Raw genomic sequence first — 115,343 nt, forward strand, 5'->3', positions numbered from 1 at the left:
CCGGACTTAAATTAGGATTACCAAGAGTTGAAGGAACAAATACGGAAGGTTGGCCTGCGTAAACCGTTCCAACACTAAATATTTTATTGATCTGGTAGGGGTCTGCATCTCTGCTAACATTTGCCCAACCACCTCTAATCTTACCGTAACTAAGAATATCATTGTTTATTCCTAAAGCCTCTGTAAATATAAAAGAGGTAGAAACAGAAGGATATAGAAAACTATTGTCTGTTTGCGGTAGAGTGGAAGACCAATCGTTTCTCGCCGTTGCATTTACAAATAGGTAGTCTTTATATCCCAATCCCAGGTCTCCAAAAACACCAACTATCCTTTTTCTTGTTGTTTCATCTACGTCTGAAACCACATTGGCCGTATTATTAACGGTAAAAATATTGTCGGCAATTAAATTGGTACCTGTATATCCAACGCGGTGACTAGAAATTTGGTTTACGTTGTTACCTACCAAAAAATTCATGTTTAAATCCTCGGTCAAATCGTAATTGAACGTTACCACGAAGGTAGATTCTATTTCTTCGCTATCGTAATCGTCAGATACTACTCTACCTGTACCTGATGCGGCTCTAGAGCCTTTATCGGTTATCTCTATACGGCCTAAGTCATATTTATTGATACCAAGTTGATATCTAGCATTAATGTGCTCATTAAAATCGTAGGCAAAACTTACGTTGGCAACAGTCCTATTAACCCCGGTCCTGATTTGATTGTGTTCCCATGACCATAAAGGGTGATCCCAGCCTCCGTTAGGTATTACCGGTGCACCATTGGCATCTTCGTATGGAAGGCTTAGGTCCCAAGTTCTTCCCAGTACAAGAGTTCTTGCAAAGGAGGAAGCGGATCCAGCAAATTGGTTTTCACCTAGGAAAGGACCAACTTGGTAACTGTCTGAATAACTTAGGTTGGCTCCAACTTGTAATCCATTGTCCAATTTAAAATTACCACCTGCAGAAATATTGGTCCTTTTGTATGAGTTAAAAGGAATATATCCTTGCTGATCAATATTGGACACGGTAAGGCTAAAATTGGAATTTTCTTTGGCAGAACTAATGTTTATCGAGTTATCGGCAACAAATCCTGTTTTAAACAGGTCCTTTACGTTGTTGGGTTGTGCAACATAAGGCACTGTAGGGCCAAATTGATCTGGAAATGCATTAAGCAAGTTTGGCCAGGTAGGGATGGTTTCGCGAGAATCGAATCTGGCACCCCATGAACCGTTGGCATTGCTGTAGTTGAAATTTGTTCCGTTACCGTAAGTATTCTGGTATTCTGGAAGGTTGGCAATTTTCTCAAAATATACACCTGTATTAAGTGATACCTCGAATTTTTTATTGGACAATCCACCAGATTTTCCGGACTTGGTAGTAATGATGATTACACCGTTTACTGCCCTGGAACCGTATAATGCGGCTGCAACAGCGCCTTTAAGCACTTCAACATTGGCAATATCGTTAGGGTCTAAAGATGAAATACCGGTTTCATAACCACCACCACCTGTAATCTGGCTGGAGGTTTCTACTTCCGTATTACTATATGGTGTACCATCTACAACGAATAAAGGTTGGTTTCCACCTTGGAAAGAGGTTGTACCCCTTATGCTTATTTTGTTGGAAGCACCGGCAACGCCCGTTGAGACATTTACGTTTACTCCAGGTACCTTACCGTTTAATGATCTAATTAAATCCGGTTCGGAGTTTTCTGTAATGGCTTCGGCCTCAACAGACTTAACAGAATATCCCAAAGATCTTGGATTTCTCTTAATACCTAAGGCTGTTACTACCACTTCTTCCAGTGCCTGTGCATCTTCCTCCATTTGGACGTTGATGGTGTTACTGGCTCCTACTGTCATTCGAACATTACTTTGACCTATATAGGAGAATACCAAGACTTCCCCAACACTTGCTTCAATGGTGTAAAGTCCATCAAAATCTGATTGGGTACCCGTGGTGGTACCTTCTACAAGGATGTTAACTCCAGGGAGCGGTAGACCGTCTTGGTCAGTTACCGTACCTGAAATCGTCTTTTCTTGTGCAAACGATAATTGCACAATCAACGCTAGAAACAGCGTTAGGATTCCATTTAACTTTGTTTTCATTTTTATAATTATTTGAATTAGCAATCGCAAAAATCCTAATTTAATGTTAATAAAACAACTTTTTAGGGACATTTCTTATGCGCGCATAATAAATAATTGTTAAATATGGCCTTATCAGGGGCGATATGTGTTTTTTTATCACAATAGAGCAGGTAGATTTTATATGTATAACAATTAATTGACTTGATCGTAGGATTTTATTACAGTAAAACAGTTAAAATATTGACAATATCATAATAATCATAAATAATAGAGGTTTTTTAGGGGTGATATTGCATTATTTTTAGGGATTAATCGATTAAGCTAATAATTTGATAATAAATAGGCTATTTTTTGATAATTATTCTCTGATCTTTTGTTGGTTTTATTTTTGATTTCGCAATTGCCATTTATGAAATTTTTGGCGACTGAAGGTTGTTTAACGCAATGTGTTATGATCTAATTACAAGCTGCCGAATCTGTTGAGGATAAAAAATATGAAAAATAAATTCATCAGGGTTTGAAATATTGCGAATAATTACTACATTTGCCAGCCCTTAAAAGAGGGGTTAAGTTTTTATTATACAAAAATAGTATGCCAACAATTTCACAATTAGTACGAAAAGGAAGAGTCACGATTACTAAGAAGAGTAAATCGGCTGCTTTGGATTCGTGTCCTCAAAGAAGAGGTGTATGTACACGTGTTTATACAACCACTCCTAAGAAACCAAACTCTGCAATGCGTAAAGTTGCAAGGGTTAGGTTGACAAATGGAAAGGAAGTAAACGCATATATACCAGGTGAGGGTCACAATTTACAAGAGCACTCGATAGTATTAGTAAGAGGCGGAAGGGTAAAGGATTTGCCAGGAGTTAGGTATCACATCGTTAGAGGTGCCTTGGATACAGCAGGTGTTGCTGGAAGGACACAACGTAGATCTAAGTACGGAGCAAAACGCCCTAAGAAGTAAAAATTTGTTAAGAGTTGAGAATTAAGGGTATTGTACTTTTAATAATTGACTATTGACCATTAACTCAAAAAGAAGAAATGAGAAAAAAGCAGGCAAAAAAGAGACCACTTTTACCCGATCCAAGGTTTAATGACCAATTGGTGACCCGTTTTGTTAACATGATGATGTGGGATGGTAAGAAGTCGGTTGCCTTTAAAGTGTTTTACGATGCAATTGATATCGTAGAAGAAAAAAAGACAGACGAGGAAAAAACGGCGTTGGAGCTTTGGAAAGATGCATTGTCCAATGTTATGCCTCATGTTGAGGTAAGAAGTAGAAGAGTAGGTGGTGCTACTTTTCAGATTCCTATGCAAATTAGACCTGATCGTAAGATATCAACTGCTATGAAATGGCTTATTAGTTATGCTCGTAAGAGAAACGAAAAGGCAATGTCACAAAAATTGGCAGGAGAAATATTGGCAGCGGCCAAAGAAGAAGGTGCTGCAGTTAAGAAAAGAACAGATACCCATAAAATGGCAGAAGCAAACAAAGCATTCTCCCACTTTAGATTTTAATAAGCAGAAATGGCAAGAGATTTAAAATTAACAAGAAATATTGGGATTGCTGCTCATATTGATGCAGGTAAAACAACTACGACAGAACGTATATTGTTTTATACTGGTGTGAGTCATAAAATAGGTGAGGTTCATGATGGTGCTGCCACTATGGACTGGATGGAGCAAGAGCAGGAGCGTGGTATTACAATTACTTCAGCTGCTACAACTTGTGAGTGGATTTTTCCTATGGAGAATGCAGAGCCAACCGCAGATGCACAATCCTACCACTTTAATGTAATAGATACCCCAGGCCACGTGGATTTTACGGTTGAAGTAAACCGTTCTTTACGTGTATTGGATGGCTTGGTCTTCTTATTTAGTGCAGTTGATGGTGTTGAGCCACAATCTGAAACTAACTGGAGATTGGCTGATAATTATAAAGTGCCACGTATCGGTTTCGTTAACAAAATGGACCGTCAGGGGGCTGACTTTTTAATGGTTAACAAGCAGGTTAAGACAATGTTGGGATCCAATGCTGTGCCTATTGTATTGCCGATCGGAGACGAGGCAGACTTTAAGGGTATTGTGGATTTGGTGAAAAACAGAGCTATAGTATGGCATGAGGATAATTTCGGAGCAACCTTTGATGTTGTTGCAATTCCGGAAGATATGAAGGAAGAAGTTAGGGCACGTAGAGCTGAATTAATAGAAGCTGTTGCGGAATATGACGAAACCTTGATGGAGAAGTTCTTCGAAGATGAAGATTCTATTACAGAGGATGAAGTTCATGCTGCCTTGAGGGCTGCGGTTATGGATATGAGTATCATACCTATGATCTGTGGTTCGTCATTTAAAAATAAAGGAGTACAGTTTTTGTTGGATGCCGTATGTCGCTATTTGCCTTCTCCATTGGATAAGGATGCGATTGTAGGTACTAATCCTGATACTGAGAAGCCTGAGGCTAGAAAGCCAAGTGTTAAGGAGCCATTTGCGGCTTTGGCATTTAAAATTGCCACGGATCCTTTTGTAGGTCGTTTAGCATTTTTTAGAGCATACTCTGGTAGATTGGATGCTGGTTCTTATGTATTGAATAATCGTTCCGGGAACAAGGAGCGTATTTCCAGGATTTACCAAATGCACGCCAATAAGCAGAATGCAGTAGATTATATTGAAGCAGGAGATATTGGTGCGGCAGTAGGGTTTAAGGATATTAAGACAGGGGATACTTTGTCGGATGAAAAACATCCAATAGTATTGGAAAGTATGAATTTCCCTGATCCTGTAATTGGTATTGCTGTTGAGCCTAAAACCAAGGTTGATGTTGATAAATTGGGTATGGCTTTGGCTAAATTGGCCGAAGAAGATCCAACTTTCCAGGTAAAAACAGATGAAGCATCTGGTCAGACTATCATTTCTGGTATGGGTGAGCTTCACTTGGATATTATTGTTGACCGTTTAAGACGTGAGTTTAAGGTTGAAGTAAACCAAGGAGAGCCACAAGTAGAATACAAAGAGGCGTTGACTAAAACGGCTTCACATAGGGAGGTTTATAAGAAACAATCTGGTGGTCGTGGTAAATTTGGTGATATTGTCTTTGAAATGGGGCCTGCTGATGACGATTTTGTTGGAACTGGTTTGCAGTTTGTTGATCAAATTAAAGGTGGTCGTATTCCTAAAGAATTTGTAGGTCCGGTTGAAAAAGGATTTGCTGCCGCTATGAAGAATGGACCATTGGCCGGTTTTGAAATGGATAGAATGAAGGTTGTTCTAAAGGATGGATCTTTCCACCCTGTGGATTCCGATGCACTATCTTTTGAATTGGCTGCCAAAATGGGTTATAAAGCTGCTGGTAAAGCTGCTGGAGCAATAATTATGGAGCCGATCATGAAAATGGAGGTTTTGACTCCTGAAGAAAACATGGGAGATATCGTAGGAGATCTTAACCGTAGAAGGGGAGTTGTTACCAATATGGATGATAGAGCCGGTGCCAAAGTAATTAAAGGTGAAGTACCTTTGTCCGAAATGTTTGGATATGTTACTTCATTGAGAACTTTGTCTTCAGGTAGAGCAACTTCAACAATGGAATTTTCACATTATGCTGAAACTCCTTCCAATATTTCGGAAGCGGTGATTAAGAAAGCAAAAGGATTAACAGCTTAAAATCGTACTAAGATGAGTCAAAAAATTAGAATTAAATTAAAGTCGTACGACCACAACTTGGTAGATAAATCTGCTGAGAAGATCGTAAAAACGGTAAAGACTACGGGTGCGGTTGTAACTGGGCCAATTCCTTTGCCAACACATAAAAAAATATTTACTGTGTTGCGTTCTCCGCACGTAAATAAAAAAGCAAGGGAGCAGTTCCAATTAAGTTCTTACAAAAGACTATTGGATATTTATAGCTCTTCATCAAAAACTATCGACGCTCTAATGAAGTTGGAACTTCCTAGTGGTGTTGAGGTTGAGATAAAAGTATAGTTCTAATTTCGGAATTCATAATTCGAAATTATGAAAGACATGTCCTGAGCGTTTCGCGAAGGAAAGACGGAAAAAAATATATTCAGGGTTGAATTGTTTTTTGACCCTGTTTTTGTGTCAATAAGTTAAATAGTAATCAATTAATAATTAATTAAATATGTCTGGGTTAATAGGTAGAAAAGTAGGTATGACCAGCATTTTCGATGAAAATGGAAAGAACATTCCATGTACAGTAATCGAAGCTGGACCATGCGTAGTTACCCAAGTCAGAACCGAAGAGGTCGACGGGTACAATGCCCTTCAGCTTGGTTTCGATGACAAGGCAGAAAAACGTGCTAATAAAGCGGCTACAGGTCACTTTAAAAAAGCAGGCGCTTCTCCCAAGAAAAAGGTCATGGAATTCAGGTATTTTGAAGAAGGTGCGCACAAATTAGGTGATACTCTTGGAGTAGACCTTTTTGTAGAAGGAGAATTTGTTGATGTAATCGGTACCTCAAAGGGTAAAGGTTTTCAAGGTGTTGTTAAAAGACACGGCTTTGCCGGTGTTGGTCAATCAACCCACGGTCAGCACAATAGATTAAGAGCTCCAGGTTCCATTGGTGCTGCTTCATATCCTGCAAGAGTTTTTAAGGGAATGAAAATGGCTGGTAGAATGGGTACTGATAGAGTTACCGTTCAAAACTTGAGAGTATTAAAAATTGTTCCAGAAAAGAACCTTATAGTAGTAAAAGGTTGTGTTCCTGGTCATAAGAACGCTTACGTAACTATTGAGAAGTAATGAAGGTAGCAGTTTTAGATATTAAGGGAAAAGAAACAGGTAGAAAGGTTGAGCTTTCTGACGCTGTATTCGCAATAGAACCAAACAATCATGCTGTGTATTTGGATGTTAAGCAATATTTGGCTCACCAAAGACAAGGTACGCACAAATCCAAAGAGCGTGCTGAGATAGCAGGAAGTACAAGAAAGATCAAAAAACAAAAAGGAACAGGTACTGCTCGTGCGGGTAGTATTAAGTCTCCAGTGTTTAGAGGTGGTGGACGTATTTTTGGACCTAGACCAAAGGATTATAAGCAAAAATTGAATAAAAATGTTAAGCGTTTGGCTAGGAGGTCGGCCTTAACTTTAAAGTCAAAGGACAATGCTATAATGGTGGTTGAGGATTTCAATTTTGAAGCTCCTAAAACTAAGGATTTTAAAGAATTTTTGAAGTCTTTGGGCTTGGAGAATAAAAAATCCCTAATTGTGTTGGGTGATTCAAATAATAACGTATATTTGTCCTCACGCAATTTAGAGCGTTCTGAGGTTATAACCAACTCAGAATTAAGCACTTACAAAATATTAAACGCTAACAACCTAGTGTTGTTGGAAGGTTCCTTGGAAGGAATCGAATCGAACTTAATTAAATAAGCGAACCATGAGTGTGTTGATAAAGCCAATTATTACGGAAAAAATGACTGCTGATAGCGAGTTGCACAATCGTTATGGTTTTCTTGTTGATCCAAAAGCCAACAAGATTCAGGTCAAGGAAGCAGTAGAGGCAACTTATGGTGTTTCTGTTGAGAAAGTTCGAACAATGAATTATGGTCCTTCGCGCAAGTCGCGTTACACTAAAACTGGTGTACAGCACGGAAAGACAAGTGGTTTTAAGAAAGCCATTGTTGATGTAGCAGAAGGAGATATTATTGATTTTTACAGTAATCTATAAAGACAAAAAATGTCAGTTAGAAAATTAAAACCAATCACTCCCGGGCAGCGTTTTAGAGTAGTAAATGGATTTGACGCCATTACTACTGATAAGCCGGAAAAAAGCTTGCTTGCTCCGTTAAAAAAGTCGGGAGGTAGAAACAGTCAAGGAAAAATGACCATACGCCAAAAAGGTGGAGGTCATAAGAGAAGGTATCGTGTTATTGATTTCAAAAGGGATAAGCAAGATGTTGCTGCCACGGTTGAATCAATTCAGTACGATCCAAACAGAACAGCTTTTATAGCTTTATTGGCGTATGCTGATGGTGAAAAAAGATATATTGTTGCCCCAAATGGTTTACAGGTGGGTCAAGAAGTATCTTCTGGAGCTGCAGTTGCCCCAGAGATCGGGAACGCACTTCCATTAAGTGAAATACCTTTGGGTACAATCATATCTGGAATTGAATTGCGTCCTGGACAGGGAGCTGTAATGGCGAGAAGTGCTGGAACATTTGCCCAGTTAATGGCGAAGGACGGTAAGTTTGTTACCATTAAATTGCCATCAGGTGAAACCAGATTAATTTTAGCGGATTGTTTGGCCACTATAGGTGCTGTATCCAACTCTGATCATCAATTATTGGTGTCAGGTAAGGCAGGTAGAAGTAGATGGTTGGGAAGAAGACCAAGAACAAGACCAGTTGCAATGAACCCTGTTGATCACCCCATGGGTGGTGGAGAAGGAAGGGCTTCTGGAGGTCATCCTAGATCTAGAAACGGAATTCCTGCGAAAGGATTCAGGACCCGTTCCAAGACCAAGAGTACCAACAAGTATATTTTAGAACGTAGAAAGAAATAAAAAGTAGAAAGAAATGGCACGTTCATTAAAGAAAGGACCTTACGTTCACTATAGTTTGGATAAAAAAGTCCAACAAAATGTTGAATCAGGTAAAAAGGCAGTCATTAAGACATGGTCTAGAGCTTCTATGATTACTCCTGATTTTGTAGGTCAGACAATAGCGGTTCACAATGGAAAGCAATTTGTACCTGTTTTTGTAACAGAAAACATGGTGGGTCACAAATTAGGTGAATTTTCTCCAACACGATCTTTTAGAGGTCATGCCGGGGCAAAAAATAAAGGTAAAAAGTAAGCTATGGGAGTTCGTAAAAAACAAATGGCCGAAAGAATAAAGGCGGAAAAGCAGCAAATAGCGTTTGCAAAATTAAATAATTGCCCTACTTCCCCTAGAAAAATGCGTTTAGTAGCGGATTTGGTTAGAGGTGTAAAAGTGGAGAAAGCGCTAGCTATTTTGAAATTCAACTCAAAGGAATCATCACGTAGACTGGAGAAGTTATTGTTATCTGCAATAGCTAACTGGCAAGCTAAGAATGAGGATGCAAGTGTTGAAGAAGCTGAACTTTTTGTTAAGGAGATTAGAGTGGATGGTGGAAGTATGTTAAAAAGACTACGTCCTGCTCCACAAGGAAGAGCACATAGAATTAGAAAACGTTCCAACCACGTTACCTTGGTTTTGGGATCTAACAATAACACACAAAGCTAGAGCATTTAGTATGGGACAGAAAACAAATCCAATCGGAAATCGTCTAGGAATTATCAGAGGATGGGAGTCTAACTGGTACGGTGGAAACGATTATGGTGATAAACTTGCCGAAGACGATAAGATCAGAAAATATGTTCATGCTCGTTTGGCAAAAGCAAGTGTGTCTAGAATTATTATTGAGCGTACTCTAAAATTGATTACGGTTACCATTACCACAGCAAGACCAGGTATTATTATTGGGAAAGGTGGTCAAGAGGTAGATAAATTAAAAGAGGAGCTTAAGAAGATTACGGATAAGGAAGTTCAGATCAACATTTTTGAGATCAAAAGACCTGAATTGGACGCTAATCTAGTTGCTGCCAGTGTAGCACGTCAAATAGAAAGTAGAATTTCTTTTAGAAGAGCTATCAAGATGGCGATTGCAGCTGCAATGAGAATGAACGCTGAAGGGATTAAAATTCAGATATCTGGACGTTTGAACGGCGCTGAAATGGCAAGATCCGAATCTTATAAAGATGGTAGGATTCCCTTGTCTACTTTTAGAGCCGATATAGACTACGCTTTGCATGAAGCACATACAACCTATGGAAGATTGGGTATTAAAGTATGGATCATGAAAGGTGAGGTTTATGGAAAAAGAGAACTTTCTCCTTTGGTAGGTATGGCAAAGAGCCAATCTCAGGGAAAAGGTGGAAAGCAAGAAGGACCGAAGAAACAACGTCGTAGAAAGTAATTTTTTAAAGAAGTAAAGAAATGTTACAGCCAAAAAGGACTAAGTTCCGCAAAATGCAGAAAGGTCGTATGAAAGGGATCACCGGTAGGGGTCATCAACTTTCAAACGGTATGTTTGGTATAAAATCAATGGATACCTCTTTTATAACATCGCGCCAGATTGAAGCAGCTCGTATTGCGGCAACTAGGTACATGAAAAGAGAAGGCCAATTATGGATAAAAATATTTCCGGACAAGCCTATTACCAAAAAACCGTTAGAGGTTCGTATGGGTAAAGGTAAAGGTGCTCCAGAATATTTTGTAGCTGTGGTATTGCCAGGACGGATTATGTTCGAGATTGCCGGTGTTTCTCTTGATGTAGCAAAAGAAGCTTTGCGTCTTGCGGCACAGAAACTACCAGTAAGAACAAAATTTATTATTGCTAGGGACTATTCTGCTTAATATAATTGCAAGGAATCATGAAACAATCAGAAATAAAAGAATTATCAGTTGAGGGGTTAAAAGAAAAGAGTGCTGAGTTTAAAAAACAGTATTTCGATTTAAAATTGGCCCATTCTGTTACACCATTGGAAAATCCTTTACTTATTAGGAAAGTGAGAAGAACTGTGGCGAGATTGGCAACTGAATTAACTAAAAGGGAATTACAATAATTGGTTCTGCTTTATGGAAAAAAGGAATTTAAGAAAAGAGAGAATAGGAGTTGTAACTAGCAACAAAATGGAGAAATCAGTAGTGGTTTCAGAAGTTAAACGTGTTAAGCACCCTATGTACGGAAAGTTCGTGTTGAAAACTAAGAAATATGTTGCACACGATGAAAAGAACGATTGCAATATTGGCGATACTGTTAAGATAATGGAGACTCGTCCATTGAGTAAGACCAAATGTTGGAGACTAGTGGAAATCATTGAAAGAGCTAAATAATTATGTTACAGCAAGAATCTAGACTAAAAGTAGCGGATAATACGGGGGCGAAAGAAGTTTTGACCATTCGTGTGTTGGGAGGTACAAAAAGGAGATATGCGTCTGTTGGGGATAAAATTGTAGTTGCCGTTAAGGAAGCTACTCCTAATGGAGCTATTAAAAAAGGTGCGGTTTCCACAGCAGTTGTTGTTAGAACAAAAAAGGAAGTTAGGAGACCTGATGGTTCTTATATTCGTTTCGATGATAATGCCTGTGTACTTTTAAACCCAACAGGGGAAATGAGGGGAACACGTGTTTTTGGACCGGTGGCTAGGGAACTTCGTGATAAGCAATTCATGAAAATTGTATCATTGGCTCCAGAGGTGCTTTAATAAAAATAGCAAAATGGGAAAATTAAAAATCAAAACAGGGGATACTGTTAGAATTGTAGCCGGAGACCACAAAGGGGTAGAGGGTAAGGTTGTAAGTGTAGACCGTGAAAAGAACAAGGCGATCGTTGAAGGTGCCAATATGGTTTCTAAACACGAAAAGCCTAGTGCTAGCAATCCTCAAGGAGGGATTGTTAAGAAAGAGGCTCCCTTACAAATATCCAATCTGTCATTGATCGATCCAAAATCAGGAGAGACCACTAGAGTTGGATTTGAGGTAAGAGATGGTAAGAAAGTAAGATTTTCTAAGAAATCTAAAGAAGTAATTTAGTTATGGCCTACGTTCCAAGATTAAAACAGGAATATAAAGAAAGAGTTGTTAAGGCTCTTAAAGAGGAGTTTGGTTACAAAAATGTAATGCAGGTTCCTAAATTAGAAAAAATTGTTGTTAGTAGAGGTGTTGGTGCCGCTGTTGCGGACAAAAAACTTATTGACCATGCGGTAGATGAGTTGACCAATATTACTGGACAAAAAGCAATTTCAACGATGTCTAAAAAGGATGTTGCTGCATTTAAATTACGTAAGGGGATGCCAATTGGGGCAAAAGTAACCTTACGTGGAGAGAGAATGTACGAATTCTTGGATAGATTGGTGACTTCTGCTTTGCCTAGGGTAAGGGATTTCCAAGGGATTAAGGCCACTGGTTTTGATGGAAGAGGGAATTATAATCTTGGTATTACAGAGCAAATAATATTTCCAGAAATAAACATTGATAAAATTAACAGAATCAATGGTATGGATATTACATTTGTAACCTCTGCAGAAACAGATAAAGAAGCTAAATCATTATTAACCGAATTAGGACTACCTTTTAAAAAGAATTAGTATGGCTAAAGAATCCATGAAGGCCCGTGAGGTCAAAAGAGCTAAGACTGTAGCAAAATATGCTGAGAAAAGAAAGGCCTTAAAAGAGGCTGGTGATTATGAAGGGTTACAAAAATTACCTAAAAATGCTTCACCTGTTCGTATGCACAACCGTTGTAAGATAACTGGAAGACCTAGAGGTTACATGAGAACCTTCGGGGTATCTAGGGTTACTTTTAGGGAGATGGCCAATAACGGTCTTATACCTGGAGTTAGAAAAGCTAGCTGGTAATAAAAGAGTATAAACTGGTTCCAGGTTTAACAATAGTGTTAAAAACCGTTACCGTAAATCAATAATTATGTTTACAGATCCAATTGCGGATTATTTGACTAGAATTAGAAATGCAAGCAGTGCTGGCCACAGAGTGGTGGAGATTCCTGCATCTAATTTAAAGAAGGAAATTACTAAAATATTATTCGATCAAGGATATATTTTAAGCTACAAATTTGAGGATAATGCGGTTCAAGGGGTTGTTAAGATAGCCTTGAAATATGACAAATTCACTAAGGAGCCGGTTATAAAAAAAATTAAGCGAGTTAGTACACCAGGACTTAGAAAATATGTTAACTCGCAGGAGTTGCCAAGAGTATTAAATGGTCTTGGTATTGCAATTATTTCTACTTCCCATGGTGTAATGACCAGCAAGCAGGCAAAGCTTGAGAATGCAGGTGGGGAAGTATTATGTTATGTTTATTAATACTATAAAGATTTAGAATAATGTCTAGAACAGGTAATAATCCAATAGCAATTCCAGAAGGAGTAACCGTAGAGGTTAAGGAAGATGTTATTACCGTAAAAGGTAAGTTGGGAGAACTCTCCCAAGAATTTTCTGGTGCTGCTGTTAAGGTTGAGGATGGTCAAGTTTTTGTTACAAGACCTTCAGATTCCAAGGAGCATAAAGCGAAACATGGTCTTTATAGATCTTTGTTTTATAATATGATCGAAGGAGTTTCTAAAGGATGGGTAAAGGAATTGGAATTGGTAGGGGTAGGATATCGCGCCAGTAACCAAGGACAAACATTGGACCTAGCTTTAGGGTTTTCACACAACATCGTTTTGGATGTGGCTTCAGAGGTAAAAGTTGAAACTGTATCCGAAAAAGGAAAGAATCCAATAATAAAGCTAAGTTCGCATGATAAGCAATTAGTGGGGCAGATTGCCGCTAAGATTAGATCCTTGCGTAAGCCAGAACCTTACAAAGGAAAAGGAATTAAGTTCGTTGGCGAACAATTAAGAAGAAAAGCTGGTAAATCGGCTTAATAATTAGCATTATGGGATTAACGAAGACTGAAAGAAGACTACGTATCAGAAGGAGAATTAGAAAAATTTCCTCAGGTACTGCAGAAAGGCCAAGGCTAGCTGTTTTTAGAAGTAATACTGGAATATACGCTCAGATTATTGATGATGTAGCCGGAACAACTATAGTGTCCGCTTCCTCAAGGGATAAGGCTTTAGCTAAAGTTAAAGGAACTAAAACAGAAGTGGCTAACCAAGTTGGTAAGGCGCTTGCCGAAAAGGCAAAAGAAGCAGGAATAGAAGCTGTTGCTTTTGATAGAGGTGGTAATTTATACCATGGAAGAGTAAAATCATTAGCCGATGGCGCTAGGGAAGCTGGATTAAAATTCTAAGAATATTATGTATCAGAAATACAAAAACGTAGAGACTGTTAAGCCGGGAGGTTTAGAATTAAAAGATAGATTGGTTGGGGTACAACGTGTTACCAAAGTTACTAAAGGTGGTAGAGCGTTCGGATTTTCTGCTATCGTTGTGGTAGGTGATGAAAATGGTGTTGTAGGTCATGGTCTAGGTAAGTCTAAGGAAGTTGCTACGGCAATTGCCAAGGCTATAGAAGATGCTAAAAAGAATCTTATTAGAATTCCATTGAACAAAGGTACTTTACCGCACGAACAAAAAGGGAAATTCGGTGGAGCTAGAGTTTATATCCAGCCTGCATCGCATGGTACCGGGGTAATTGCAGGTGGTGCAGTTAGAGCGGTATTGGAAGCAGTAGGTGTACAGGACGTATTGTCTAAATCACAAGGTTCTTCCAACCCTCACAACGTAGTAAAAGCTACTTTTGATGCTCTTTTGCAGCTTAGAGGTGCAAAGACAGTTGCTAACCAAAGAGGTATTTCTTTAGAAAAAGTTTTTAAAGGATAAAACCAAGAATATAATGGGAAAGATTAAAGTAAAACAGGTAAAGAGCAGTATTAAAAGAGCTCAAAATCAAAAGAGAACATTAGAAGCTCTTGGTTTACGTAGAATAGGACAGGTGGTTGAACATGATGCTACCTCTAATATTCTTGGGATGATAAATAAAGTTAAACACTTAGTTTCCACAGAGGAAGCTTAATATAATTTTAGTGTTATGAATTTAAGTAATTTAAAACCAGCGGATGGTGCTGTCCAAAAAGCCGGTAAAGTCGTAGGTAGAGGTCAAGGTTCCGGTAAGGGAGGTACTGCTACCAGAGGGCATAAAGGAGCTAAATCCAGATCTGGTTATTCTAAGAAAATTGGTTTCGAAGGTGGTCAAATGCCATTACAGAGACGTGTACCAAAGTTTGGTTTCACGAATATCAATAGAAAGGATTATGCTGGAATCAATCTAGAGAAATTACAGGAATTGGTAGATAAAGGGGCTATTAAGGATACGGTGACTTTAGATACACTTTTTGAAAATGGATTGGTTGGTAAAAACGATTTGGTTAAGATTCTTGGCAATGGAGAGCTAAAGGCTTCCCTTAAAGTTTCTGTACATAAATTTACAGCTACCGCAAAGGCTGCTATTGAGGCTGCAGGTGGTGAGGCTATAAGTTTATAAGCAAAGAATACTATGAAGAAATTTTTCGAGACATTATCAAATATTTGGAAGATTGAGGAACTAAAGGGTAGAATTATTATTACCCTTGGTTTGCTTTTGGTGTATCGTTTTGGTGCCCAAGTTGTTCTTCCAGGTATTGATTCTACCCAGTTGGGTGCATTGGCGGCCAGTACTGATAGTGGTATATTGGGAATATTGAATGCCTTTACTGGAGGTGCGTTATCAAATGCTTCGGTTTTTGCATTGGGTATTATGCCCTATATTTCAGCATCTATTGTAGTGCAGTTAATGGGTATAGCCATTCCTTATCTTCAAAAGTTGCAGAAGGAAGGTGAAAGCGGAAGAAAGACAATCAATCAAATTACCAGATGGCTTACCATCGGTATATGTATTGTTCAAGCTCCTGCTTATTTGTATAGTTTGGGAGCCTTAGGTGTTCCTGAAAGTGCATTTGTATTTGGAAAGGGACTTAATTTTATTATCCCATCGGTAATAATTTTGGTTGCTGGAACAATTTTCGCAATGTGGTTGGGTGAGAAAATTACCGATAAAGGTATTGGTAACGGTATTTCCCTATTGATTATGGTTGGTATCATAGCCAATATGCCTCAGAATTTTGTTCAAGAATTTATATCAAGAACCGCAAATAACAACGGTGGACTTATGTTCATGCTTATTGAGGTTATTATATGGTTCGTTGTAATCCTATTATGTGTACTGTTGGTGATGGCTACTCGTCAGATTCCGGTTCAGTATGCAAGAAGAACAGCTTCCGGTGGTTATGAAAAGAATATCATGGGATCTAGACAGTACATTCCTTTAAAATTGAATGCTTCTGGAGTTATGCCTATTATATTTGCACAGGCTATTATGTTTGCGCCAGGACTTTTGGGTAAGACATTTAATAACACGGCGGTTGGACAATGGATGGAGGTTCAGTTCCAGGACATTTTCGGATTGGCTTACAATCTTTTGTTCGGGTTTTTGATCATCGTTTTCACCTATTTCTATACGGCGATTACGGTACCTACCAATAAGATGGCCGATGACTTAAAAAGAAGTGGTGGTTTTATTCCGGGAATTAGACCAGGAAAGGAAACTGGGGATTTCTTGGATAAGATAATGTCATTGATTACATTACCAGGATCTGTATTCCTTGCGTTATTGGCGGTATTGCCGGCAGTAATCGTGAAGCTTATGGATGTGCAGGCAGGCTGGGCATTGTTTTACGGCGGAACATCATTGCTGATTATGGTAGGTGTTGCGATCGATACAGTACAACAGGTAAATTCATATTTGTTGAATAGACATTACGACGGATTGATGAAATCAGGTAAAAATAGAAAGGTAGCATAGATTATGGCTAAACAGGCAGCGATAGAGCAGGATGGAAGCATAATTGAGGCATTGTCAAATGCCATGTTCCGCGTGGAGTTGGAAAACGGTCATGTGGTAACGGCGCATATCTCTGGAAAAATGCGTATGCATTATATTAAGTTACTTCCAGGGGATAAGGTTAAGCTCGAAATGAGCCCTTACGATTTGAGTAAAGCAAGAATTACATATAGATATTAAGTAAATAGGATGAAAGTTAGAGCATCAATTAAGAAAAGAAGTGCCGAGTGCAAGATTGTACGTAGAAAAGGCAGATTGTACGTAATTAATAAAAAGAATCCTAGATTTAAACAAAGACAAGGGTAATTATGGCAAGAATTGCAGGTGTAGACATACCAAAACAGAAAAGAGGGGTAATAGCCCTAACCTATATCTTTGGTATAGGAAAAAGTAGGGCTAAGGAGATTTTATCTACTGCCCAAGTAAGTGAGGATACCAAAGTATCTGAATGGAACGATGATGAGATTGGTCGTATTCGTGAGGCAGTTTCTTCTTTGACTATAGAAGGAGAATTGCGTTCCGAAAACCAATTGAACATTAAGCGTTTAATGGATATAGGTTGTTATAGAGGTATTCGCCATAGATCGGGTCTGCCTTTAAGAGGTCAACGTACCAAGAACAACTCTAGGACAAGAAAAGGTAAGAGGAAAACAGTTGCTAACAAGAAGAAGGCAACTAAATAATAATTAGGATATTATGGCAAAGGCAAGTGCAAAAGCAGCAAAGAAGCGTAAGGTTATAGTAGAGTCTGTGGGTGAAGCCCATGTTACTGCTTCTTTTAATAATATTATTATTTCTTTAACCAATAAGAAGGGTGACGTAATTTCTTGGTCTTCAGCTGGTAAAATGGGTTTCAGGGGTTCTAAAAAGAACACTCCTTATGCAGCTCAAATAGCTTCTGAGGATTGTGCTAAAGTTGCTCACGAAGCTGGTTTAAGAAAGGTAAAGGTTTATGTAAAAGGACCAGGAAATGGTAGGGAATCTGCTATCCGTTCTATACATAACTCAGGAATTGAGGTTACAGAGATCATCGATGTAACTCCAATGCCTCACAATGGTTGTAGACCACCAAAAAGAAGAAGAGTATAATTAATAGTAATCAATTGCCCCTAGGGGTATTTCAAGGAGATGTAGATACGATTATCGAAGGATAAGCCTTAATTCATGATCACATTTCCAAACTAAAAGAAAATGGCAAGATATACAGGACCAAAAACAAAAATCGCCCGTAAATTCGGTGAAGCGATTTTCGGAGATGATAAATCTTTTGAGAAAAGAAATTATCCTCCAGGACAACACGGTAATAACAGACGTCGTGGTAAAAAGTCTGAATACGCTATCCAGTTAATGGAAAAGCAAAAAGCAAAATACACTTACGGTATTTTGGAAAAACAATTCCGGAACATATTCGCGAAAGCAAATAGAAGTAAAGGAGTAACTGGTGAGGTATTACTTCAATTATGTGAATCCCGTTTAGACAACGTTGTTTACAGAATGGGTATCTCTCCTTCTAGGAGTGGTGCAAGACAATTGGTTTCCCATAGACATATTACGGTTAATGGAGAGTTGGTAAATATACCATCCTATACCTTAAAAGCTGGTGATGTTGTTGGTGTTAGGGAAAAATCAAAGTCTTTAAAAGCGATCGATGATTCACTTTCTGCAAATAGCAGCGTGTACGAATGGATCACTTGGAATTCTGAAAAAATGGAAGGTAATTTTGTTTCCGTTCCAGAAAGAATGCAAATTCCAGAGAATATCAAAGAACAATTAATAGTCGAGTTATACTCTAAATAAACAACACTGATCCAATTATGGCATTATTAAATTTTCAGAAGCCCGATAAAGTTATAATGATTGATTCCTCCGATTTCGAAGGTAAATTCGAATTTCGACCATTGGAACCAGGTTATGGCCTAACTGTTGGGAACGCATTAAGAAGAGTTTTGCTTTCGTCCTTGGAAGGTTTTGCTATCACTTCTGTTAGAATTGATAAGGTGGAACATGAGTTCTCTGTAATTTCCGGTGTTGTGGAAGATGTTACCGAAATCATTCTAAATCTTAAACAGGTTCGTTTCAAAAGACAGATAGATGACGTTGACAGCGAAACTGTATCTATTTCCGTTAGCGGAAAGGAACAATTGACTGCAGGTGATTTTCAAAAATTTATTTCTGGTTACCAAGTATTGAACCCAGATTTGATTATTTGTAACATGGACCCCAAGGTTAGCATTAACATGGAGGTTACCATAGATAAAGGTAGAGGGTATGTGCCGGCAGAGGAAAATAAAAAGTCCAATGCACCATTAGGTACAATTGCCGTAGATTCTATCTTTACTCCTATAAAAAATGTAAAGTACAGTATAGAAAACTTTCGTGTAGAACAAAAGACCGATTATGAGAAATTGGTTTTTGAAATTGCAACCGATGGTTCAATTCATCCAAAAGAGGCATTGACCGAAGGAGCTAAAGTTTTAATACACCACTTTATGTTGTTTTCCGATGAGCGTATTACCTTGGAGGCAGACGAGATAGCACAAACAGAGACGTATGATGAGGAATCATTGCATATGCGTCAACTATTGAAAACCAAATTGGTTGATATGGATCTTTCTGTTAGAGCATTGAACTGTTTAAAGGCAGCAGAAGTGGATACACTTGGAGATTTGGTTTCTTTCAATAAGAACGATTTAATGAAGTTTAGAAACTTTGGTAAAAAATCCTTGACCGAATTGGAAGAGCTGGTTATCAACAAAGGCTTAAGCTTTGGAATGGATTTGTCAAAATATAAATTGGATAAAGATTAATTGAACTTTCAAAGGAATTGGGAATATCAAGACTGAGAAAGAATATAGAAAAGAACAATGAGACACGGTAAGAAAGTTAATCATTTAGGAAGAAAGGCGGCCCATAGGAAATCTATGTTGGCAAACATGGCCTGTTCATTAATAGAGCATAAGCGAATTAATACAACTGTTGCTAAAGCAAAAGCTTTAAAGCAGTTTGTAGAACCATTGATTACCAAATCCAAAGCTGAAAATAATCAGTCTGTGGAAAAAGGTACCCATAATAGACGTATTGTTTTTAAAAGTCTTCGTGACAAGTACGCGGTGACAGAACTTTTCAGCAGTGTTGCTGAAAAGGTAGCAGACAGACCAGGTGGTTATACCAGAATTATTAAATTGGGTAATCGTCTTGGGGATAATGCTGACATGGCAATGATAGAGCTTGTGGATTTCAATGAAATTTACAATGCTGGTAAGCCTAAGAAACAAAAAACTACAAGAAGGGGTAGGAGCAAAAAAGTAGAGGATACCCCAGTTGTTGAAGAGGGAGCAAAAGTAGATGCTAAAGTTGAAACTAAGGCAGAAGAAAAAAAAGCTGATGATTCCCAAGAATAGAATTGTTATTAAATATTAATAATTGTTAAAGGATAAGCCTAAAAGCTTATCCTTTTTTTATGTTATTTTTGCAAAACGAAAATTGTAAGACCAAAAATGAAGTATCAAACAAGAAAAAAAGCAATACTGTTGCTGGCCGATGGGACCATTTTTCACGGTAAGGCCGTAGGAGACAAGGAAGGAACTGCCTTTGGAGAGGCTTGTTTTAACACTGGAATGACCGGTTATCAGGAAATATTTACGGATCCATCCTATTTTGGACAATTAATGGTAACCACAAATGCCCATATTGGCAATTATGGAGCCAATAACGAGGAGGTGGAATCCGATTCTGTGAAGATCTCAGGCTTAATATGTAAAAACTTTAGTTACAACTATTCCAGACCCGATGCTGATTTAAGTTTACAGGAATTTTTGGATAAAAATAATCTGTTTGCCATTTCCGATGTGGATACAAGGGCCTTGGTGGGTTATATCAGGGACAATGGTGCCATGAATGCTGTGATTTCTACGGATGTAGAGAATATAGAAGAACTTAAAAAGCAACTGGCAGAAGTGCCAAGTATGGAAGGCTTGGAGCTTGCTTCCAAAGTTTCTACCAAAGAACCATATTTCTACGGGGATGAGAATGCGAAATATAAAGTATCTGCCTTGGATATAGGAATTAAGAAAAATATTTTGCGGAATTTGGCCAAAAGAGGCGCATACATAAAAGTTTTTCCTTACAACGCAACTTTCAAGGAAATGAGTGCTTGGAATCCTGACGGTTATTTTATTTCCAATGGTCCAGGAGATCCGGATCCATTGCAAGAGGCAATAGCTTCCGCTAAAGAAATGATCAAATCGGACAAGCCACTGTTTGGAATTTGCCTGGGACATCAGGTACTGGCGCTGGCTAACGGGGTTTCTACCTATAAAATGCACAATGGGCATAGGGGTATTAATCATCCTGTTATGAATTTGGTAACAGGAAAGGGAGAGATTACTTCCCAAAATCATGGTTTTGCCATAAATAGGGAAGAGGCCGAATCCAATCCAGATTTGGAAGTAACCCATCTTCATCTTAATGACAACACCGTAGCTGGGATAAAAATGAAAAATAAAAATGTTTTTTCTGTTCAATATCACCCAGAAGCAAGTCCGGGTCCACATGATGCAGATTATCTTTTTGATCAATTTTTTGAAATGATCCAATCCACGGTAAACTAAAACGTTATAGTTTTAATTTATTGTTATTAATCCATCAATAAAGCTAATAATAGTGGGGTGAAAAGCGCTTCCTTTGCTATATTTGCATATTAAATTAACTAAAAAAAAGTAAGACATATGAGTATCATCCTAAGTGTTCATGCAAGACAAATTTTGGATTCAAGAGGTAATCCAACAGTAGAGGTAGACGTAATTACTGAAAATGGTGTTATGGGTAGGGCGGCAGTTCCGTCTGGAGCTTCTACAGGTGAACACGAAGCGGTAGAGCTTCGTGATGGAGGAAAATCTTTCATGGGTAAAGGAGTTGGAAAAGCGGTGAATAACGTAAATACTGTTATTGCTGAGGAGATACTGGGTATGTCCGTTTTTGAACAAAATTTGGTAGATCAAACTATGATCGATTTGGATGGTACGCCCAATAAATCGAAATTGGGTGCCAATGCCATTTTGGGCGTTTCCCTTGCTGTTGCCAAGGCAGCTGCCAATGAATTGGGATTGTCTTTATTTAGATATGTAGGTGGTGTAAGTGCCAATACCTTGCCAGTACCAATGATGAATATAATCAATGGAGGTTCGCATTCCGATGCTCCGATAGCTTTTCAGGAATTTATGGTAATGCCTGTTAAGGCCAATAATTTTTCGCACGCCATGCAGATGGGTACGGAAATTTTCCACAACCTTAAGAAAGTTTTACATGATAGGGGCCTTAGTACGGCAGTAGGTGATGAAGGTGGATTTGCACCAAACCTTGCCGGTGGCACAGAAGATGCATTGGATACTATTGCAAAAGCAGTGGAAAAGGCAGGATACAAATTAGGAGATGATGTTATGATCGCCCTGGATTGTGCCGCCGCAGAATTTTATGTAAATGGTAAATACGACTATACCAAATTCGAGGGTGATAAGGGAGTGGTAAGAACTTCTGAAGAGCAAGCCCAATATTTGGCAGAATTGAGCGCTAAATATCCCATTATTTCTATTGAAGATGGAATGGATGAGAACGATTGGGACGGTTGGAAGTCTTTGACCGAGAAAATTGGCGATAAAGTACAATTGGTTGGTGATGATCTATTCGTTACCAATGTTGAGCGTTTATCCAAGGGGATTAAGAATGGTATAGCCAATTCTATCCTTATCAAGGTAAATCAGATAGGAACATTAACAGAAACTATAGCTGCTGTAAATATGGCTAAAAACGCTGGATATACCTCCGTTATGTCTCATCGTTCTGGAGAGACTGAGGATAACACTATTGCAGATTTGGCCGTTGCTTTGAATACAGGTCAAATTAAAACAGGTTCAGCTTCCAGATCTGATAGAATGGCAAAATATAACCAATTGTTAAGAATTGAGGAAGAATTGGGAAGTACAGCTTATTATCCTGGAGTAAATGCCTTCAAGATAAAATAATACAACATTTTTATTGTCAAAAAAAAGCCATTCTGTACAGAATGGCTTTTTTTTTTAAATATCATGGAGGTTTGTTTACATATCAGAAATAAATAATTATATTATCATACTTATTATTAATAAACCAATTTGTACAACCAAATTCTAGATTAAATGAATAACTTTCTATTTGTAGCTGCGGAGAATGATGGTATTCCTAAATGTAAGGCCGGTGGCATGGGTGATGTGGTTAGGGATGTTCCTCGACAGATTTCGGAAAGGGGAGATACGGCACACGTTGTAGTGCCGTCCTATTCGAGATTGCATCAGAATGGAACTTTCATTACCAATCTAAATCTTAACTTGCGGGGAACGGTGTATGTTGCAGAGTTGTACGAAGTTGTCCCTAAAAAGGAGTTTGCGAATTTACATCATTATGTAATTCATCATCCGGAAATTACGGCTGGGGAAATAGGACATATATATCACGATGACCCGGAAGAAGCTTTTTATACGGATAATATTAAGTTTACTATTTTTTGTACTGCCGTGGCTGAGGCGATTAAAGTTGGGGCTTTTGGCGATTTGGATATTGTGCACATGCACGATTGGCATTCTAGCTTAGTATTGTTTTTGAAAACCTATCATCCCGAATATCAGGCGTTAAAGAAAATGCGGTATGTATATACCATTCACAATCTTGCCATTCAAGGGATACGCCCATTTTACGATAATTACTCATCACTTGGAAATTGGTTTCCCAGTATTCCCATAGATATACCGAGGTTAATGGATCATAGGTATCAAGACTGTATTAACCTAATGGCCGTCGGTATCCGGTTGGCAGATGCCGTTCATACGGTATCTCCCTCTTACAAGGAAGATGTACTTAGGCCAAGTGCTCCACCAGAATTTATAGGGGGAGAAAGCTTGGAATCGGACTTACAGGAAGCCAATAATCAAGGGAGGTTATTCGGTATTCTCAATGGTTCCAATTACAAGAATATTCGCGCAGCGGAAAAGGGATTATTGTATCGCAATACGGTAAAAGCTTTATTTAGATGGTTGCAGGAGGAATCCAAAAAGTATAAGGCCGATTTTTTGGCGCATACGGGTGAGAAAGTAATGGAATATGTTACGGACAAGCCTAAATTCATTGTCTCAAGTGTAGCCCGTTTAACGGAACAGAAGTTTTACTTTTTTAAACGTTCTCCTGAGGCTTTTGTTGAAATCCTTAAACGACTTAAAAAAGTTGATGGAATCTTTATGCTCTTGGGTACTGGTGCACCTGAATACGAGGAGTTATTTCGTCAATTGAGTTACGAACACAAAAACTTTATATTTACCAACGGACAATCAGAAGACTTGATCGATTCTATTTATTTGGAGACAGATCTCTATTTTATGCCCAGTTTGTTTGAACCTTGTGGCATTAGCCAAATGTTGGCCATGCGTAATGGCAACCCTTGCCTGGTACATAATACTGGTGGTTTGAGAGATACTGTCGAGCATATGAGAACAGGGTTCAGTTTTGACGGTAAGACCTATGACGACAAAATTAAAAATATGCTTGTTGTATTGGATCAGGCTTTGGACGTTTTTGTAAATGACAAGCCAAAGTGGAGGGAGATTCAGGACAATGCTAAAAAAATGAGGTTCACTTGGGAAAAATCGGTGGATGATTACTATAAATATTTATATTCCATTAATCAATAGATACACAATCATATTAGGTTTCGTGAAGATTTAATAATTATTCAATAAATAAGAATTCTTCAATTGTTAACCTTGGGTGTTTTTAGTATTTTTACGGAGAATCGAACAAAACAGGAATTTAGGAATGGCGAATAACGCGAGTTTAGAATACAAAGGAAAAAAATTTGAATTTCCAGTTATAGAAGGTACCGAAAATGAAGTGGCTATAGATATCAAAACTATGAGGGCCACTTCTGGTATGATAACGATAGATCCTGGTTTCAAGAATACTGGCTCTTGTGAGAGTGCCATTACTTTTTTGGACGGTGAAAAGGGAATTTTACGGTATCGTGGTTATTCTATTGAGGAATTGGCGGAGAAGGCCGATTTCTTGGAAGTAGCATATTTGTTAATTTTTGGGGAGCTGCCGAATAAGGATCAATTGGCAAAATTCCATAATGATATTAAAGGCGAGTCCCATGTAGATGAGGAGATGAAGAAGATTTTGGATGGTTTTCCGAAATCAGCACATCCAATGGGTGTACTTTCAAGTTTAACCAGTGCGCTAATAGCCTTTAATCCAACATCTGTAAACGTGTCTTCCGAAAAGGAAATGTATTGGGCCATTGTTAGGATTTTGGCAAAGTTTCCGGTTTTGGTTGCCTGGACCCTCAGAAAGAAAAAAGGATGGCCGTTAGACTATGGGGATGATTCTTTGGGTTATGTCGAGAATATCCATAAAATGATGTTCAAGAGACCAAGTCATAGGTATGAGTCGAATAAGATTGTTATAGATGCCTTGGATAAATTACTGATCTTACATGCAGACCATGAGCAAAACTGTTCTACTTCGACGGTGCGTATTGTAGGATCTTCCCATGCAGGTTTATTCGCCTCTATTTCCGCCGGTATATGTGCTCTTTGGGGTCCATTGCACGGTGGGGCAAACCAGGCAGTATTGGAAATGCTCGAGGCCATTGAAGCTGATGGTGGAGATACTAAAAAGTATATGGCCAAGGCCAAGGATAGGAACGATCCATTCCGTTTAATGGGCTTTGGACATAGAGTGTATAAGAATTTTGATCCAAGGGCAAAGATTATCAAAAAAGCCGCGGAGGAAGTTTTGGCCGATTTGGGTATTGATGATCCTATTTTGGATATAGCCAAAGGTTTGGCCAAGGAAGCCCTGGAGGATAAATATTTTGTAGATAGAAAATTATATCCTAATGTTGATTTTTACTCAGGTATTATATATAGGGCCTTGGGAATTCCAACAGAAATGTTTACTGTAATGTTTGCATTGGGCCGCCTACCGGGATGGATTGCCCAATGGAGGGAAATGAGATTGAAAAATGAGCCAATTGGTCGTCCACGACAAGTTTATATAGGCGAGACCTTAAGACCTTTTGTCCCTGTGGAAAAGAGATAAGTAAGGTATAAATTATAATAAACTGCCCTTTGTGTATTTTTCACAAAGGGCAGTTTTTATTTATCAAAATAAGTATTTCTATCTTTACATAAAATTCGGGTATGCTAAAGTTGAATGTACAGGATGAAACTTCGCGATTAAGATCTGTGGTGCTGGGGACTGCCAAAAGCTGTGGCCCCACTCCAAAACCAGATGAAGCCTACGATCCCAAATCATTGGAGCATATATTGGCCGGCACCTATCCCAAAGAGGAGGATATGGTACAGGAAATGGATGGTTTTGCCAAGGTATTTACAAAATACGACGTGCAGGTCTTTAGGCCTAGGGTTTTAAAGGATTGTAATCAAATATTCTCGAGGGATATCGCTTTTGTAATTGATGACAAGCTCGTGAAGGCCAATATTCTTCCGGATAGGGAAAAGGAATTTCAAGCTATCAAATATGTACTTAATAAAATTAATGAAGATCAGATTATTTATCCCCCGAATGAGGTACATATAGAAGGGGGTGATGTTATGCCATGGGGAGAGTATATTTTTATGGGAACCTATACGGGTTTGGACTACCCGGATTATATTACGGCCCGTACAAATAAGGTGGCAGTAGATTTTATTGCCAAACAATTTCCGCATAAAAAGGTAAAGGCATTTGAGCTTCGAAAGTCAAATACCAATGCACGTGAAAATGCACTGCATTTGGATTGTTGTTTTCAGCCCGTTGGTAAGGATAAGGCAATTTTACATAAAAATGGTTTTTTAAAGGAAGAAGAATATCTATGGTTGTTGAATTATTTTGGGAGTGACAATGTTTTTGAGATTACCAAAGAGGAGATGTACAATATGATGAGCAACGTTTTTTCCATTTCCCCGACCGTAGTGGTTTCGGAGCGTAATTTTACCAGATTGAATAATTGGTTACGGGAACATGGCTTTACGGTTGAGGAAATTGCCTACGCAGAGATAGCCAAACAAGAAGGGCTCTTAAGATGTAGCACTTTACCTTTGGTAAGGGATTAATGTAGTCCTAAATTTATCCATATGGCCCATACTGGGAAATAAATAAACTAATTTTGCAGAGATTTAATGCGAAAGTGTTTTGTAATACCCAATTGAAAAGTGAATAATAAAAAGCAAGTTACCAATACCATTTTGATGGTTCGCCCCGTAAATTTTAGAATGAACGAGCAAACCGCAGTTAATAATTATTTTCAGGAGGATCTTGATTTAAAAAATCAGGAAATAAATGCCAGGGCACAGGAGGAGTTTGATGCCCTTGTATTAGTTCTAAGGGAAAAGGGGGTAAATGTTATAGTGGTAGATGACAAAAAGGATGTAGATACCCCAGATTCCATATTCCCAAACAATTGGGTGTCCTTCCATGCAGATGGGACTGTGGGGATTTATCCTATGTTTGCCGAGAACAGAAGAAATGAACGAAGGGAGGATATTCTTGCCATATTGGAACAAAGGGGGTTCGTTATAGAAAATGTAATGGACTATACTTCTGCTGAGGAGGAAGGCTTTTTTCTTGAAGGTACAGGAAGTATTGTTATGGATAGGGTAAATGAAAAGGCGTATTGCGCTCTTTCGGGCAGGGCGGATGAGGATTTATTTATTGAGTTTTGTGAGGATTTTGAATATACCCCTGTTGTGTTTACAGCTAATCAATCCGTGGCCGGTACCCGAAAACCTATTTATCATACAAACGTAATGATGTGTTTGGCTGAAACGTTCGCGGTGATATGTTTGGATTCGATCGACGATAAAAAAGAAAAAAAGAATGTCGTAAACCATTTAAAGCAAGATGGTAAAGAAATTATTGCCATTTCCGAAAAGCAGATGTACCATTTTGCAGGGAATATGCTTCAGGTCTTGGGGATGGGTGATAAACGCTTTTTGGTAATGAGTACGGCTGCCTATAATAGTTTAAGACCTGATCAGGTACAGGCGTTGGAAAAGCATTGTGCCATTATGCATAGTTCTTTGGATACTATTGAAACCTGCGGAGGTGGTAGTGCACGTTGTATGATGGCAGAGGTATTTCTGCCGAAGAATTAAGATCTTAAATCATTTTTTTAATTTTTATTGGCTTTTAGGTAGGAATTCTTATGGTGTCCAAAAAGTTCTTTTAGAAAGACAAAGGTCATAAAGACCATAAAAAAAGCAAAGGGTAGTGAGGTTATGATCAATAGCTTTTGCGCAGCAATCAATACATCCACCTCCGGTTTTGCATTGCCCAATAGAATTAGCGCGATCGTAGCAAGAAAGATAAAAAGGGACCAAATTAAGCGATGCCTCTTGCTGGGGTCTTTTTTGCCTTTATCAGAAAACATACTTAATACAAAAACAGCAGAATCTACGGAGGTTACCAAAAAACCGATTAATAAGACTATAGTGGTAATATTTAGAACCGTGGCAAAGGGATAGTTTCCGAAAAACACAAATATCGAGGAAAATACCCCATCAAATTCACCCTTGTAACTTCCCCACCCTTCTATAAGTTGAAAGGCCGAGGTTCCAAATACCGAAAACCAAAAAAACGTACCCAAACTTGGAATGACCAAAACTCCCAATAACAACTGCCTTAGGCTGCGCCCTTTCGATATTCTAGCGATAAAAATCCCTGTGAAAGGAGCCCATGCCAACCAAAATGCCCAGTAGTAGAAGGTCCAATCGGTAAGAAAAGCCATACCTGGATCGTAACTGCCAAATGCTAAACTCAGGGGTATAAAGTCAATTATATACTGGAAGGTAGCGGCGAAAAAATTGTTCATGACCTTAGGGATGTCGCTTTTAATAAGCGTAAAAAGCAATACCGCCAATGTAATAAGGATGTTGACTTTGGACAATACTTGTATTCCCTTGTTTACTCCTTTCCATGCTGAATAGAAAGCCAAGGCCGAAATGATGGTGGTGAGCAATAGTGTGGCCATTAGACCGAAATTGGAGGAGGAAATGTAATTTAAGCCACCGTTAATTTGGGTAGTCCCTAAGCCTATAGCCGCGACCAACCCGAAAACCGTTGTCATAATGGTAAGCACATCTATACCTGTCCGAGCAACTTTGTTTGGAATTATGTCTTCTATAGTTGAACTTACCAGTACTTTTTTCTTTTTAACAAAGAGATAATAACCAATAATCATTGCAAAAAGTCCATAAAAAGCCCAAGCGGTAAATCCCCACTGGTAAAAGGTGAACTCCAAGGCAAGAATTTCTGGGGGCAAATCCGAAAGGTAAGGCGGGTTTTGTTGCATATAAGTGGGTTCTTGAACCGCTCGGAGTAAAATTCCCGCTCCCATTCCCGCGCTATAGAGCATAGCTGTCCAAGCCCAGACAGTATACTCGGGTTTTTCATTTTTCTTTCCTAATTTAATTTTCCCCAAGGGTGATAGGGCAATTGCAAGCAAAAGAAGAACACATCCTAGCCCGAGATATAAATAGAAATATCCAAAGTGGTTCCTTACCCAAATAGAAGTCATTTCAATAAAATTGTAGGTGGCTTTGGTGGCCACAAACACAATTAAAGTGGATATGGATAGAATTCCAATTGAAATGGAAAGCAACGGATTTTTGCGGTAGGAATTAAATATTTTGATAATATGGATTTTTAGACAAGGTACTAAAAAGCTCCTGAATTTTATGTGATGGTTTTGGACGTTTATCGTGGAATTTATCTGCTTTTATTCTATGGTGGACCATAATATATTTATAAAAAAATATCTTAAATATCCTCTATATTGGGCGGGGCATTGTCGGCCCTATGACCTAGTAATTTGGTAAAGAATTTCTGAATGGCCTTGGTGTCGGATTTTATTTTGATAAAGTATTGGTCCCTGTAAATGGTGTATATGCCAAGATCGGTCTTGTACAGGGTAAACTTGTAATATGGAATAATAAGGCCAAAGGTTTCCAACAGGGATCGAAAACGAATTATGATTCCTTTTGGTCTCAATTCTATATTGCAGGAATTGGTATTGTTGTCCAAAATCAATAGATTTTTAATTTCGATGCTGCTGTCCACAATGAATAATTTGGGAGAGCCTATTCCGTCCAGGGCAAAGCGTTCTTTTAACGTAAAAGGTTTTCCTACTTCTTCGTCTATTTTTCTGGTAATTTCTTTGTTGTTATAGGAAACGTTTAAAAGCATAATTTTTAAGGGTATATAGGTCTAGTTCACGTACTTCGCGTAATTTGGTTTAATAAAGTTATAAAAATATTTCTTCTTTATGATGTACTTATCGCTTTCGTTAACAGTTGTTAAACAAAAAATGGTAGCATAATTTTTATTGATTAATTCTTGATGCCGTAGAGGTTAGAAATTTTAAACATGGCAATAGTTACTGTTCTAAATTTTAACGCAATAATGTGCAAAAAGTACTGTAAAAAAGTAATTGACGAATTCTTGAACAGGCGCTAAGGGGTGAAGAATAAAAATTGCTTAATTTTGCAGCCGTAAACCACGAAATTAATGAACATTCAAGAAGTCCTTACCCAAAAGGTAAAAGAAGCCGTTAGCTCAATTTTTAAAGTTGATTTGCCAAGTGTGGAATTTCAACCTACCCGAAAGGATTTCGCTGGTGATATTACCGCGGTTATTTTTCCAATGTTGCGATTTGTAAAAGGAAATCCTGTGCAAATAGGGGAGCAGATAGGTCAGTTCTTGAAAGATCATGTTAATGAGGTGACCGACTTCAATGTGGTTAAAGGATTTTTGAATATTACCATCAGTAACGAATATTACCTCGATTTTTTTGCTGGTATAAGAAATCAACAAGATTATGGTTTTGTGGCTGAAAAGGAAGGTGAAGCTATGATGGTGGAATATTCTTCACCCAATACCAATAAACCTTTGCATTTGGGCCATGTAAGAAATAATTTGTTGGGATATTCCGTGGCGGAGATTCTTAAGGCTTCGGGAAAGAAGGTTTATAAAACCCAAATAATTAACGATAGGGGAATCCATATTTGTAAAAGCATGTTGGCATGGCAACGCTTTGGTAATGGAGAAACGCCGGAGAGTAGTGGACTAAAAGGGGATAAGTTGGTCGGGAACTATTATGTGGCATTTGACAAGGCCTATAAAGCTGAAATTGCTGCTATGGTTTCTAATGGGGTTGATCAAAAGGTGGCAGAAAAAGAGGCGCCTATCTTGTTGGAGGCCCAAGACATGCTAAGGAAATGGGAGGCCGGAGATGAGGAGGTGGTTTCCTTATGGAAAACTATGAACCAATGGGTTTATGCTGGGTTTGATGTTACGTACAAAAACATGGGGGTCGATTTTGATCAGCTTTATTACGAAAGCAATACCTATTTGTTGGGAAAAGATTTTGTTGAGGATGGGTTGCAAAGAGGTGTCTTTTATAAAAAGGAGGATGGCAGTGTTTGGATAGACCTAACGGATGAAGGGCTTGATGAAAAAATTGTGCTTCGTTCAGATGGTACTGCAGTGTATATGACCCAAGATATTGGTACCGCAATACAAAGGGTGAAGGATAATCCCGATGTAGGTGGTATGGTCTATACAGTAGGTAACGAACAGGATTATCACTTTAAGGTGTTGTTCCTTATCCTAAAAAAATTAGGATTTTCGTGGGCTGAAAAATTGTACCATTTAAGTTATGGCATGGTAGATTTGCCGAGTGGAAAGATGAAGAGTAGGGAAGGTACTGTGGTGGACGCCGATGAATTAATGGACGATATGACCAGGACGGCAGCCGAAATTTCTGAAGAATTAGGTAAGTTGGAAGATTACTCACAGGAGGAGAAGCAAGAACTTTATAAAATTATAGGGCTAGGCGCTCTAAAGTATTATATTCTTAAGGTAGATCCCAAAAAGAGAATTTTGTTCAATCCAGAGGAATCTGTGGATTTTCAAGGAAATACAGGACCTTTTATTCAGTATACCTATGCAAGGATCCAGTCTATTTTGAGAAAGGCGGAAGAATTGGAATATGACTTGAGCAGCACTCCAAAGTTGGTGGATCTGCATGAAAAAGAGAAAGAGTTACTAAAGCAATTGCAGTTATTTCCGGATACAATACAATTGGCAGCGGATAACTTTAGTCCGGCTTTAATTGCGAATTATACCTATGATTTGGTGAAGGAGTTTAATTCTTTTTATCAGAATGTCTCCATATTGGGGGAGCAGGATGAGAACAAAAAGGTTTTTAGGGTTCAATTGGCAAAGAAGGTCAGCGACGTGATAAAATCGGCCTTTGGTCTTTTAGGGATACAGGTGCCAGAAAGGATGTAAACATTGCTGTACCTTTCTTGGATAGTCGGTTTTATTTGACTTAAAATTGAATTGTTCAGTATAGATATACTTCGGATAACTTCCTTGGACGAAATTTTATTTATTCTTAGTAAATTGCGTGGTTAACATAAATGCCCAATCTGGGATTATAACGTAAATATTGCTAAGAATTAGTCCATTTTCTAAATTTTGTTTGCTGTTTTTGCTTTTTTCAATGAAAGTGGGAATAGCTCAGCAATATCATCTTCTTTCGGAAGAGGATAAATGGAAAATACGGCTACAATCACACGTTTTAATAGATATAGATGAAATTACAACGGATAATTTACCTACACTTCTTAAAGGTAATACTCCTTTAGCCCTTTATATTTCAAATTACCAAGAAAATTACAAGCCAATTCTGGGACGATTGATAGGGGAAATGGATTCGCTTATAGTGGTGGGCGATAAGGTTTTTGATGATGATTTTTTTTCAGAGGCATGGGTTCCTCAGATACCAATTCAAAAGGTAGAAACAATTCAATTGGATACCCTTGTCAAGAGTGAGGGTTCCTGGAAGCTAGCTGCAGCAAAGGAATTGGTGGCACTGGAGGTATTGGACAAGGAATTTATAAATGATAGCGTTTTTGTGGATTATTGGAGGCTTTTGGGGAAAATTCCCAATTTTATTCAGATCAGTCCCATTTTCTTCCCTATCGCAGATAGTATTGCTTTGATGTTAAACAAGAGAAGCAAGGTTTTTGGTGCCATAAGATCCAAGGAGGGATTGTTGTATGGGGTAAATTTTAAGAACCATAAGAATCTTATTGTCGACGGATATTTTAGCCTTCCGATAGATTTAAAGGAAAACCTACCTGTGTTTATTCCCCATAAGGCGGGTTATTATTTTTCTCCCGATATAATTTACACGACTCCTGAAAACAGTAATAATCTAAAGGAGTTCATTGGATTCCCCTTAGATTTTGAATATGGATTAACAGATCATTTTGCATTTGGGACTACTATAAAAAATACGATCAGGAAAAATAATAAAGAATTAATTATTAATGAGGTAAAGATTCAGGATGATGCGGTTCAGGGAAAGGTGGGCTATTTTAGTAAGGGTGCCTATGTAGATGCCGGACTTGACAGTAGAACTGCACTGAAAGGAAGTTTTACAATATCTGCTTGGGTAAAGCCTACTGTTCTCAATAATAATAATAGCATCCTCGGGAAAGGGGATAATTTTGTTTTAAAGCTACATGAGGGCTTATTGACCTTTACTATGGCGGATATCAAGGATTATATATCCGACACATCCCCTGTGCCTTTAAATGAATGGACACATGTTGCCTTAGTACATTCCAAACTGAACAATGAGCTCTTGTTTTTTGTTAACGGGGTGCAGACGGATAAGATCCAACTCATTGAGGACTATGACACCTCCGACTATAATATTTTAATAGGAAGTAATTTATGGCAGGAGTTTTTTGTTGGATACCTGACAAATATTAAAATATGGGAGCGTGAATTGAATGCCTTTGAAATTGCCAAGGAGTACCATAAGATAGAATTGAACCAGCCAGAGGAATTATCCCTTTATGCGATAATAGGAATTGTTATAATTTTCCTTGTGGTTATGACTATTTGGCTATTGAAGAGAGGAGCTGCCAAGAGAAAGGTTACTTCAATATCCAAAGGATTTAGAAAAACACAGCCCAATAGTGACTTCAAGAGCTCAAATGATGCTTCCGAAAAAATACTTTGTTTTGGTCCTTTGCGTATAATTACCTCAGAAGGTAATGATATAGCCAAGAAATTGTCGCCAAAACTAAAGCAGTTATTTGTTATTGTTTTGCTGCATAGCATTGGGGATAAAGATGGAATCAGTACTAAAAAGCTTACGGAAGCACTTTGGCCCGGGGTTGGCCTAAAGAATGCAAAAAACACCAGAGGAACCAATATACAGAACCTCAGGGCTATTTTGTCCGTTACCAAAGAAATGAATTTGACATTTCGGGATAAAAATTGGTATTTGGAAATTGGGGAAGATTGCTTTTGTGATTATCAAGCGGTGCTTAATTATTTAAATGACTTGAGTAGGAATGATTTAACAATCAGCTATTTGGAAGAATATTTACCAAAATTGTTTGCTATTTTAAAGGAGGATCGTTTTTTTGTGAATATGAGCAATTCTTGGTTGGATCCCATTGTGGAAAAAATGAGTAATGGAATTATCGAATTCTGCTATGATATATCAAAGAGGTTAGATCTGGAGAAGCACAGCTCCCTGTTGTATGATTTGGCATCGGTGATGTACATCTATGATGATTTAAATGAGAATGCGCTGCAGATTAAATTGCAAATTCTTATTGGTCAGGGAAAATTGAGTTTGGCGCATACGGTGTACGATAATTTCACCAAGCTTTATGAAAAGATTTATGGTGAAATGTATACCGTTAAATTTGAGGATATGGTTGTTGGTAACACCCCATAACACTCGCAAGGATTTGAAATAAAATTTACATAATTCCCTGTTTTTCAATTTTATTACCCCAAATATTACCCCTTTTTTTACGCATTGCGGTTTTTCTTTGTGAGTTTAAATATCAAAACTTCAAATAATTAATAGAATAGAATCAATGGAGAAAAAATCAACCAGCCGTAGGGATTTTGTAAAAAGGTCGCTAGTGGCAGCTGCAGGTATCAGTATTATTCCAAGACATGTAATGGGCGGAACCAATTTTATTCCCCCTAGTGATCAATTGACCAAGGCGGTAATAGGAGTCGGTGGCATGGGCCAGGGACATTTGGATTATGAAGGAACAAGGTTATTGGCAATTTGTGATGCTGATGCAAATCACCTGTCCAACACCCTTAAAAAAGTAGGAAGCAGTGTAAAGGGATATCGGGATTTTAGGGAAGTTTTGCAACGCCCTGATGTGGATATTGTACATATAGCTACTCCTCCCCACTGGCACGGTCTTATGTCTATTATGGCGGCTGAAGCAGGAAAGGATGTTTGGTGTGAAAAACCGATGACAAGGACAATAGGTGAAGGTAAAAAAGTAGTGGAGGCCATGCAACAGCATGGAAAGATGTTCCGTTTGAATACATGGTTCCGTTTTAAGGACAATTTTTACGGAATGGGTACTCCTGTAAAAAAATTGAAGAAGGTAGTGGATAGTGGTGCACTGGGATGGCCACTAAAGGTAACCATCAGTGGTGTTACTGGGTTTAATTGGAAATTTTATTGGGTAGGAAAGGAAAATCTAACGCCTCAGTCAATACCTTCGGAATTGGACTATAACATGTGGCTGGGGCCTGCCCCGGAAAAGCCTTATCATCCACATAGGGTGCACGGCACCTTTAGGGGGTATTGGGATTACGATGGTGGTGGATTGGGCGATATGGGCCAGCACTATATTGATCCGGTACAATACTTTTTAGGAAAAGATAACACCAGTCCTGTTAAGGTTGAGGTGGATGCACCAGAACAACACTATGATGCCATAGGTACCTGGAGAAGAATTACATACACTTATGCCGATGGTTGTCAAATTATTTTGGACGGTGAAAATAGTGATAAGGATGCCGCATATATAGAAGGACCAAATGGAAAAATATATAACGGTTTTAAATCTACGATCCCTAATATTGAGGGATTAATAAATAGTATTCCTGATCCCGAGGAGCAGATTACCGTTTTTTCCGAATCTGTAAAAACCAGACAAAAATTTGCCCTTAATGAAGAAAATGGCCACCGTTCGGCCACTGTAGTAAATATGGGTATTATCGCCTTGAGATTGGGACGTACTTTGGAATTTGATCCGGTAAAACAAGAATTTATCAATGATGAAGAAGCCAATAGATTAATAGACCAACCAATGAGGTCCTCTTGGGCTTATTAACCAATTAATTAGAATTAATAAAATGAATACATTATATAAAAATATAGGTGTGCTAATGTTGTTTTTAGCTACCCTTACCATTAGCGCACAGGATAATAGAACCTTGGATACCAAGGTAGCCGATATTTTGATGCAGTTACCAACGGAAGACCTCGGGCATTCCGATCGTCTAATGCAGGAAATAATCGACTTAGGTGAGAATGGTATCCTCAAATTTACGGAGAAGCTTATGCCTCTTGGTAGCGGAGATGACACCAAAGCGAGATATGCCATACAGAGTGTGGCTATATTCAGTGGAGGGCAACAATCAAAAATCCATAACAGTGTTGTTGAAAGTGCCTTGCTGAAAGCCCTGGAGTCATCGTCTAACAAGGAGGTGAAAACCTTCTTAATGGATCGTCTGATTTATGTAGGAACAGAAGTAAGCGTTCCCGTATTAAGCGAGTACTTGTCCAACAACGATTTATTTAAACCTGCTTTGGCCGCTTTGACATCAATTGGGACTACCGATGCTGCCTTGGCCATTTTGGAAGCTACTGAGGTTGAGGATGTAAACAAACAAGCTGCATTTATAGAGGCTTTGGGAGCCCTGCAATTTGCACCGGCAGAAGAAGTACTGAAGGCTAGGGTAAATTCAACTTCAAAAATAGTTCAACAAAGAGCTTTAATGGCATTGGCAGAGATAGCAAGTCCAAGTTCTTATGAGGTACTTGAAAAAGCTGTCGGGAATTCTGCATATCAATTGGATGACACAAAAAGTATTATTTCTTTTATACACTACGGAAATAGATTGCAGAAAGAGGGCAATACATCCTTAAGTAATACCGTGGCCAACGCCTTGCTTAAAAATTGTAAGATGGACGGCCAGTTGCATTTTCGGTCTGCGGGAATTCATATATTAAGTGCCAATGAAGGAACCTCCTTTACCAAGACACTGCTAAAGGAATCCAAGAATAGTAATAAGAATTATGTGGGTGCCGTATTGGATGCTGCCAGTTCAAATCTTTCACCCAGTGAAGTTGCTCTTTGGGTTAAACAGTATAAGAAGTCATCCACGGAAATTAAGCCTCTTATTATTCGGATGCTCAGTAAAAGTGATGCCGATCTTGTTTTTGACAAGGTTATTTTGAATGCGGTGGTAGACAAGAATATTTCGGTTCGTGAGGCTGGAATAAAATCGTTGTCCTATCAGAATAAAAGCAAGGCATTTCCGGTGTTGTCCAAGAGTTTAAAATTGGCTACATCCCCCGAGGAATATAATGCTATCGAGGAAACCTTGTTGAGGTTGGTCGACGCCAAGGATAGTCAATTATTGGCTAGTCAACTTTCCAGTGTGAATGATCCGGCCAAGGAAGTATTGATCAATGTATTGGCGGCCAGAAACGCTACAGATCAATTTGATACATTAACCGGTGTTGTCGAAACTGGAAGTGAAAATGTTGTTGGTGCAGTATATAAGGCTCTGCCCTCTATTGCATCGGAAAAGGATTTTTCTGCGTTAATTAACCTTTTGGACAAGACAGAAAAGCCAGAAAATATAAAAAATGCCCAGATAGCCATATTGAACATTTTGAATGAAAGTAACGGTAAATATTCAGATGCTGTATTTAAAGAATATAATGGAGCGGCAGATAAGTCGAAATTGTTACCTGTATTGGCTTCTTTAAGTAGTAAGGAGGCATTGGAATTAGTTTCTCAAAGACTTTCTACAGGTAATGAAAGTGAGAAAATGATTGCTTTGGATGCTCTTGCAAGTTGGAAAAACAATGATGCTTTACCGTATCTATTTAAGACGGCCATAACTAGCACTGATGGAGCTATAAGAAAGAATGCTTTTGCTAACTATCTTTCCAAAATACGAAAATCGGATTACCCAGCTGATCAGAAGTTACTTTTGGTAAGGAAATTGATGCCTGAAGCCAAAACCATCACGGAAAAAAAGCAAGTGTTATCTGCAGCACGAAGTATAAAAACTTTTCTTTCCCTGATTTTTGTATCGGAATATTTAGATGACCAAGACTTGTTGACTACCGCTTCCAATGCAGCTATTGCCATTGCTTTGCCAACTCCTGGTGTACAGGATGGCCTAAGTGGCGAAGTGGTCAGGGATATTGTCTCTAGAAGTATAGACAACCTTACAGGTCCAGACAGTCAGTATATTAAAATTGATGTAAAGGAATTTCTGGATAAAATGCCCAATGAAAAAGGCTTTGAGACCATCTTTAATGGAAAGGACTTTGCAGGATGGGAAGGATTGGTACAAAACCCAATTGCCCGTTCCAAAATGTCCTCCAGAAAATTGGCAGCGGAACAGGCCAAGGCCAATGAGCAAATGATGAGGGATTGGTATATTGAAAATGGAGTTATCGGCTTTAAAGGGGAGGGATATAATAATATCTGTACCGTAAAGGATTATGGCGATTTTGAAATGATCGTGGATTGGAAGATTACCAATGGCGGCGATAGTGGTATTTATCTTAGAGGTACGCCCCAGGTTCAAATTTGGGATATCGCTAGAGTGGATGCGGGTGCGCAAGTTGGTTCAGGTGGCTTGTACAACAACCAGAAACATGAGAGCAAACCACTTCAGGTAGCGGACAACCCTATTGATGAGTGGAATACCTTTAGAATTAAAATGGTTGGTGAGCGAGTTACCGTACATTTAAATGGAGTCTTGGTAACGGACAATGTTGTTTTGGAAAACTATTGGGATCGCAAACAGGCCATTTTTGCCAAAGAAGCCATAGAATTACAGGCCCATGGGGAAGATCTTGGCTTTAGGAATATTTATGTGAGGGAGATTGGTTCTGGTGATGATCAATTGACAGAAGCCGAAAAGAAAGAAGGTTTTAAGTCTTTGTTGAACGGAAAGGATCTTGATCATTGGGTAGGAAATAAGACCGACTATGTTATGGAAAACAATGAGCTTCTGGTACGCCCTAAAAGAGGTGGGCACGGTGACTTGTTTACGGCGGAAGAATATTCCGATTTCATTTTCAGATTTGACTTTAAGTTAACACCAGGGGCCAATAATGGTTTGGGTATTCACGCTCCATTGGAAGGGGATGCTGCCTATGAAGGTAAGGAACTGCAGATTTTGGACGACACTGCCGAAATATATGCCAATCTAAAACCTTACCAATACCATGGTTCCGTATACGGAATTATTGCGGCAAAAAGAGGTGCCCTGAACCCAGTAGGGGAGTGGAATTCACAAGAGGTGGTCGTTAAAGGAAATCACGTTAAAATAACCTTGAATGGTACCGTAATAGTGGATGGAGATTGGAAAGAAGCCTCCAAGAACGGGACGGCAGACCATAAAGAACACCCAGGCCTGGAAAGGAATACGGGTCATATTGGTTTCTTGGGGCATGGTGCCGAATTGGCCTTTAGGAATATTAGAATAAAGGATTTGAGCAAATAATTTGATTGATTATTTATTTATATGCCGGGAGTTTTGGATAAGTGTTATCCTAAAGCTTCCGGCTTTTTTGTGGCAATAATCCAAGGTGAATGAATTTAATTAATCCGGATAAGGTCCTAAACCGGTTATCTAGCTCTGACTTTTGTAGCTGTAATACCTAAAAGCTCATTCGGAAACTAAAGTTGGGTGTAATGCCAAGGGATATCTGTTCGACCGTTTCAATTTCATTTTGGTCATCTATGCGGTAATAGGTGTTGAGGATATTTTTTTTGTTCAAAATATTCAACACGGAAGCGCCAACAGAAGATTTTATACCTGTGCCTATTTTAAAGTTATAGATAACGGAAGCATCTGCCCTCAGATAGGCGGGAAGTCTACTGCTGTTAGGGTCTTCGTAGTTAATTTTGTTGGGAAAAACATCGATTATTATAGAATTGTTTCCCTCTTGTGGCTTTGTGTAGGGTTTTCCCGTATGATAATTGGCGCCAAGTCCCATTCTGAAATTTTTATAGGTATATGTTCCAGCAAAAGTTAGGGTGTGTTTTATGTCCAGGTTATTGGGGAATTTGCTAGGTGTAATATTCTCAAAAGTATAATTGTTGGTATTATAGGCATAGCTGAACCAAGTGCTATAGGTAGCTGTTTTTTTGTTGATTAAAAATTCGATGCCGGAAACATCATACTTTCCTATTTCGCCACTAAATTGATTCTGATTTTGAAATCCCTGTGTAGCGGTACTTATGCCGTCAACCTTTTTGTAGAACCCTTCAATTCCCACGTAAAGTGTGTTTTTGTCGTAGTTAAGACCTAATGATATTTGCTTACTTTTTGTAATAGGCAGGATATCGTCGTCCGAAAGAATCCATCGCCTTTTTTCAATTCCCAGAAAATTCTGCTCCAAGTCGATTATTTGGTTGGTGGTCTGACTTTTGAATTCTCCCAACAATTCGGTCTTAAAACCATCGGCCAAGGCATAATTGATGTTTAGTCTAGGCTCAAGGATTATTTTCTCAAAAGTTTTAAAAGTTTTAAGATTTTTAATGTAGTTTAATCTAAGCCCTCCTCTGGCTATCAATTTTTTATTCTTGGACTCATAATCCAATTCCGAAAAAAGGGAATGGGTCAATATAACCCCTTTGATATTGCTTTTGTAAGTAGGTTGACTAACTTGAGTGAAATTGGTTATGCCTACTTCGTTCAATTGATATCCATTAAGCCAGTTAAGTCCATTTGCCAATTTGTAATTGGTGTTTAGCTTTACAGCCTTTTCCAAAACCTGGTTACTTTGAAAAAGTTGTTGGGATTCCGAAGGAATGTTTTGGGAGTCCAAGTTGTAACTGGTATAGTATAGGTTTAAATGAGTGCTCCATTTGGAATTCCATATACTTTCCAGACTACCTCCAAAGGAAAGGTTGGCTTGATCCAATAAACTTGTTGCGGTGCGATCCTCAGTTTTTTCAGTATACCTAAGGTGATTATTGGTGTTGATAAGGCTTATTCTCACTTTTTGATTTTCATTGATGTCATAAAGCAATTTGCCTGTAAAATCATAAAAGTAAAAATCCTCGTTCCTCACAATATTTTCATCATTGGAGGGGTTGTCATTGTCCTTAACTTCACTATCCTGAAAAACCTTATCAAAAAATCGATTGTAAGTTGGGGTGTTAATAAAATCTGTGGTAGAACGTCTGCCTGAAAATTGAACGGAAACTTTTTCTGAAAGGGGAAGATGTCCGTACACATCGCCACTTAATAAATTAAATCCCGCTCCTCCAATGAATGAATCTGTTATGTTGTTTCTAGTGCTGATGTTTATAACACTACTCACTCCATCACCATATTGAACGCTGGTACCGTTTTTTATAATGTTGACCTTTTCTATTAAATAGGGGTTAAAGGCGGATATCAAGCCAAAAAAATGTCCGGATTGGTACATTTTGATCCCATCCCAAAGCACCAAATTTTGGTCGTTTGTACCTCCCCTAACGTTAATGTCGGACACTGTTTCGTCTACACTCTTAATTCCTGGTAAAGCCTGAATGGTCTGAAGAACATCTGGTTCTATTAGACCAGGTAAAATTCCGAATTTATCCGTATTTAATTCTATGCTGGCATCGGGTTTCTTGGTTATACCTGTGGTTAGGAACTGGTAAACAACCACCTCTTCCAATTGTTGGTAGTTTGGTGATAATAAGATGGTCTTGCAAGGATTGTTTCCTGTTAGTTCTTCCGCTGTCAAATATTTGGTTTTAAACCCAAGGTGTTTAATCGCTATATTGGCGTTTCTAGGAACCTCCTTTAAATAAAACTTTCCTTCCAAATCTGTAATTTGTGATATGCTGTTGCCCAAAACTTCTACAGTGGCATTCATTATAGTGCTGTTCTCAAAATTGTCAACAACATTGGCGCAGATATCCACGAAGTTAGGTTTGGATATGGCAAAATACCGCTCATCCAATTTGGTAATGTTAAGCAGGGTATTCTTGCGTAGGTCCTCAATTATTTCAGGTAGCGAATTGCTATCGGGAACTGTAATCTGTATGGGTCGTAAGTCTTCATCTGCATAGGAGAACTTTATATTAAATTCTCTTTCCAGTTCCTCTATATAGCTTATTAGGTTTGTTTTTTGGGTAGAAGTTATCTGTGCTCTAGCGGGTGAAGCAACTAGACATATATAAAGACCAATAAGAAATACATAGTATTTATGGTGTTTCAGCATAGAATAGCACTTTATTCCCCTCTAATTTATATTTCATTTGAGAAGGAGTACTTATACTTTGCAACGCTAAATCTCTGTTGGTATTGCTAAAGGACCCGGTAAATAATTGTTCGGTGTCAATATTTTGGGTAACGACCTCTAAATTGAACTGCCTTTGAAATTCATCCAAAACATATTTCAATGGAATACTTTTGAAATTACTTTCGTCGCGGATCCAGGATGGTTCCTTAATATTAGGGATTTCCAAGGCATGTGCTTCGCCATTGATGACTACCAAGGAATTTCCTGCAGGAAGTTTAACCTCCTTTTTGTTGTAGATAACACTTACCAACCCCTCATAACAAGCAACTTCAAAGTAGTCTTTTCTGTTTTCTACATTGAACTGTGTACCTAATACGGTAACGGTTCCATTTTCTGTAGTGACGGTAAAACGTTTGCCTTTAGCAACTTTAAAAAAAGCTTCCCCGTTAAGGGCTATATTTCGTTTGTTATCCCAATTCTTTTTACTGTAGGAAATTTGGGAATCCGCATTTAATTGAACTTCCGAGGCATCGGGAAGTACTATTTCCGCCCTTTCCGCATATTGAGTGCTTACTTCTTCGTTCAAAGAACCGTAATATAAAAAGGTGGCCGTAAAAATCAAGGCTATGGCAGCAGCAATGCTCAAATACTTTTTAAAAGGATTTAGTTTAACTACTTTGATCTCTTTGGAAACTTTTTGCTTGTTTAGGTCTTCCCACGCTTTAGCCATGTCAAAATCCGGGCCAACCAAATTATCGGTGGCCTCACGTAATTTCACATACGAGGCGTATTCCTTGGACTCTTTAAATTTAACGACCTCCTCTTCGGAAAGTTCGTTGTTGAGCCATTTTGCCAAATAATTTTCTTGCATGGTTTCTAGCTTTATATAGGTATAACAATCAAAAAAGAAAATACCCTACTTTTAAATAAACATTTATTATTGGTATTGAGTTTTTAATATTGAGTATGGGGGACTGGTACTTCAGCATAAAATGAAAATTTTATGACCCTATTTAACATAAAACAATCCAGTTGCTCATTAACTCATTACTATCCCTTATATCCCTTCAATCTGTTCCCTGAGCGTTTTTAAGGCCAAATGCATCCTTTTTTCAATAGCTTTTACACTTACTCCTTCCATATCCGCGATTTCTGCATATTTCTTTCCATCAATCCTATTCAGTAAAAATGTAGTGCGCTGGTTTTCTGGTAAGGCCTGCAGCGCACGTTCCAATTTTTCTTTATATTCTTGTTCCTCCATGATAAAGTCAGGTGATTCATTCACCACGGCATTGGTTTCCGGTGCGTACTTTAATCTAACTTTTTCTGCCTTTATTACGTTTAAATATAAGTTGTTCGCAATGGTATATACGTAAGATTTTGCCTTGTCCGGAGCAACCTTGGAACAGTTCTCCCATAATTTTATAAAGGCCTCCTGTACAACGTCATACGCTTTCTCCTCATTGCCGAACTTATAATATATATAATTAAAAACCGTTTTGGAATGGGTGCTGAAGATGGAAGCGTAAACTTTATCCTCGCATACATGTTCTTCTTTGATAGCTTTCAATCCTTCTTATTTTTATTTTTTTTCAAAGATATTTTAAAAAAAATGAAATATCGGGTAGGGTATTTTAAAAGTGGGTTGTTTTAGATATATACGAACAAATAAAAACCAAATCGTTATGAAAAAGTTTATGTCATATTTAATGTACGGGAGCCTACTGCTGGTGGCATTAAATTTCACCTCTTGTCAAGAAGAGTTTGAAGAATTACCTGGAGAGGATAACCAGGAAGCTATTTTAGCCAGTTCAAGTACTGGAATATTAATACAAAGAACTTCTTCCAAAGATGGTTCATATGATAATATAGTTGATGGTGCCAGTTGTTTTGCAATCAACTTTCCTTATGTGGTAACTGTGAATGGCTTAGATGTCCATATCGATGCTGTTGAAGATTTAAAGTTGATAAAGCAAATTTTTAATGAAGTAGAGGTAGATGATGATATCTTGGAAATTATTTTCCCTATACAGATAACTTTATCGGATTATACCGAAATAACTATAAATAGCAAGGAACAACTACGTGAGAGGGTAGAGGAATGTATTGAAGGTGGTGATGACGATGACATAGAATGTATAGATTTTGTGTATCCTATCGTAGTGTATTCCTTTGATATTAATCTACAGCAAACCGGTAATGTAACCGTGGAAAATGATATGCAATTAAGACGCTATTTTGCGGAGCGTGGAGATGATGATCTTCTGAGTTTTGATTTCCCAATTACCTTGGAGTTATATGACGATACCAAGGTGAGTGTAAGTAATAATGCTGAATTGGCCAATGCTATTGAAACAGCCAAAAGTGAATGTGATGAGGATGATGATGACGATTATGATGATGACTTTACCCAAGAGCGTTTGGAAGAATATCTTGTTGCCTGCCCATGGTTGGTGAATGAAGTAATAAGGGCTAATGTAGACAACACAGGTCAGTATTTTGACTACGTAATGAATTTTACCGAAGACGGAAGTGTGGTAATGAAAGATAGGGTCGGTAACAGTTTAATGGGAACTTGGAGCACCAGAATTGGTGAGAACAGGGTGTTGTTGAAGTTGGAGTTTGAGGCTTTGGCCGATTTTGATCTGGAGTGGTTTGTTTATGATCTGGAAGATGGTAAAATTAAATTGTATGCCGGTGAAGGAGAGAAGATCATTATGAAAAAGGCATGTGATATCGTAGACAATACACCAGATACCTTGAGGGAAATTTTGAAAGAATGTAGCTGGGTCATTAAAAAGGTGAAGCTGAACAACGAGGATGTTGATAGACTTTTAGGATATGAGTTTAGTTTTCATGCTGAAGGAGTGGTAACTTTAAGTAACGAGTCCAATATTTCCGAAGGAACATGGGCTATCACTACCAATGCCCAAGGACGTTTGGTAATGGCCATTACCATGGGAGACGAGCCAGGGGTAAGCTTTGAATGGTTGTTGTCCGATCTAAGGGACAAACGCTTAGGGTTTAGTATTGAGGATTCCAATTATGAACTTATTTTGGAAAGGGTTTGTGATGATAATTCCGATGATGACGATGTTGCCGAAATAAGAAATATTATGATGGGTGGTGAATGGGTGATTGCAAAATATACGGAGGGCGTTAATGATGAAACCCAGAATTATGCTGCATTTACCTTTGCTTTTCAAGCAGAACTTGCCGTTCATGTTACCACAGGAGAAACTGGACCTACCTTCCCAGGACTATGGAGAATAATCAGGGATAGCGAGGGGGAATTGAAATGTTATCTTAATTTTGGTTTGGCCACTGCTATGCAGGTCTTAATGGACGACTGGGAAATTGTTTCCATAACCAATGAACGTATAGAGTTAAAGATGATTAATGAGAACAGCATAGAGGTTCTCGTTTTCGAAAAGAAATAAAAATTTTGCCCCAATTTTTGGAAAAGGGTGGCTTCTTTAAGAGGCTGCCCTTTTTTTGCGTTTATATTTTTCATCTCCGGCTTCAGACTTACGGCAGTTATTCTTAAATTTGCCCTTTCTTGATAATTCAGTAAGACTATGTTCGACAATTTAAGTGAAAAGTTAGATAAGGCGTTACATGTTCTAAAAGGGCATGGACAAATTACGGAGATTAATGTTGCGGAAACCTTAAAGGAAGTGCGTAGGGCACTTTTGGATGCGGATGTCAACTTTAAGATAGCCAAGGAATTTACCAACAAGGTCAAGGAAAAGGCGTTGGGACAAGATGTATTGACCTCCCTACAACCTGGCCAGTTAATGGTGAAGTTGGTAAAGGATGAGCTTACAGAACTTATGGGCGGTGATGCAGAGGGCATCGATCTGTCAGGAACACCTTCAGTAATCCTAATGTCCGGTTTACAAGGTTCGGGTAAAACGACCTTTTCCGGGAAATTGGCCAATTATCTTCTTACCAAAAAGAATAAGAAACCGTTGTTGGTAGCCTGTGATGTTTATAGACCAGCGGCTATTGATCAACTTCATGTGGTTGGTGAGCAGATTGGAGTAGAAGTTTTTTCCGATAGGGGCAACAATGATCCAGTAGCCATATCCAAGGCAGGTATTGCCCATGCAATGGCCAATGGTTTTAATGTGGTTATTATAGATACAGCGGGTCGTTTGGCGGTGGATGAGCAAATGATGAATGAAATTGCCAACATTCATAAAGCCATACAACCTCAGGAAACTCTATTTGTGGTCGACTCCATGACTGGTCAGGATGCGGTTAATACGGCCAAAGCGTTTAACGATGTACTTAATTTTGATGGTGTTATACTAACAAAATTGGATGGGGATACCCGTGGTGGAGCCGCAATTTCCATTAAATCGGTTGTTAATAAACCCATTAAGTTTATTGGTACCGGAGAAAAGATGGATGCCATAGATGTCTTCTATCCTTCCCGTATGGCCGAGAGAATCCTCGGAATGGGTGATGTTGTGTCTTTGGTGGAAAGGGCCCAAGAGCAGTTTGACGAAGAGGAAGCTAGAAAAATTCAAAAGAAAATAGCCAAGAACAAATTTGGTTTCGATGATTTTTTAAGCCAGATCCAGCAGATAAAAAAGATGGGTAGTCTTAAAGATCTTATGGGAATGATCCCAGGTGCAGGAAAGGCGTTAAAGGGATTGGATATAGATGATGATGCCTTTAAACACATAGAGGCCATTATACATTCCATGACCCCGGACGAGCGTTCTACGCCTGCGAAATTAAATGCGAGTCGTAAAAAGCGAATAGCCAAAGGTAGCGGTACCAGCATTCAGGAGATAAATCAATTGTTGAAGCAATTTGATCAAATGAGCAAGATGATGAAAATGATGCAAGGCGGTGGGGGCAAAAAAATGATGCAAATGATGGGTGCCATGAAGGGGATGAAGTAATATTGGGCAAGGGTCTAGGTTCCCGGTGTAAAAGAGATGTCCAAATGGCAAAGATTGAAAGGCTTGAATATTTGGAAATAGGAAGATTATTACAATACATGATTAACAACCCGGGCAAGTTTGGTGTGTATGGACTGCTAACTGCCACTGGGAACTGAATACTAAAAAATGGAATTACTAGACGGTAAAAAAGTATCGAATCAAATTAAGGAGGAAATAGCTGCCGAAGTAGCTAAAATGAGGGAGCGTGGTGAAAAGGTACCACATTTGGCAGCGGTAATAGTAGGGAACGATGGTGCCAGTCTTACCTATGTTGGCAGTAAGGTAAGGTCCTGTGAGAAAGTGGGGTTCGAATCTACTTTGGTGCAGCTGCCCAGCACAACCTCCGAACAGGAGTTGTTGAGCAAAATCGAAGAACTTAACCAGAATGAGGATATAGACGGATTTATAGTTCAGTTGCCTTTGCCGGAGCAGATCAATACCCAGCGCGTTTTGTTGGCAGTAGATCCGGATAAGGATGTGGACGGATTTCATCCAACCAATTTTGGAAAGATGGCCTTGGATATGAGTACTTTTATTCCGGCAACTCCTTTTGGAATTCTGGAACTTTTGGAAAGATATAAGGTTGAGACCAAGGGGAAACATACCGTCGTTATTGGCCGAAGCCATATTGTGGGTAGGCCTATGAGTATACTTATGGGAAGAAAAGGCTGGCCGGGAAACTCCACGGTAACCTTGACGCATAGCCATACCAAGAACATTACACAAATAATTTCACAGGCAGACATTGTTATTTCTGCGTTGGGAGTGCCCAACTTTTTAAAGGCCGAAATGGTTAAGGACGATGCAGTAATCATCGATGTGGGTATTACGCGTGTCCCGGATGACACCAAAGAAAGAGGATATTATATCACTGGTGATGTAGATTTTGAGAACGTAAGCAAGAAGGCCTCCTTTATTACTCCGGTTCCTGGAGGTGTGGGGCCAATGACAATTGCGATGTTGTTAAAAAACACTTTATTGGCAAGGGAAAGGCATAGAAGCCTAAAATAATACTGGAAGACCGCAAAACCTTTAATTTGCGGTTTTTTTTTGTTTTAGTAATGTACTTGAAATATTTCTTAAGATAAAGGTTTGAATATTTACTCGTCCGGATGAAGTGGAATGGTGGGACTAACTAAAGTAATTGAATGTTTTTTTTTAATTAAAAACCGTATATTTCCATAATGCTAGAATCCCATATGCAGAATTCTAAAAACCTTAGCCTTGAACCGTTTTTTAATCTTTCCATGGATCTGCTATGTATAGCTGGATTTGATGGTTATTTTAAAAAAGTGAATCCAGCCTTGATCCAGCTTCTTGGTTATTCGGAGGAGGAGTTATTTTCTAGAAAAATCAGAGAGTTTATTTATGAGGAGGACAGGGATCTAACGGCCAGATATAGGGATAATTTGACGAATAATGTTCCTCTAGTCAATTATGAAAATAGATATGTCTGCAAATCTGGAGAGATAATATGGTTGCATTGGACTTCGATTCCATTGGAGGATGAAAATTTAATATATGCCATTGCCAAAAATATTACCCACAAAAAGAAATTGGAGAAAGAGCGCATAGACCATCTTGTAAAACTTGTAAATAAAAACCAAGAATTAAAACAACTTAATTATACCACTTCGCACGATTTAAGGTCGCCGGTAAACAATCTATTATCCATATTTGGATTTCTGGATTTTAGTAAAATTGACGATACCGATGTTTTGGAAACCTTGGATTACATGAAAATGGCTACGGAGGGACTCAACAAATCCCTTAACAAGTATGTGGATCTGTTGAGCAAGAAAGATACCGCGAAGTTAGATCTAGAGGAGGTAGATTTTAAGTTGGCCCTCAAACAGGTTAAATTATCCATCAGTTCCTTATTGAATAATGCCAATGTTACCTTTAATGTCGATTTTTCTGCTTTAAAAGGTGTCCAGTACAACATAAATTTTATGGAAAGTATTTTCCTAAATCTATTGACCAATTCCATAAAATACGCCAGACCGGATGTTGCTCCGGTGATTTCTATAACATCACGGGTTGAAGAGGGTAGGAAACAGCTGATTTATACGGATAATGGTCTTGGTTTTGACATGGAAAAGTTTGGGGATAAAATTTTTGGGTTAAATCAAAAGTTTCATCATAATGGGGATAGTAAAGGGGTTGGACTCTATCTAGTCTATAATCATATTACTAGCCTAGGGGGTACTATTGCCATAGAAAGTGAAGTTAATAAGGGAGTTACCTTTACTATAACCTTTAAATAATCCTATCCTTAACTATGTAGGGATCAAATCTAATAATCAGATAATAAAGTAAGGAAAACGAAAAGAAAAGGTCGATTTAGAGCATGATAATCTCCAAATCGACCTTTTTTATGCCCTATTCCATCGGTTCAAGAATTGTTACAGAGGTCTGTGTTTCCTCCGTTGGTGTAAGCACATCAATTTTTTCGTCATCTTCATCATTGGTACAACTGTTTAAGGCAATGATGCAAAAGAGGAATGTTGCTAAGTAGCTTATTTTTTTCATGAGTTCAGAGTTTAGTGGATATATCCAAATTCAATTTGTTTTATAACGTTTTAATTTCAAATTTGTTTTATGGTATTTAATGATTCATTGGGACAGGAATGACATGAATAATTCCTATAAACCCCATCGATTTATAAATCGATGGGGTTTATAGTTGTTTTTAATTTTTAATTGATTAATTTTTGGGTTATTAAAGTGGCAAAATTGCATGAAAAAAATCCTTAGATACACTTTGGCCATTGTGCTATTCCTTTATTTCTTAACAACCCTTGTCGTTTCTCCTATTTTGGACGGGCAGATGAACCTTGTGGAATACAACGGCCCAAGAGAACTCGGGACCGAAGCAAAGAAACTGTACAATTCTCTTAATTTTATTGCCGATCTGCACTGTGATGCCCTTCTGTGGAATCGTGACCTGACCAAACGACTGGATTATGCCCATTTGGATTTTCCGAGAATGCAGGACGCTAAAATGAGTTTACAGGCATTTACCATAGTTACCAAATCTCCTAAAGGACAGAATTTCAACCAAAATAGCGCAGATGCGTTCGATAAAATTACAATGTTGAATTTTGTGCAGGGTCGGTTGCCGGACAAATGGTTTAGTCTTTACAAGCGAGCTGTTTATCAGGCAAGAGCATTACATGACTATCCAAAAAAGTACGACGGTAAGTTTATATTGGTAAAATCGGCCCAAGATTTGAAACATTTGATAGATTTAAAGAAAGTAGATCCTATGGTTATTGGCGGTTTTTTGGGTGTTGAAGGAGCGCATTGCCTGGAAGGGGAATTGGATAATCTACAAAATCTTTACTACGAAGGGGTCAGGATGATGGCTCCTACCCACTTTTTTGACAATGAACTTGGTGGTTCTGCCCACGGCATGTCAGGGGAGGGGCTTACCGATTTTGGCAGGGAGGTAATTAATAAGATGGATCAATTGGGAATAATAATCGATGTGGCACATGTGTCGCAAAAAATGATCGATGATATTTTGGATCTAACTATAAGACCTGTTTTGGTGTCCCATACAGGTGTAAAGGGAACCAAGGATAGTCCCAGAAATATATCGGATCACCATATAAAGAGAATAGCTGCCTCAGGGGGGCTAATAGGTATAGGGTTTTTTAAGGGAGCCATAAAAGGGGAAATTAAACATATTGCGGAGGCTATGAAATATGTACGGGATTTGGTGGGTGTTGACCATGTGGCGCTAGGTTCCGATTTTGACGGTGCGGCAACCACGCCAATAGATGTAACCGGCCTGCCTTTTTTGGTTCAGGAATTAATGAACCAAGGGTTTTCGGAAAATGAGATCAGAGCCATTATGGGCGAGAATGTTAAGCGATTTCTGCTGGAGCAATTGCCATAGAATAGGGCTAATTATAATAAAATCCACATTAAAAGATGCAATTTCGGCCACTACAACTTTGTCTTTTGAATCTTTTATATATCTTCGGTTATTGGGAAAATTATAAATAATATGCACCATGATACATCCTACCTCGGGGGAGTGCAAAAAATAAATTAAGAAATGATAATAGAGCCTAGAACACGCGGATTTATTTGCCTGACTTCACATCCTAAAGGGTGCGAACAAAATGTTATAGATCAAATTGAATATGTTAAGTCCAAAGGGACCATAGATGGAGCAAAAAAAGTTTTAGTAATAGGGGCCTCAACAGGTTTTGGATTGGCCTCAAGGATTACAAGTGCCTTTGGTTCCGGGGCCTCTACCATAGGAGTATTTTTTGAAAAACCACCTTCAGAAGGACGTCCGGCTTCACCAGGATGGTACAATAGTGCAGCCTTTGAAAAAGAGGCAAATAAGGCAGGTCTTTACGCAAAAAGCATTAACGGGGACGCCTTTTCCAATGAAATTAAAAAACAAACCCTAGATCTGATCAAAGCTGATTTAGGTCAAATAGATATGGTTATCTATAGTTTGGCTTCTCCGGTAAGGACACATCCAGATACTGGAGTAAAATATAAATCGGTTTTAAAACCAATCGGTGGCAAATTTCAAAATAAAACGGTCGACTTTCATACAGGAGTTGTATCGGAGGTGTCCATTGAACCTGCTCAAGGGGAGGATATAGAGAATACGGTAGCGGTTATGGGAGGTGAAGATTGGAAAATGTGGATCGATGCCTTAAAAAAGGAAGGATTGCTTTCTGAAGGATTTACAACCATAGCCTACTCTTATATAGGGCCATCACTTACCGAAGCTGTGTATAGAAAAGGAACCATTGGTCGTGCCAAGGATCATTTGGAATCTACTGCTTTTGCCATAACCGACAGTTTAAAACCATTAAATGGCAATGCTTATGTATCCGTGAACAAGGCATTGGTTACCCAAGCTAGTTCTGCCATTCCGGTTATTCCATTATATATCTCCCTATTGTACAAAGTAATGAAGGAGGAGGGAATACATGAAGGATGTATTGAGCAGATTCAACGCTTGTTCCAAGATCGTTTGTATGCAGCTAATATGCCCACAGATGATCAAGGGAGAATACGTATAGATGATTGGGAAATGAGAGAAGATGTACAGGCCAAGGTAGCTGAACTTTGGAAGGTGGCTACTACAGAATCCTTACCGAAGATCGGGGATCTTAAAGGTTATGAAAAAGATTTCTTCAATTTGTTTGGGTTTATGGTAGACGGAGTGGATTATGATATGGACGTGAACGAAATGGTCGAAATTCCAGGGCTTCAATAAATAGGATGCTTTCAATACCACCTCGATTTATTCCTATAGGATTTAAGAAAACCATAATAAAATGAAAAAGAACGTACTATTGCTATGGGCACTCATTTGTGCATTGCCAATTGCAGGACAGAGTGGAAAAGTATTCGACGCACTTACCATGAAGAGTGAAATTCTCAAAAGTGATAGGAAATTTGCTGTGTATTTACCGCCGGACTACGAAACTTCCAATAGGAGCTACCCAGTGCTTTATTTACTACATGGTGCTGGTGATGATCAAACGGGTTGGGTGCAATTTGGAGAGGTGTTGCGTATTACCGACAACGCTATTAGAGAGGGAAAAGCTACTCCTATGATCATTATTATGCCGGATGCCAATACCGGAACTAGGGGGTATTTCAATTCCATTAAAAGGGATTGGCGTTATGAAGATTTCTTTTTTGAGGAATTAATGCCATATGTCGAGAAGAAGTATCGCATTAAGGGGGAGAAGCGCTTTAGGGCAATTGCCGGTCTTTCAATGGGAGGCGGTGGTTCGTTCATGTATGCCTTGCGCCATCCTGAATTGTTTTCGTCTGCTTGTCCGTTGAGTGCCTATATCGGTGCTCTAAGTTTGGACGATTTTAAACAACGGCTAAAAAGTAATAACGAGAATTATGAAGATAGCGTTGTTAGCACATATCACGAAAAACACAACGCACTGTCCTTGATTCAAACTTCATCGGTAGAGGACATGAAATCTGTTAGATGGTTTATAGATTGTGGTGATGACGATTTTCTTTATGAAGGGAATAGTTTGGTGCACATTGCAATGAAAAAGAAAGATGTACCGCATGAATATAGGGTAAGGGAAGGTCGCCATAGTTGGACCTACTGGAGGGAGTCCCTTCCCGTGGTTTTGGAGTTTGTCTCCGATGCCTTCCATCAGTATTGAGCAATAAATAACGTGAATTCAATTGATTTTTAATTGTTAATGAGTTGTTTAGTGTAATGTTGTCCGGTCCAGCCTGCCTTGCCGCCAGGCAGGCGCAGTCGAGACCTCATTTTAAAGCTGTAATTGTCAATAACCTCTCGACTGCGCTCGAGGAGACAGAAACATTAGCTTTAATCAATTGGTATTTAGTTGTTTGCGTTTAATTTTAGATCGAACTCACCTTAACTAGTATCCAGGATTTCTGGGAGCAAGAAAGTAAAGAAGAAATATGATTTTTAGAAAATTTGGTAAGACCCATTGGGAGGTAAGTGAAATAGGATATGGAATGTGGGGCATGGGCGGATGGACAGAGTCCGACGATTTATTGTCTGCCAAATCGTTAGATCTGGCCGTGGAAAACGGTGTTAATTTTTTTGATACTGCATGGGCTTACGGGCATGGACACAGTGAAAAATTATTGGGTGATCTATTGCGCAGGTATCCCGATAAAAAGCTTTTTACTGCCAGCAAGATTCCAGCGAAAAATTTTAAATGGCCGGCAAAACCGGAATATAGTTTGGAGGAATCCTATCCTACTTCCCATATTCTAGAGTATACGGAAAAGACCCTTAAGAATTTAGGGGCGGACCAAATAGATTTGATGCAATTCCATACTTGGGACGACAGTTGGTCCGATCGAGAGGAATGGCAAAGAGCGGTGGAAGATTTAAAAACGTCCGGAAAGGTTGTTGCCATGGGTATCAGTGTAAACCGTTGGGAGCCAGAAAATGGGATTATGGCTCTTAAGACCGGAATGTTCGATGCAGTGCAGGTGATTTACAATATTTTTGACCAAGCTCCCGAGGACATTCTTTTTCCCTTATGTGAAGAGTTAAATATCGCTGTTATTGCAAGGGTTCCTTTTGATGAAGGTACCTTGACCGGTAATATTACCAAGGAGACTACTTTCCCTGAAGGGGATTGGAGGGGGACGTATTTTGTTCCCGAGAATTTAATTGCGAGTGCAGAAAGGGCAGACCTGCTGAGGCCATTGGTTCCGGAAGGAATGACCATGGCAGAAATGGCTTTGCGCTTTATTACAATGAACAAAACGGTAAGTACCATTATCCCTGGAATGCGCAAGGAAAAAAATGTTCTAATGAATACGGCATTGAGTGATGGTAAAGGCTTGTCCAAAGAGTTATATCAGGAATTGAAAGGCCACAGATGGGATAGGAAGCCCACTTCATGGTCGCAGTAATAAAAGAATAAATATATGACAACCAGAAAAGATTTTTTAGTTCAGTCGGGAATGTTGGCAGCGGGGGTGGTATTGTTGCCATCGTTTACTTTGCCTTATAAGAATCCGAAAAAGAATTTAGGGGTTCAGTTGTACACCTTTCGCAAAGAAATGACCGAAGATGCTGTTGGAACTTTAAAGAAAATAGCGGGACTGGGAATTAAGCAAATTGAATCGGCTAGAAGCCCAAAAGGACTTTATTACGGTCTAAAGCCCAAAGAAATGAAAGATGTTTGCAGCGATTTTGGCATGACCCTTAGGAGTGGTCACGTTGCCTTGGACGAACATTGGCAAAACACCATGGATCAAGCCGCTGAATCAGGTCAGGAATATTTAATTTGTTCTTCCATGCCCACTGAGGGGCAAACCGCGGATAATTACAAGTCGGTTGCAGAGGCCTTTAATAAGGCCGGGGAAGAATGTAAGGCTAGAAATATAAAATTTGGATACCACAACCACGAATATGAATTTGAATCCGAAAATGGGGAGGTATTCTACGATATTTTATTGAACAATACACAACCGGACCTTGTACATATGGAACTTGATCTGGGATGGGTAGTCGTGGCAGGAAAAGATCCCTTGGACTATTTTAAACGCTATAAGGGAAGATTTCCTTTATGGCATTTAAAGGATATGGATATGGTAAAAAAGGAAAGCACCGAGTTTGGAAAAGGAGGGTTGAATATTGCCCAAATGCTGGAGTATAAAAAGGAGTCTGGATTAAAATATATTTTTATAGAGCAAGAGGAGTACGCTAGTACGCCATTTGAGAGTATGGCGCATAATATGAAGTTTATGAAAAATCTATAGCTTTATAAGCTTCTCTTTGTTCGATAAATAACGGAATAAAATGTTATGGACTGTGGGATGGTTATTTGGCAAATAACTGTCCCATATCTTTAAAGGCTTTGAATTCCAGTGCATTTCCGGCCGGATCCAAAAAGAACATGGTGGCCTGTTCACCAATCTCTCCCTTAAATCGGATATAGGGCTCTATAACAAAGTTGACCCCTTTGCCAATAAGTTCCTCAGAAAAGGATTTAAAGGTATCCCACGGTAGTACTACTCCGTAATGTGGTACGGGTACATTTTTGCCATCTACTGGATTAACGTGTAATTCTTCGTCTTTGGCTTTTGGTTTGTAATGTATTACCAATTGGTGGCCAAATAGATTAAAATCTACCCAATGGTCACTGCTTCTTCCTTCTTCGCAATTTAATATCTCCCTGTAAAAGGCACGGCATTCTACTAGATTATGTACCGGTATGGCAATATGAAAGGGTGTTATTTCTGACATAGATCAAAGTATTTCGTTTTCAGAGACGGACCTAAGTCCCATTGCCTAAAAATAAGCAATATTAAAGAAGTAAACATCCCTTGACCTGGAAATGGCCCAAAATTTTAAGTCTTTAAAAAATCTACTATCTGTAAGTTGAGGTCTTCTTGTTGTAAGGAATGGCCAAGCCCCTGGGTTTTTATCAGTCTGCTGTTTTTCCAGTTTTTGTGCAGCCGTTCCGAAGCGCTAAAGGGAGTTATGGAATCCCATTCATCATGTATGATCAATCCTTTTTGGGTGATAGATTTTGCAAACTTGGGCGTGGAAATATCGTTAATTCGAAAATTGTGATGCTCGTAAAGATGTTGGTCTAAACCCTTTAGAACCTTATTGTTGAATTTAAGCAGATTCTGGTAATGGGCCATTAATTCGGACAGTTCTGCTGGGGCCCCGAGGGTCACTATTTTTTCGATGGAAGTATTTGGATTTTGATATTGATGGTGGAGTGTGGCAAGCCCGCCCATAGAATGCCCAATTATATATTTGGGTTGGTACATGTCTATAAGATGGCGGGCACTTTCGGCATAGGTGACAACATTCAAGTTTTTCCCTTCGGAATATCCATGGCCTGGAGCATCGAAGGCAATGATATTAAATTCCCTTTGCTGTAATTTTTCAATGAGATTCCTCCACCTAAAGGCATTGCTTTCCCATCCGTGTAACAACAGGACGGTTTCCTGTGTCCCGGGCCATTGATAGGTCTGTAGGCTAGTACTGTTTGCCAATATCCTTTCGCCTAGGAACTTTTGTAGATATTCCTCCTGTTCCGGTAAAACCCTACCTTTTCTTGGGGTACTAAAAAGTTTAAAGGCCTTTTGGCCCACTTCCTTTTCAGAGAATAGGGCTATGGAATTAAAGTAGGCACCATAAGATAGTGCTAGAATATGGTATAATAATTTTTGCACAAGATAGTTTTAGCTAGTCCCAGCCCACCATCATGTATTTTATTTTGGCATTATCAGGAATCTGAACAGCTTCAATATTGGCGCTGGCTCCATATTGTAAATTGCTCGGAAGTTCTGTTTTTGCAATAGTAAAATAGGCGTCGGAGTCTTTTAGGAATATAACTATATTATTAAGGGCTGAAGTTATTTTTTTAATGGTGTGCTTTTCTTCAATATCCTTAAATGTACTGTTGAGTCCAACTCCTTTTTCGGTAACATACCTAGGGTCATAAATACGTATGATCCCAATTTTTGGAATACTATCTGTATTCGGAGTAAGGGTCAGCAATTGTTTGCCTCCTTTTTCATAGATATTGATTTTTTTTACAGCTGCCCCAATTCTGGTCATAGTGGTATCCCTAACTATGGAATCAGCGGCAAATATGGTTTCAAGTTCTTCAATGGTGTTGGATTTTTGCAATTTGCCTACTTGGTCTTTGGCAATGACAAAATCTGTATTGGTGTTACATTGAATAAATAGTAGTGACGTTAATGCCACGGTAAAAATCGATTTTCTTATCATCTGTTGTAGAAAGGAATACTTTATTAATTAGTTCTTGTTTATTTATAATATATATCTGGAATAGATCAGCGCATCATCTTTTTTAGCACCCCTAAAACTCCCCTTATAAAAGTAGCACTGGTCAATACTTTTATCACCGGATTTTGGCGAGTACTTGCTCTTCTGGTCGTTGATCTTTTGGATCTACTGCTCGAGGTAGATTTTTCTTCTTCTGCTAGTTTTTCTGCCCGTTCGATCTTTACGTTAAGTAGCTCATAGGCACTTTCCCGGTCTATGGTTTCGTTGTATTTTCCAACCAATTTAGATCTGTCAATTACCTCTTTAAGCTCACTATTGGTAAGAATATCCATACGGCTCATTGGAGCCCTAAGCATTGTAGCTGCCAAAGGTGTTGGTCTTCCCTTTTCATCAAGGGCGGAGATTAGGGCCTCTCCAATTCCTAGGGAGGTTAAGACTTCCTTGGTGTCATAATATTCTGAAATAGGGTAATTTTCGGCGGTAAGCTTTATGGCTTTTCTATCTTTTGCCGTAAATGCCCGTAAGGCATGCTGCACCTTTAACCCCAATTGGGATAGAACGGCATCAGGAACATCGGTCGGGTTTTGAGTCACAAAATACACCCCTATACCTTTAGATCGTATTAATTTTACAATGTTCTCTATTTGATTTAGAAGGGCTTTTGACGCCTCGTTGAAAATGAGGTGTGCCTCATCTATAAAAAGGACCAATTCCGGTCTTCCGGTATCACCTTGCTCAGGGAAGGTATCGTAAATTTCTGCCAATAGACTCAACATAAAAGTTGAGAATAATTTAGGTCTGTCCTGTATATCAGTTAAGCGAAGTATGTTGATATAACCCCTGCCATTTTCGTCAATACGGGTAAGGTCCTCTACATCAAAAGATTTTTCACCAAAGAACAATTCGGCTCCTTGCTGTTCCAGTTCTATTATTTTTCTTAGAATAGTTCCTGTAGAACTGGTAGAGATACGGCCATAGGCATCGGAGAATTCCTTTTTGCCCTCTCCGGTAGCATATTGTAGTACTTTTTTAAAGTCTTTTAGGTCTAGCAGCGGAAGCTTATTGTCATCACAATATTTAAAAACTACGGCTACAATACCCTCTTGTGTAACTGAAAGATCTAAAATTCGGCTTAAGAGAACTGGTCCAAATTCTGAAACTGTGGCACGTAATTTTACACCATCCTGCTCGGAGAGGGAGAGTATTTCTACAGGAAAAGCCGAAGGTGCAAAAGGCAGACCAATTTTTGCGTGACGTTCATCAATTTTTGGGTGCCCAGGACTGGGTTGTGCCAGGCCACTTAAATCCCCTTTAAGATCCATTAGCAATACCGGAATTCCTTTATCCGATAAATTTTCTGCTATTATCTGTAATGTTTTTGTCTTTCCGGTACCGGTTGCCCCAGCAATGAGACCATGGCGGTTAAGGGTCTTTAACGGGATTTTTACATGTGCATTGGTTATGGTCTCCCCATTTAGCATGGCCGCTCCCATAGTAATAAAGTCCCCTTTTGTGGTATATCCTTCCTCTATATGAGCAAAGAATTTGTCTTTGATGTCCATTGGGCTAATTTTTGATAAAAATAGGCTAATTTTAGTCAAAAGAAAAGTTGTGGATTTTGAAGTTATCCCTATAACTTCAAAATGTAGGGTGCATAATAAAGATTCTGGGTAAGAAACAATTGTAACAGGTTTGTTGATATTCCACGAAAATTTCTTTGTCGTAATTTCTATGACGTTTATTTGATATTTTATTGAATTTGGTATATTATTCCTATTTTAAACGTATTTTCAAACGCCCAAATTAAATAGAAACTGAATGACCATAGATTTAAGAAGAATCTGTATTTTTTTTATCGTCTTATGTCTTTTTATACCAAATTCATGGTCTCAAAAAGCTGTTCCAAAATTAAATTTCGTCAATATAAAGGAAGGAATCTCCAAAGTAGGGGTTTATTCCATTTTACAGGACGATTATGGCTTTATTTGGATCGGGACCAATGGGTCGGGATTGTACCGCTATGATGGCATAGATTATAATTCATACAAGCACATTATTAATGATTCCACTTCTATCAGCAGTAGCCAGATTAATTGTTCATATTTAGACAGTAGGAATAGATTATGGGTGGGTACAGAAGTTGGCCTAAACCTTTACGATCGGGAAAAGGACCAGTTTAAGAGGATTCCGGTAGTATCTACCAATGTGCACGACGGCCCTATAATGCCCATAAGTGCATTAAAGGAGGATAATGATGGTAATCTGCTTATAGGCTCTTTCCGCTTTGGAATGTTTAAAATGAATCTCGATAATTTTGAGGTGGAGAAAGTAACCGTCAACGAAGCGGATGATTCAGATCTCTTGGTGGTAAGGGCTATTCAGACGGATTCCCGTGGGAAAATTTATGCTGGGACCAATATGGGCCTATATGTAATGGATGATAAATCTGGGGTTCTTAAACGTTTTGGTATTTGGAACAAAGGGGAGTTGAAATCCATTGAGGTCTCTATAAGATCCTTGCTTATTGATGATGCCAATAATATTTGGGTAGGGACTTTCTACGATGGCTTGTATAAAGTGAAAATAGGGAATTCTAATGTTGACGAACCTGCGGTTATAGAGAAGTACGCTTTTTCCACCCATCCCTTTTTTACTTTAATGACGCTCCCCGATGGTACGCTGATGTGCGGGACGGAAAACGATGGGTTGTTTCATATAAATGATAGTGGGGTTGTATTGAATCATTATTTAACCAACAAAAAAGATGAAAAAAGCCTCTTGTCCAATTCTATATGGACCTTGTATTTGGATAACGATCAAAAAATATGGCTCGGTTATTACAATAAAGGGGTAGCTGTTTATGATAAGTTATATGATAAGTTTAAAGACATAGAAAGTCTGTACAACAACCCAAATTCTTTGCAAATTAGTTCGGTTACCTCAATTGTTAAAGACCCCTCGGATAAGCTATGGATAGGAATGGATGGTGGCGGAATAGATGTTCTGGACATGAAAAATAATGATTACAGTCATATTAACAAGGCCAGCAACAAGGATTATTCAGGTCTGACCAGTGATTATATACAGACCATTTTTATAGATAGTAAAGAAAATATTTGGGCAGGAAGTTGGGATGGTGGAATCTATTTCCTGAAAAAAGGATCTAATAGGTTCATTAATTTTAATACCAATAATACCCAGGGTGGTTTAACATCCAATACGGTAATGAGTTTTGATGAGGACAAGGGTGGTATTGTTTGGATCGGGACTTATCACAGCGGTTTGCATTCCTTCGATCCAAATACAAAACAGATTAAACAATATAATTCCTTGCCTTTTACTGATCAAGGAGTCAATAGTAGCAGTGTATATAAGGTCTTGGTGGATTTTCAGGACAATGTGTGGTTGGGTACTACGCAAGGACTGTATAAGATAACGAAGCAGGAAGGCCAAAAGTTTTCTGTGGTATCCATGGTCGATAGAATGTCTCAGGAGTCGACCAATAATTCCGCGTCCAATTATATTTTATCACTTTATGAAAGTAGTGACCGAACTATTTGGATAGGGACTAAGGGAGCAGGTCTATGTAACTACCAGCCTAAAACCGATTCTATTATTTGGTACGATAAGCGCAAAGGCTTGGAAGAAGAAAATGTGTGTGGTATTATTGAAAGTTTGGATGGCAACATTTGGGTAGGCGGTAATGCTGGAATTTCGAAAATGGACGTAAAGACCAGGGAATTTAGCAATTTCACCACAGATGATGGTCTACTTGCCAACGATTTCAATATCAATTCCACTTTTAGGGATAATGGGGGTAATATTTATTTTGGAAGTTATCAGGGAGTCAATTACTTTAATCCTTCGCAGATAATTACCAACACCAACGAGACTTCGTTGTATCTGTCTGAATTTAGGTTATTCAATGAAAAAGTCTTGCCTACTCAAGAAGATTCCCCATTGAAGAAGGTGATTTCCGAAACGGACAGTATTGTGTTGAATCATAGTCAGTCTGTTTTTACTATTGAGTATTCGGGCATAAACTACACCCGTCCAGAAAAAAATGAATATGCCTATTATTTGGAGGGGTATGAAGAATCATGGAATTATGTTGGAAAAAAAAGAAGTGCTACCTATACCAACTTGGATCCTGGGAATTATACCTTTAAATTAAAAGCAGCCAATAATGATGGCGTTTGGAACGCTTCACCTTTAACTTTACACATTACGGTTTTATCGCCCTGGTGGAAAACTAATTGGGCTTTACTGTCTTATATAGCATTATTTGTATTAGGCGTTTATCTGCTGAATAAAATGACCCAGTCTAGGATAAGGGAAAGGCAAATAATACATTCAGAACGCGAAAAAAGGTTGCAGGAAAAAGATCTAGATGAAAAAAAGTTTCAATTTTTCACTAATATATCGCACGAGTTCAGAACCCCACTCACCTTGATAATTAATCCACTTAAGGATATCCTTAATGACGATAGTTTAAGCCTGCCACCTAGGATAAGGGAAAAGCACGGTATAATTTATAAGAATACAGATCGACTTTATAGGTTGGTGAACGAGTTGTTGGACTTTAGAAAATTGGAGTTAAATAAAATTGGGGTTAGAGCCAAAGAACTCAACTTGATAGATTTAACTCAGGAAGTCATAAGCCATTTCAAGGAGGAAGCATTGGATAAAAATATACATCTTAGCTTGGATTCGGATGCCGAGGATTTAAATATATGGGCCGACGAGAGTATGTTGGAGAAAATTATTTTCAATCTGCTTTCCAACGCCTTTAAGGTTACCCCAGAAGATGGGGCCATTAATATTCAACTACTCTCTAAGCATGAAATGTACGGCTTGCCATTGGTAGATAAAACAAATCCTACACCAGGGGTAGAGCTAATTATTTCGGATACTGGCCCAGGACTCAAACAAGAAGAAACAAAGAAGATTTTTGAACGCTTTTATCAAGTGGAAAACTTGAATAAGACCTATTACGGAGGAACAGGTATTGGTTTGGAGGTGGTCCAAAGTTTTGTGGACCTGCACAAAGGGAAAATTGAAGTAAAGAGCGAGGTTGGTAGTGGAACGTCCTTTAGGATAATTTTGCCAAAAGGAACAGGGCACTTTAAAGCGAATGAAATCTTGTCGGATGTTAAAGAACCTGATTCCCATAAGGAACGGGTCAACTTGGTTAGTTCCAAAATTGAAGAGGTGTCGGAGGTTGGTCCGGAGGAAGCGAGCATGGCCTATACCTTATTGATCGTTGAAGATAATGGTGAACTTAGGAGTTACCTAAAAAATGAACTTAAAAATCAATATAAGATACTTTTGGCCAAAAATGGCAAGGAGGGCTTGGAATTGGCCAAGTCGGCACTTCCCGATATTATTATTACAGATGTTATTATGCCCGAGATGGATGGTTTTGAATTTTGTAAAAAAATTAAGGGGGATTTGAGGACCAGTCATATACCTTTATTGATGCTTACGGCAAAAGCGCGGATAGATGATAGAATGGAAGGGATTGAAACGGGAGCAGATGCTTATATGGTTAAACCTTTCGATTTAAGACTACTAAGACTAAGGTTATCGCAACTAATAACCAGTAGGCAACTAATTTTCAATAAATATTTCAGTGTTATCAGTGATGTACCAGTGAACAAAAATACTACCTCCTTAGATAAGGATTTTATTGAAAAAGTTTTGAATTACATCAACAAAAATATCGACGATCCCGAACTAAGTGTTGAAGCTTTGGCTTCGCATTTAAATTTGAGCAGGAGCCAGTTTTATAGAAAAATAAAGGCGCTTACCAACCAAACGGCTAATGAATTATTGAGAAATATAAGGATCGAAAGGGCCAAACAAATTATTGAAAACGGAAACAGGAATATAAGTGAGGTTTGTTACAAGGTTGGGTTCTCCACTCCTTCATATTTTACAAAATGCTTTAAAGAACATTTTGGGATTCTGCCTACAGAGGTTGATTCAATAAAATCTTAAAGCCTTACTCTTTGATTCTGGTTTAGGAATTATATATATGTCATTATGTTGGGGTAGAACATTGGTCTGTCCTGTTACAAAATGTTTCAAGGGGGCTGGTCTGGTGCTGCCTTTTTATTTCCGTCAAATGCTAAAAGGCAACGCAACTAATTTTTGACAAAAAGCAAACACGGTTGCCCTATATTTTAATTTTTATAATTCTTCATTTCAATACATCAACTTTTTGATTTACAGTCCATGTTCTTCAGCCTATTATTTTATATAATAGGGCCTCCACACGCCTTCTATAAGCCCAGTTAATTTTAACATAAGGTTAAATTGTCATTTTAAGGAAGTCCTTTAAAATTAGTTTCTCTCCATTGTACTGAAAAAATACTATAACAATTGATGCACGCTATGCAAATGATGTTGCATACCGGAATTATAGATGAAAGTTGCAGCAAAACTTCTACGTGTTGCACCATATCTAGCATGCACAATTTAATATTTATTTAACATTTGAAGGAATGAAAATTAACAATCCAAAATTCAAATGGAAGCAGTTCATAGAGATACTGCTGATAATAGCCATCGTTGCATTGCTGGTTTTTGTCATCGTTTTTATTCTCTAAATAGATAATAATTAAGGCCTTTTGGTTCACTGAAAAAACATAAGATTTAATACTAATGAAAACTCAATTAATTAACCTAAACTATTTTATATGATGCTAAAGTTTAAATTCTTGATTATCACTTTGGTAATGGTGTGCGCGCAAAACCTAGTTTCGCAGACCAAGACCATAACAGGACTGGTGTCCGATGAGTCGGGCTTACCGTTGCCCGGAGTAACGGTCGTTGTAAAAGGTACCGTTAATGGAACCAATACCGATTTCGATGGGAATTATTCTATTGATAACGTAGGGCCTGAAGATCGACTTGTTTTTACCTATATAGGAATGGTTGACCAGACAATTTTGATTGGACAACAGACAGTTGTAAATGTAACTCTTCAAGAATCATATGAGTCATTGGAAGAAGTTGTTGTAGTGGGGTACGGAGTTCAAAAGAAGGCTTTGACCACTGGGGCCAATATTAACGTGAAAGGTGATGATATTGCCGAGTTGAACACATCAACAGCGATGGAGGCACTTCAAGGTATAGCACCAGGGGTAAGCGTTACTAGGAATAATGGCCAGCCAGGCGCAGGTACCAAGGTTACTATTCGTGGTCTAGGCACCATAGGGAATTCCAGTCCATTATATATTGTGGATGGGGTAGCTGTTGGCAATATTGATTATTTAAACGGATCGGATATTGAATCTATTGATGTTCTGAAGGATGCTGCTTCGGCTGCAATTTATGGTTCCAGGGCTGCCAATGGGGTAGTGCTGGTAACAACGCATAAAGGAAGAAAAGGAAGACAAGCGCAGGTGCAGTATGATACCTATTATGGATTTCAAAATATTTACAAGAACTTATCGCCACTTAATGCCCAAGAGTACATGTATATTATGGATGAGGGCAGGGTCAATGATGGGTTGGCACCGAACGATTGGGAAGCCATACTTCAAAATAATAGCTGGCTAAATAATAATTATCCCAACAATTTGGGAACCCAACTGGGTACCGAAATATGGAGCATGCTTCAAAATGGTTGGGAAGGTACCAATTGGATAGATGAAATGACTACCAAAAGTGCTCCTATTTCAAGTCACTCCGTGAATATTACCGGAGGAGGTGAGGATAGTACCTATGCATTTGGGGTTTCTTATTTGGATCAAACCGGGATGATCGGCGGCAATATTACCGATGCTGGGTATAAGAGACTTACGGCCCGTATGAACACGGAATTTGTACTTTTCAAAAACGAGGATCACAGTATTGTTACCGTAGGTGAGAATTTCACTTATACCAATACCGAAAACAGAAGTGTTGCAACAGGAAATATCTACTGGAACGACCTTCACAATGCGTTGGTGCAAAATCCTTTGATGCCTGCCTATTGGGATAAATCGCCCGATGCCAATGGCTTTACTCCTACCTTGGACGGATTATCCAATAACCAGACCAATCCACTTGCAGTAATGTTTTACAGACATAACTACAGTAATTTGGGCAACAAGAACAATACGATAGTCGGAAACGTGTATTTGGAAATAGAGCCCGTAAAAGACCTGAAATTTAGATCTTCATACGGCTTGGATTCATGGTTTGGCCATGGAAGATCCTGGACACCTACCTATGCTTTGGGGGTTCTTTATAGCAATGCCAATGATGGGGCAGCCCAGAATCAGTATTTGGGAGCCAACCTAACATGGACGAATACCATTTCCTATGAGCGTCTTTTTGGTGATCATAAGGTGACTGCCTTGATCGGTAATGAGGTGTATAAAAATCAGATCAACAATTCCGTTGGGGGCAGCAAGGCGAATACCAGATTTGGATTGCCAGAGTATGCCTATTTGAACAATGTGGATAAGACCGATGTAAACTCCATTAATACTTACGGTGCGGATTGGGCTGCAGGGGGTGGCGGACTACTATCTTATATAGCTAGGGCACAATATGATTACAAGGAAAAATATCTATTATCAGCTACGATGAGGGCAGATGGTTCGTCCAACTTTGCCGAAGGCAATAGATGGGGGTATTTCCCATCGGTGTCAGCAGGATGGATTTTGACTAATGAGGATTTTATTGGAAATGACAATGGTGTTTTAGACTTTGCCAAATTAAGGGGAAGTTGGGGACAGAACGGAAATCAATCCATAGATAATTTTATCTACAGTTCCAATATCGCATATCTAAATCCAGGTTATTATTTTGGTGATACAAAACCTATTTCAGGACCTACAGCGGTCCCTGCTAGGGTAACCAATCCAGATGTTACTTGGGAAACCTCGGAACAGTTGAACGTTGGTTTGGATGCCAGGCTCTTTAACTCAAAACTAGCCTTTACAGCAGATTGGTACAAGAAGACCACGAAAGACTGGTTGGTTATTGCTCCAATTCAAGGTACGTCTGGTGCTGGGGCACCTTATATAAATGGAGGTGATATTGAAAACTCGGGTTACGAACTTATGTTGTCATGGAACGATTATGATGGGGAATTTAAGTATGGAGCTACTATAAGCGGAGCCTTCAACAAGAATGAAATTACAAAAATTGCGAATTCGGATGGAATAATTCAAGGTCCTAGTTCGGTGTTGTCACAAGGAACCGCTTCTGTGTCAAGGGCAGAAGTAGGTAAGCCTATAGGATTCTTTTACGGATACGAAACAGATGGTATTTTGCAAACACAGGATGAGGTGGATGCCTATGTGAAACCAACGGATGGCACCCCATACTTTAGCGATCAGCGTCCAGGAGATGTAAGGTTCGTAGACCAAAATCAGGATGGTGTTATAGATGAGAACGATAAAAAAATGTTGGGGAACCCCAATCCGGATTTCGAATTGGGAATTCAACTTAATGCAGAATACAAAGGTTTTTACGCCAATGTTACCCTTTCCGGGAAATACGGTATGCAGGTAATGCAATCTTACCGTTCTTTCGCTGATAATTTTGATCAAAACTATACCACGGAAATATTCGGACGTTGGCACGGTGCCGGAACTTCAAATACACTACCTCGCTTAAGTTCTGTATCCAATAGGAATACTAACTGGATTTCCGATATATATATGCAGGATGCAGATTACTTAAGGATCAATAATTTAACGGTAGGTTTTAAGTTGGGCGAGTATATCAAGGACATTAAATTTATTTCCGATATTAAAATTTACGGTGCAATCAACAACCTATATACGTTTACAAATTTTAAAGGCATGGATCCAGAAGTTTCCTTTGGTCACGATGCAGGTTGGGCCTCGGGTATCGACCTAGGTCTATATCCCTTACCAAGAACTGTAATGTTCGGATTTAGTGTTGATTTTTAATTTTAAAAACAGTAGATGATGAAAAAACTAGTATATAATATATGCATTGCGGCTTTGGTTTTTACTACAAGTTGCAGCGAGAAATTTTTGGACACTGAAAATCTTTACGAAAAAAGTTTAGACAACTTTTACAGTAGTCCAAAAGATATAGATGAGGCCATGTCAGGTGTTTATAACGCCATGTATACAGGCGGTGTTCATAGTGATGAGGGTATTGCCGCCAATCTACTTTCCGATATGATGTTGGGTGGTGGCGGTCCAGATGATAAATCTGCAAAAAATGTAGATAAATTTGAAGATCCTGAGGAGGATACCTACCGCGATTTATGGGTGGAAACCTACAATGGGGTTACTAGGGCAAATGCCATAATTGAAAAGGTTGAGGAGGTAGATTTTACTTCTTTCTTTGATACGCCCGAAGAGGCCGTAGCTTTTAAAAACCAGACTATTGGGGAAGCCTATTTTATGAGGGGGTATTATTATTTAAGAGCAGCAAAGTTCTTCGGCGGTCTGCCTTTGATTCTTGCTATCAACGACCCTCGTGATGCGCCTAGGGCCTCCTTTACCGAGACTTTTGCCCAGATAGCATCAGATTTTAAAGTGGCCATAGAAACTATGCCCTCTACCAATTCCAATGACATCCCTACTTCCAGTTATGGACATGCCAATAAATGGGTGGCGGAAGCCTATATGGCAAGAGCTTACCTTTTCTATACTGGGTATATGAGTAATATTGAAGGCCAGTCTACTTCAGATTTGCCTTTGGCAGATGGAGGGTCATTGTCCAAAAGTAGTGTTCTTGCTTATTTGGATGATTGTATTAATAATAGTGGCTACGAATTAGCCACAGACTTCAGAAATTTATGGCCTTATTCCTATGTAAACCAAAGTGCAGGTACAACGGTGCTACCATGGGCACAAACAGAAGGATTGGCCTGGGTTGGACAGGACGGACACACTCCTACTTTTGGCACGGGCAATAAAGAAACCATGTTTGCTCTGAGATACTCCACCACTAGTTGGGGAGAAGGGCAGAAATATAATAACAGAATGCCATTGTTTATGGGAATTCGTGATAACTCCATGGTCCCTTTTGGACAAGGCTGGGGCTGGGGAACCATAAACCCAAAACTTTGGAACCAGTGGAACGATGCCGATAAAAGAAAAGTTGGTTCCATTATAGAGGTGGGGAATGCCGACCAAGGAACTGGGGGGTATGAAGCCGACAAAGGTGATCATGAAACCGGCTTTTTTAATAAAAAATACACTACGGTACAACATCCTGATCCAGACGGAGTGGACGGGGTGAAAGGTATGTTCTACTTTTTGTACGATATGAACAATGGAGATCCCATGCAGTTATGGGCAGCACAAGATTATATATTGATGCGATTTGCAGATGTGCTATTGATGCATTCTGAAATTTCGGGTACAGCAACAGGAATGAACAGGGTACGCGTTAGGGCCGGTCTGGGAGAAATAGGATATTCTTTGGAAGCCTTAAAGGAAGAGCGTTTACATGAATTGGCTTTTGAAGGAATACGATGGTTCGATTTGGTTCGTTGGGGCGATGTTAATACTGCTTTTGGCGATGCTATCAATGTTAGGAATTCGGGTATAGATGCCGTATATAAAGTTACCTACCGTCCGGAAACCAAAGGTTTGGTTCCAGTTCCAGAAACTGAGATAAGATTATCCGGAGGAGTGTACACACAAAACCCAGGCTGGTAAAATAGTTGAATCTAAAAAAATATAGACAGATGAAAAACAATAGAATAATAATTTTAGGATGGTTTATTGCTTCTCTATTCTTGGTGACCGTGGGCTGTGAGCCAATTGAAGACCGGGATTATTTAGAGAACACGACCGATGTGGCAGGGGTACAGCTTGTTGCCACCCAAAGTTCAGCTGGTGGTAATAAGATAGAACTAAATATGGCTACTCCAGGTGTTACAGGCTACTGGGACTACAATTTGGGTAGGGCATATTCGGATAAAGTAGAGTTTGTATATCCTATTCCTGGAACAGCTACTTTTACTTTTACGGGAACCTTAGGGGCCGAGTTTTTTACTAAATCCATCGACGTACAGATCGATCAGTTGGACAGTGCCTTGGACCAAGATTGGTATGATTTGGTGAGTGAGAGTACCTCCGCAGGTAAAACATGGGTTTTCAATGGAGGACCTTCGCCAGATGGTGGCAGATGGTGGTATATGTCCCCGCCTAACGATCCAGGTGCCTGGGCAACTGCTTGGTGGAATGCTGCGGGGGATTGTTGTCCTCCAGCTGATGCTGCCGGTAAAATGAAGTTCGATCTGGATGGAGGTGCAAATTTCACCTATTATTCAGGCCCGGATGCCACTCCACAATCAGGGAATTTTGTTTTGGATGTTGCAAATCAGACCTTAAAAATTAACAATGCAAACATTTTGGGTGCAGAGGAGCCCAGAGGAAATCCAAACGGTCTTTATACTATTATTTCCTTGACAGAGGATGAGTTGGTGTTGTATGTTGACAATAACGGTGGTGGTACAGGTTGGACCTGGATTTTTAGACCGGAATAGTTGTTATAATAGGAGTACATAGATTTGAATAAGGGTTTAAAGGTCTAATCCAATCCTTATTGTTAATATTTTTGAAAAGGGTTGTGTTGCATTTTTTTGTAATCATAATGGAATTTAAACCTTTTCGAGTTGGTTAATTTAGTTTTTTGGAAGCCTTGCTGATCTATGTCAAAGTCAGCAAGGTTTTTAATTATAGCAAAGCTTTTTTTTATTAAAAGTGGATTATGAGATTGATATTATTTATTTTGATTGCAATTGTCGTCGGTTGTGGAGGCAGTAAGAATGAGGAGAGTGGTTTTGTCTATACTGATGGGGAAAAGGAGAAAACTTTACCTACCGAGCTTGGGCTGTCCATTGAGGTTTTAGGAGTAGATGCCAGTAATCCATATGGCGATGGTAAAGGCGTGGTAAAGTTTTCGGCTATAGCCAAAAATGCCGTTAAATATGGTTATAAGTTTAACGATGGAAAAGAGGAAGTAAGTACGGATGGCACTTTCACTTATGCCTTTAAGGAAGAAGGAACCCACGATTATAAAATAACGGTCTTGGCCTATTCCCGTACAGGCGATTCTATTAATAGTTCTAAAACGCTAACTGTTTTTGTTGCAGAACATGAATCTAAACTTATCTGGTCCGATGAGTTTGAGGTGGATGGAGCCATTTCTCAGGAACACTGGAAATTTGAAACTATTGCTCCAGATAACGGAAGTTGGTGGAATGGGGAATTACAACATTATACCAATAGAATGGACAACGCCTATGTTTCGGAAGGGACTCTTAAAATTGTGGCAAAAAAAGAACAATATACAACCCAGGGTACCACGAAGGAATATACTTCGGCCAGATTAAACTCTCTGTTTTCCTTTACCTATGGTAGGGTAGAGGTGAGGGCAAAGCTTCCCTATGGACATGGTACATGGCCTGCCATTTGGATGTTAGGGTCTAATATTGAAACGGTTGGTTGGCCTGCCTGTGGTGAAATAGATATTATGGAACATTGGGGACATGAACCGGAGAAAATCTCCAGTGCCACCCATACCCCTTCATGCTCAGGGGGATGCTCTCAAGTGACCGTAGGTACTACAAAGATTTCGGATTATGACACAGAGTTTCATGTTTATGCGGTTGAATGGACAAAGAATTCGTTACGATTCCTTATAGATAATGAATTTGTGTATTCCTATAATCCCAACGTAAAAAATAGTGATTCTTGGCCCTTTACGGCGGATCAGTTTATAATTTTAAATGTAGCCATGGGGGGCAGTTGGTTTGCAGTAGATTCCAATTTCGTTTCCTCCAGTATGGAGGTCGATTATGTACGGGTGTATCAATAGGGCTTTACAGTCTATTTGGTCCGTGTCAAAACCTCTGTGAATGGATTAAACTTTCCAGAAAGTGCAAAATAAAGTCTTAAAGTGTGGACGAGGAAACAGCCTATTCCTGTAGTTCCAAATATTCCATAAGCACCGGTACTTTTTCAATCTTTTCCTTGGTCAAAGGTTTTTGAATAAAATGTACAATGTTGGCATATGTTTTGGATTTATCCAAATCTGCGTAATCCGCAGAGGAAGTTAAAATTATGACGCTGATGCTTTTTTCCAAGCCATGGTTGCAAATCTCATCCATAAATTCCCAACCATTCATTACAGGCATATTTATATCCAAAAGCAACATATAGGAAATGTCGGGACCATTATTATCGAGTATATGGTCTAGAGCCAATTTTCCATTCTTAAATTGGTCAATTTTGGAATTGGTGTATTTTGAAAACAGTTTGTTATGCAAAAAAAGAATTACGGGGTCGTCATCAATCTGCAATAATCTGTAGGTCATTCTTTTTCTCTTTTAGTTGGGTGTCGTTAATAATCTTGGCTATATTTTTGGTCATTATATCCATTTCATTGGCCGAATTTGTAATTTCGGTATTGATATAATGCCTTTCCTCCTTACATATGGATTCATGATCTGTGAGTAAATTTATTAGACCCATTAAGCGTACCAAAGGCGCTCTCAGTTCATGGGATTGCATCCAGCCTATCTTTTTTAGACTCTTATTTTGATTTTCTATGAATTTTAAATATTTCATTTTTTCTGAAATATCTATGGCGATGATTTGCCTACATTTTTGGCCATTATAGGTAATAGGACTACTATATAGATGCACTGTTAATATTTCTCCCTTTTTGGTAATATGTTTAAAATGGCCATCGAAAAGGTTTAAATAATTTTGCCGAGTTATTTGAACCTGTTTTTCCAGATTTGTCAACTCACATTTTGGCCTTATGTCTGCCAAAGTCATGCCCATGAACTCTTCTTTGCTATAACCATATTTTTCTATAGCAGCCGTATTAACATTTAAAAATGATAATGTTTCTAGGTCATACACCCATGAAGGCTGGGGAGAATGCTGAAATAGGCTATGGTATTTTTCTTCGGATACCTGAAGTTGTTCGGTATACAATTTCTCCTTAGTGATATCGGTAATTACAATGTCTAGAAAACAACTGCCATCTTTATCCTTTATAGGTGTGCCTACACCCTGACACCAAAGAATCTCGTCTTCATTTGAAATCACACGCCATTGGCATTCGAAAAATTCCATTTTCGCAAATGAATTGCTCAGGGCGTATCTAATTCTACCAAGATCATCCTTATGTGCTAAATTACGTAAATAGTCTTCATCCTTTAAAAGGGTTTTACATGGTATATTCCAGTGTTGTAGGGCTTCCTCACTTATATACTCAACTTTAAGATTGTTGCTGGAATCTTGTCGTAAGCGCAGTATTATAATGGAAACGTTTTTAAGGATGGATTTTAATTGGGTATTCTTTTTTTTCTTGTCCGTAACCTCCTGTATGGTTCCAATTCCGCCTATAGGACTATTGGAGGTGCTAAATTCATTGGCTAGACCAGATTCTTTTATCCATCTCCAGGACCCATCCTTATGCTTAAACCTATAGGACATTTCAAAGGAGTGATTGGTGCCTTTTTTATATTCCTTCCATGATTTTTGAAGTAAATCAAAATCTCCAGGATAAAATAACTTCTTGAAACTGTCCGAAGTAAATGATTGATCGGCGGGTTCTACATATCCCAGGACATTTTTAATGTATTCAAGATTCTTGAATATAGGGTCTTCTTCATCCCATCTCCATCCATAATACTTGTTCTGCGTTCCCATACTCGTTAAAGATTACCTAGTTGCTTGTCCTATATTCTAATAACTTAGTAGACTAACCTGGACTTAGCCTTGTCCAAATTAAATTTAAATGTTAAGATATGATTCAATTTAGATAATATATAATGCAAACGGCTTATTTTTCAAATACGTATGTCCTTTTATGCTTTTTGTGTCTTTAATTGGTGCCGAATACCTTAGTACATTGGAATATTACCATTAAGAAGTGAGAATGTATAATACTTAGTTCATTTTGGGTACGGTCTAATTGACTGGCATGTAATATGTGGAATTAAATAAAGGGTTAGTCCAGGTTGCCATCGGGCCTTCGCAGACAGGTAATGGTGTACAGCGTTTGATTCGACTTAGTTTTTATTTAGCAAACTTTGTTGGAAGAGCTTAAAGATACGGGTGTATTCATCTGTCCAGCTACTGGGCTCCACAAAACCGTGCCGTTCTACCGGGTATACTGCCATTTCCCAATTGTGTTTCTCCAATTCGATCAGGCGTTGGGATAATCTCACCATATCCTGAAAATGTACGTTGTCATCTATCATGCCGTGCAAGATCAATAAATCGCCCTTTAATCCGTCCGCAAAATAAATAGGGGAACTTCTTCGGTAGGCCAAACTATCCGTGACCGGAGTGTTTAAGATCCGTGCCGTATATCCGTGGCTGTATGCTGCCCAGTCTCCTACGGACCTGATCGCTGCACCCGCTTTAAAAATGTCAGGGGTGGTAAACATTCCCATTAAGGTTATAAATCCTCCATAGGAGCCACCATAGATGCCTATTTTATCCTGGTCTATTCCTAATTCCCGTACCAAATACGCTGCTCCATCCACTTGGTCAGTCAAGTCCTTTCCACCCATATGTCTGTAAATTCCAGTACGCCAGTCCCGACCATAACCAGCACTGCCCCTATAATCTATATCCAACACGGTATAACCATTGTCCAACAAGAGATTGTGGAACATATACTCTCTGTAATAGGTACTCCACCATTTATGGGCGTTTTGCAAATATCCCGCACCATGTACAAAAATTACCGCAGCCTTATTTTTTATATCGGAATTGGGTTTGTACAATCGGGCATGTACCGCTTCGCCATCCATGGCCTTAAAAGTTATTATTTCTGGGTCACGCCATTGGTACGCCTGAAAATCTTTGGTAGTGGAGTAGGTGATTTGTTTTGCCTCTGCTTTGGATTTTACCCAAATAGGATTGTCCTGCAGATAAAGTTCCGTGGGCTTGTTGGTGTAAGAATGCAGTATGGCCATTTTACGCTCGTCTGGGGACAGGGTAACCTCGTTGGCTCCGGTCATTTGGGTTAGCTGTTGAAGTTTTCCACCTCCAATGGGCATGCTATAAAACTGGCGATCCCCGGGATGGTTCTTATTGGCCGTAAAATACCAGCGTTTTTTATCCTTTGAGATTTGAGGGTTGTAAATTTCAAATTCACCCGAAGTTAATGCCGTAACTTTTTTGGAGTTTACATCTATGATGTAAAGATGTGAATAGCCCGTTTTTTCGGATTGGAACCATATACTTTTTCCGTCGGGCATCCAGCCCATTTCGCCTCCATCGTATCCTCCAATGCCAGGTCCGGCGATCCAAGCTTCGTCATGTTGGCGATCTAACTGCGTAACCGTACCTTTTTGTGGATCTAGAAGTACGATCCACCGGTCCTTATAGTCGTTGCTATTTATATCCAGCACCGCATATTTTCCGTCCTCGCTCCAAATAGGGCCATCAATATAGCCTAGCCTGTTTTTGTTTTCATAAGTCTTATCCGGATAATCCTTGGTGTACTCAGGTACGTAATCCAACCCTTCCAGGCTGTCCAGGACCACTGGAAAGGCTTTTCTGTTGGCAATGTCATATACGAACAATTCATATTCGTAAGGTTCGTTGCCCACCTTAGATCTTGTATTTTCATCTTCGGTATAGCCCGATTCGGTTACGTAATGGGGAACAATGGTACCCTTATTGCCATTTGGAGATTTAGCAGCTATGTAAGTAATATACTTTCCATTGGGGCTAATCCTTTGATTGTAAATTGATTTGTCTTCGGGGTCAATAGGTAAAGGTTCCTTAGCCTCCAAGCGTTTGTTCATTTCCTCGGCCGCGTCTTTCTTTGTTTTTCGTTCACGCAGTACATCAAATAGGCTTAATTGATCTTCGTATAACCATTGATCTTTTTGGCTTTTTTCGTCCTCCGTTTTTTTGGACTTAATTTTGGTAAGCTGTACGGTACTCCCGTTGGCTATGTTCCAGGTAAAAAGTTTTTTATCCTTTTGGTAGGCCACTTTGGTGCCATTCTCCGTGAAATGGGGGCTGCTTTCGTATTCTTCGGTCTGGGTTATCTGGGTAATATGTTGGTTTTTAAGATTTAATAGAAATATATCGCCCCGTTTGGCATATAATTTCAGAGATCGATCCTGGTTATAAACCCCGTTAGTACTTGGTAGAGCGTATTCGGTCTCAAAATCGGTTTTTATCGTCTTGGCCGATTTTAAATGGTAGGTGTAAAGGGAGTCACTTTGTGCGTGTATGGGGTTCCAATCAAAATATAGAGTCTGACCATTTATGGACCACCGGGGGTTGGAAGGAAGATGCCCCACAAAGTCATCGCCCTGCATAATTTCCTTAATTGTTAATGTTGAGGTATTACCTTGCTGAGCAAGACAAGGGATAATGGACAATAGAAATATGCCGCAGAGTAGACAAATGTTCTTCATTTACTTTATTTAAAAGCCTAGGGTGACCTTAGTTTGGATTTACCAGTTTTTCTTAAAACATGGAAGCCGTAAATATCCTAAATCTTGGCTAATATCACAAAGTTGTGGAGAAGATATTCTATTATAGGAGTTTGGACCGGAAGTTTTAGTACGCGTGCCTTTCTTCAAATTCAGGGCAATCCAACCTAATATCCGTATTCAATAATTCCTTGTTCAACAAATTACAATAGTCCTGCTCGTTGTTCCTACTGTAAAATTTACAGCCGTAACAGGTCCTTTGAACGGTAAGTATTCCACTTCTATTTAATTGATAGATAAGTTTGCTTATGGTGCCGAATAAACCTTCCAGGTCGGTCTGATTTATATTTGTGAGCTGAGCTTTTAAGGGATTGGCAAAATTGGAGGTTTCTTCCACCATTTTATTGCCAGTTGTGGACAAACCAATGGAATAACTTCTACTATCATTGGAGGAGTAGTTTTTGGTTATTAAGGCTTTCTTGTCCAACACTTTAATAGCATCACTTATAGTTGGTTTGGTAATATTGAATTCTTTGGCCAAGTGACTTACATTACAAAATTCGGTTTTGTGGTAAGCGATGAAAATTAAGATTTGGATTTGAATGGGACTTAATCCCAATAATTTAGCTTTATCCCATAGCAATACCTTGAACGCTTCGGATATACGTTCAAGTCCGGCAACAATTTTACTGGAAACGTCCATCTCCTGATGGTCTGGATTAAAAATACTCTTGTCCATATAAAAAGCCTGCCGGGATTTTGCCCGACAGGCAAAGTTAGTTATCCTAATTATATTATTGGCAATTTTTCATTTCTATGATATAATACCCATTTTTATTGATGGTATCCGCTATGGTATCTGGAACTTGTTCCATATGGTAGAACTTACATTCCTTGGAGGATAATTCAGCTGTTTGGAACGGCTTTTTGGATAGAAATTCACGACCGTAACTAAAAATAAAGTCCTTATTTTTCATAGTACTGGGTACTAGTATATCAAAATTCATGGTCTATTGGTCTTCACGGGCTACGTAGGTGTCCCAAACCCATATTTTCATGGCGTTCATTACTAAAATTATGAAATAAATTATTAGGAATCCTAACTTTTTGGGTTAATTTTTTTTAACCCTTTACATCTGCCATGGAAGCGCCAAAGTTAATGTGGAGCACATTTCCAGTAGGGGTAACCAAAGCTGGAACCGATTTAACACCTGCTTTTTCGGCTTCGGGAATACGAGATTTGCTGGTACCGAAATGTACAATTTCTACATTGTCTTTTCCTACTAATTCTAAGATCTCATGTTCTGCACTTAGGCATACTGGACATCCTGCGTGATAAAAAACTGATTTTTTCATTGTTCTTAAATTTAGGTTATAGCATTATTGCAATACAAATATAGTAAGGAATCCTAACTATTCAAATTATATTGATCATTTTTGCAATAACACATATGATTTCAGGTTAGTTTCGGGTGGTGGGAATCAATGGCAGCCACAATATTTATCGCTATTGGCCTTTTCAAAACATTCCTTCCCTTCCTTAAATGAGAAATATGAAAGCCCCAATGTGCCAATACTATCTATGTAAGGAATGTTCCACAGTTCATAGATACCGCTACTGATCAAAAGGATAATTGACATATATACACAGACCATGGTACAATTGGCATCGGAGAGAATAGGTTCCGAAGCCAGTTTTTTTCCCACATTTCTTTTGCCCACTACAAGCATCCACATGATGGCAATGGAGACGATAGAAATGACAACACCCCAAAAGGTGGTAATTGGTTTGTGACCACTCCATATGTTATAAAGGCTGGTAAATACCAAGGCCACCACCAGACCATAAAAGGCGAATCCTGTAATCCTCAAAGCGGTACGTTCAAAGGGATCTTTATTACTATCAGGTCTTTTTTGAATCCTAATAATCATATGTGCTATTCCAATACCGGAGATGACCTCTATAAAACTATCCGCACCAAAACCGAAAAGCGCCAGACTCTCGTCTTCGAAGCCCAAGTAGGTGGAGATTAGACCTTCGGCAATATTGTAGATTATGGTGAACAAGGCAAATCTAAGGGCAAGTTTATAAAGGCGGTTATTGTCTGTGGTTGCCATTATATTTTCCATTTTGTTCGATTTATATTATACAGCCAAAAGAGATTGTTGTTTTATGGAATGCCATTTTAATGATTTCTATTTTATGTAAAGATATTCAGACTTTAGTAAAATCTTGGTCTCCCTTGACTTTTAATTTAGGTTCTTGGTCAAATCCAATTCGAAATACTTGGCCGATTCGTGGGGATTATGGCGATAGGCAGAAATTTCTACAAAACCATTGTCCGTATACAATTTTATGGCCGATTTCATAAAGTCGGCCGTGTCCAATTTTACACTTTTGTATTGTAGTTTCCTGGCGGTATCCAGACATTTTTTCAATAACAGTTGCCCTATGCCCAAGCCTCTGCTGTTTGGTTTTACGTACATTCTTTTAACTTCACAATCTTCCGCGTTGAATTTACGGATACCGGCGATGCCAACGGCCTCCCCGTTTATATAGGCAAGAAATAATCCACCGTCCTTGGGGTTATACATTTGCGGTAAGCCTTCCATTTCTTGATCAAAGTTTTGAAAGGAGAGGTCAATTCCCAACCAGGCTACATATTCCAAAATCAACTCTTTTGCCTCAAGGTATTGGGTCGTGGTTTGGGCCAGTTTTATTTCAATCTTGTTTTTCATGCAGGATTTAATGGATTATTCGGTTAAACTAGTATACGAAAAGTTTGGAAATTTACAGAAGAATCACTGGAAAATTAGGTTCGGGAAATGTTTTTGTTGAAAGCAATATGCACTTTCCAAAATGGCCAATTTTTTACTAGCAGTCTGTTTCTTAATATAATACTAGAATGCCAAAGGGAGGCAGGTATTAAGAACTGATTAGTCGTCCTTTTTGTATAGGCCCGATTTGAATCCCTTTATAATTATTAAGTGTCTTATCCAAGATTTATTTTCATCAGTTTGCTAAAACGTTAATATCCTCTATTAATCGCTCAATTTCTTCACTATTTGTCCCATCATAAATTCCTCGTATTTGTTTTTTCTTATCAACCAATATAAAGTTGGGGGTATGAATAAAATCTTGCAGTCCACCATCACCTTGCTCAACAACGGCAAAAAAACTTTTCCTTGCTAATTCATAAATATGCTTTTTATTTCCAGTAGTTATATTCCATTTAGAATCTACTACGCCTTTGTCGGTTGCGTATTTTCGCAGGACAGGAATGCTATCAATGGTAGGTGTTACGGACAATGATAAAAACATAACTTCGTCGTTGTTTAGAAATTTATGTTGAAGTTCAACCATATTGTTAGTCATTACAGGACAAATACTTGGGCAATTTGTAAAAAAGAAATCGACGACATATATTTTGTCTTTGTAGTCTTCTTGCGTTATAATTTTTCCATTTTGATTTATCAATTCAAAATTGGCAACAGTATGATCTTTAGCAGTACTTTGTAAACTGATATCTACTAATTCTGGATTAAAGTCGGAAGGATTATAGACGGGTAATTCTTTTTTTGTCGTCTCATTACAAGACAACAAGCACCAAATAAGGGAGCCTATGAGGATGTAATAGAGCCTGTTCATTTTAAATGATATTCTTTTCAAGGAATGTTTTGGCCTCTTTTATTTCTTGTCTATCGCTATCTGCGTTCTTTGTTAGTTCTATCAATGCTTTAAAAAAGGCTGTTGCTTTTTCTTTATTGCCTGCCTGTTTAGATGCAATTGCTGCACCATAGATTCCGTTGAATCTGTTAGGGCGCCGTTCTAGATTTAACTCATAGGCGGCTAAGGCCTCGACAGGTTTGTTTAGTGTTAGGAGCATGTCTGCCAAAAGTTCATCTGCGGGTAAAATTTCCCCTGGCGTTACCGGATGTTTGGAGGTGAGGCTTTCCATTTCTGCGGCCGTATTCATTAATGATAGAGCTTCTTCACTATTCCCTTTTTTTAGATGAAGCCATGCCTCTATTGATTTAATTTGGATGGCTACTTGGTTAGCTTTATAAGGATCGTTCAATGTTATTAACTCCTTTTCAAGAGAACGCAGCAAATCAAGTTCTTCCTGAGCGGCTGATAGATTATTGGTATGAATATTCCCCAATGCCTTTGCAAATTGTAATAGGGCTTTTTGCCAAGGGAATTTCTGCCATTCCATCTCCGCAATTTGAGGCAGCTCTAAAGCTGCTGCTTCTTCCCAATCTTTGTTTTCCACAGCTATTCGTGTAGGAATGGATGCTGCTGTATATGCAATTTTAAAATTCGGCGGAAATATTTTTTTAAACGATTTAAGATAAGCGTACTGTTCCTTGGCAAGTGTATTGTTTCCTGTTTGCAAATAGGCATAAACCAGATATTCCATTGCATGTACTTCCTCATCCCAATGAGCTCCGGGTTCTATGCTTTCTGCATAACAAACAGCTGAAGCTGCTGAATTGATATTGGTGTTAATGGATTCTTCCCAAAGGCCCAAACGTGTAAATATGTGCGACGGCATATGCTGTGCGTGCGCAGAATTTGGAGCAATACTGGCATAGCGTCTGGCTGTGCTAAGGCCTAAGTGGGCCAATTCCGGATAATCATAAGAATGAATTATATAATGGGCAATGCCCGGATGGTTCGGTTCTTTCTTAAATAAATCTTCCAATATTTTTCCAGCTTCCCGTTGTTTGGAATAGGTTTTATCCGACTCTACAGCCGATGCACTAAGGGCCAAGGCATAGAAAACAGCTACTTCGGTATCCTCTCTATTTTCTTCATACATCTCTTTCATTTTTTGAGCATAAGCTAACTTCCTGGTTTGGTTATCTACTGTTTCCCAGTCCTTGTAAAAAGCACCTATGGCGGCAATATATTGTTCTGCTTTTTTTGACTTAGGCAATTTTTCAGCTATTGCAAGAAGTTTCACCCCCTTTTGTAATACGGATTTTTCAGGAGGTGCCCATAAACCGTGGTAAATACTCATAGCTACACCCCAATAGGCCATGGCACAATCTGGATCTTTATCCAATACCTGTACAAATGCTTTTTCTGCCTCGATATATTCAAAGGAATGAAGCAGAGAAATAGCAAGATTAAAAGTTTCCCTTGTTTCATAACTGCAGGCTTCAGAAAAGTTGACGTTGCCAAATTGTCCATTTCCACATAATTGCAGTTCACCTCTCAAAAGATTCAAAGAGGCTAAGTTAGGGTCCGGTTTATTGTTTTTACAGCCGATAAAGAAAGAAAGCACCACAACACTTGTAATCACCCATATTTTTTTTGAACGTTTCATATTCCCTAGGTATTGGATTATAATACTCAATGTTTTTGATACCCATAAGGTACAGTGTTAGATTATGATTGTGAATCATAATTCTGTTCCAAGCGTTAATCTTGGTCTTAAAAATGAGAGGGAGGTATTGAAGAGTTAAGGTACGATATTTTTTTGTATTTGCCTTGTATGTTAAAGGCATTGTCAGTAACAGGTTATTACCTTTTTAGCTAAGGTTTACCATGAAGTGTTACAACTAAATTTGGCAGTATATTACCATTGGAATTCTGTTTTACTCCTTGCTTACTTTCTTACGAATTTGGGAAACCAAACCAATTACTAATACAACGCCGGTTATAATAATCGGAGAATTTACGCTGCCTTTTTTGTATACCAATACTGTACCAATAACCCAAAGAACAAGAGCGATCGCAAATTTTATCTTTGTTGAGTTTTTCATATTTCTTTCTAAATATTGATTTTTATACTTGCTGCCAACAATTATATATAATCATTGGTCATTGGCGTTTAACTGCGGTAATAATAAGTGGGGGAAGTATGAAGGTATTAATTTACAATATTTTTTTAAGTGTGAGCTTGGCTACTTCTGAGTTGTACAAATAATCAAATTATCTTGTTGTTATTTACTATGTTTTCCGTGACGGACTTTGACGATTCCTATTCCATCCTCAAAATTTACATGCCCAAGGTAGGCAAATGTTTTACCTTGTGATAGGTGAGGGCAGCGGTAATGCAAGCTTGAAGTTCCTCTTTTGGAATACTGTCCTCCAATTGAAAAATGATGGCCCTATTGCCTTCGAATTTAAATGTATTGTTGAACACCATTTTAAAGGTAGGTACCAATTTACTGGTACACTTGAAGTACATGGCGTACTGATTTGGGGTTTTCGGTTTCCAATCTATTCTAATGGTACTTCCGGTTTTGGTTAAATAACTGGGTTCGCTCCATTTTAAAGTTTCTTCCAACACCCTTAGACCTTCTATTTTCTTGGCGGATTCAAGTATCAGCGTTCGTAGGTATTCTATTTTTTGTCGGATCTCTGGGGGGTAATCGTCAAAAACCATGGCAACCTTGGGATTCGTCTTTATCTGTAAACTAGTCATTGTCTATAATTTGGACTTAATGTTGGTTTTGGCCTTTACATGTTTTGGATTACTAAAGGTAGCGGATAGATTAAATTTATGCAATGGATTAAAAAAAAACCGTTGCATATACCTGGCGTTGATCATCTAATTATTAAAAATTAACAAAAATCTATGGCTGTTAACGTTAACGAATAAAAAAATAATACTAACTTTCATAGCAAAAGATAAAAGCTATTGTTCTGTTGCTCAAAATAAGGTCACCTTTACAGGGGAATAAACACCTGAAAAGGAGGAAGTGACCATGGAAGGCATTACCTACAAATGGGCGACATAGAGTCTTTTGCTTAATTGTTTAAACAATAAATAAAATGTTATAGTAAGTAAAACTATTGTGTAATTAAAGTTAATGTAAATATAGAGTCAAATGAAATCAACGAGAAGATCTTTTATTAAAAGAACGGCTGTGGCCAGTTCGGCTGTTATTGCCGCACCGACCATAATTTCATCCACCGTCTTTGGGGCCAACGACCGTATTAATGCGGCAGTATTGGGCGTCAATGGCCGTGGAAAAAGCCATATCCAGGGCCTTATGGCACAAAAGAATGTACAGGTTACCACTTTATGTGATCCGGACATGGATTTGTTGAGGGAGCGCCAAAAAACCTTTAAGGAAACGTATAAAAAAGATGTTGCCCTGGAGCAGGATCTTCGCAGGGTTATGGATAATAAGGATATAGACGTGGTTAGTATTGCATCACCAAACCATTGGCATGCCCTTTCTGTAATTTGGGCCTGCCAGGCAGGTAAGGACGCCTATGTTGAGAAACCGGGGTCGCACAATATCTGGGAAGGCCGTAAAATGGTGGAAGCAGCAGAAAAGTATGGCCGTATTGTACAGCACGGGGTTCAATTGAGAAGTTCCCCCGCTGTTAACGAGGCTATCAACCTAATGCGGGATGGATATATAGGTCGAGTATATATGGCCAGAGGCATTGTTTTTCGTTGGAGGGGCGATATCGGTGACCAAGGTTTTTCTCCCGTGCCGGCAGGAATCGATTACGATCTTTGGACTGGGCCTGCCCAAAAGCGTCCATTTACCAGGAATTTGGTGCATTACAATTGGCATTGGCATTGGGATTACGGAAATGGCGATGTGGGCAACCAGGGTATTCATGAAACCGATCTATGTATGTGGGGCTTGGATGTTGGGCTCCCTACTAAAATTACCTCCATGGGCGGTAAGTTCCTTTGGGACGATTGCAAGGAAGTGCCAGAAGTACTTACTTCAGTATATAACTACCCTGAAGAAAGGAAAATTATACAGTTTGAAGTACGGCCATGGTGTACCAACACCGAGGAAGGTGCCACTGTAGGAAATATTTTCTATGGAGATAAGGGAATATTGGTCGTAGACGGTTATGACAAGTATAAAACATATTTAGGAGAGGACAGAACACCAGGCAAATCTGGTGAGGATGGTGGAGAGTCCGGATCTGGAATGGACCGTGGTGCCGGGGGTACGGACGGGCATTTTGCCAATTTTATAGAGGCCGTGCGCAAGCGTGACAAAACTATTTTGAACGGACCGGTAGAAACTGCACATCTTTCCTCAGGATTGGCACATTTGGGCAACATTGCCTACAGAACGGGTCGTGTCCTGGACTTTAATCCAAAATCCGAATCCTTCGTAAACGACCAGGAAGCAGATAAAATGTTGAGACGAGATTACCGTAAAGGGTTTGAAGTTCCAGAAAATGTATAATTGGATAATGACTCCCGTTTAAGTAAATAAGACTGGAATGTTTAGTAAGATTAAAACCTTGGTCAGGGAATTCCTGGTCAGGGTTTTTTTATTTAATTCGAATTGTGCATAGGCCGAATAAGGGAGTACCGGTCCTTTTTATGGGGCTTATTGTTTACTGAAAGAGCTGTATGGTATAATCCAATAATGCCGTGCCCCCGTATTCGCCATGACCCGGGATTACAATTTTGGTATCAGGGTATTTTAATTTGATATTCTGCACGGTTGCTGGCCATTCAGCTGTATTGGCGTCACCTAAGTATCCTTTGCCTGCGTTTTTCTCTTTTATGAGGCATCCGCCAAAAATAGTTTCATCCTCAGGGAAATATCCTATAATATTGTCTTCGGTATGGCCTTCCCCAAAGTATTCCGCATACACTTTTTTCTCTCCGATATTCAAACTAAGCTTGCCGTTAAATTCATTTATGTGTTTGCTAAAGTTTAATTTCTTCGTTTTAAATAATGCCATTGTTTTATTATTGGCGTATACGGGAATGCCCTTATCAACAAAATTAGCGATCCCTCCAATACAATCTTCATGAAAATGGGTCGGTATTACAGCAGTTATATCCGTTTTCAATTTTTTGGTCACAAATTTTATTAGTTCCAAGGAACTTTTGTCGTCCGTGGGGGTGTCGAACACCACTCCTTTATGGTTATTGATGACCAACATTCCGTTAGAGGCAACTTTTCCGAAATCATCTGTATTTAAAAACGAAATATGCTGGTAAATATGCTGTGACAGTTTAAGAACAATTAAATTTTCGGATTCATAAACTTTTAAGCTGTCACTAGGAGCCAAGTTCATTACTTGAATTTTACCTGTCTTTGTAGTACTTGTTTGGAAGGGCGATGCCTTGAACGCCAACAAACTTAGCGCCGTAATTAGAATTATTGGCAATGGGTATTTGTACATAAAAATTTATGATTTTTGGTAGTCATTTAATCCCTTGCCGTTGAGAATTTGCTCCAAACATTTTTCTATTCTGGATACTCTGGTTTTGGACTGTTTGGGTTGGGAAAAATGAAGAAGATATCCTCTTTGTCGGCCAGGGGTAAGTGATTCGAAGGCAGATTTTAATTCAGGGGTTTCATTAAGTTTCTTTTGAAATTCCTCCGGCACCTTGTATTCCTTGGTCTTTTTAAAATCTATTTTTAATCCGGCTTTTTCTACCTCTACGGCCTCAAAGATGTAGGCCTTTAGGGTAGTTTCCATCTCCGCTATTTCCGCAGCATTGGTAAACCTTATCTGCCGTGCTGCCTGTACATTTTCGGTTTGTTGAACAAGGATGCCATTGGTATCCTTTAAAAGAGCGCCTTTGTGGAATAGCAGTGCACAGTATTCCTTAAACCCATGTATTAGAACTATGTTTGTACCCTTGAAGGTGTAACAGGGTTTGCCCCATTTCAATTCTTCCGTAAGTCCACAATCCAGAATAAGCATTCTCAATTTCTTATAAGCGTCCTGCCACTTACTAGCCTTATTAAAGAAAAAATCAAGCTCGGGATTCATAGGTTTCTAGTATATAAAATATCATCTAATGGGTTCTGAATGTTTTTACAATATTACAAGTAAAGATTGTTCTCTTAAAGAACACATTTGCAATAAAAATAAGAAATCTGGTGCAATCATCAAACGGTAGGCCTGAGCCAGAAATTGGCTTAGTTTATTTCAACCTTCATATGTGTGAAATTCGGTAACCGTTAAATAATAGCCATCGGGATCTCGAATTGAAAATTCCATTTTCCTCGAGTTCTTATTTAAGTGAATATCTTCTTCCATCGGGTAGCCCAATGCTTCGATGTTTTGTCGTATTCCTTTCATATTATCAGTCCTGAAATAAAGGATAAGTCCATTTCCAGGGGTAATTAGTGGATTGTTCATGGTAGGATGCTGGTGTTCTCCCCATTTGTGAAGGCAAATTAGGACTTCATCATTTTCAGACAACAAGACCTCAAACTCGTTTCCACCGTGCATACTTCTACAACCAAATACTGACTGATACCATTTAGAACTGGCTACAACATCTTTAACAGCTATTATGGGTCAGTTTTAATCATTACCTATGTTCTTTAAACTTGAATCGTTGGGTTAGTTGAGTGTTCGCTTATTGACTTTGTTTTCTAATGGGTTTTCTTTATTTCCAATTATTTTATTCTAGCACTTGCATCATCTCTGCCGATTCAATATCGGTTTTGTTGGTCCAACCGGCTTTTGGGTTTTCACCCTTCATCTGGCGCTCGTAAAAATTCCGGTCAGCTTCATTTGCGTACATATACTCATCAAAAACATGCCCATTTCCAAACATGCGAGGGTCTTTTTGTTCTTTTAATTCTTTAATTAATTGTGTTTCCAAATTACCCGCAGTTTCTAACAATCCAGGTTGGTCTATCAGATTATTAATGCAAAAAGGATCATCAACTACATTATATAACTCTTTATAGGGCCGTTTCCCAAAACAGAGATCCCAATACTTATTCGCACCCATTTTCCTTCTGTCATCCAATATTTGAGTTTTTGTAGCACCTCCATCGGTGTTTAAATAACCTGTTTCCGGATTTCCTGCAGGCCAGCGGTCTGTTTCAAAATTAAGTACCAACAAATAATCTCCCTTGCGAATGCCTCTAATTGGATATCCCGCATCATTTGGTCGTCCTACATCATGGCGCTCTTTACCAATTAGTACATGATCTCTGTCTGCCGATATATTTTCTCCATTATCGGAATATAATATATCAGTTAAACTTCTTCCTTCGATTGGCTGCATTTGTGATTTGGATTGTTCAATACCTGCCAATTCAAGAAATGTTGGTGCAAAATCGATAAAACTTACAAAATCATTAATATTACGACCTGGTTGTTTTAAACCGTCTTTCCACATAATTGCAAGAGGCAAATGGTTGGAATACTCATAGGCTTGACCTTTAACACGCGGAAATGGCATTCCGTTATCTGATGTTACGATAACAATTGTGTTGTCTAACATTCCCCTTTCCTCAAGGGTTTTTAGCATTCTCTCCAGATGTGAATCGAAATATTCTATTTCGTAAGCGTAATCGAGCATATCAGTTCTAACTGCTTCCGTGTCTGGCCAAAAACCCATTACTTCATCAACATCTTCGAGCTTCTTATTGCCTTTGTTTATACCGCTGCCATATTCATATTCACGATGAGGTTCGAACCCTCCATACCAAAAACAAAAAGGTTTGTCTTCTGTTTTCTCATTTAAAAATTCAATAAAATTGGCCGCGTAATCTATATTGGACATTGCAGTTGTGGGAGGCGTTGTTTTCTTTTCGTTAAATTCCTTTCCCAAAACAAGTCTTTGTTTTCCACTTTCGGTCAAGGCCACGGTTGGAGCCAATCCTTTGGCAGTTAAACCCACATGATAGCCGTTCTCACTGAGCGTTTCGGCATATGTTTTAAATTTAGTTGGAAAATAACTCCAATGATTACCCGCCTCTTCCAATTGTCATGAATTACGACCAGTTACAATACAGGAACGTGAAGGTGCGCACTTTGCATTAGGGGTATATGCGTTGGTAAACAGTAAACCTTGTTCAGCAATTCTATCGAATGTTGGAGTTTTTACCCAAGAGCTGCCATAGGCACCCATGTGCCTATAGGTAGCATCATCGGCAATACAGAAAAGTATGTTGGGAGGAGGACTTTCTACCTGTTTTTTTGCTGGATTGCAACTTAGCATTATCCACAAAAAGGTAATTGTTGAAAGGAAGGTGATTTTTAATTTATTCATTACGGGAAATTATATTTTTTGATTAGCCTAAGTTAAAACTTTTCATTAACCAATATTTACATTAAATAAATACCCGACCATAGCAGTCAACCCCATTGCCACTGTGCCCCAAAATGTGATTCTGATGATAGCCTTACTAATACCTGATCCACCCGTTTTTGCTGCTAGCGCCCCTAGGATGATCAGGAAAAAAAGAGCAAAACCGTAAAGGGAATACTCCATGCTTTTTAAGGGCAAGAAGAGGGTTACGATGAGAGGTAGTATTCCACCAACTGTAAAAGCTGCTCCGGAGGCAAAAGCGGCTTGCATGGGTTTGGCTTTACTTATTTCATTCAAGCCCAATTCATCTCTCATGTGTGTTCCTAACGCATCGTGTTCTGTTAGTTCTTTTGCTACTGTTATTGCGGTTTCTTTTTTCAGTCCTCTTTTTTCATAAATCTCAACTAACAGCTGCAATTCGATCTCAGGTGTTTCTGTTAATTCTATTTTCTCTCTTTCAATATCTGCTTTTTCTACATCGGTCTGGGAACTTACGGAAACGTATTCACCTGCTGCCATAGATAGAGCACCAGCTACCAATCCTGCTAGAGTTGCTAACACAATTGGGTCTCTAACTTCACTTGCAGCGGCAACACCTATTGCAAGACTTGCCGTTGATAAAATTCCGTCATTGGCCCCAAGAACAGCTGCTCTTAACCAGTTACTTCGGTGGATGTAATGGTTGTCCAAATAATTGTCTATATTCTTTTTGGGTCCTTTCATTTTATTGGTTTGGTTTAACAGTTTCGGCCATGAGTAGTTGTATGTGTTAGCGATTAATCCCGCTCGTACTGAACGATACCTGCCCGACTTTGTTATTCAGGTGGGCGTTCGGGCCAATTTGCTAGCAAACACCAAACTGAAAATCTGTCCTGCCACGCTTTTGAGTGTAGAGGATTTTCGGCACGAAATCGAGCCGATTAAAAATAAGAAATTCTCAGTTTTCTATGTATAATGACTGAATTATAAACAATGTTGTACAATGTTTTTAATCTCAATAAAGTTAAAATATTTTTAAATTTATTGAAGAATAGAATTCTCTATAATATACTCCTCAATTAACATTCTCATTTCAGTTTGTGTCAAACCAACCGAAGTGCCTGAATGGTATAAAGCTTTAATGATTTCTACATCAAATGTATTAAATTCTGGGGCTGGTGCGGAACACATAAAACTACGACCCCCATTGTCGCAATACTGATTAGAGGTATGACCTAATCCTAAAATATGACCCAATTCATGAATAAAAATACCTTTATTAGTGTTATTCACCCAAATCCGGCCCTCAATTATATGATTATTTGCATTCGCATTATATAAGGCATAGCCTTGCAAATTACTGTCAGAAACTAAATTAAACATATCGGGCCATATTTGCTGAATGGAAGACTGTGCTCCCAAAATTAAATGTACGTTAGATTCTTCCAAACTGCTAACAAGGGTTAATGTCGTATTATCCGTAATTAGAGCATTGAATTCTTCAAGAAAGCTCTCTATCATTTGTTGATAGGCGGTAGTGATGTTTCCCTCTATGAAAAGTTTAACTTCATTTTGCCATTTTTCACTTAGAGAACCACCGCTAGAGGTTGGCGACAACTTATAGGTTAAATAAACGTACTCATTAATAAAACTTTTCTGCAAATTAGTCAAAGGACCATCATCTACATCTAATACATTGATGGTAATAGTTGCAGTTTTTTTTCCTCCTTTATTATCTTTGATACTCACATTGAAATTTAGTGTGGTTTCATTTTCATAATCAAGAATAGAATTAGCTGTTGTTTTTATTTCTCCAGTCGATGAATTAACTAATAAGTCAATGTCAGATTCTAGTTGAAAGGTAAGGTTGTCATTATCTGCATCTGTTGCTTCCAAAATGCCAATGGTTTTCAATTTACCTAGATCTTCAGGAACATCAAATTCTTGATTTGTCATAACTGGGATGTTATTTGGAATAGGGTCAGGATCAGATGTTTCGTCAGTACTACAGGAAATGACAAATAGTATAAAACCCAAAACGTATACTTTTGGTAATAATTTTTGCATTTTCATTTTTGTTATTTAAATGTTAAGACTGTTAAAATATTGTACAACGGTCTCGGAAATGAGTAGCTGCATTTGTTGGCGAATTATCCTGCTCGTACCGAACGATACCTGCCCAACTTTGTTATTTAGGCGGGAGTTCCGGCGGATTTGCAAGTAAACACCAAGAGCAAGAAACCGGCCAGTATACCCGTGCCGGTATGGACGGGAACGATGCTGTCGGGCAGGTTACATATGGTCATTATTGTGCGTTTGTATTTTTAAACCTATAATCGTTTTATTGTGTAATCGGTGGCCCTACAAACCATTCTGCAATTGAATCCCACAACGGGAAACTTACTTGAAAGAAAATAAGATAGTGAAAAATAATAAACATACCTAAAAGTATAGGGAATACCCATCGTCCGTTTTTTTGTTTTCGTTCCAGGAAAATTACCGATATAATTAGTGTATAAATAATGATAATCGTAATTCCCAAGCCAAGCATAAAATCTGGCTCGGGTAATAAGGTGAGAATAATAAAACGTCCCAAAGTAGGTTCTATAAATACAATACCCGTTGCAATCATAGCACGTGCATGCACTTGCATATTATGTCTGTTTCTCATAGCTATGGCAAACATGAGTCCGATAATAACCAAATCTTTTAATTGCAACCATAAACTTGCTCCTAAGCCTACTGTAACTTCACCTCCAATATTGAAATGTTTTAATAAAATTACGGATATATAGTACAAGGGTAAAATGATAAAACTCAATTTTCCGTTTTGTTTATGGATTGAGAATTTCTTTTACCTAATTAGTGTTGGTTGAACTATTAGTAGTGCTATCTATAGGGATGCTATTACAAAATGAAAATGAAAATAATTATTGAAGTTGGCTGTACCATCAAAGAATTTTGAAAAATAGGTAGGTCAAAAACCTAAAAAAGCCAAAGCAATTAATCCTATGGCAAAATATCCAGCTTTATCGAAATTGATATTTTTTTGTGATAGTTGCTTTCATTTTTACGGATTTTTTGATTGGTTAATTGTACTGTATTTGGTCCTCTGCTTTCCTGTAAATTTTGTACCTATTCAAGTAGCCATTATTCAGGACGGGTCAATATGCCGCAACGTATGTATATAGTAGTTCCTTACTATATTTCTTTTATATAACTGTTTTCAAGCATATATTAGACGTATGCACTACGGGTATTTATTAAGGTTTAATTTAAGATATTTTTTAATGAGGTGGGGTTAAGACGGGTTGTAATATCTTTTTCTTAATTAGTAGTACTAGAGCGGGGTATTTTCTATCTTTGCGCCATGGTAAAAGAAGATGTTTTAGCGCTGGTCGACCAAGGCCTAATGCTTCCATTAATGGAAGAATTTTACACTATTCAGGGCGAAGGGTTCCACAAAGGTACCGCTGCTTATTTTATTCGTGTAGGCGGTTGCGACGTAGGTTGCCATTGGTGCGATGTTAAGGAGAGCTGGAATGCAGAAACCCATCCGCCTACTGGCATAGACCATATTGTAGCGAATGCGGCTAAATATTCCGATACCATAGTCATTACCGGGGGTGAACCCCTCACCTGGGATATGGGCCCCCTAACAGATGCCCTAAAGGCCAAAAATCTAAAGACCCATATTGAAACTTCCGGGGCCTATCCTCTTTCAGGAAGCTGGGACTGGATCTGTCTTTCTCCAAAAAAGAATAAGTTGCCAGAGGGCATTATCTATGACAAGGCACATGAATTAAAGATGATCGTGTACAATAAGCACGACTTTATTTTTGCCGAGGAACAGGCGGCCAAAACCAATAAGGATTGCATTTTGTACCTGCAGCCGGAATGGAGCGTTAGGGATAAGGTTACTCCCTGGATCGTAGATTATGTAATGCAAAACCCCAAATGGAAAGTGTCGCTTCAAACGCATAAGTATTTGAATATACCGTAGACTGTTAAAGAGCCAAGAGCCAAGAGCCAAGAGCCAAGAGCCAAGAGCCAAGAGTTAAAAGGTAAAAAGTCTATGGTTTCGGGTTGAAGTGGTTCTGAGCTTAACCGAACATAACCGCACTTATTAACACCACAGCAATAAACAGATTGCCGCGCTGCGCCTCCCTGTTGGTTGGGAAGCCTGTCTATCGACAGGTAGACTCGTAATGACGGTAATTACTTTGAACTATTAAGGTCTAGTTTCCATATTCTTGGTTCTTGATTCTTTTTTCTCCCACTACTACTGTTCACTGTTCACTGCCCACTGTTCACTGTTCTCCGCCCATTGTTCTCTGCCCACTGCCCACGGCTCACTGTTTCCTATGTGCCAATACTATAGGTGGCTGTCCGTTGAACGGATTCTGCATTCTTCCAATGGTCTTGGCTCCCATACCAGAGGCTCTTATAACACTTTTATCCCCATAGCGTTCCCTAATCTTATCCAAGGCATTGTATAGATTTAGTATTTCCTCGGTATCGTCGAATAGATTGATCTGGTAATGACCCTGTACCAAATGACTGAAGCGAATACCGATCAACCGGATCAACAGTCTTTTGTTGTAAAGCGTATTGAAGAGGTCCAAAATCTTGGGAATCAGGATATGGTCCGCACTGGTGTAAGGAATCTTTAGTTGTTTGGAATAGGTATTAAAGTCCGAATAACGAATTTTTACTGCAATACATGCGGTAAGTTTTTTTCCCCTCCGCAACTGATAGGCCAGATTCTCGGTCATGGCAATAAGGATCCCCCGCAGTTTAATGACATCTATGGTGTCCTTGTCAAAAGTACGTTCGGTGGAAATGGATTTCCGCTCGGAAAAAGGAATAACAGGGGTGTTGTCTATGCCGTTGGCTCGCTTCCAGATTACGCCACCGTTGGCGCCCAATACCCGTTGCATCATATCCATGGGCATTTCTTGAATGGTTTTTATTTGCCGCAATCCCAAATTCCGAAGGGTCTGATAGGTTTTATCGCCCACCATAGGTATTTTTTTAATGGATAAAGGTGCTAAAAATGGTTTCTCGTGCCCTATATCTATCCGTAATTCATTGTTGGGTTTGGCTTCATTGGTGGCTACCTTGGATACCACCTTATTTGCCGATAGCCCAAAGGAAATGGGGAGTCCGGTTTCCTTAATGATTTTGCGGCGTAACTCGCTGGAATATTGGTGGCAACCATAAAACCGATCCATTCCGGTAAGATCGGCGTAAAATTCATCGATACTGGATTTTTCGAATAGGGGGACGTGTTCTTTGATAATATCGGTTACGATATCGGAATGCTTGCTGTAGTTTCCAGCGTTCCCTTTTATGATGATGGCCTCCGGACAAAGTTCCTTGGCCATTTTCATAGGCATGCCGGAGTGCACTCCAAAACCCCTGGTCTCATAGCTACATGCTGCTACAACCCCTCTATCGCTAACACCACCAACGAGTATGGGCCTATGCTCCAATTTACTGTCTTGAAGTCGCTCTACGGATACAAAAAAAGTATCCAAATCCAAATGAAGTATTGTTTTGTCCATTGCACACCAAAAAAAGGTATGCTAAATTATGGAATATTTCCAATATTTTGGATAATATCCATAATTTATTTTAGAACTAATCTTATCCTTAGATCAACAACAAAAAAACTGTTCTGGTTATGTTGTCCAGGTGGGGGAACTAACATAACATTAAAAAAACAAGGAAATAGTACAAAATAAAAAGCTAGCAAAACCTTGGGCTTTGAAATAAAATATTCTATTCAAAAGTATATAGCAAGATAGAGAACAAGGCTAGGAAAAAGCACAGAAACACCAATATCAACAACAACTTTAGTGTTATTGGAACTTCAATTCCATCACTTTTTCCTATCAATAATTCTCTTAAATACTGCATACTTTTCATACTAATGCATTTCTTATTTTTTAGTCCCAAACAAATCCGGTAGCCAATCTAAAAATGAAAGCGTACAATACTACGGCAAACATAGCTATACTGAACCACAAGAAAGCTTTGAAATAATTTCTAACAATGATGTTTCCCAGGTTTTTAAATCCTTCGGAATAAATTTCTTTAACGAGTAATAATGTTTTCATACCTTTTGTTTAATGTTATACGGCAAAATTCGACCAGCCTTGGCCTAGATGGAAATTTAGTGGTTGAAAGGGATAAAAATTGGTTAAAACACGAGTTGAAGAATGTTGTCCGGATGAACGGTTGTTTACAAAGGACAAATCGCAGTTAAGCTCCTAAAGGTATATGGTGTTTCAAGGGTTTTAATGGCAGTTTAACGGAGGGGGGTGATTATTTGAGTGGTAATCATAGTTAGTCACAAACCCCTTTAGACAAGGAAGGACCCATTGCAGTGTCTCGGATTAAATGCCCTATAGAAGAACCCAGAACTACAGAAGCTTTAAAAACGGCATGAAAAAGCCAATAAAATAATAGAAAATAAGTCCAGTCGGAAAGGTAGATTAATAGTTAAGCCATTTTTTAAATTCAGAAACCTTATTCTTACTAATAACTATGGTCTTACTGGATGCGGGATTTAATTTAATCTTAAGTTGATTGTTACCATATCTAAAAATCTCATAAATCCCCTTTACCGAAATAATAAATTGTCTATTGGCCCTAAAGAAATATGAAGGGTCTAGACTGCTGATCAGTTCATCCAGGCTAGAGGTACTTGAATGTTTTTGACCATCCAAACAGGTTATTGTAGTCAATGAATTCTCGGTATTAACAAAGGCAATTTCATCTACTCTTACCGAAATGAGTTTGTCTTTAGAGTAGGTTAGCAAACGGTTTTTTATTTTATTATTGTCATCGCCTTCATCACCTTTATCTTCTTTTTCATTCTTCTTGTTTAATTGGTTCTTGAGGAAGTACAAATCTGAATTTAACTTGGATAAACTTATTACTTCTTCTGCTAATTTCTCATTTTTCAATTCCAATGCCTTTTCATAATAGCTCCCTAAAAAACGAACCATCAGCAAGGCTAACAGGGAAATTACAGAACTAGAAAGTAAATATATCAGCAAAAAATTTACTTTAAGCCCTTTCAGCTGTTCTTCAATTTTATCCAGATTGGCATGCGCCGCCATTATCCAGTCAGAATTTTTTACGGGATAGAGATAAATAATTGGGGAATTAGTATTTCCAATTGATGGGTCGCTCTTTTGCTTTTTATTGCTGATAAGGTCGTAAAATTCCCCAGGATTTATTTCACTGTCCAAAGCTCTGGTATAAGATACATCTGGATTATTTTTTTTACCTATTTTTTGTGGATCTGGATGGCAAATTTCTACACCTGACCAGTCCAACATACAGACAAATCCGGTTTCCAGATTGGTCCCTTCAATATTTTTTTGAAAATTATTAATCACTATTTGGCGATCTATTCCATTATCCAATTGTGTCGATATCAATCCTGCCAATTCCTTTGCTTCTCGTTTACTGGATTCTATCTGAATTGCAAGAATTTGGCTTGTACTTTCATTAAGCATATAGCTCATGGCAAAATAACCTATAATAAAGACTATTAAGGAAATGGCAAGCAACGTAAGTAAATAGAGATTGTCCTTTTTCAAAAGAAGGTCGAATTTTTAAAGTTAATTTTTCCGTTTCAAACTCAATATTTTCCCCTTCACATAATTTTTTTTGAAATTGTGGAAGGTGTGAGGTTAATTTACTTCCTATAATTAATCTTAACACATCACAAATTATGAAAAAAATACATTCCTTATGGTTCATCCTTAGCTTAATGTGTATTGGATGTAGTAATAATAATGATGGAGACCCCGATCCAATTGAACCGGAACCAACAGTTAATACTGTAAAATTGGCCAATAATACTTCATTTGGTAAAATATTGACGGATGCCAATGGTGCTACCCTATACTTTTTTTCCAGGGACACCAAGGAAACCTCGGAATGTTCTGATGGATGCTTGGGTGTTTGGCCAGTATTCTATTCAGAGAAAATAACGGTAGATGCTGGTTTGGATTTATCGGATTTTACTACCATTGACCGTGTCGATGGTTCTAAGCAAACAACATATAAGGGCTGGCCCCTTTACTATTATTCAGGAGATGGTCCTGCGGGCGACACTAAAGGAGACGCATTTAACAATGTTTGGTTTGTTGCCAAACCAGATTATTCGCTCATGTACGTACAATCTCAATTGATTGGGCATGATGGGAAAAATTATCTGGAAGATTATACGGAAGGTGAGGGGAATACTTTTTACCTTACCGATATTGAAGGGAGAACATTGTATATTTTCATTAATGACAGCAAAGACACCAATAGTTTCACTAATCCCGATTTTTCTAATGATGCAGTATGGCCGGTAGCGGAAATAGATTTGGCAAGTATCCCTAGTATTTTAGAGGTTGATGAGTTTGGGTCCATAGACGTATATGGACGAACTCAAATTACTTATAAAGGTTGGCCATTGTACTACTTTGGTCAGGATACGGAACGCGGGGACAATAAGGGGATTAGTTTTCCTGCTCCAGGAATTTGGCCAATTGCCAATGTTGATACTCCGATGGCCCCGGAACCACAGCCGGTTGAAAATTCGGTTAAACTAAACGAAAATGCCACCTTCGGAAAAATATTGACCGATTCCAATGGTGCAACACTTTATTTCTTTTCTAGGGATACTCAAGACACTTCAGTTTGTCTTGGTGGTTGTTTGGACCTATGGCCTATCTTTTATGTGGAGGATCTTACCCTGGATGCCGGATTGGATGAGATGGATTTTGCTACCATTGATCGTACGGACGGTTCAAAACAGACTACTTACAAAGGATGGCCATTATATTACTACGCCAGTGATGCCGTAGATGGGGACACCAATGGAGATGCATTCAATAATGTCTGGTATGTTGCCAAGCCGGACTATTCCCTAATGTATGGCCGTGCGCAATTGATTGGCCATGACGGAAAAAATTATTTGGAGGATTATTCTGAAGGTGACGGGCTTACCTCATATATAACCGACACCAATGGCAATACCCTATATATTTTTATTAACGATACCAAGGATATGAATAGTTTTACCAATCCTGATTTTTCCAACAATTCGGTCTGGCCCATAGCGGAAATAGATTTGGGAAGCATCCCTAGTATTTTAGAGGTAAATGACTTTGGGTCAATTGAAGTATATGGAAGAACACAGATCACTTACAAAGGTTGGCCTTTGTATTATTTTGGGCAGGACAGTGCACGTGGTGATAATAAAGGTGTAAGTTTTCCTGCAGCTGGAGTTTGGCCTATCGCTAACGTAAATACAGCTCTGGCACAATAATGTAAGCCAATTTTTTTCTTAGGTGGAGGTTATACCATTTGAAATAACCCGTGATAAGTTTGGATGTTGAGTACAAAGTACCTTCATGAATAACACTTGTCTAAATGTAGGCAAGTCTATCAAAAAAAACTTAATTTAAACAGATGAAAAAAATATTTTCAATAGGCTTTAATATCTCCTTGGCAGTTGCTATTGCATCATGCGAATACAATTATGAGGAAGAAACCGTGGATGGGGGCGTCAATAATTGTGATATTGCAGTTTCATATACTGATTTCATAAGGCCGTTGATCGATAATAATTGTATGCCCTGTCATAATGGAGATGGTAATGAGCCATTTGCCCCTGATTTAAGAACATTCAATGGCGTAAAGGGTATAGCGGAGCTTGTCAAAGAAGTAACTTTGAATAGAAGAATGCCAAAAGACGGCAGTCTTACCAATGAGCAAATAGCTTCCATTGGCTGCTGGGTAGATCAAGGTGCTCTGAACAATTAAAGCTGGGAAGGATGACAGGCAAAAAATTTAAAATAATCCTTAGTTTGCTCGTACTTGTCATTATTGGTTTGGTTGTTTCTTTTTTATATTATAATAAACCCCATGCCAACATTGAAAAATCGAAATCGGATTACAGTTTAACGGCTAATCAACTTATTAAGGAATATAAGGAGCAAGGTATAGAGGCTGAAAAGAAATATTCTGAGCGCATAATCCAAGTTCAAGGGCAAATACACAAAATTTCCACCCTCAAGGGCAATAGTGTAATAACCCTACAGTCATCTGATTCAGAATCAAGTGTAATCTGCCATATGCTGCCAGAGGAAAATGCAAATGTTTTAAAATTGAAAAACGGCCAAGAGATTATGGTAAAAGGAAAGTGTACAGGATTTTTACTGGATGTTATTATGGTTAGATGTATCTTAGTTGAGTGAAAATATGAAGGAAATTTATATAATAATAATCAATTTATTGGTGTTGAATTGCGTATCGGCCCAAGGAAAATTCCTTACTAAAGATGGTTATGTTTCATTTTTTTCTCATTCCGTAGTGGAAGATATTAAGGCGGACAATAATCAGGTTTTAAGTATTGTGGATAGTGATACCGGCGAGATTGCGATTCAGCTCCTTATGCGATCATTTATGTTTAAAAAAGCGTTGATGCAGGAGCACTTTAATGAGAATTATGTGGAATCCTATAAATATCCAAAAGCAACTTTCTCGGGTAAAATCATGAAATTCAATGAGTTGGATGAGTTAAAAGGGGAGACGGAAATTGTAGGAACACTTAATGTTCATGGACGTGACAAGGAAATTAGTACAAAAGTTAATGTCGAAATTAATGAAGATGAGATAATACTCAAGGGTGATTTTTATGTGGAAGTTGCAGACTTTGACATAAAAATTCCGGCTATAGTAGAAAACAATATCGCCAAAACCATTAAAGTTAATTTTGAACTTCGCCATAAACCATATAAGTAATGTGAATAGAGTCGATCTTAAAATCGATATCAAACTAGATGTTTATTTGCGAATTACATGTCGCCAATAACAAACTTTAAATTTGAAGAAATGAAAAAAGCCTTATCATGTATAGTAATTATACTTTGCGCCTTTAATGGTGTTGCCCAGGATTTGGGAGATATTCTAGACCAAGAGGCATCGGATACAACCTTTTTGGTTGCTAGTACCTTCAATGGTACTAGGTTATTGAACGGTCATTCTGTGGAAACCAGAAAGGAAGGCGTACTGGAATTTTTGATATCCCATCGTTTCGGTCGTATTAACTCCGGGTTCGAACAGTTATTTGGCTTGGATGACTCCAATATAAGGTTTGGCCTTGAATATGCAATTAACGACAGACTTACTATGGCATTTGGCAGGAGTTCTTTTGAAAAAACTTTTGATGTCTATGGGAAATATAGATTATTACAGCAAAAAACTGGACAAAACCCATTTCCTTTTGGTCTCACAGTTTTTGGAAGTGCTACACAAAAAACCATAAAAGATTATGAGCCAGACGACAAGCCTTCTTTCAGTGATCGATTGACTTATACAGGACAGCTTTTGATTGCGCGTAAATTCGGCCCCAGCCTTTCGGTTCAATTAGCTCCAACTTTTATCCATTTTAATACCGTTCCAGAATCTGTTGACCCCAATGATATTATTTCAATTGGCCTAGGTACGCGTGTTAAGATTAGTAAACGGGTTTCTCTCAATGGTGAATACTTTTACAATGTTAATCCATTCGAATCTGTAAATGTTAATAATTCATTGGCATTTGGAGTAGATATTGAAACAGGGGGCCACATTTTCCAGCTCATACTAACCAATTCTGTTTCAATGATAGAAAAAGGATTTGTTGCGGAGACCGGAGGTGATTTTTTTAAGGGTGATATTCATTTCGGATTTAACATATCCAGGGCATTTCAGATAAAAAAAACGGATAGGCCTTAAATGCGATATAAATTATTTTGGTGCCCAAATCTCCAACAATTGTACTAAATATTTATGAATTACAACAGCCCTTAGTTGTCATAAGGGCTATTTTTTGTCTAAATAAACTTAGTCATATTTGCCTCACGCACAGGATACAGTTACTGAATGCGTGTGTCCGTCTCCAGAAGTAGAATCAACTGTTATTGAACTGTTACTTTTCAATGAATTAAAATTTGCCGCAGTTAGGGTTACTTCATGATTATGACCTGAACTTCCTTGAATAGAATAGATTTTCTGTGCGCCGGCCTGTATATCGGCTGTTGATACAGCTAAACTATGTCCGTGATTAGTGGCAATTGTACTCTTGGTTCCGTTAGCCAAACAGTTACCTTGTGGATTTGGATTTGGATTAGGGTCGGGGTTGGTATCCGAATCATTGTCGGAACTTGAACACGCGACCAACGAATAGGCAGGCAAAGCAATAAGCATGGCCCCCATTGTTTTTTGAATAAAAGCTTTTCTGTCCATTTTCATGACTTTTTATATACAAGATACTAAAAATTAGGAACTTATAGATCTATGGAAGCAGTTAATATGGGTGCTTAAACCCATAAAAATAAACTTAGGGGTATGAATGAAAAAAGATGGTAATGCTAGAATAATATTAAGATTAATACGGGTCTTTCTTAATCCGCCCTAGTGTTGCGCATTAATCCTTCCTGTGCCACGGAGGCGACCAGAACACCATTTCTGTCAAAAATACTCCCTCTGGAAAACCCTCTGGAATTACCTGCACTGGGACTGTCCATAGTATACAAAAGCCATTCGTCTATTTTAAATTTGCGGTGGAACCATATGGCATGGTCTATACTGGCATAAAAAGTCTTTCCCTTCCTAAGTTCTTCGCGATGTGGTAGGGATGCGGTGGTAAGTATGTTGTAATCGGAGGCATATGCCAATAACTGCTGCTGCAAGGGTAAATCGGCTTTTACCTTTTCCGTAGAGCGCATCCACATGTGGTTAAATGGCGGACCATTTTTAGCAAGTAGGGCGGTTAGGCGTTCTACCGGTTTAAATTCAAAAACTTTGGGATGTGTAAGTTTTATATAATTATAGGAGTCCGGATCTGTTTTTTCCATTTCCTCAATTTGTTCCAAGCTGTTCATTAATTTTTTTGGGGTAATTAAATTGGGCATGGTAATCTGATGCTCCACCCCATCTTCCTTGACCTGAAAAGATGCGGCCATGTTAAAGATAGCCTTGCCGTTTTGCTTGGCTACCACTCTACGTGTAGTAAAACTACGTCCGTCCCTTAAACAATCTACTTCATAGGTAATGGGAATGCTCAGGTCTCCCCCTAAAATAAAATACCCGTGCATGGAGTGTGCAATGCGATCATCGGCAACTGTTTGGTAGGCGGCATGCAAAGACTGTCCCAATACCTGACCCCCAAAAACACGGCCCCAGGGAGCTTGATAGTTTTGTCCCACAAAGGTATTGTCATTAATACGTTCTAGGGTAAGTAATTGTATAAGTTCTTCTAAATTGCTCATGTGATGGTATTGATTCAATATTACTTTAAGCTGTTGGTAAAATTACAAAGGTATGTTTCCGTGTTTTTTCTTTGGCAAATTCACCACTTTATTCTCTAACAGGGCAAAGGCCTTTATTAATTTTCTACGGGTATTCTTGGGGTGAATAACTTCGTCTATAAACCCTCTTTCCGCCGCGCTATAGGGGTTGGCAAATTTATTGGCGTATTCCTCCTCTTTTTCCTTTAGAATGGCATCGGGGTCATCTGCCGAAGTGATCTCTTTCCTGAAAATAATCTCGCTTGCTCCCTTGGCACCCATTACCGCAATTTCGGCTCCTGGCCATGCATAGTTAAGGTCTGCCCCAATATGTTTGGAATTCATAACGTCATACGCACCACCGTAAGCTTTTCGGGTAATAACAGTGACTTTGGGAACCGTGGCCTCACTTAGGGCATATAGCAACTTGGCACCATTGGTGATAATACCGTTCCATTCCTGGTCCGTACCTGGTAGGAATCCAGGAACATCTACCAATACCAAAAGTGGAATATTGAAACAATCACAAAAACGGGTAAATCGGGCTGCTTTTTTGGAACTGTTTACATCTAAAACTCCGGCCAGGCTCATGGGCTGATTGGCAACTATCCCAATACTTTTTCCCGCCAACCTTGCAAATCCCACGACTATATTTTCCGCATAATGCTTATGGACTTCAAAGAATGGGGAATCATCAATGATTTCAGTTATGATATGTCGCATATCATATGGCTGATTGGCGTTTTCGGGAATAATGGTTTCCAACTTTTCCCGGATTTCCGTATTTAAGGAATAGGGCAGTGGTTTTGTTGTTTCCTCACAATTTTGAGGCAAGAAACCAATGAGTTCCTTTATTTGAGCAATACAATCCAAATCATTTTCCGCTGTAAAATGGGTAACGCCGGATTTGGTGGCATGGGTCATTGCCCCGCCCAATTCTTCCGAACTAACCTCTTCATTGGTTACCGTTTTTACAACATTGGGCCCGGTGACGAACATATAACTGGAATTTTCCACCATTAGGGTAAAGTCGGTCATGGCAGGGGAGTAGACAGCTCCACCTGCACAGGGGCCCATAATGGCCGATATTTGTGGGATAACGCCGGAAGCCATTACATTTCTGTGAAAGATATCTGCATAACCGCCTAATGATCTTACACCTTCCTGTATTCTTGCTCCGCCACTGTCGTTCAATCCAATTAAGGGAACTCCTATTTTCATGGCCATATCCATTACCTTGCAAATTTTTTCGGCATGGGTTTCGGAAAGTGAACCTCCAAATACGGTAAAATCCTGGGCGAAAACACAGACCTGTCTACCATTAATGGTTCCATAACCGGTAACTACCCCATCGCCATAAAATATTTGTTTACCCATACCAAAATCTTTGGTTCTGTGGGTTACCAAGGCACCCAGCTCTTCAAACGAACCCTCGTCCAATAAAAAATGAATGCGCTCACGGGCTGTAAGTTTGCTCTTGGAATGCTGGGCATCTATACGTTTTTGACCTCCACCCAATTTTGCCTTGGCAATTTTATCTTCGAGTGCTTTTATGTTTTCCTTCATTAACTAATGCTTTTTGCCATTTAAAATTATTGGTCCATGTGGCGTTTATCTCTTGGTTCTATTTAATGACCAATTGGAGTTTTTATAATCGGGAAGTCTAAGCTGATCGTTGTGCTCCAAGAACAGTTTTAACCCTACCAAAGCTGCAATTTTACGCTCCTGCCCATATTGTTGGTGTAATAATTCCGGTGTGAAGTAGTTCTTTACAAAATGGGTATCGAAATTTCCGGAAGTGAAGGCTTCATGTTCACAAACAAACTTCCCAAAAGATAGGGTAGTGGAAATCCCCTTGATCTTAAAGTCCGATATGGCACGGATCATTAATTGAATGGCTTCCTCACGATCTTTTCCATAAGTAATTAACTTGGCCAACATGGGGTCATAAAAAATGGGTATGGTCATGCCTTCCTCAAAGCCGTCATCCAATCTAATGCCTTCGCCTACTGGACGCTTATAGGTTTCCAAAGTGCCCATACTGGGTAAAAAATTGTTCATGGGATCCTCCGCATAGACCCTAACTTCAAGAGCATGTCCCTTAATACTTAAATCCTCCTGTGAAAATGCCAATTTTTCATTTCTAGCAATTTTTATCTGTTGCTCCACCAGATCAATACCAGTAATCAATTCCGTTACCGGATGCTCTACCTGCAAGCGGGTGTTCATTTCAAGAAAATAAAATTTGTTATCACCATCCAATAGAAACTCCACGGTTCCTGCACCTACATAGTCACACGCCTTGGCTACTTTTACGGCCGCTTCCCCCATTGCTGTTCTTATTTCTGGAGTCAATATGGCAGATGGAGCTTCTTCCACAACTTTTTGGTGTCTTCTTTGTATACTACATTCCCGTTCAAAAAGGTGTAAAATATTGCCATGGGTATCGGCCAGTATTTGGATTTCAATATGTCTGGGAGATTCAATATATTTTTCCAAGAAGACGGAACCATTTCCAAAAGCAGCCTTGGCCTCGCTAATGGCACGCTCCATTTGTTCAGGTAATTCGGAAAGGTGATGTACTACCCTCATGCCTTTACCTCCGCCACCGGCTGAGGCTTTTATTAAAACAGGAAAGCCGATATTTTTGGAAATTTTCTGGGCCAGGGCAATATCGGTAATGGCCTCCTCAATTCCAGGTACCATGGGAATATTATAACCTTTTACGGCCTCTTTGGCCGCTAATTTATCGCCCATAACTTCTATGGCATGTGGTTTTGGACCAATAAAACATAGTCCGTTTTTGGTTACAAGTTGGGCAAAAGCAGCATTCTCACTTAAAAACCCATAGCCTGGGTGAATACCTTCAGCCTTGGTTTGGTGGGCCGCATTCACTATTTTATCCATATCCAAGTAGGATTCCGAAGAGGGTGAATTTCCCAAATGTACCGCCTCATTTGCAAAGCGAACATGAGGCGCGTCCCTATCTGCATCCGAATAAACGGCAACGGTTTTTATCCCCATCTTATGGGCTGTCCGCATGATCCGTAATGCTATTTCTCCACGGTTGGCTACCAATATTTTTTTCATCTATATACTAAGCTTATTCCATTTCAATTATAATCTGTCCTTTGTCAACCGCATCATTAACTTTGACTTCGATATTTTTTACAATCCCTTCCCCAGTGGAAGTGATTATATTTTCCATTTTCATTGCCGATAGCACGATCAACGGGTTACCGGCTTCCACCTTTTGCCCTATCGTGGCCATAATATCTATAATAAGTCCGGGCATAGGAGCTTTAATACTATTTATTTTATGCGTTTTGGCAGTTAATAAACCCATTTTTTCAACCATCTGATCGTATTCGTCCGCCAGGGTCATTTCATAACTATTGCCATTGACCTCCACAGTCATTGTTTTGCTGGCAAAATCGGCATTTAGGATATTGACGATATAGGATTGATTGTCCTGTAAGGCATGATATTGCAGCGTACCAGTGGCAATTATATCTGAGGATACGATATCCTTTGGGCCAATATTAAAATTTTCCTTATCAACAATGATATTATAGTGGGTCATATATTACAGTTTCATAACCCGGCACGGAATTATTTTACTAGGACCAGGTGCCAGGATCAATTAGCTAAAAAATTACCTAGGATTACTAAGTTTCATCTAAATGTAAAATGGTATTAAACCATTTGGTAATGGTGGAAATCTTAATTATCCATACTTGTGCTTTCAATGTTTAGGTTGAAAGTAATTTTAAACAGTCCTAAATAATATTAGGCCAATAGCACAGATGATTCTGGTTTAGTGCTTTCACTAAGATATGTAAAAGATTTAAAAGACAATTGCGTCCAGGATATTTCCCAACATTCAAAAATAATAGAACTTATAGAAAGAAGTAGGTAGTACTTTGATACTCAAGGGCTTGATATTTTTCTTGAAGTTTTGTTCCATAAGAAGGGGCTGTATACTTGATTCACTCCCCTTAAAATTTTTAAAAAAGGACAATTTTATCCTTAATATGATTTTTATCATGTTTTTTGTTTCAATGGCAGCCTAATTTTGTCCAAATAAATTGTTAAAACCAATAAACGATAAGTGAAATGGACAATTCATATGCACCGATTTAAATATTACGAATAATTAATAAACATTGACCAATAACAATTAAATAATAAGCAAATGAAAATAATTTTAAAAAGTAGCGCAGTTCTTTTTTCGGTTTTGATGATGAGCTGTGGTGGTAAAGAAGAAAAGAAAAAAGAAGGTTTTAGTGTAGATAGGGCAAAAACTACAACCGAGCAACCTGCACCCAATCCGGCGGAAGTAACTACCAAGGCTTCAGAGACCATTGATTTAACCAATAAGGGGGTGGGGCCAATTACCTCTGTAACCTTGGCGGCCGAAATTGATCAAGAAATGGCTAAAAAAGGTGAGGAAATATACGGTCAAATGTGTTTGGCCTGCCATAGAGTTGGTAAGAAGTTCATTGGGCCGGCCCCAGATGGTGTCTTGGAAAGACGTAGTCCGGAATGGGTCATGAACATGATTTTGAATCCTGAGGTTATGGTTAAGGAAGATCCATTGGCAAAAGCATTATTGGCAGAGTTTAACGGCGCTCCAATGGCCAATCAAAATCTAACCGAAGAACAGGCAAGAGCAGTATTGGAATATTTTAGAACCTTATAAAATTAAATATATACAACTATGTTTCCGACCAATTACATAAAATTAATGGTGGTGTCATTTTTTATTCTGGGCCTTACGTCCGGTTGTAAAAATGAATCAAAAACGACAACGACTCCAAATTCTGACAATGTAGGAACGGAAGAGGTGGAAAAGCAGGGACAAGCCTACATAGAGAATGATGGTTCTACCCCTAATGTATTGCAAATTGCCATAGGCTCCCCGGACCATACCACTTTAGTGGCGGCCGTGCAGGCTGCACAATTGGAAAACGTTTTGGTAAATGCAGGTCCCCTAATGGTATTTGCACCTACGAATGAGGCTTTTGCCGCACTACCGGCAGGTACTGTGGAAGATCTTTTAAAACCGGAGAACAAAGACGCTTTGGCAAATATTCTAAAATATCATGTTACCGCTGGTAATTACAGCAAGGAATTTTTAATGAAGTTTAAAAAATTGGGGCAGGCCAATGATCAGAACGTTGCCGTTGAGGTAGTAGGGGAAGATGTTTTGGTAGGAGGCGCTAAAATTTTGGCCAGTGTACCTGCGGGCAATGGAATAGTACATGTGGTAGACAAGGTAATGTTACCTACTACAGAATAACTATAAAACTCAATAAACAATTAAATTATAAACAATGAAAAAATATACTTATTTAGTACTAGGATTCTTAGGCTTTGCCGGCTTATTGACGAGTTGCGGTAACGGTAACCAAGGTAAAGGTTCTTCCGGGGCATTAAACTCGAGCAATGCCGAAAAAGTCTATGTGGCTCCAGGGGAACATGATGAATTTTACGCTTTCATGTCTGGAGGATATAGTGGCAATTTAACAGTTTACGGCCTGCCATCTGGACGTATGTTCAAGGAAATTCCCGTATTCTCACAATTTCCCACTTCGGGCTATGGCTATTCTGAAGAAACAAAGCCTATGTTAAATACCTCTCACGGGTTTGTGCCCTGGGATGATTCCCACCACCCAGATATTTCGCAAACTAACGGAGAACTGGATGGACGCTGGATCTTTATTAATGGTAATAATACACCAAGGATTGCACGGATAAGCTTAACGACCTTTGAAACAGAAGAGATTATTGAGGTGCCCAATAGTGCCGGTAATCACAGTTCATCTTTTGTTACAGAGAATTCTGAATATGTTGTGGCTGGAACACGCTTTTCGGTACCTATTCCACAGCGTGATATGCCCATAAACGAGTATAAAGGAAACTTTCAAGGGGCTCTATCTTTCATAAGTGTTGAGCCCGAACACGGCCATATGGATATTAAATTCCAAATCATAATGCCTGGGTTTAACTATGATCTTTCGCATCCCGGACGTGGAAAATCCCATGGTTGGTTCTTCTTTACTACCTATAATACTGAGGAAGCCAGTACATTACAAGAAGTGAATTCTTCCCAGAACGACAAAGATTTTATAGCCGCTATAAACTGGAAAAAGGTTGAGGAGTATGTTAACAATGGTGGAGGAACCAAAATGCCGGCCAATTACGCGCATAACGTATATGATGAGTCTACACATACAGCAACAAGTACCATGAAAAAAGAAGTACTTACAGTAAACCCACTAGATGTACCTGGCGCGGTATTCTTTCTGCCAACTCCAAAATCTCCCCACGGTTGTGATGTTGATCCTTCTGGAGAATACATCATTGGTAATGGTAAATTATCTGCGGACTTAACAATACACTCTTTTGATAATATGATTGCTGCTATTGAGGGTAAAAAGTTTGATGGTGAGGCGTATGGTATACCTATCTTGAAATTTGAAGATGTACTTGCCGGGACGGTAAAAAGTGGTGGTCTTGGGCCATTGCATACCGAGTTTGATGGTGAGGGCAATGCATATACTACCTTCTTTATTTCTTCGGAAGTTGTAAAATGGAAATTGGGGACTTGGGAGGTTATCGATAGAAAACCAACTTATTACTCTGTAGGTCACTTGATGATTCCAGGTGGAAATTCAAGAAAACCTTTTGGAAAGTATGTAGTAGCACTTAATAAGATTACAAAAGATAGGTATTTACCAGTTGGTCCAGAGATGGAGCACTCGGCTCAGATTTATGATATCTCTGGTGAAAAAATGGAACTTCTTTATGATTTCCCTACTCATGGGGAGCCACATTATGCAGCAGGAATCCCAGCTGAATTGTTGGCTCCTAAATCGAAAAAGTTTTATAAACTCTCAGAAAACAAACACCCCTACGCTACTTTAGGAGCAAATGATGCCAAAGTGGTACGTGAAGGTAAAGATGTACATATTTATATGTCAACGATACGAAGCCATTTTACCCCCGATAACATTGAAGGTGTCAAGGTAGGTGACAAGGTGTATTTTCATATAACGAATCAAGAGCAGGATTTTGATGTACCACACGGTTTTGCTGTGATAGGAGCAAATACCTCAGAATTGTTGGTTATGCCAGGGCAGACCAAGACAATAATTTGGGAGCCTAAGCAAGTTGGGGTATGGCCGTTCTATTGTACCGATTTCTGTTCTGCTCTTCACCAGGAGATGCAAGGTTATGTTAGGGTTTCACCGGCAAGTTCCAATTTGGAAATTTCATGGTCCCTAGGCGATTAGTTTTACTTAAATTTTGTTTTTAATAAAAAAAAGCGGGTCTGGTTTAACTATCTGCCCGCTTTTTTAACAAGTTAAAGAATAGGAAAACCATCCAAAACATTTTTCGATTTGTAACTTATAAAGACCGCAGTAATGAAAAAAGCAAGTTTATTAATGATTATAGGCCCATTGTTTTTATTGGGTTTGTTTGCCTTTCCTTTATGGAATATTATGTTGGGTGCACCACAGTATCCCGAGCCATTGGGAATGAATATACATATCTCGGGAATTCAGGGTGTCTCGGAATTTGATCTGCAGAATATAGACGGGCTCAATCATTATATAGGAATGAAGACCATACCTAAACCTGGTGAAATGTGGGAATTTAATATTTTCCCCAAGGTTATTATCGGAATGATAGTCTTCGGGGTACTTATAGGGCTGCTGGGATTTTATGGAAAAGTAGATTACAAATGGTTTTTGGGCTGGTTTCTTCTAATGTCTATTTTAGGAATATTGGGTATGTACGATTTTAATGTATGGTTAACGGACTATGGCTCCAATTTAGATCCCCACGCCATTATAAAAGTGGTTAATGAGGATGGAACGCCAATGACTTATAAACCGCCCTTGTTTGGGAATCAAAAGATGTTGAATTTTGACGTAACTTCACTTCCAAGTTTTGGTGCATACGCCATGTTTGTTGGCATGGCACTTACTTTGGCAGCTTCATATTTAGGCTGGAAAAGCACGAGGTCCGTTGTAAAACAGGAGCCAAAAGAAGCGGTTGCCGCATAATTTTAAAAAATTGAAGGTATGGTGAACTACAGAATACTTATTTTTTTATTCCTATTATTTGCTTCTTCCTGTGGTATAGGTCCTCAACCCATAGTATATGGATCTGATGGATGTCACTTCTGTAGTATGACCATTGTGGATAGGCAACATGCAGCCGAAATTGTTACGGATAAAGGAAAGGTCTTTAAGTTCGATTCAACTGAATGTATGATGAATCACGTCAAGGATTTGGACCAGAAGCAGATTGCGCTTTACCTGGTAAACGATTTTGACCAACCAGGGGAATTGATCAATGCTACCAAAGCAACCTATCTTATAAGTAACCGCCTTCCAAGCCCGATGGGCGAATTTTTAACTGCTTTTAAGACCGAAAAGGCCGCTGTGGATGCCCTTATGATATATGAGGGGGACTTAATGACCTGGGAACAATTAAAACTGAGATTTCAATTGTAGGCAATTGGAAAACAGCATATTGGTATGAAAGGTAGGGTAAACTACCACCAGAACCCAAAAGTTACAGTTTTTCGCCTCTCAGGACTACCCATTTTTAAAATATTATTGATTAAAACAATACAATAACCATGTACACCATTAATAGTCAGATTAAAAATCAGGAATACAATAAGCTTCAGGTAAACAAATTGGTTAAAACAGAAGTTCTGGAGATATTGAACATCAGCCTGGAAAAAGGAGCTGTTTTTCCTGAGCATATTGCTCCTACAGATGCGCAATTGATCGTTCTGGAAGGGGAAATCATCTTTCATATCAATGGTAAATCCTATCCTATAAAAAAGCAACAGCACTTTAGTTTTCCAAAAGAAGTACCTCATTGGGTGTCTGCCGAAGAAAACTCAAAATTTTTGATCATTAGATAATGGGAAAAATAAGTGTTTTAGTTGGCTTTGTTCTGCTACTCTTTGGGAATCATTTATGGGCCCGGACTATAACGGTCTGTAATACCTGTGAGGTGAAAACTATTAAGGAAGGCGTAGCAGTGGCCGCTGATTATGATACACTGTTGATTAAAAAAGGGACCTACCGGGAATTTAATATTCAGGTGAATAAACCCTTGACCATTATAGGGGAAAACTATCCAGTTATTGATGGGGAAGATCAAGGAGAAATCTTTACAATAGTTTCAAATAATGTTACCATAGACGGATTGTACATTATAAACGTCGGTACCAGTTATACATCGGATTATGCCGCAATTAGGGTAGTAAAGAGCGAAAATTTTCTGATACAGAATATGGTTTTGGAAAAGTTGTTTTTTGGTATTTATCTGGAAAAGTGCAAGAACGGTGAGGTATATAACAATAAGGTTATAGGGGATGCTGTGGATGAATATAATTCTGGTAATGGAATACAATTGTGGTATTCCCAAAACATTGTGGTGAAGAACAATATTGTTCAGCATGTACGGGATGGCATCTATTTGGAGTTCTCGGATAACATAACAATTGAAAACAATATTAGTTCCGACAATCTTCGCTATGGGTTGCATTTTATGTTTTCCAATGATGACATCTATAAGAACAATACCTTTGAAAACAATGGGGCAGGGGTTGCGGTCATGTTTTCCAAAAGAATAAAAATGTTGGGCAATACCTTTAAGAAAAATTGGGGAGCCGCCTCATTTGGACTGTTGTTAAAAGAAATAAATGATGCCGAAATTACGGGCAATTCTTTTGAAGAGAATACTATAGGCATCAGTATTGAAGGATCCAACAGGATAAATTATTCAAAAAATAACTTTATAAAAAATGGTTGGGCCATTAAAGTACGTGGAGCCTGTTACACCAATACCTTTATACATAATAATTTTATGTACAACTCCTTTGATTTGGCTTACAATAGTAATCTGAACGATAATATATTTGAAGAGAACTACTGGAGCAATTATACGGGCTATGATCTGGACAGGAACGGCACTGGGGATATTCCCTATAGACCCGTAAAGTTATTTTCTTACATAGTAAACAGAACCCCCGAGACAATTATACTGTTGCGCAGTTTATTTATGGATATTATTGATTTTTCAGAAAAGGTATCCCCTGTATTTACACCGGATGAATTAGTTGATGCAAAACCGTTAATGAAAAAGATCAAATGATACACGTTGAAAGTTTACATAAGAAATTTGGCAAAAATGAAGTATTGTCCGGATTGGAACTCGATATCCACCAAGGCGGTATTTTTGCCATACTTGGGCCCAATGGCTCGGGTAAAACGACGCTGATCAAGACTATCCTGGGAATGGTGATTCCCAACAAAGGAACTATTTCTGTAATGGATTCCTTGGTTAAAAATAAGTGGAAGTATCGTCAGGATATAAATTACCTTCCCCAAATTGCCAATTTTCCAGGAAACCTTAAGGTCAGGGAATTAATAGAAATGATAAAGGACATAAGGCAAAAACCCAGTGAAGAGCAAAAGCTTATAAGCCTCTTTGGGCTGGAGCCTTTTTTGGACAAAAAATTGAGCAACCTTTCCGGAGGTACCAAGCAAAAGGTGAATATAGTACTGACCTTTATGTTCGACAGTCCTTTGATTATTTTGGACGAACCCACCAATGGTCTAGATCCCTTGGCACTAATTCGTCTCAAGGAACTTATTGCAGAGGAAAAGGCCAGGGGCAAAACCTTTTTGATTACCTCCCATATTATGCAGTTCGTTGAAGAAGTTTCCGATGAGGTCGTTTACCTTCTCGAAGGTGAAATCTATTTTAAGGGAAGTATTGCCGAGCTTAAAATTAAAACAGGACAAACCAATTTTGAACATGCCATCGCGGCAATATCAACCCATAACAAGCATGATTAAGATATTAAAATACAGTTTTTACGACCTAATGCGCAGTAGATGGAGTTATGTTTATTTCCTGTTCTATCTGTTGTTGGGGTTTGTACTGTTGTTTTTAAACAACGAGCTGTCCAAAGCGGTTATTACCCTAATGAATGTAATTATAGTCCTGGTGCCCTTGATAGGGACCATATTTGGTGTAATGTACTATTACAACTCCAAAGAATTTACAGAACTTCTTTTGGCACAGCCCATTAAAAGGTCGTCCATATTTTTGGGGCAGTATTTTGGAGTGGCAGGTTCGCTTACAATGAGCCTCGTGCTAGGTTTGGGAATCCCCTTTGCCTTGTACGGATTATTTGAAAGTAATGCCATTTGGGATTTTTCACTATTGTTGATTACTGGAGCCTTTTTAACCTTGATATTTACAGCAGTTGCTTTCAATATTGCCCTATCCAATGAAAATAGGATTAAGGGTTTTGGGTATGCCGTATTGGCCTGGTTATTTTTGGCCGTAATCTATGACGGACTTTTTTTAATGTCGTTGATCGTTTTTGAGGAATATCCTTTAGACAGTTTTTCATTGGTAGCCACCATGTTTAATCCTATAGATCTATCCAGGACCTTAATATTGCTGAAATTGGATATTTCCGCTCTATTGGGTTATACCGGAGCTATTTTTAAGCAGTTTTTCGGCACTAATTTAGGGCTTGTAATTTCTATTTGTACGCTGCTGCTATGGACTATAATCCCCGTTTGGAGGCTGGGTTATGTCGCAAAAAGAAAGGATTTTTAATAGTACCTTTAACAGAATTTCAATGAAGCGTGCTTAACACTAAATCCCATATTAAGTTATCCTTAGGCTATTTTTTATTGGCGGCATTACTAGGGGTGGTATTGAGAAGTTATGTAGTAGCCCCTATGCCAATTAATTACCGCTTTATTGTTCATACCCATTCCCATATAGCACTTTTGGGCTGGGTATATATTGCACTGACCACCTTGTTGTATCAGCTTTTTTTGAATAAGGAGGAGCTGCAAGGGAAATATCGAGCTATTTTCTGGTTTACACAGTTGTGTTTGTTAGGAATGTTGTTATCCTTTCCGTTTCAGGGATATGCCTTGTTCTCCATTATTTTTTCTACCTTATTTTTAGTGGCATCCTATTGGTTTACCGCATTTTTTATAAAAAACGCTCCTACCTCCATAAAGAAAACCAAAGCCTATATCTGTGTAAAGGCAGCCCTATGGTTTATGATTGGTTCCAGTCTTGGGCCTTGGGCACTGGGTGCAATTATGACCATTTTGGGGCCCGAATCCATATGGTACAGATTGGCCATATACTTTTACCTACATTTTCAATATAACGGATGGATGATATTGGCACTGGTGGGACTCCTTTTTTACGTGTTGGAAAAACACCAAATTATCATTTCTCCAAAGATTTTTAGTTACTTTTTCTGGTCCACCTTGTTGGGTATAGTACTAAGTTTTTTTCTTTCTACCCTTTGGACAGGACCAGAACTGATATACTATATTTTAGGAGCTATGGGCGCATTGTTGCAATTGATAGGCTTCGGTATTTTGATAAAGATCATTTATGGAAATAGGTTGGTATTGCAATCTATTTTTTCCAAGTTTCAATATGGTATTTTAAAATTGGGGGCCATATTGTTATTTGTTAAAATGATATTGCAATTGCTAACTGCCATGCCATACTTTGCCAACTTGGCTTCAACGGTTTTGGATTTTACAATTGGTTATTTGCATTGGACTTTTTTAGGCGTCATTACTTTAGGCCTATTCTTCTTTTTGGAATTTCATGGATTTATAAAACTCTCAAAATCCAGCTGTATTGTTTATTTGCTGGGCTTTGCAATAACCGAATTGCTTATTTTTTATAAGGGCATGGCAGCCTGGTTGGGGTGGCCACTATTCGAAGCCTACCTAAAACTCTTGGCCCTGGGCAGTTTTCTAATGCCTATTGCATTGATTTTAATTCTTTGGCAATCCAAGGGAGTAGATGCAAAGCAAAGTGTTTAAACACCCTTGTTCCTATGCTGGTAAATTTGCATATAGAGCATGGTAGACATTTTTTGGGCCCTGTTCTTGGCGATCCATGCTACTTCTCCTTCAAAAAATTCATCAATTGTGGCAAACCATTCGTTTAACCAAAGTCCAAAATGCTCCGGAGTAATAGTATGGTTCATTTTCTCGTCTACCTCCTGGTGTACAACAATGGGGTTTCCCATATATTTTCGTTGCAGCAACAATTGACTTTCCCAAAAATCGGTAAGCAATTCCAGGTGACTGTCCCAATCTTTGATTATGCCATTGAAAATTGGTCCTAATGTTTGGTGCTTCCTTATTTTGGCATAAAAACTAACCACTAAAAGATTAACATCCTTCCTCGTTTTTATTTCCGATTTTAATGACATAGTTTAAATTTAATTTCTTTGGGCAGATTACAAAGGTAGTTGGTTGAATTTTTAGTTATTGATAATTACTTTTTTAAATGGCAATAGGTATTCTTAGTATGTATAATTTCTACTTCTCGCCAGTCTCCTAATTAATTGGATCCGTAATCATTTTCCGTTATTACCTTAATAACCATATTATTGAGTTCGGAATTAACAGGGATTTGACAGGCCAATCTACTTTGAGTCGAGGCACCATCCAGTTTGGACAAGGTATGTTTTTCATCGCTCTGCATTTTTGCACTTAATTGGCCTTCAAGAATTTGTATATGGCATGTTCCGCACCATGCCCTGCCTTTACAATCGCCCCATTCCTGTAAGTATTTGTCAAAAAGAAGATCCATTAGGCTGTGGTATTCGTTTAGCCTAAAATTAGCAGAACAAGTATCCCCAAATTCGTCGATATATGTAAAGGTGTACTTCTCCTGTTTCATTTATTTTAAATTAGATTTCCAATTATGGTCAGGATACTGAAAAGGATGCTTAAAACGAGTAAGTTAAAGGTTGTTTTAGTACTTAGTTGTGCTAAAACCGCCGCATTATAAGCCATACAGAAGATGGTGACCAGGAAAAGTAATGTAAGTTTGATCACCGTTGGCATGTGATTCATGAGAAGTACCATGGCAGCAACAGATCCAATACAACTTTGACCAATAATGGCAATGGTGGAATACCCCGTTTGTTCCCTTTCAAATTCGTTTAACAACTGCTTATAGAGCTTCATGATCTTCATTTTTTTATTTTTACTCCCAAAACATATCGGAGTTATTATCCAAAAATTTGGTTTCTTCATGATGTTCCAAAAAGGATTCCATTTGTTGTTTGGTGGCCACTTTCTGAATTTCATTGAAAAGTACCCTTTCCTCAAAACGGATATGCTGTTCCAATTCTTCCTCTATTAGGTTTAATGACTTTTTTAATTCTAAGGAGCTATTGAATAACCGGTCCAGCCTTCTATGTTGTACGATGGCTTTTTTGACTAATTCATTATCGTTTCCCAATATGGGAAAGATGTATTTTTCCTCCTCTTTAAAATGTGGAATTAAATGGATTTTGTAAAACCAGTCAGTGTAGTTTTTTATGCGATCT

General features: G+C 38.7%; 113 protein-coding genes and 1 pseudogene (2 of these 114 running past the window's edge). 73 read left to right on the forward strand and 41 right to left on the reverse strand.

Annotation, left to right across the window (positions count from 1 at the left end; translation table 11 throughout):
* Positions 1 to 2,110: the 5' portion of a SusC/RagA family TonB-linked outer membrane protein gene (locus MWU78_RS03225; RefSeq protein WP_246994949.1), read on the reverse strand. The gene continues 1,046 nt to the left of window position 1, outside the view; 2,110 of the gene's 3,156 nt are visible here — the first part of the coding sequence; its start codon is at positions 2,108 to 2,110; its stop codon lies beyond the left edge, outside the window.
* A gap of 574 nt (positions 2,111 to 2,684) precedes the next feature.
* Between MWU78_RS03225 and rpsL the strand changes: the two genes are divergently transcribed.
* The 38 genes from rpsL (at position 2,685) to MWU78_RS03415 (ending at position 27,657) form a co-directional block, all read left to right on the forward strand.
* The gene (gene rpsL, locus MWU78_RS03230) at positions 2,685 to 3,059 is read left to right on the forward strand and encodes a 30S ribosomal protein S12 (RefSeq protein ID WP_031445118.1); all 375 of its coding nucleotides are present in this window, start codon (positions 2,685 to 2,687) and stop codon (positions 3,057 to 3,059) included.
* 77 nt (positions 3,060 to 3,136) lie between these two features.
* Positions 3,137 to 3,613, forward strand: a complete 477-nt coding sequence (rpsG, locus tag MWU78_RS03235; protein WP_103440719.1) for a 30S ribosomal protein S7 — start codon at positions 3,137 to 3,139, stop codon at positions 3,611 to 3,613.
* A gap of 9 nt (positions 3,614 to 3,622) precedes the next feature.
* On the forward strand, positions 3,623 to 5,755 hold the full coding sequence (gene fusA / locus MWU78_RS03240) for an elongation factor G (RefSeq protein ID WP_246994951.1): 2,133 nt from the start codon (positions 3,623 to 3,625) through the stop codon (positions 5,753 to 5,755).
* 12 nt (positions 5,756 to 5,767) lie between these two features.
* Positions 5,768 to 6,073 (forward strand): 30S ribosomal protein S10, encoded by a 306-nt coding sequence (rpsJ, locus tag MWU78_RS03245; protein ID WP_010230113.1) that lies wholly within the window; start codon positions 5,768 to 5,770, stop codon positions 6,071 to 6,073.
* Positions 6,074 to 6,230: 157 nt separating this feature from the next.
* Positions 6,231 to 6,851 carry a 50S ribosomal protein L3 gene (gene rplC, locus MWU78_RS03250; protein ID WP_187582468.1) on the forward strand — a complete coding sequence of 207 codons (621 nt, stop codon included), beginning with the start codon at positions 6,231 to 6,233 and terminating at the stop codon, positions 6,849 to 6,851.
* Positions 6,851 to 7,480 (forward strand): 50S ribosomal protein L4, encoded by a 630-nt coding sequence (rplD, locus tag MWU78_RS03255; protein ID WP_103474409.1) that lies wholly within the window; start codon positions 6,851 to 6,853, stop codon positions 7,478 to 7,480. Before rplC ends, rplD begins: the two co-directional genes overlap by 1 nt.
* 7 nt (positions 7,481 to 7,487) lie before the next feature.
* Positions 7,488 to 7,778 carry a 50S ribosomal protein L23 gene (gene rplW, locus MWU78_RS03260; protein WP_187582466.1) on the forward strand — a complete coding sequence of 97 codons (291 nt, stop codon included), beginning with the start codon at positions 7,488 to 7,490 and terminating at the stop codon, positions 7,776 to 7,778.
* Positions 7,779 to 7,787: 9 nt separating this feature from the next.
* Positions 7,788 to 8,612 (forward strand): 50S ribosomal protein L2, encoded by an 825-nt coding sequence (gene rplB, locus MWU78_RS03265; RefSeq protein ID WP_246994953.1) that lies wholly within the window; start codon positions 7,788 to 7,790, stop codon positions 8,610 to 8,612.
* A gap of 13 nt (positions 8,613 to 8,625) precedes the next feature.
* On the forward strand, positions 8,626 to 8,904 hold the full coding sequence (gene rpsS / locus MWU78_RS03270; RefSeq protein WP_026810026.1) for a 30S ribosomal protein S19: 279 nt from the start codon (positions 8,626 to 8,628) through the stop codon (positions 8,902 to 8,904).
* A 3-nt stretch (positions 8,905 to 8,907) separates the two neighbouring features.
* Positions 8,908 to 9,315, forward strand: coding sequence for a 50S ribosomal protein L22 (gene rplV / locus MWU78_RS03275; RefSeq protein ID WP_103440712.1), 408 nt, complete (start codon positions 8,908 to 8,910; stop codon positions 9,313 to 9,315).
* A gap of 10 nt (positions 9,316 to 9,325) precedes the next feature.
* The gene (gene rpsC, locus MWU78_RS03280; RefSeq protein WP_072865350.1) at positions 9,326 to 10,048 is read left to right on the forward strand and encodes a 30S ribosomal protein S3; all 723 of its coding nucleotides are present in this window, start codon (positions 9,326 to 9,328) and stop codon (positions 10,046 to 10,048) included.
* A gap of 20 nt (positions 10,049 to 10,068) precedes the next feature.
* Complete coding sequence (gene rplP, locus MWU78_RS03285; RefSeq protein ID WP_246994955.1) at positions 10,069 to 10,488, forward strand: 50S ribosomal protein L16; 420 nt, start codon at positions 10,069 to 10,071, stop codon at positions 10,486 to 10,488.
* A 17-nt stretch (positions 10,489 to 10,505) separates the two neighbouring features.
* Complete coding sequence (rpmC, locus tag MWU78_RS03290) at positions 10,506 to 10,697, forward strand: 50S ribosomal protein L29 (RefSeq protein WP_103440709.1); 192 nt, start codon at positions 10,506 to 10,508, stop codon at positions 10,695 to 10,697.
* Positions 10,698 to 10,710: 13 nt separating this feature from the next.
* On the forward strand, positions 10,711 to 10,968 hold the full coding sequence (gene rpsQ / locus MWU78_RS03295) for a 30S ribosomal protein S17 (protein ID WP_031445107.1): 258 nt from the start codon (positions 10,711 to 10,713) through the stop codon (positions 10,966 to 10,968).
* Between the two features lie 2 nt (positions 10,969 to 10,970).
* Positions 10,971 to 11,339 (forward strand): 50S ribosomal protein L14, encoded by a 369-nt coding sequence (gene rplN, locus MWU78_RS03300; RefSeq protein WP_111624287.1) that lies wholly within the window; start codon positions 10,971 to 10,973, stop codon positions 11,337 to 11,339.
* A 13-nt stretch (positions 11,340 to 11,352) separates the two neighbouring features.
* A complete protein-coding gene (rplX, locus tag MWU78_RS03305) occupies positions 11,353 to 11,667 on the forward strand; it encodes a 50S ribosomal protein L24 (RefSeq protein WP_103440707.1) in 315 nt (104 codons plus the stop codon).
* Positions 11,668 to 11,669: 2 nt separating this feature from the next.
* The gene (rplE, locus tag MWU78_RS03310; RefSeq protein ID WP_246994958.1) at positions 11,670 to 12,221 is read left to right on the forward strand and encodes a 50S ribosomal protein L5; all 552 of its coding nucleotides are present in this window, start codon (positions 11,670 to 11,672) and stop codon (positions 12,219 to 12,221) included.
* Position 12,222: 1 nt separating this feature from the next.
* Entirely contained in the window at positions 12,223 to 12,492 is a 270-nt protein-coding gene (gene rpsN / locus MWU78_RS03315; RefSeq protein ID WP_246994960.1) for a 30S ribosomal protein S14, read from the forward strand.
* A 67-nt stretch (positions 12,493 to 12,559) separates the two neighbouring features.
* Positions 12,560 to 12,958: a 30S ribosomal protein S8 gene (gene rpsH, locus MWU78_RS03320; protein ID WP_246994962.1), complete on the forward strand. Its 399-nt coding sequence runs from the start codon at positions 12,560 to 12,562 to the stop codon at positions 12,956 to 12,958.
* 20 nt (positions 12,959 to 12,978) lie between these two features.
* Positions 12,979 to 13,521: a 50S ribosomal protein L6 gene (gene rplF / locus MWU78_RS03325; RefSeq protein ID WP_187582457.1), complete on the forward strand. Its 543-nt coding sequence runs from the start codon at positions 12,979 to 12,981 to the stop codon at positions 13,519 to 13,521.
* Between the two features lie 11 nt (positions 13,522 to 13,532).
* On the forward strand, positions 13,533 to 13,889 hold the full coding sequence (gene rplR / locus MWU78_RS03330) for a 50S ribosomal protein L18 (RefSeq protein ID WP_246994964.1): 357 nt from the start codon (positions 13,533 to 13,535) through the stop codon (positions 13,887 to 13,889).
* A gap of 7 nt (positions 13,890 to 13,896) precedes the next feature.
* A complete protein-coding gene (rpsE, locus tag MWU78_RS03335; protein WP_103474398.1) occupies positions 13,897 to 14,421 on the forward strand; it encodes a 30S ribosomal protein S5 in 525 nt (174 codons plus the stop codon).
* Between the two features lie 13 nt (positions 14,422 to 14,434).
* Complete coding sequence (rpmD, locus tag MWU78_RS03340; RefSeq protein WP_072865343.1) at positions 14,435 to 14,614, forward strand: 50S ribosomal protein L30; 180 nt, start codon at positions 14,435 to 14,437, stop codon at positions 14,612 to 14,614.
* 15 nt (positions 14,615 to 14,629) lie between these two features.
* Complete coding sequence (gene rplO / locus MWU78_RS03345) at positions 14,630 to 15,082, forward strand: 50S ribosomal protein L15 (RefSeq protein ID WP_187582453.1); 453 nt, start codon at positions 14,630 to 14,632, stop codon at positions 15,080 to 15,082.
* Positions 15,083 to 15,094: 12 nt separating this feature from the next.
* Positions 15,095 to 16,438 (forward strand): preprotein translocase subunit SecY, encoded by a 1,344-nt coding sequence (secY, locus tag MWU78_RS03350; RefSeq protein WP_187582451.1) that lies wholly within the window; start codon positions 15,095 to 15,097, stop codon positions 16,436 to 16,438.
* A gap of 3 nt (positions 16,439 to 16,441) precedes the next feature.
* Positions 16,442 to 16,657 carry a translation initiation factor IF-1 gene (gene infA, locus MWU78_RS03355; protein WP_013751343.1) on the forward strand — a complete coding sequence of 72 codons (216 nt, stop codon included), beginning with the start codon at positions 16,442 to 16,444 and terminating at the stop codon, positions 16,655 to 16,657.
* A gap of 9 nt (positions 16,658 to 16,666) precedes the next feature.
* Positions 16,667 to 16,783, forward strand: coding sequence for a type B 50S ribosomal protein L36 (gene ykgO / locus MWU78_RS03360; protein ID WP_013621733.1), 117 nt, complete (start codon positions 16,667 to 16,669; stop codon positions 16,781 to 16,783).
* 2 nt (positions 16,784 to 16,785) lie between these two features.
* Positions 16,786 to 17,160, forward strand: coding sequence for a 30S ribosomal protein S13 (gene rpsM, locus MWU78_RS03365; RefSeq protein ID WP_111624280.1), 375 nt, complete (start codon positions 16,786 to 16,788; stop codon positions 17,158 to 17,160).
* A 13-nt stretch (positions 17,161 to 17,173) separates the two neighbouring features.
* On the forward strand, positions 17,174 to 17,566 hold the full coding sequence (gene rpsK / locus MWU78_RS03370) for a 30S ribosomal protein S11 (protein ID WP_103440698.1): 393 nt from the start codon (positions 17,174 to 17,176) through the stop codon (positions 17,564 to 17,566).
* A gap of 102 nt (positions 17,567 to 17,668) precedes the next feature.
* Complete coding sequence (rpsD, locus tag MWU78_RS03375; RefSeq protein ID WP_246994966.1) at positions 17,669 to 18,274, forward strand: 30S ribosomal protein S4; 606 nt, start codon at positions 17,669 to 17,671, stop codon at positions 18,272 to 18,274.
* A gap of 17 nt (positions 18,275 to 18,291) precedes the next feature.
* A complete protein-coding gene (locus tag MWU78_RS03380; protein WP_246994968.1) occupies positions 18,292 to 19,284 on the forward strand; it encodes a DNA-directed RNA polymerase subunit alpha in 993 nt (330 codons plus the stop codon).
* A 57-nt stretch (positions 19,285 to 19,341) separates the two neighbouring features.
* Positions 19,342 to 19,878 carry a 50S ribosomal protein L17 gene (gene rplQ, locus MWU78_RS03385; protein WP_246994970.1) on the forward strand — a complete coding sequence of 179 codons (537 nt, stop codon included), beginning with the start codon at positions 19,342 to 19,344 and terminating at the stop codon, positions 19,876 to 19,878.
* A 96-nt stretch (positions 19,879 to 19,974) separates the two neighbouring features.
* Positions 19,975 to 21,087, forward strand: a complete 1,113-nt coding sequence (gene carA, locus MWU78_RS03390) for a glutamine-hydrolyzing carbamoyl-phosphate synthase small subunit (protein ID WP_246994972.1) — start codon at positions 19,975 to 19,977, stop codon at positions 21,085 to 21,087.
* Positions 21,088 to 21,204: 117 nt separating this feature from the next.
* The gene (eno, locus tag MWU78_RS03395) at positions 21,205 to 22,497 is read left to right on the forward strand and encodes a phosphopyruvate hydratase (RefSeq protein WP_246994974.1); all 1,293 of its coding nucleotides are present in this window, start codon (positions 21,205 to 21,207) and stop codon (positions 22,495 to 22,497) included.
* Between the two features lie 153 nt (positions 22,498 to 22,650).
* On the forward strand, positions 22,651 to 24,192 hold the full coding sequence (locus MWU78_RS03400) for a glycogen/starch synthase (protein WP_246994976.1): 1,542 nt from the start codon (positions 22,651 to 22,653) through the stop codon (positions 24,190 to 24,192).
* Positions 24,193 to 24,316: 124 nt separating this feature from the next.
* On the forward strand, positions 24,317 to 25,600 hold the full coding sequence (locus MWU78_RS03405) for a citrate synthase (protein ID WP_246994978.1): 1,284 nt from the start codon (positions 24,317 to 24,319) through the stop codon (positions 25,598 to 25,600).
* 101 nt (positions 25,601 to 25,701) lie between these two features.
* On the forward strand, positions 25,702 to 26,616 hold the full coding sequence (locus MWU78_RS03410; RefSeq protein ID WP_246994980.1) for an arginine deiminase family protein: 915 nt from the start codon (positions 25,702 to 25,704) through the stop codon (positions 26,614 to 26,616).
* A gap of 159 nt (positions 26,617 to 26,775) precedes the next feature.
* Complete coding sequence (locus tag MWU78_RS03415) at positions 26,776 to 27,657, forward strand: arginine deiminase-related protein (RefSeq protein WP_246995290.1); 882 nt, start codon at positions 26,776 to 26,778, stop codon at positions 27,655 to 27,657.
* A 17-nt stretch (positions 27,658 to 27,674) separates the two neighbouring features.
* Here the strand turns inward: MWU78_RS03415 and MWU78_RS03420 are convergent, their stop codons facing one another.
* Positions 27,675 to 29,162 carry a BCCT family transporter gene (locus MWU78_RS03420; RefSeq protein WP_246994982.1) on the reverse strand — a complete coding sequence of 496 codons (1,488 nt, stop codon included), beginning with the start codon at positions 29,160 to 29,162 and terminating at the stop codon, positions 27,675 to 27,677.
* A gap of 158 nt (positions 29,163 to 29,320) precedes the next feature.
* Positions 29,321 to 29,746 (reverse strand): hypothetical protein, encoded by a 426-nt coding sequence (locus MWU78_RS03425; RefSeq protein ID WP_246994985.1) that lies wholly within the window; start codon positions 29,744 to 29,746, stop codon positions 29,321 to 29,323.
* A gap of 321 nt (positions 29,747 to 30,067) precedes the next feature.
* Between MWU78_RS03425 and argS the strand changes: the two genes are divergently transcribed.
* The 4 genes from argS (at position 30,068) to MWU78_RS03445 (ending at position 39,166) form a co-directional block, all read left to right on the forward strand.
* Complete coding sequence (gene argS / locus MWU78_RS03430; protein ID WP_246994988.1) at positions 30,068 to 31,852, forward strand: arginine--tRNA ligase; 1,785 nt, start codon at positions 30,068 to 30,070, stop codon at positions 31,850 to 31,852.
* Between the two features lie 214 nt (positions 31,853 to 32,066).
* Positions 32,067 to 34,328, forward strand: coding sequence for a LamG-like jellyroll fold domain-containing protein (locus MWU78_RS03435; RefSeq protein ID WP_246994990.1), 2,262 nt, complete (start codon positions 32,067 to 32,069; stop codon positions 34,326 to 34,328).
* A 145-nt stretch (positions 34,329 to 34,473) separates the two neighbouring features.
* A complete protein-coding gene (locus MWU78_RS03440; protein ID WP_246994992.1) occupies positions 34,474 to 35,742 on the forward strand; it encodes a Gfo/Idh/MocA family oxidoreductase in 1,269 nt (422 codons plus the stop codon).
* 22 nt (positions 35,743 to 35,764) lie between these two features.
* A complete protein-coding gene (locus MWU78_RS03445) occupies positions 35,765 to 39,166 on the forward strand; it encodes a DUF1080 domain-containing protein (RefSeq protein WP_246994994.1) in 3,402 nt (1,133 codons plus the stop codon).
* 157 nt (positions 39,167 to 39,323) lie between these two features.
* Here MWU78_RS03445 and MWU78_RS03450 read toward each other — a convergent pair whose 3' ends face one another.
* From MWU78_RS03450 to MWU78_RS03460, 3 genes are all read right to left on the reverse strand, one after another.
* The gene (locus tag MWU78_RS03450) at positions 39,324 to 41,885 is read right to left on the reverse strand and encodes a carboxypeptidase-like regulatory domain-containing protein (protein ID WP_246994996.1); all 2,562 of its coding nucleotides are present in this window, start codon (positions 41,883 to 41,885) and stop codon (positions 39,324 to 39,326) included.
* Positions 41,869 to 42,777: a FecR family protein gene (locus tag MWU78_RS03455; protein WP_246994998.1), complete on the reverse strand. Its 909-nt coding sequence runs from the start codon at positions 42,775 to 42,777 to the stop codon at positions 41,869 to 41,871. The genes MWU78_RS03450 and MWU78_RS03455 overlap by 17 nt, the downstream gene beginning before the upstream one ends.
* 186 nt (positions 42,778 to 42,963) lie before the next feature.
* A complete protein-coding gene (locus MWU78_RS03460; protein WP_246995000.1) occupies positions 42,964 to 43,476 on the reverse strand; it encodes an RNA polymerase sigma factor in 513 nt (170 codons plus the stop codon).
* Between the two features lie 115 nt (positions 43,477 to 43,591).
* Between MWU78_RS03460 and MWU78_RS03465 the strand changes: the two genes are divergently transcribed.
* The 4 genes from MWU78_RS03465 to MWU78_RS03480 all read left to right on the forward strand — a co-directional run bounded on the left by MWU78_RS03465 (position 43,592) and on the right by MWU78_RS03480 (position 49,131).
* Positions 43,592 to 45,346 (forward strand): hypothetical protein, encoded by a 1,755-nt coding sequence (locus MWU78_RS03465; RefSeq protein ID WP_246995002.1) that lies wholly within the window; start codon positions 43,592 to 43,594, stop codon positions 45,344 to 45,346.
* A gap of 138 nt (positions 45,347 to 45,484) precedes the next feature.
* Entirely contained in the window at positions 45,485 to 46,822 is a 1,338-nt protein-coding gene (gene ffh, locus MWU78_RS03470; protein WP_246995004.1) for a signal recognition particle protein, read from the forward strand.
* A 168-nt stretch (positions 46,823 to 46,990) separates the two neighbouring features.
* Entirely contained in the window at positions 46,991 to 47,875 is an 885-nt protein-coding gene (locus tag MWU78_RS03475) for a bifunctional 5,10-methylenetetrahydrofolate dehydrogenase/5,10-methenyltetrahydrofolate cyclohydrolase (RefSeq protein WP_246995006.1), read from the forward strand.
* Positions 47,876 to 48,063: 188 nt separating this feature from the next.
* Complete coding sequence (locus MWU78_RS03480; protein ID WP_246995008.1) at positions 48,064 to 49,131, forward strand: PAS domain-containing sensor histidine kinase; 1,068 nt, start codon at positions 48,064 to 48,066, stop codon at positions 49,129 to 49,131.
* Positions 49,132 to 49,246: 115 nt separating this feature from the next.
* Here MWU78_RS03480 and MWU78_RS03485 read toward each other — a convergent pair whose 3' ends face one another.
* Positions 49,247 to 49,396, reverse strand: coding sequence for a hypothetical protein (locus MWU78_RS03485; RefSeq protein WP_246995010.1), 150 nt, complete (start codon positions 49,394 to 49,396; stop codon positions 49,247 to 49,249).
* 208 nt (positions 49,397 to 49,604) lie between these two features.
* On the opposite strand from MWU78_RS03485, the gene MWU78_RS03490 reads away from it, so the two are divergent.
* The 5 genes from MWU78_RS03490 to MWU78_RS03510 all read left to right on the forward strand — a co-directional run bounded on the left by MWU78_RS03490 (position 49,605) and on the right by MWU78_RS03510 (position 55,132).
* Positions 49,605 to 50,768: a dipeptidase gene (locus tag MWU78_RS03490; RefSeq protein WP_246995011.1), complete on the forward strand. Its 1,164-nt coding sequence runs from the start codon at positions 49,605 to 49,607 to the stop codon at positions 50,766 to 50,768.
* Positions 50,769 to 50,930: 162 nt separating this feature from the next.
* On the forward strand, positions 50,931 to 52,118 hold the full coding sequence (gene fabV / locus MWU78_RS03495; protein ID WP_246995014.1) for an enoyl-ACP reductase FabV: 1,188 nt from the start codon (positions 50,931 to 50,933) through the stop codon (positions 52,116 to 52,118).
* 61 nt (positions 52,119 to 52,179) lie between these two features.
* Positions 52,180 to 53,040, forward strand: coding sequence for an alpha/beta hydrolase-fold protein (locus MWU78_RS03500; RefSeq protein WP_246995016.1), 861 nt, complete (start codon positions 52,180 to 52,182; stop codon positions 53,038 to 53,040).
* A gap of 268 nt (positions 53,041 to 53,308) precedes the next feature.
* The gene (locus MWU78_RS03505) at positions 53,309 to 54,280 is read left to right on the forward strand and encodes an aldo/keto reductase (protein ID WP_246995018.1); all 972 of its coding nucleotides are present in this window, start codon (positions 53,309 to 53,311) and stop codon (positions 54,278 to 54,280) included.
* 15 nt (positions 54,281 to 54,295) lie between these two features.
* The gene (locus tag MWU78_RS03510; RefSeq protein WP_246995020.1) at positions 54,296 to 55,132 is read left to right on the forward strand and encodes a sugar phosphate isomerase/epimerase; all 837 of its coding nucleotides are present in this window, start codon (positions 54,296 to 54,298) and stop codon (positions 55,130 to 55,132) included.
* Positions 55,133 to 55,193: 61 nt separating this feature from the next.
* Here MWU78_RS03510 and MWU78_RS03515 read toward each other — a convergent pair whose 3' ends face one another.
* The 4 genes from MWU78_RS03515 to MWU78_RS03530 form a co-directional block, all read right to left on the reverse strand.
* Positions 55,194 to 55,619, reverse strand: a complete 426-nt coding sequence (locus MWU78_RS03515; protein WP_246995023.1) for a VOC family protein — start codon at positions 55,617 to 55,619, stop codon at positions 55,194 to 55,196.
* Between the two features lie 104 nt (positions 55,620 to 55,723).
* On the reverse strand, positions 55,724 to 56,563 hold the full coding sequence (locus tag MWU78_RS03520) for an alpha/beta hydrolase (protein ID WP_246995025.1): 840 nt from the start codon (positions 56,561 to 56,563) through the stop codon (positions 55,724 to 55,726).
* 13 nt (positions 56,564 to 56,576) lie between these two features.
* Complete coding sequence (locus tag MWU78_RS03525; RefSeq protein WP_246995027.1) at positions 56,577 to 57,125, reverse strand: hypothetical protein; 549 nt, start codon at positions 57,123 to 57,125, stop codon at positions 56,577 to 56,579.
* Positions 57,126 to 57,190: 65 nt separating this feature from the next.
* Entirely contained in the window at positions 57,191 to 58,705 is a 1,515-nt protein-coding gene (locus MWU78_RS03530; RefSeq protein ID WP_246995029.1) for a helicase HerA-like domain-containing protein, read from the reverse strand.
* Positions 58,706 to 58,961: 256 nt separating this feature from the next.
* Between MWU78_RS03530 and MWU78_RS03535 the strand changes: the two genes are divergently transcribed.
* The 5 genes from MWU78_RS03535 to MWU78_RS03555 all read left to right on the forward strand — a co-directional run bounded on the left by MWU78_RS03535 (position 58,962) and on the right by MWU78_RS03555 (position 70,958).
* Positions 58,962 to 63,143, forward strand: coding sequence for a hybrid sensor histidine kinase/response regulator transcription factor (locus tag MWU78_RS03535; RefSeq protein WP_246995031.1), 4,182 nt, complete (start codon positions 58,962 to 58,964; stop codon positions 63,141 to 63,143).
* A gap of 701 nt (positions 63,144 to 63,844) precedes the next feature.
* Positions 63,845 to 67,060, forward strand: a complete 3,216-nt coding sequence (locus tag MWU78_RS03540; RefSeq protein ID WP_246995033.1) for a TonB-dependent receptor — start codon at positions 63,845 to 63,847, stop codon at positions 67,058 to 67,060.
* Between the two features lie 15 nt (positions 67,061 to 67,075).
* Positions 67,076 to 68,791 carry a RagB/SusD family nutrient uptake outer membrane protein gene (locus MWU78_RS03545; RefSeq protein ID WP_246995035.1) on the forward strand — a complete coding sequence of 572 codons (1,716 nt, stop codon included), beginning with the start codon at positions 67,076 to 67,078 and terminating at the stop codon, positions 68,789 to 68,791.
* A 29-nt stretch (positions 68,792 to 68,820) separates the two neighbouring features.
* Positions 68,821 to 69,624 (forward strand): hypothetical protein, encoded by an 804-nt coding sequence (locus tag MWU78_RS03550; protein WP_246995037.1) that lies wholly within the window; start codon positions 68,821 to 68,823, stop codon positions 69,622 to 69,624.
* A gap of 224 nt (positions 69,625 to 69,848) precedes the next feature.
* A complete protein-coding gene (locus tag MWU78_RS03555) occupies positions 69,849 to 70,958 on the forward strand; it encodes a glycoside hydrolase family 16 protein (protein WP_246995039.1) in 1,110 nt (369 codons plus the stop codon).
* Between the two features lie 100 nt (positions 70,959 to 71,058).
* Here the strand turns inward: MWU78_RS03555 and MWU78_RS03560 are convergent, their stop codons facing one another.
* From MWU78_RS03560 to MWU78_RS03610, 11 genes are all read right to left on the reverse strand, one after another.
* A complete protein-coding gene (locus MWU78_RS03560) occupies positions 71,059 to 71,457 on the reverse strand; it encodes a response regulator (RefSeq protein ID WP_246995041.1) in 399 nt (132 codons plus the stop codon).
* A complete protein-coding gene (locus tag MWU78_RS03565; RefSeq protein ID WP_246995043.1) occupies positions 71,432 to 72,805 on the reverse strand; it encodes a PAS domain-containing protein in 1,374 nt (457 codons plus the stop codon). Before MWU78_RS03565 ends, MWU78_RS03560 begins: the two co-directional genes overlap by 26 nt.
* A gap of 362 nt (positions 72,806 to 73,167) precedes the next feature.
* The gene (locus MWU78_RS03570) at positions 73,168 to 75,543 is read right to left on the reverse strand and encodes a prolyl oligopeptidase family serine peptidase (protein WP_246995045.1); all 2,376 of its coding nucleotides are present in this window, start codon (positions 75,541 to 75,543) and stop codon (positions 73,168 to 73,170) included.
* Between the two features lie 145 nt (positions 75,544 to 75,688).
* A complete protein-coding gene (locus MWU78_RS03575) occupies positions 75,689 to 76,300 on the reverse strand; it encodes a helix-turn-helix domain-containing protein (RefSeq protein ID WP_246995047.1) in 612 nt (203 codons plus the stop codon).
* A 55-nt stretch (positions 76,301 to 76,355) separates the two neighbouring features.
* Positions 76,356 to 76,568 (reverse strand): DUF2024 family protein, encoded by a 213-nt coding sequence (locus MWU78_RS03580; protein ID WP_281503788.1) that lies wholly within the window; start codon positions 76,566 to 76,568, stop codon positions 76,356 to 76,358.
* A 115-nt stretch (positions 76,569 to 76,683) separates the two neighbouring features.
* Positions 76,684 to 76,917 carry a thioredoxin family protein gene (locus MWU78_RS03585; protein WP_111624247.1) on the reverse strand — a complete coding sequence of 78 codons (234 nt, stop codon included), beginning with the start codon at positions 76,915 to 76,917 and terminating at the stop codon, positions 76,684 to 76,686.
* A gap of 126 nt (positions 76,918 to 77,043) precedes the next feature.
* Positions 77,044 to 77,691 (reverse strand): cation transporter, encoded by a 648-nt coding sequence (locus MWU78_RS03590; RefSeq protein WP_246995051.1) that lies wholly within the window; start codon positions 77,689 to 77,691, stop codon positions 77,044 to 77,046.
* Between the two features lie 120 nt (positions 77,692 to 77,811).
* A complete protein-coding gene (locus MWU78_RS03595; RefSeq protein ID WP_246995053.1) occupies positions 77,812 to 78,300 on the reverse strand; it encodes a GNAT family N-acetyltransferase in 489 nt (162 codons plus the stop codon).
* A 274-nt stretch (positions 78,301 to 78,574) separates the two neighbouring features.
* Positions 78,575 to 79,231 carry an SCO family protein gene (locus MWU78_RS03600; RefSeq protein WP_246995055.1) on the reverse strand — a complete coding sequence of 219 codons (657 nt, stop codon included), beginning with the start codon at positions 79,229 to 79,231 and terminating at the stop codon, positions 78,575 to 78,577.
* A complete protein-coding gene (locus MWU78_RS03605) occupies positions 79,212 to 80,894 on the reverse strand; it encodes a hypothetical protein (protein WP_246995057.1) in 1,683 nt (560 codons plus the stop codon). The genes MWU78_RS03600 and MWU78_RS03605 overlap by 20 nt, the downstream gene beginning before the upstream one ends.
* Positions 80,895 to 81,569: 675 nt before the next feature.
* Positions 81,570 to 81,998 carry a DUF1801 domain-containing protein gene (locus MWU78_RS03610; protein WP_246995060.1) on the reverse strand — a complete coding sequence of 143 codons (429 nt, stop codon included), beginning with the start codon at positions 81,996 to 81,998 and terminating at the stop codon, positions 81,570 to 81,572.
* 406 nt (positions 81,999 to 82,404) lie between these two features.
* Between MWU78_RS03610 and MWU78_RS03615 the strand changes: the two genes are divergently transcribed.
* On the forward strand, positions 82,405 to 83,742 hold the full coding sequence (locus tag MWU78_RS03615; protein ID WP_246995062.1) for a Gfo/Idh/MocA family oxidoreductase: 1,338 nt from the start codon (positions 82,405 to 82,407) through the stop codon (positions 83,740 to 83,742).
* A gap of 154 nt (positions 83,743 to 83,896) precedes the next feature.
* Here MWU78_RS03615 and bla read toward each other — a convergent pair whose 3' ends face one another.
* From bla to MWU78_RS03650, 7 genes and pseudogenes are all read right to left on the reverse strand, one after another.
* Positions 83,897 to 84,589, reverse strand: a complete 693-nt coding sequence (gene bla, locus MWU78_RS03620; RefSeq protein WP_281503793.1) for a subclass B1 metallo-beta-lactamase — start codon at positions 84,587 to 84,589, stop codon at positions 83,897 to 83,899.
* A gap of 114 nt (positions 84,590 to 84,703) precedes the next feature.
* Positions 84,704 to 85,294 (reverse strand): YdeI family protein, encoded by a 591-nt coding sequence (locus tag MWU78_RS03625; RefSeq protein ID WP_246995066.1) that lies wholly within the window; start codon positions 85,292 to 85,294, stop codon positions 84,704 to 84,706.
* A gap of 159 nt (positions 85,295 to 85,453) precedes the next feature.
* Complete coding sequence (locus MWU78_RS03630) at positions 85,454 to 85,825, reverse strand: VOC family protein (RefSeq protein WP_348647053.1); 372 nt, start codon at positions 85,823 to 85,825, stop codon at positions 85,454 to 85,456.
* A gap of 109 nt (positions 85,826 to 85,934) precedes the next feature.
* Positions 85,935 to 87,539, reverse strand: a pseudogene (locus MWU78_RS03635) (sulfatase).
* Between the two features lie 45 nt (positions 87,540 to 87,584).
* Positions 87,585 to 88,301, reverse strand: a complete 717-nt coding sequence (locus MWU78_RS03640) for a VIT family protein (protein WP_246995070.1) — start codon at positions 88,299 to 88,301, stop codon at positions 87,585 to 87,587.
* Positions 88,302 to 88,598: 297 nt separating this feature from the next.
* Complete coding sequence (locus tag MWU78_RS03645; protein WP_246995072.1) at positions 88,599 to 89,630, reverse strand: cadherin domain-containing protein; 1,032 nt, start codon at positions 89,628 to 89,630, stop codon at positions 88,599 to 88,601.
* Positions 89,631 to 89,898: 268 nt separating this feature from the next.
* Entirely contained in the window at positions 89,899 to 90,378 is a 480-nt protein-coding gene (locus MWU78_RS03650) for a hypothetical protein (RefSeq protein ID WP_246995074.1), read from the reverse strand.
* Positions 90,379 to 90,927: 549 nt separating this feature from the next.
* On the opposite strand from MWU78_RS03650, the gene MWU78_RS03655 reads away from it, so the two are divergent.
* Entirely contained in the window at positions 90,928 to 91,560 is a 633-nt protein-coding gene (locus MWU78_RS03655; protein WP_246995076.1) for a 7-carboxy-7-deazaguanine synthase QueE, read from the forward strand.
* 349 nt (positions 91,561 to 91,909) lie between these two features.
* Here MWU78_RS03655 and dinB read toward each other — a convergent pair whose 3' ends face one another.
* From dinB to MWU78_RS03670, 3 genes are all read right to left on the reverse strand, one after another.
* Positions 91,910 to 93,124, reverse strand: coding sequence for a DNA polymerase IV (dinB, locus tag MWU78_RS03660; protein ID WP_246995078.1), 1,215 nt, complete (start codon positions 93,122 to 93,124; stop codon positions 91,910 to 91,912).
* A 384-nt stretch (positions 93,125 to 93,508) separates the two neighbouring features.
* Entirely contained in the window at positions 93,509 to 93,679 is a 171-nt protein-coding gene (locus MWU78_RS03665) for a DUF6747 family protein (protein ID WP_187586983.1), read from the reverse strand.
* A gap of 378 nt (positions 93,680 to 94,057) precedes the next feature.
* Complete coding sequence (locus tag MWU78_RS03670) at positions 94,058 to 95,173, reverse strand: LytTR family transcriptional regulator (RefSeq protein ID WP_246995081.1); 1,116 nt, start codon at positions 95,171 to 95,173, stop codon at positions 94,058 to 94,060.
* A gap of 134 nt (positions 95,174 to 95,307) precedes the next feature.
* Between MWU78_RS03670 and MWU78_RS03675 the strand changes: the two genes are divergently transcribed.
* From MWU78_RS03675 to MWU78_RS03695, 5 genes are all read left to right on the forward strand, one after another.
* A complete protein-coding gene (locus tag MWU78_RS03675) occupies positions 95,308 to 96,897 on the forward strand; it encodes a hypothetical protein (protein ID WP_246995082.1) in 1,590 nt (529 codons plus the stop codon).
* Between the two features lie 143 nt (positions 96,898 to 97,040).
* A complete protein-coding gene (locus tag MWU78_RS03680) occupies positions 97,041 to 97,394 on the forward strand; it encodes a cytochrome c (RefSeq protein ID WP_246995084.1) in 354 nt (117 codons plus the stop codon).
* Between the two features lie 11 nt (positions 97,395 to 97,405).
* The gene (locus tag MWU78_RS03685; RefSeq protein ID WP_246995086.1) at positions 97,406 to 97,828 is read left to right on the forward strand and encodes an OB-fold putative lipoprotein; all 423 of its coding nucleotides are present in this window, start codon (positions 97,406 to 97,408) and stop codon (positions 97,826 to 97,828) included.
* A gap of 4 nt (positions 97,829 to 97,832) precedes the next feature.
* A complete protein-coding gene (locus MWU78_RS03690) occupies positions 97,833 to 98,375 on the forward strand; it encodes a YceI family protein (RefSeq protein ID WP_246995087.1) in 543 nt (180 codons plus the stop codon).
* A 90-nt stretch (positions 98,376 to 98,465) separates the two neighbouring features.
* Positions 98,466 to 99,350 (forward strand): DUF5777 family beta-barrel protein, encoded by an 885-nt coding sequence (locus MWU78_RS03695; RefSeq protein ID WP_246995089.1) that lies wholly within the window; start codon positions 98,466 to 98,468, stop codon positions 99,348 to 99,350.
* 123 nt (positions 99,351 to 99,473) lie between these two features.
* Here the strand turns inward: MWU78_RS03695 and MWU78_RS03700 are convergent, their stop codons facing one another.
* The 5 genes from MWU78_RS03700 to MWU78_RS03720 form a co-directional block, all read right to left on the reverse strand.
* Positions 99,474 to 99,860, reverse strand: a complete 387-nt coding sequence (locus MWU78_RS03700) for a hypothetical protein (RefSeq protein ID WP_246995091.1) — start codon at positions 99,858 to 99,860, stop codon at positions 99,474 to 99,476.
* A 158-nt stretch (positions 99,861 to 100,018) separates the two neighbouring features.
* On the reverse strand, positions 100,019 to 100,885 hold the full coding sequence (locus MWU78_RS03705; RefSeq protein ID WP_246995093.1) for an acyl-CoA thioesterase II: 867 nt from the start codon (positions 100,883 to 100,885) through the stop codon (positions 100,019 to 100,021).
* A gap of 42 nt (positions 100,886 to 100,927) precedes the next feature.
* Positions 100,928 to 102,469, reverse strand: coding sequence for an acyl-CoA carboxylase subunit beta (locus MWU78_RS03710; RefSeq protein ID WP_246995095.1), 1,542 nt, complete (start codon positions 102,467 to 102,469; stop codon positions 100,928 to 100,930).
* A 45-nt stretch (positions 102,470 to 102,514) separates the two neighbouring features.
* Positions 102,515 to 103,993, reverse strand: coding sequence for an acetyl-CoA carboxylase biotin carboxylase subunit (gene accC, locus MWU78_RS03715; protein WP_246995097.1), 1,479 nt, complete (start codon positions 103,991 to 103,993; stop codon positions 102,515 to 102,517).
* A gap of 13 nt (positions 103,994 to 104,006) precedes the next feature.
* Positions 104,007 to 104,486 (reverse strand): acetyl-CoA carboxylase biotin carboxyl carrier protein subunit, encoded by a 480-nt coding sequence (locus tag MWU78_RS03720; RefSeq protein ID WP_246995099.1) that lies wholly within the window; start codon positions 104,484 to 104,486, stop codon positions 104,007 to 104,009.
* Between the two features lie 612 nt (positions 104,487 to 105,098).
* On the opposite strand from MWU78_RS03720, the gene MWU78_RS03725 reads away from it, so the two are divergent.
* The 10 genes from MWU78_RS03725 (at position 105,099) to MWU78_RS03770 (ending at position 113,820) form a co-directional block, all read left to right on the forward strand.
* Positions 105,099 to 105,605, forward strand: coding sequence for a cytochrome c (locus tag MWU78_RS03725; protein ID WP_246995101.1), 507 nt, complete (start codon positions 105,099 to 105,101; stop codon positions 105,603 to 105,605).
* An 18-nt stretch (positions 105,606 to 105,623) separates the two neighbouring features.
* Entirely contained in the window at positions 105,624 to 106,205 is a 582-nt protein-coding gene (locus tag MWU78_RS03730) for a fasciclin domain-containing protein (protein ID WP_246995103.1), read from the forward strand.
* Between the two features lie 34 nt (positions 106,206 to 106,239).
* Complete coding sequence (nosZ, locus tag MWU78_RS03735; RefSeq protein ID WP_246995105.1) at positions 106,240 to 108,201, forward strand: Sec-dependent nitrous-oxide reductase; 1,962 nt, start codon at positions 106,240 to 106,242, stop codon at positions 108,199 to 108,201.
* Between the two features lie 132 nt (positions 108,202 to 108,333).
* Positions 108,334 to 108,978, forward strand: a complete 645-nt coding sequence (locus tag MWU78_RS03740) for a hypothetical protein (RefSeq protein WP_246995107.1) — start codon at positions 108,334 to 108,336, stop codon at positions 108,976 to 108,978.
* A gap of 18 nt (positions 108,979 to 108,996) precedes the next feature.
* Positions 108,997 to 109,431, forward strand: a complete 435-nt coding sequence (locus MWU78_RS03745) for a nitrous oxide reductase accessory protein NosL (RefSeq protein WP_246995109.1) — start codon at positions 108,997 to 108,999, stop codon at positions 109,429 to 109,431.
* Positions 109,432 to 109,559: 128 nt separating this feature from the next.
* Positions 109,560 to 109,853 (forward strand): cupin domain-containing protein, encoded by a 294-nt coding sequence (locus MWU78_RS03750; protein WP_246995111.1) that lies wholly within the window; start codon positions 109,560 to 109,562, stop codon positions 109,851 to 109,853.
* Positions 109,853 to 111,091, forward strand: a complete 1,239-nt coding sequence (locus MWU78_RS03755; RefSeq protein ID WP_246995113.1) for a nitrous oxide reductase family maturation protein NosD — start codon at positions 109,853 to 109,855, stop codon at positions 111,089 to 111,091. Before MWU78_RS03750 ends, MWU78_RS03755 begins: the two co-directional genes overlap by 1 nt.
* Positions 111,088 to 111,798: an ABC transporter ATP-binding protein gene (locus tag MWU78_RS03760; RefSeq protein WP_246995115.1), complete on the forward strand. Its 711-nt coding sequence runs from the start codon at positions 111,088 to 111,090 to the stop codon at positions 111,796 to 111,798. The genes MWU78_RS03755 and MWU78_RS03760 overlap by 4 nt, the downstream gene beginning before the upstream one ends.
* Positions 111,791 to 112,573, forward strand: a complete 783-nt coding sequence (locus tag MWU78_RS03765; RefSeq protein WP_246995117.1) for an ABC transporter permease — start codon at positions 111,791 to 111,793, stop codon at positions 112,571 to 112,573. The genes MWU78_RS03760 and MWU78_RS03765 overlap by 8 nt, the downstream gene beginning before the upstream one ends.
* 29 nt (positions 112,574 to 112,602) lie before the next feature.
* Positions 112,603 to 113,820 (forward strand): hypothetical protein, encoded by a 1,218-nt coding sequence (locus MWU78_RS03770; RefSeq protein WP_246995119.1) that lies wholly within the window; start codon positions 112,603 to 112,605, stop codon positions 113,818 to 113,820.
* On the opposite strand, the gene MWU78_RS03775 is transcribed toward MWU78_RS03770, so the two are convergent.
* From MWU78_RS03775 to MWU78_RS03790, 4 genes are all read right to left on the reverse strand, one after another.
* Positions 113,817 to 114,215 (reverse strand): group III truncated hemoglobin, encoded by a 399-nt coding sequence (locus MWU78_RS03775; RefSeq protein ID WP_246995121.1) that lies wholly within the window; start codon positions 114,213 to 114,215, stop codon positions 113,817 to 113,819. The two genes, MWU78_RS03770 and MWU78_RS03775, sit on opposite strands and share 4 nt — an antisense overlap.
* A gap of 131 nt (positions 114,216 to 114,346) precedes the next feature.
* Positions 114,347 to 114,688 (reverse strand): 2Fe-2S iron-sulfur cluster-binding protein, encoded by a 342-nt coding sequence (locus MWU78_RS03780; protein ID WP_246995123.1) that lies wholly within the window; start codon positions 114,686 to 114,688, stop codon positions 114,347 to 114,349.
* Between the two features lie 5 nt (positions 114,689 to 114,693).
* On the reverse strand, positions 114,694 to 114,978 hold the full coding sequence (locus tag MWU78_RS03785) for a hypothetical protein (RefSeq protein ID WP_246995125.1): 285 nt from the start codon (positions 114,976 to 114,978) through the stop codon (positions 114,694 to 114,696).
* Between the two features lie 19 nt (positions 114,979 to 114,997).
* A protein-coding gene (locus tag MWU78_RS03790) for a hemerythrin domain-containing protein (protein ID WP_246995127.1) crosses the window boundary here: on the reverse strand, positions 114,998 to 115,343 show its 3' portion. The gene runs 116 nt beyond the window's last position; 346 of the gene's 462 nt are visible here — the last part of the coding sequence; its start codon lies beyond the right edge, outside the window — the gene reads right to left on this strand; its stop codon occupies positions 114,998 to 115,000.

Origin of the sequence: Arenibacter sp. F26102 (assembly GCF_023015865.1) — a bacterium.
In the GTDB taxonomy this organism is placed as follows: domain Bacteria; phylum Bacteroidota; class Bacteroidia; order Flavobacteriales; family Flavobacteriaceae; genus Arenibacter.

What these genes read in the sequence shown, in the direction of transcription:
- rpsL (WP_031445118.1), top strand. Translation starts at nt 2,685, where the DNA reads ATGCCAACAATTTCACAATTAGTACGAAAAGGAAGAGTCACGATTACT.
- rpsG (WP_103440719.1), top strand. Translation starts at nt 3,137, where the DNA reads ATGAGAAAAAAGCAGGCAAAAAAGAGACCACTTTTACCCGATCCAAGG.
- fusA (WP_246994951.1), top strand. Translation starts at nt 3,623, where the DNA reads ATGGCAAGAGATTTAAAATTAACAAGAAATATTGGGATTGCTGCTCAT.
- rpsJ (WP_010230113.1), top strand. Translation starts at nt 5,768, where the DNA reads ATGAGTCAAAAAATTAGAATTAAATTAAAGTCGTACGACCACAACTTG.
- rplC (WP_187582468.1), top strand. Translation starts at nt 6,231, where the DNA reads ATGTCTGGGTTAATAGGTAGAAAAGTAGGTATGACCAGCATTTTCGAT.
- rplD (WP_103474409.1), top strand. Translation starts at nt 6,851, where the DNA reads ATGAAGGTAGCAGTTTTAGATATTAAGGGAAAAGAAACAGGTAGAAAG.
- rplW (WP_187582466.1), top strand. Translation starts at nt 7,488, where the DNA reads ATGAGTGTGTTGATAAAGCCAATTATTACGGAAAAAATGACTGCTGAT.
- rplB (WP_246994953.1), top strand. Translation starts at nt 7,788, where the DNA reads ATGTCAGTTAGAAAATTAAAACCAATCACTCCCGGGCAGCGTTTTAGA.
- rpsS (WP_026810026.1), top strand. Translation starts at nt 8,626, where the DNA reads ATGGCACGTTCATTAAAGAAAGGACCTTACGTTCACTATAGTTTGGAT.
- rplV (WP_103440712.1), top strand. Translation starts at nt 8,908, where the DNA reads ATGGGAGTTCGTAAAAAACAAATGGCCGAAAGAATAAAGGCGGAAAAG.
- rpsC (WP_072865350.1), top strand. Translation starts at nt 9,326, where the DNA reads ATGGGACAGAAAACAAATCCAATCGGAAATCGTCTAGGAATTATCAGA.
- rplP (WP_246994955.1), top strand. Translation starts at nt 10,069, where the DNA reads ATGTTACAGCCAAAAAGGACTAAGTTCCGCAAAATGCAGAAAGGTCGT.
- rpmC (WP_103440709.1), top strand. Translation starts at nt 10,506, where the DNA reads ATGAAACAATCAGAAATAAAAGAATTATCAGTTGAGGGGTTAAAAGAA.
- rpsQ (WP_031445107.1), top strand. Translation starts at nt 10,711, where the DNA reads ATGGAAAAAAGGAATTTAAGAAAAGAGAGAATAGGAGTTGTAACTAGC.
- rplN (WP_111624287.1), top strand. Translation starts at nt 10,971, where the DNA reads ATGTTACAGCAAGAATCTAGACTAAAAGTAGCGGATAATACGGGGGCG.
- rplX (WP_103440707.1), top strand. Translation starts at nt 11,353, where the DNA reads ATGGGAAAATTAAAAATCAAAACAGGGGATACTGTTAGAATTGTAGCC.
- rplE (WP_246994958.1), top strand. Translation starts at nt 11,670, where the DNA reads ATGGCCTACGTTCCAAGATTAAAACAGGAATATAAAGAAAGAGTTGTT.
- rpsN (WP_246994960.1), top strand. Translation starts at nt 12,223, where the DNA reads ATGGCTAAAGAATCCATGAAGGCCCGTGAGGTCAAAAGAGCTAAGACT.
- rpsH (WP_246994962.1), top strand. Translation starts at nt 12,560, where the DNA reads ATGTTTACAGATCCAATTGCGGATTATTTGACTAGAATTAGAAATGCA.
- rplF (WP_187582457.1), top strand. Translation starts at nt 12,979, where the DNA reads ATGTCTAGAACAGGTAATAATCCAATAGCAATTCCAGAAGGAGTAACC.
- rplR (WP_246994964.1), top strand. Translation starts at nt 13,533, where the DNA reads ATGGGATTAACGAAGACTGAAAGAAGACTACGTATCAGAAGGAGAATT.
- rpsE (WP_103474398.1), top strand. Translation starts at nt 13,897, where the DNA reads ATGTATCAGAAATACAAAAACGTAGAGACTGTTAAGCCGGGAGGTTTA.
- rpmD (WP_072865343.1), top strand. Translation starts at nt 14,435, where the DNA reads ATGGGAAAGATTAAAGTAAAACAGGTAAAGAGCAGTATTAAAAGAGCT.
- rplO (WP_187582453.1), top strand. Translation starts at nt 14,630, where the DNA reads ATGAATTTAAGTAATTTAAAACCAGCGGATGGTGCTGTCCAAAAAGCC.
- secY (WP_187582451.1), top strand. Translation starts at nt 15,095, where the DNA reads ATGAAGAAATTTTTCGAGACATTATCAAATATTTGGAAGATTGAGGAA.
- infA (WP_013751343.1), top strand. Translation starts at nt 16,442, where the DNA reads ATGGCTAAACAGGCAGCGATAGAGCAGGATGGAAGCATAATTGAGGCA.
- ykgO (WP_013621733.1), top strand. Translation starts at nt 16,667, where the DNA reads ATGAAAGTTAGAGCATCAATTAAGAAAAGAAGTGCCGAGTGCAAGATT.
- rpsM (WP_111624280.1), top strand. Translation starts at nt 16,786, where the DNA reads ATGGCAAGAATTGCAGGTGTAGACATACCAAAACAGAAAAGAGGGGTA.
- rpsK (WP_103440698.1), top strand. Translation starts at nt 17,174, where the DNA reads ATGGCAAAGGCAAGTGCAAAAGCAGCAAAGAAGCGTAAGGTTATAGTA.
- rpsD (WP_246994966.1), top strand. Translation starts at nt 17,669, where the DNA reads ATGGCAAGATATACAGGACCAAAAACAAAAATCGCCCGTAAATTCGGT.
- MWU78_RS03380 (WP_246994968.1), top strand. Translation starts at nt 18,292, where the DNA reads ATGGCATTATTAAATTTTCAGAAGCCCGATAAAGTTATAATGATTGAT.
- rplQ (WP_246994970.1), top strand. Translation starts at nt 19,342, where the DNA reads ATGAGACACGGTAAGAAAGTTAATCATTTAGGAAGAAAGGCGGCCCAT.
- carA (WP_246994972.1), top strand. Translation starts at nt 19,975, where the DNA reads ATGAAGTATCAAACAAGAAAAAAAGCAATACTGTTGCTGGCCGATGGG.
- eno (WP_246994974.1), top strand. Translation starts at nt 21,205, where the DNA reads ATGAGTATCATCCTAAGTGTTCATGCAAGACAAATTTTGGATTCAAGA.
- MWU78_RS03400 (WP_246994976.1), top strand. Translation starts at nt 22,651, where the DNA reads ATGAATAACTTTCTATTTGTAGCTGCGGAGAATGATGGTATTCCTAAA.
- MWU78_RS03405 (WP_246994978.1), top strand. Translation starts at nt 24,317, where the DNA reads ATGGCGAATAACGCGAGTTTAGAATACAAAGGAAAAAAATTTGAATTT.
- MWU78_RS03410 (WP_246994980.1), top strand. Translation starts at nt 25,702, where the DNA reads ATGCTAAAGTTGAATGTACAGGATGAAACTTCGCGATTAAGATCTGTG.
- MWU78_RS03415 (WP_246995290.1), top strand. Translation starts at nt 26,776, where the DNA reads ATGAACGAGCAAACCGCAGTTAATAATTATTTTCAGGAGGATCTTGAT.
- MWU78_RS03425 (WP_246994985.1), bottom strand. Translation starts at nt 29,746, where the DNA reads ATGCTTTTAAACGTTTCCTATAACAACAAAGAAATTACCAGAAAAATA.
- argS (WP_246994988.1), top strand. Translation starts at nt 30,068, where the DNA reads ATGAACATTCAAGAAGTCCTTACCCAAAAGGTAAAAGAAGCCGTTAGC.
- MWU78_RS03435 (WP_246994990.1), top strand. Translation starts at nt 32,067, where the DNA reads ATGAAAGTGGGAATAGCTCAGCAATATCATCTTCTTTCGGAAGAGGAT.
- MWU78_RS03440 (WP_246994992.1), top strand. Translation starts at nt 34,474, where the DNA reads ATGGAGAAAAAATCAACCAGCCGTAGGGATTTTGTAAAAAGGTCGCTA.
- MWU78_RS03445 (WP_246994994.1), top strand. Translation starts at nt 35,765, where the DNA reads ATGAATACATTATATAAAAATATAGGTGTGCTAATGTTGTTTTTAGCT.
- MWU78_RS03450 (WP_246994996.1), bottom strand. Translation starts at nt 41,885, where the DNA reads ATGCTGAAACACCATAAATACTATGTATTTCTTATTGGTCTTTATATA.
- MWU78_RS03455 (WP_246994998.1), bottom strand. Translation starts at nt 42,777, where the DNA reads ATGCAAGAAAATTATTTGGCAAAATGGCTCAACAACGAACTTTCCGAA.
- MWU78_RS03465 (WP_246995002.1), top strand. Translation starts at nt 43,592, where the DNA reads ATGAAAAAGTTTATGTCATATTTAATGTACGGGAGCCTACTGCTGGTG.
- ffh (WP_246995004.1), top strand. Translation starts at nt 45,485, where the DNA reads ATGTTCGACAATTTAAGTGAAAAGTTAGATAAGGCGTTACATGTTCTA.
- MWU78_RS03475 (WP_246995006.1), top strand. Translation starts at nt 46,991, where the DNA reads ATGGAATTACTAGACGGTAAAAAAGTATCGAATCAAATTAAGGAGGAA.
- MWU78_RS03480 (WP_246995008.1), top strand. Translation starts at nt 48,064, where the DNA reads ATGCAGAATTCTAAAAACCTTAGCCTTGAACCGTTTTTTAATCTTTCC.
- MWU78_RS03485 (WP_246995010.1), bottom strand. Translation starts at nt 49,396, where the DNA reads ATGAAAAAAATAAGCTACTTAGCAACATTCCTCTTTTGCATCATTGCC.
- MWU78_RS03490 (WP_246995011.1), top strand. Translation starts at nt 49,605, where the DNA reads ATGAAAAAAATCCTTAGATACACTTTGGCCATTGTGCTATTCCTTTAT.
- fabV (WP_246995014.1), top strand. Translation starts at nt 50,931, where the DNA reads ATGATAATAGAGCCTAGAACACGCGGATTTATTTGCCTGACTTCACAT.
- MWU78_RS03500 (WP_246995016.1), top strand. Translation starts at nt 52,180, where the DNA reads ATGAAAAAGAACGTACTATTGCTATGGGCACTCATTTGTGCATTGCCA.
- MWU78_RS03505 (WP_246995018.1), top strand. Translation starts at nt 53,309, where the DNA reads ATGATTTTTAGAAAATTTGGTAAGACCCATTGGGAGGTAAGTGAAATA.
- MWU78_RS03510 (WP_246995020.1), top strand. Translation starts at nt 54,296, where the DNA reads ATGACAACCAGAAAAGATTTTTTAGTTCAGTCGGGAATGTTGGCAGCG.
- MWU78_RS03515 (WP_246995023.1), bottom strand. Translation starts at nt 55,619, where the DNA reads ATGTCAGAAATAACACCCTTTCATATTGCCATACCGGTACATAATCTA.
- MWU78_RS03525 (WP_246995027.1), bottom strand. Translation starts at nt 57,125, where the DNA reads ATGATAAGAAAATCGATTTTTACCGTGGCATTAACGTCACTACTATTT.
- MWU78_RS03530 (WP_246995029.1), bottom strand. Translation starts at nt 58,705, where the DNA reads ATGGACATCAAAGACAAATTCTTTGCTCATATAGAGGAAGGATATACC.
- MWU78_RS03535 (WP_246995031.1), top strand. Translation starts at nt 58,962, where the DNA reads ATGACCATAGATTTAAGAAGAATCTGTATTTTTTTTATCGTCTTATGT.
- MWU78_RS03540 (WP_246995033.1), top strand. Translation starts at nt 63,845, where the DNA reads ATGATGCTAAAGTTTAAATTCTTGATTATCACTTTGGTAATGGTGTGC.
- MWU78_RS03545 (WP_246995035.1), top strand. Translation starts at nt 67,076, where the DNA reads ATGATGAAAAAACTAGTATATAATATATGCATTGCGGCTTTGGTTTTT.
- MWU78_RS03550 (WP_246995037.1), top strand. Translation starts at nt 68,821, where the DNA reads ATGAAAAACAATAGAATAATAATTTTAGGATGGTTTATTGCTTCTCTA.
- MWU78_RS03555 (WP_246995039.1), top strand. Translation starts at nt 69,849, where the DNA reads ATGAGATTGATATTATTTATTTTGATTGCAATTGTCGTCGGTTGTGGA.
- MWU78_RS03560 (WP_246995041.1), bottom strand. Translation starts at nt 71,457, where the DNA reads ATGACCTACAGATTATTGCAGATTGATGACGACCCCGTAATTCTTTTT.
- MWU78_RS03565 (WP_246995043.1), bottom strand. Translation starts at nt 72,805, where the DNA reads ATGGGAACGCAGAACAAGTATTATGGATGGAGATGGGATGAAGAAGAC.
- MWU78_RS03570 (WP_246995045.1), bottom strand. Translation starts at nt 75,543, where the DNA reads ATGAAGAACATTTGTCTACTCTGCGGCATATTTCTATTGTCCATTATC.
- MWU78_RS03575 (WP_246995047.1), bottom strand. Translation starts at nt 76,300, where the DNA reads ATGGACAAGAGTATTTTTAATCCAGACCATCAGGAGATGGACGTTTCC.
- MWU78_RS03580 (WP_281503788.1), bottom strand. Translation starts at nt 76,568, where the DNA reads ATGAATTTTGATATACTAGTACCCAGTACTATGAAAAATAAGGACTTT.
- MWU78_RS03585 (WP_111624247.1), bottom strand. Translation starts at nt 76,917, where the DNA reads ATGAAAAAATCAGTTTTTTATCACGCAGGATGTCCAGTATGCCTAAGT.
- MWU78_RS03590 (WP_246995051.1), bottom strand. Translation starts at nt 77,691, where the DNA reads ATGGAAAATATAATGGCAACCACAGACAATAACCGCCTTTATAAACTT.
- MWU78_RS03595 (WP_246995053.1), bottom strand. Translation starts at nt 78,300, where the DNA reads ATGAAAAACAAGATTGAAATAAAACTGGCCCAAACCACGACCCAATAC.
- MWU78_RS03605 (WP_246995057.1), bottom strand. Translation starts at nt 80,894, where the DNA reads ATGAAACGTTCAAAAAAAATATGGGTGATTACAAGTGTTGTGGTGCTT.
- MWU78_RS03610 (WP_246995060.1), bottom strand. Translation starts at nt 81,998, where the DNA reads ATGACTAGTTTACAGATAAAGACGAATCCCAAGGTTGCCATGGTTTTT.
- MWU78_RS03615 (WP_246995062.1), top strand. Translation starts at nt 82,405, where the DNA reads ATGAAATCAACGAGAAGATCTTTTATTAAAAGAACGGCTGTGGCCAGT.
- bla (WP_281503793.1), bottom strand. Translation starts at nt 84,589, where the DNA reads ATGAACTTGGCTCCTAGTGACAGCTTAAAAGTTTATGAATCCGAAAAT.
- MWU78_RS03625 (WP_246995066.1), bottom strand. Translation starts at nt 85,294, where the DNA reads ATGAATCCCGAGCTTGATTTTTTCTTTAATAAGGCTAGTAAGTGGCAG.
- MWU78_RS03640 (WP_246995070.1), bottom strand. Translation starts at nt 88,301, where the DNA reads ATGAAAGGACCCAAAAAGAATATAGACAATTATTTGGACAACCATTAC.
- MWU78_RS03645 (WP_246995072.1), bottom strand. Translation starts at nt 89,630, where the DNA reads ATGAAAATGCAAAAATTATTACCAAAAGTATACGTTTTGGGTTTTATA.
- MWU78_RS03655 (WP_246995076.1), top strand. Translation starts at nt 90,928, where the DNA reads ATGGTAAAAGAAGATGTTTTAGCGCTGGTCGACCAAGGCCTAATGCTT.
- dinB (WP_246995078.1), bottom strand. Translation starts at nt 93,124, where the DNA reads ATGGACAAAACAATACTTCATTTGGATTTGGATACTTTTTTTGTATCC.
- MWU78_RS03665 (WP_187586983.1), bottom strand. Translation starts at nt 93,679, where the DNA reads ATGAAAACATTATTACTCGTTAAAGAAATTTATTCCGAAGGATTTAAA.
- MWU78_RS03675 (WP_246995082.1), top strand. Translation starts at nt 95,308, where the DNA reads ATGAAAAAAATACATTCCTTATGGTTCATCCTTAGCTTAATGTGTATT.
- MWU78_RS03680 (WP_246995084.1), top strand. Translation starts at nt 97,041, where the DNA reads ATGAAAAAAATATTTTCAATAGGCTTTAATATCTCCTTGGCAGTTGCT.
- MWU78_RS03685 (WP_246995086.1), top strand. Translation starts at nt 97,406, where the DNA reads ATGACAGGCAAAAAATTTAAAATAATCCTTAGTTTGCTCGTACTTGTC.
- MWU78_RS03690 (WP_246995087.1), top strand. Translation starts at nt 97,833, where the DNA reads ATGAAGGAAATTTATATAATAATAATCAATTTATTGGTGTTGAATTGC.
- MWU78_RS03695 (WP_246995089.1), top strand. Translation starts at nt 98,466, where the DNA reads ATGAAAAAAGCCTTATCATGTATAGTAATTATACTTTGCGCCTTTAAT.
- MWU78_RS03700 (WP_246995091.1), bottom strand. Translation starts at nt 99,860, where the DNA reads ATGGACAGAAAAGCTTTTATTCAAAAAACAATGGGGGCCATGCTTATT.
- MWU78_RS03705 (WP_246995093.1), bottom strand. Translation starts at nt 100,885, where the DNA reads ATGAGCAATTTAGAAGAACTTATACAATTACTTACCCTAGAACGTATT.
- MWU78_RS03710 (WP_246995095.1), bottom strand. Translation starts at nt 102,469, where the DNA reads ATGAAGGAAAACATAAAAGCACTCGAAGATAAAATTGCCAAGGCAAAA.
- accC (WP_246995097.1), bottom strand. Translation starts at nt 103,993, where the DNA reads ATGAAAAAAATATTGGTAGCCAACCGTGGAGAAATAGCATTACGGATC.
- MWU78_RS03720 (WP_246995099.1), bottom strand. Translation starts at nt 104,486, where the DNA reads ATGACCCACTATAATATCATTGTTGATAAGGAAAATTTTAATATTGGC.
- MWU78_RS03725 (WP_246995101.1), top strand. Translation starts at nt 105,099, where the DNA reads ATGAAAATAATTTTAAAAAGTAGCGCAGTTCTTTTTTCGGTTTTGATG.
- MWU78_RS03730 (WP_246995103.1), top strand. Translation starts at nt 105,624, where the DNA reads ATGTTTCCGACCAATTACATAAAATTAATGGTGGTGTCATTTTTTATT.
- nosZ (WP_246995105.1), top strand. Translation starts at nt 106,240, where the DNA reads ATGAAAAAATATACTTATTTAGTACTAGGATTCTTAGGCTTTGCCGGC.
- MWU78_RS03740 (WP_246995107.1), top strand. Translation starts at nt 108,334, where the DNA reads ATGAAAAAAGCAAGTTTATTAATGATTATAGGCCCATTGTTTTTATTG.
- MWU78_RS03745 (WP_246995109.1), top strand. Translation starts at nt 108,997, where the DNA reads ATGGTGAACTACAGAATACTTATTTTTTTATTCCTATTATTTGCTTCT.
- MWU78_RS03750 (WP_246995111.1), top strand. Translation starts at nt 109,560, where the DNA reads ATGTACACCATTAATAGTCAGATTAAAAATCAGGAATACAATAAGCTT.
- MWU78_RS03755 (WP_246995113.1), top strand. Translation starts at nt 109,853, where the DNA reads ATGGGAAAAATAAGTGTTTTAGTTGGCTTTGTTCTGCTACTCTTTGGG.
- MWU78_RS03760 (WP_246995115.1), top strand. Translation starts at nt 111,088, where the DNA reads ATGATACACGTTGAAAGTTTACATAAGAAATTTGGCAAAAATGAAGTA.
- MWU78_RS03765 (WP_246995117.1), top strand. Translation starts at nt 111,791, where the DNA reads ATGATTAAGATATTAAAATACAGTTTTTACGACCTAATGCGCAGTAGA.
- MWU78_RS03775 (WP_246995121.1), bottom strand. Translation starts at nt 114,215, where the DNA reads ATGTCATTAAAATCGGAAATAAAAACGAGGAAGGATGTTAATCTTTTA.
- MWU78_RS03780 (WP_246995123.1), bottom strand. Translation starts at nt 114,688, where the DNA reads ATGAAACAGGAGAAGTACACCTTTACATATATCGACGAATTTGGGGAT.
- MWU78_RS03785 (WP_246995125.1), bottom strand. Translation starts at nt 114,978, where the DNA reads ATGAAGCTCTATAAGCAGTTGTTAAACGAATTTGAAAGGGAACAAACG.